Genomic DNA, 114,154 nt, shown 5'->3' with positions numbered 1-114,154 from the left:
ACGCTGGGATCGACGTTGTAGACGCCCAGCTTGGCGGCACGAGAGTTAGGATCAGGGATACCAGGCTCCATGCATACGCGTTCACCCACATGCAGGTGGCTTACATTGCGGCCGACTTCGGTCACCACGCCGGACGCTTCGTGGCCGAGCACCATCGGCTCGCGGACGACGAAGGGGCCGATCTGGCCGTGGGTGTAGTAATGCACGTCGCTGCCGCAAATGCCGACAGTATGGATGTGCACGCGCACGTCATCGGGGCCGAGGTGGTCCGGCAGGTCGATCTCGCGCAACGACAGCTCGCGCTTTTTCTCCAGCACCAGGGCTTTGGCTTTCATGGCACTCTTCTCAAGTCGTATTTAAAATGGGCGAGAACAGTCTTCAATCAGTGAGGCCAAACTCGCCGCAGGCTTAGCTATGAAGCTACGCGTCACGCTGGAAAAACGGCTAGGCTATAATTTTCGAGTGAATGATACTTTTTTGCAGACTTTTTCCTTCGAATATATAAATATTTGTTCCGAAAGTCTTTTTAGATTCGAATGAGTGTTTGTCTAATCTGTGAACGAAGAGAGGTTGTGACCAAAGTATAAATCGAGACGGGAATATGAAAGGCCGACGAACCGCTTTATTTGAAGACAATGAAGCGTCTGGAGTGGAAGGCGTTTGCTGAAGCCTTGCATAGTGACATAGTCGAAAGAGGCACCGATAACTCATGATCGCTACGCAGCTCAACGATACTCGTCTTGGTGCGCCTGTCTTCGAGAGCATCAGCCAGGACCCGAAGTTTAGTTTCTACTGGCACTGCCACGATTTCCCCGCACCTATCGCCCGCTGGAATTATCATCCCGAGTATGAATTGCATCTCATCCGTTATTCGGAAGGAAACTATTTCGTGGGTGATTATATCGGGCGATTCGGGCCTGGTAATTTAGTGTTGGTGGGCCCGAACATTCCGCATGCATGGTTAAGCGATCCGGATGACGCACGGCCCGTTATCAAGGGGCGTGATGTCGTTCTCCAGTTCAAGGGCGAGTGGCTGGAACACATGATGACGCTCTGTCCAGAGCTAAACTGCTTGTCGAGGCTCATCGAGGACTCGGCCCAGGGTGTGGAGTTTATGGGAGACGCAGCAGCACGGTGTGCCGAGCTGCTGGTCACAATGGGCGAGCAGGACAATGCCGGCAGGCTACTGACCATGCTGACTATTCTGCGCAGCCTCTCGCAGGGCGAATACCGCATTCTGGCCAGTTGCGGGTACGGACTGGACGCCAAGGACACCTCCTCCGTGCAAGTGGATGCCGTGCTGCGTTATATACACGATCACTTCCATGAAGAACTGCGCATGTCGACGTTGGCCGCGCAAAATGGCATGACCCCTTCCACCTTTTCGCGATTTTTCAAGCACGCTACCGGTGACACCTTCGTCGCCTTTCTGCGGCGGATACGCATCGGCCATGCCTGCCGTCTGTTGCTCGAAGGCAGGCAATCCATCGCCGATATCTGCTTTCAGGTCGGCTACAACAACCTTTCCAATTTCAACCGCCATTTCCGCGAGCAAAAGGGCATGACACCGCGTCAGTATCAGCAGAGTACGGCCGATCGGGTGACGAACAACACGCATTGACCTTCGCGATGTTTCTGCGTTGCCGCGAGGAGGAGGGAGGGGCGAGCTCGTGGCGAGATAACCAAGCCTGACATCCCTCCGTCGCTCTGCGATGGTGGCTAAATGACGATGGGACCTGGTAGGTAGTTGGAGGCGGAACTCATCAAGGCGTGGTATTCGTGGCCTTGTGGTGCGGTGTTTGCGGTTCCGGCGGTATCACCTGCACCTTCAATACGTGACGCACCGCCGGTGTGAGGTTGGTGCAGCGTGCGCCGGCGTCCATCCACCACACGCGATCACAGCATGCCAAGCTTGCATCGCATTGGCTGATGACCGCCACGATGCACAGTCGGTGGCGCCGGGAGGCGGTTCTCAGGTCGGCAAGTAATCGTTGCTCCTGTTCGGCCGCGAGAGGTTCCAGGTCGAGCAGCAGAATGCCGTTGTCGCGCCGCTGCCGGAACGGGCAGTGGGGTGCCGCCGCGACCTGGCACAGTGACCGCGCAATCATCGCGCGTTGGGCATTCTCCGGGTCGAGTTCTCCCAGGCGTTGGTCGCCCATGGCTTGAAGGTCGAGTGCATTGAGCGCCGTCTCAACCGCAAGCGGAAGGCAGGGCGGCGAACTGGCGCCATGTTGCGTGACGCGTGAGCAACTCTCCAGCAGACCCAGCCCGACGAGGTCGCGTACGCGCCAATCCGCCAGGCTTTGCGGTGGTGCGACGACATGCGAGATGCGCTGGGCACGATAGCTGCTGGGCCAGCAATGCAGGGGCTGGCCGTCGAGGCAGATGCTACCGCGCGTGGGTCGGTAGAGACCGGCGAGCAAACCGATCAGGGTACTCTTGCCGGCGCCATGCGGCCCGCAGATGCCGAGTAGTTCGCCCGGTACCAGGCGATCATTGAAGGGCATCAGGCACGGCGTTCCCTCCAGGGCCGTATTGAAGAGCGACAGCATGATAGGCCTCCCTCGGTATACGAAATATAATGATAAATATTATCGTTCGCATATCGAGGAAGAGCAAGTCCCATAAACGCAAGTCAAAGAAGCATAAGTCACTCGGGCTTGCGCGCCACCAGCACGGCCCGGCGTGGTGCCGGATAGCCTTCGAGGGTCAGCGTCGGATCCTCGGGATCGAGAAAGTCGGCCAACGACTGGAAGGTCATCCATGCGGTGCTGCGCTGTTCTTCCAACGATGTTGGGGCTTCGTCGACGACGCGTACGTCCTCGAAACCGCAGCGTTCGAGCCAGTGCGACAGCGCCTTTGAGGAGGGCAAGAAGTAGACGTTGGGCATGGCGGCGTAGCGTTCGCCGGGCATGAACACGGTGGTCACATCGCCCTCTACGACCAGGGTCTCGAGGACCAGCTCGCCGCCGGGGCGCAGGGTATCGCGCAGTTGCGCTAGATGCTCGAGCGGGGAAGGGCGGTGGTAAAGCACGCCCATGGAGAAGGTGGTGTCGAACGCTTCGAGTTGTGGGGGGACCTCCTCGATGCCGACCGGCAGGAAATGCGTGCGCCATGCGTCGGTATCGCCCACAAAATGGCGTATCGCTTGAAACTGGTAATAGAAACGTGGCGACGGGTCGATGACCAGCACGAATGCCGCGCCCGCGCCGGCCATGCGCCAGGCGTGGTAGCCGTTGCCGCCGCCGACATCCAGCACGCGGCGTCCCTCGAGCGGCGCCAGATGCGGTGCGACGCGCTGCCATTTCCAATCCGACCGCCATTCGGTGTCGATCTCTATCCCGCCAAGCATGTAGGGTCCCTTGCGCCAAGGGATCAACTTGCGCAGCAGGTTTTCGCACTGGCGTCGGCGGCTGTCGTCGAGGGCCACATCGACCCGTACGCTGTCCTGATCGAGCGCGACATGGCGAGTCTCGGGCAGCGTCGGGAGCTTGGCGACGGCCTTTTCCCAGGCGGGCAGGTCGCCGAAGCGGCGCCGGTCCAGGCCGTTGGCGAGCTGCGCCGGCAGCTGTGCGACCCATGCGGTCAGGCCGTGGTCGAGAAAGGCGTCGAAGAGCGCACGTTGGGTACGGTCGAGCGAGAAGCGGTCAGGCATCCTTGAAGGCCACCATCGAGGCGAAATTGAGATATTGAAACCAGGTGCTGACGCGTGTGAAGCCGGCGTTCCGCAGGCGGTCGTGATGCGCCTCGAGGGTGTCCGGCACCAACACGTTTTCCAGCGCCGTGCGCTTCTGGCTGATTTCCATGTCGCTGTACCCGTTGGCGCGCTTGAAATCATGATAGCGTTCCACCAGCCAGGCGTTTTCCTGCTCGTCGGGGAGTATGATTTTCTCCGAGAGGACCAGCACGCCGCCGGGTTCCAGGGCGTCGTACAGGCGCTCGATGACCGCGCGGCGATCTTCCGGGGGCAAGAATTGCAACGTGAAGTTGAGCACGATCATGCCGGCGGGCTGATAATCGACGTGGCGGATATCGCCTTCGATGATATCGATGCGATGATCGGGGCATTCTTCGGCAAGTGTTTCGCGTGCTCGGGCGACCATCGTCGGTGACAGGTCAACCCCGGTCAGGGTAAAGGCCTCGGGCGGCAGTCGCCCAGCGAGTGCCAGGGTCACGGCGCCCAGCGAGCAGCCCAGGTCGTAGACGTGCGCGCCGAAGCGCAGGTGGCGTTCGGCGATCAAGCCCAGCATGCCCAATATCTGGCCATAGCCGGGGACCGAGCGACGAATCATGTCGGGGAAGCAGGCGACGACCTGTTCGTCGAAGGAAAAGTTGGCCACCCGGTCGAGGGGTGTCGAAAAGATCGCGTCACGGTAAGATGCGTCACTCATGAGACACTCAGCGAGTCGAGGCGTGGCGGGGCCACAGGGAGTGGCGGCATTGTACGCGCCGCGATGGGGCCGTGCACCTGCGGGGGCCGTTAGCAAGCTTGTCAAGGAGAGTACGAGTCATGACCCAGTCAACCATGATCCATCATTCGCCAGCCTGGCAAAGGCTCACTGTGCATGCCACCGAAATGCGCGACGTGCACCTCAAGAGCCTGTTCGCCGAGCGTTCCGATCGTCATGCACGGTTTACGCGGCGTGGGGCGGGTCTGACGCTGGATCTATCCAAGCATCGTTGGCGTGACGAGACACTGTCGATGCTGCTCGAACTGGCCCGCGAAGCGGATCTGGAGGGCGCCATCGCGCGTTTGCAAAACGGCGAACGGGTCAATCGCTCCGAGGATCGCCCGGCCTTGCATACCGCCTTGCGCTTGCCGCGCGAGGCCAGCCTGATGATCGAGGGCGAGGATGTCGTCCCCGATGTCCACGAGACGCTGGCCCGCATGCAGGCGATGGTTGAAAAATGTCACGCCGGGCAATGGCGCGGCGCCACGGGGCGGCCGATCACCGATGTGGTGAACCTGGGCGTCGGCGGTTCCGACCTGGGGCCCTTGATGGTGACTCATGCCCTGGCCGATTACCGCCCGCGTGACGTGCATCAGGTCGACATTCACTTCGCCTCGACCATGGATGGCTCGCAACTCGCTGACTATCTGACCCGCTTCAATCCCGCCACCACGTTGTTCGTGCTGTCATCGAAGTCGTTTACCACCATCGATACGCTGTCCAATGCCTCTACGGCGCGCGACTGGCTGATGACGCGTCTGGCCGATGGCGGTCAAGACACCCAGATGAGCGAGCTGGTGATGCGCCAGCATTTCATCGGCGTCTCAGCCAAGCCCGAGAAGATGAGCGAGTGGGGCATCGAGCCGCGTCATCAATTGCACTTCTGGGAATGGGTCGGTGGGCGTTATTCGCTATGGGGGGCCATTGGCTTGCCCATTGCGATGGCGGTAGGCATGGATAACTTCCGTGAGCTACTGGCGGGCGCTCACGACATGGATCGTCATTTCCGTGAGACACCGCTCGAGGACAACCTGCCGGTGCTGCTGGCCTTGGCGGGCATCTGGAACGTCAACTTCCTGGATGTGCGCGCGCACTCGATTCTTCCTTATGACGGTCGCCTCGAATACTTCGCCAGTTATCTCGAACAGCTCGAGATGGAGTCGAACGGCAAGTCGGTGACCAATAGTGGCGAGATTACGCCGTATTCCACCTGTCCGGTACTCTGGGGACAGCTCGGCCCCAACGCGCAACATGCCTTCTATCAGTTGCTACACCAGGGCACCCAGGCGGTGGAGTGCGACTTCATCGCCCCGGTAAGACGCTACGATCGGGTCGAGGACCCGGCTACGCGGGCGCACCTCAAGGCTCAGCATCGCTTGACGCTGGCCAATTGTGTCGCCCAGTCAAGGGTGCTGATGCTGGGCGACGAAGCGCTGCCCGATGACGCCCCGCGCCCGAGTCATAAACGTTACCGTGGCAACCAGCCCTCGACCACGCTGCTGCTCGACCGCCTGACGCCGCGCACATTGGGCGCGTTGATCGCCCTCTACGAGCATAAGGTGTTCGTGCAGGCCACCCTCTGGGATATCAATCCCTTCGATCAGTGGGGCGTGGAACTGGGCAAACAGATCGCCTCCGAAACCGAGCAGATCCTGGCCTCGCGGCGCGGCGCCGAGTCGCTGGACGATTCCAGCCGGGGCCTGCTCGATGTCATATGGCAAGCACAGGATGCACCATGAGGCTGGTTGTTTGTACAGGTGGTGCGGTATGCTGACGACTCCCGGAGCGAATATGACGCCTGTGCCAATATGACGCCCGTAGCCAATATTTTGTATCTGCATGGTTTTAACAGCGGCGCGGCGTCGCCCAAGGCGCGTTTGATCGCGGCCACCTGCGAGCGTCTGGCGAGCGAAGATGCGGCGCCACCACGGTGTGTTACGCCGCAATTACCGCATCGCCCCGAAGAGGCGCTGGTATGCGCCGAGCGCGAGTTGAGTACCTTGGGCGATGACACCTTGCTGATCGGCAGTTCGATGGGCGGCTTTCTGGCCACCTGCCTGGCCGAACGCTTCGGTGCGCGCGCGGTGTTGATCAATCCTGCGGTGCGGCCGGCGCGGTTGGTGGCACAGTGGATGGGCGCTTCGCTGGAGAATCCTTATACTCACGAGCGCTTCACCATCGACGCGCGCCATGGCGAGGCGCTCGAGACCATGACGCCTGCTGCCGTCATCGACCCGAGCCGCTATCAAGTACTGCTGGGTAGCGCCGATGAAACGCTGGATTGTCGCGATGCACTGGCTTTCTATGCCGGCGCCTCGATGATCGTGCATCCGGGCGGTGATCACGGCTTCAGTGCCTTGGCCGAGTATTTACCGGCCATCTTCGCGCATGGTGGCTGGACGCTACCTGTACACTCGCACGCGCGCTCTGACGAACCCACTTAATGGACAACGCATGACGCAATACAGTGCCAGTTCCATCGAGGTCCTGTCGGGACTCGACCCGGTGCGCAAGCGCCCCGGAATGTACACCGATACCAGTCGCCCCAACCATCTCGTGCAGGAGGTCATCGACAACAGCGTCGACGAGGCGCTGGCCGGTCATGCGCAGCATATCCGCGTGCAGTTGCATGACGATGGCGGCATCGAGGTCAGTGATGATGGACGCGGCATGCCCATCGACGTGCATCCCGAACATGGGGTGTCCGGCGTCGAGCTTATCTTGACGCGGTTGCATGCGGGCGGGAAGTTCTCGCAGTCGAGCTATCGCTTCTCGGGCGGGCTTCACGGTGTCGGGGTGTCGGTGGTCAATGCGCTATCGCGGCGTCTGGAAATCGAGGTCTGCCGCGACGGCGACCGCCACGGCATGGCCTTCGCCCATGGCGACAAGGTGGAAGAACTCGACGTCATTGGCTCGTGTGCCAAGAAGGCCACGGGCACGGTGGTGCGCTTCTGGCCGGATGACAGCTACTTCGATAGCCCTAAACTGTCGCTGCCTCGCCTTCAGCACCTGCTGCGCGCCAAGGCGGTGCTTTGCCCGGGGCTCGAGGTGACCCTGGTGGATACCGACGGCAGCCAGAATGTCTGGCAATACGCCGACGGCCTGCGCGATTACCTGGCTCAGGCCACCGACGACGTCGAGACGCTGCCTTCCTCGCCGTTTCTGGGCCATTTCGAGGACGACGATCAAGGCGTCGATTGGGCCATACAGTGGCTGCCGGAAGGCGGTGATTTGTTGCAGGAATCCTACGTCAACCTGATTCCCACACCGCTCGGCGGGACGCACGTCAATGGCCTGCGCTCGGGGTTGCTTGAGGCGCTGCGTGAATTCTGCGAATACCGCAGTTTGCTGCCGCGCGGGGTCAAGTTGACCGGCGAGGACCTGTGGGAGCGTGTCGCCTTCGTGCTTTCCGTGAAGCTGCTCGACCCCCAGTTCGCCGGCCAGACCAAGGAGCGCCTCTCCTCGCGCGTGGTGGCGGGCTTCGTCTCCGGTGTCGTCAAGGACGCCTTCTCGCTATGGCTCAACCATCACGTCGATCAGGCCGAGGCGTTGGCCGAACTGGTGATTAATGCCGCTCAGCGGCGCCAGAAGAGTGCCAAGAAGGTGGCGCGCAAGAAGGTCACCTCCGGTCCCGCTCTGCCGGGCAAGCTCGCCGACTGCGCCGGGCAGGACCCCGCGGCCTCCGAGTTGTTCCTGGTCGAGGGCGACAGCGCTGGCGGCAGCGCCAAGCAGGCGCGCGATCGCGAGACGCAGGCGATTCTTCCGCTGCGTGGCAAGATTCTCAACACCTGGGAAGTCGAGGCGCACGATATTTACAGCTCCCAGGAGGTTCACGACATCGCCGTGGCCATCGGCATAGATCCTGGCAGCGACGATCTCACCAAACTGCGCTATCACAAGATCTGCATCCTCGCGGATGCCGACTCCGACGGCCTGCATATCGCGACCCTGTTGTGCGCGCTGTTCGTGCGCCACTTCCCCGCGTTGGTCGACGCCGGCCATGTCTTCGTGGCCATGCCGCCGCTGTACCGCATCGACCTGGGCAAGGAGGTCCACTACGCCCTCGATGAAAGTGAGAAGACGGCCATCTTGAAACGCCTGGAAGGCAAGCGTGGCACCCCCAACGTTCAGCGCTTCAAGGGCCTCGGCGAGATGAGTCCGCTGCAATTGCGCGAAACCACCATGGCCGTCGACACGCGCCGTCTTGTGCAACTGACCCTCACTGCGGATGACGGCACCCGCGAGATGATGGACATGCTGCTGGCGAAGAAACGCGCCAGCGACCGCAAGAACTGGCTCGAGGATTACGGCAATCTGGCAGATATAGAAGTGTGAGAGGGAAGACGGAAGAAGGAAGAAGGAAGAAGGAAGAAGGTTGAGGTGTAGGAGGCAGCCTTGTTTCTTCTTCAAGACGCGAAGCGTCGCTCTTCTATCTTCCAGCCACGTAGTGGCGATCTTCCGCCTATGTGCCGGGTCGTTTCGCTAAGACTGAACATCATTCGCGACACTTTCAGGACCTCGTTGCTATGACCATGGACATCCATGTGGAAGAGGGCGACGTCGAACGTCTGTCTCTCAAGGAATATACCGAGAAGGCGTATCTCGATTACTCGATGTACGTGATTCTCGACCGGGCGCTGCCGCATATCGGCGACGGCATGAAGCCGGTCCAGCGGCGTATCGTCTACGCCATGCGCGAGCTATCGCTGAATGCCACCGCCAAGTACAAGAAGTCGGCACGTACCGTCGGCGACGTGCTGGGCAAGTTTCACCCGCATGGCGACAGCGCCTGCTACGAGGCGATGGTGCTGATGGCGCAGTCGTTCAGCTATCGCTATCCGCTTGTCGACGGCCAGGGCAACTGGGGGAGCCCCGACGATCCCAAATCGTTCGCGGCGATGCGCTATACCGAGGCACGGTTGTCGAAGTTCTCGGAGGTGCTGCTCGCCGAACTCGGCCAGGGCACCGTTGACTGGACGCCCAACTTCGACGGCACCCTCGACGAACCGGCGGTACTACCGGCGCGCTTGCCGCATGTGCTGCTCAATGGTGCGACCGGCATCGCGGTAGGCATGGCCACCGACATTCCGCCGCACAACGTGCGCGAAGTCGTGGACGCGACTTGCCACCTGCTGCGCCATCCCGAGGCCAGCGTCAGCGACCTGATGAGCTACGTGCCGGCGCCGGACTTTCCCACCGAGGCGGAAATCATCAGCTCACCGGCGGATCTCGGCAAGCTCTACGAGAGCGGCCGCGGCTCGGTAAAACTGCGCGGCCGTTACACGCTCGAAGACAATAATGTGGTGGTTACGGCGCTGCCGTATCAGGTCAGCGGTGCCAAGGTGCTCGAGCAGATCGCCGCGCAGATGCAGGCCAAGAAGCTGCCCATGGTGGCGGATCTGCGTGACGAGTCGACCCACGAGACGCCCACGCGTCTGGTGCTGGTGCCGCGCTCGGGCAAGGTCGATGTCGAAGCCCTGATGGCGCATCTTTTCGCCACCACCGACCTCGAGAAGAACGTGCGCGTCAATCTGAACGTGATTGGGCTCGACGGCCGGCCGCGGGTCATGGCGCTCGATGCCATCCTGGGCGAATGGCTGCGTTTCCGCCGGGCGACGGTGCGGCGGCGACTCGAGCACCGCCTCAATAAGGTCGAGGATCGCCTGCATATCCTCGAAGGCTTGCTGGCGGCGTATCTCGACCTTGACGAGGTGATCCGCATCATCCGTGAGGAAGATGCGCCCAAGCCGGCGTTGATGAATGCCTTCGGGCTCAGCGAGCGTCAGGCGGAGGCGATTCTCGAGCTGCGCTTGCGGCACCTGGCCAAGCTCGAGGAGATGAAGATTCGCGGCGAGCAGGACGAACTGAGCGCCGAGCGCGAACGCCTCAAGGAGCTGCTGGGTAACGACGCGGCGCTGACCGACCTGATCGAACGTGAACTGCGCCAGGACGCCGACGACTATGGCGATGCACGCCGCGCGCCGTTGGTCGAGCGCGGCGAGGCCAAGGCCTTGTCCGAGGTCGAGCTGGTGGGTGCCGATCCGATTACCGTGGTGCTCTCCGAAAAAGGCTGGATTCGTAGTGCCAAGGGCCACGAGATCGACCCTGCCGGGCTTTCCTACAAGGCGGGCGACAGCTTTCATCTGGCTGCACGTGGCAAGTCCAACCAGCCGCTGGTATTGCTCGACGATGCCGGGCGCAGCTATACGCTGAGCGCGCATAATCTGCCCTCGGCTCGTAGTCAGGGCGAGCCCATCACGGGGCGCGTCAACCCCGGCGCCGGCGCGCGCATGGTGGGGGTGATGCTCGATGTCCCCCAGGCACGCTATCTGCTGGCCTCCGATGGCGGCTACGGCTTCATCGCCCGGCTCGAGGATCTGATCGGCAAGAGCAAGGCGGGCAAGGCCGCGCTCAGCGTACCCAAGGGCTGCAATGTCATGCCGCCGGTAGCGGTGCCGGAAGGCGAAGGCACGCGTATCGCCGTGGTTTCCAACGAGGGGCGTTTGCTGGTGTTTCCGCTCGATCAATTGCCGGTGATGGCCAAGGGCAAGGGCAACAAGATGATCGATATCCCCGGGGCGCGCGCCGCCAATCGCGAGGAATTCGTGCGTGATCTGGCTGTGTTGCCCGCCGACGCCTCGTTGGTGGTGCATGCCGGCAAGCGCAAGCAGACGCTCTCGAGTCGCGATCTCGACTATTACGTCGGTGAGCGTGGGCGTAGGGGCAGCAAGCTGTCGCGAGGCTTCCAGAAAGTCGACCGACTAGAGGTCGAAGAAAAGAGATAGAAGAAAGAAGGCAGAAGAGGCCATATGACACAGCGATTATTGATTCGTGCCGGTGGCCCCGACCACCCGGGGCAGCTGGCGGCGCTGGGCGCGGCCTTGATGGCATGCCAGGCGCAGCTAGTGGATATTCATCAGCACAGTGCGCTAGGCCACGTCGCCTTCGAGATGCTGGTGAACGCCGAGGTAGGCGCCGATGCCTTCAAATCCAACCTCGACGAGCACCTCGCCGAGCAAGGACTTGCCAGGCAGGAGATTGCCGTCGAGGTCGAGGCGCTGGCGCCTGACACATGGCAAACCCTTGAGGCTCAGGACGAGATGCCGCGCCTGATCTTGACCCTGCTGGCGCCTCGGCTACCTGCGGGGATCCTCGCCGACGTCGGTGAGCTGGCGGTGGCGCATGGGTTGAGCGTCGAGCGTATCGCGCGTTTATCGGGGGGCGATTCCCTCGATGAAGGGTCGCCACATGGCGCCTGCGTGGAGTGCATCCTGCGCGGGGCGGCGGTCGAGCTGCCGCACCTGCGTGAAGAGGCGCTGACACTGGGCGCGCGCCAGGGCGTGGATATCGCCATCCAGGAAGATTCCTTGTGGCGGCGCCATCGGCGCTTGGTGTGCTTCGACATGGATTCGACCCTGATCCAGGCCGAGGTGATCGATGAGCTGGCGCGCCGCCACGGTGTCTTTGAGGAGGTGGCCGCCGTCACCGAGCGTTCCATGCGCGGCGAGCTGGATTTCAAGCAGAGCTTCCGCGAGCGCATGGCCAAGCTGGAAGGGCTCGACGAGTCGGTGCTGCGCGAGATTGCCGAGAATCTGCCGTTGATGGATGGCGTCGAACGCTTGATGGCGCATCTCAAGCGTCTGGGTTATCGCACTGCGATCATCTCTGGCGGCTTTACCTATTTTGCGCGTTACCTGCAGGAGCGCCTGGGTTTCGACGAGATTCACGCCAACGAGCTGGTGATTCACGAGGGCAGGATCACCGGCGAGGTGCGCGAGCCGATCATCGACGCCGAGCGCAAGGCTTGGTGGCTGGGTGAAATCGCGCGGCGTGAAGGGTGGAATATGGCGCAGACCGTGGCCGTGGGCGATGGTGCCAATGACCTCAAGATGCTGGAAAACGCAGGGCTTGGCATTGCTTTCCGCGCTAAGCCATTGGTACGCCAGCAGGCGCAGCAGTCGATCAGCACGCTAGGGCTGGATGCCGTGCTCTACCTGCTGGGCTATCACGAAGACGAACTGACTCGCTTGTAGTTGCTACCAAGCGCTATTCAAGTCGTTCATGATACAGTCGATAACAGATTACATATCCTTACACGAGCACGCCGCGTAACGGAGGTGCTCGTTTTCGTTTCGTCAGCGTCGAGACCGAGATGTCGCCACCTGATTCCGCACCACCCCAAGACGTCACGCACCCCGGCGAACTTTACGGCTTTCTCGAGGCCCTCACCCTGCCCGGGGGCGCAAGCCTATGCTTCGAGAGTGGCGACGGGGCGCCGTGGTCCGTGGTAGTCATGGATATCGTCCAGGAGGAGTCGCTATGCCTGGATGTCTCTGCGGTCCGCGAGATCGTCCCTCGGCTGCGGCGCGGCGAGACATTCCAGTTGATGGGGCAGGTCGAGGGCGCGATGCTGACCACACAGGCGCTCGCGGTAAATGAATGGCGCGAGCAAGGTGAGCGCCTGCTGGCCGTGTGCGACTATCCGCAAGCGGTGTCCGTAGTGCATCGACGCCAGAACTTTCGAGCCAGTCTGCGTGCCGACATGGAGGTCGGCGTCACATTGCGTGTGGCGGGCGAGGACACGCCGTATGAAGGCCGGCTTTGCAACCTCTCGCTGGGCGGCTGCCTGGTTGAACTGCCGTTGGCTGCGGCCGCCGCGCTCAAGCCCGAGCAGACCATCGATAGCATTCGCCTGACGTTTCCCAACCAGCGTCATTTCGAATTGCCGGCTAGTGTCCGTCACGTGCATACCGACGAGTCATGGACGCAGGCACAGGCAGGCTGCGAGTTCATCGGTTTATCGTCCGCGATGGAGCGCCTGGTGTGGTACTGCGTCAAGGAAATCGAGCGCGAAAGTGCACGTACCGTCATGCATACAGGACGTCCCCTGGAGCCTTCAGCGTTATTTCAATCGCCCAGCGATGCTCGGCAAGATACGGCACGCCAGCGGCGAACGAAGTCGCAGCCGGGTGGCGCGATGGCGACCCGTCTCAAGAAAGTCGCCGACTATCTCAACGCGCAATTGGTGCAGTTGAAAAGCGGCGATTCGGTCGCCTCGATACAGCTCTCGCGCAGTACCGATACGCTGCTGGCGTTGTGGCAGCAGGACCGTCAGGCGCTGCTGTATGCGAGTGCATGTTTTACTCAGGAGTCGCATCTGGTGCAGCACAGTCTGATGGTGGCCGTGCGCATGCTGGATCTCGCCCAGTCGCGACGCATGGCGCCGGAACGCCTCAAGGCCGTGGTCGCCTGTGCCCTGCTTCATGATTTGGGCAAAGGCATGCTGCCCGATGTCTTGTTGCGTGATGAAGTGCTGCGCCCGGAAGAGCAAGTACAGCTCCACGCCCACGTGGGTTTGATACGCGAGCGCTTGGAAGACTGCCGCTGGCTGGATGGCGATGTTGTCGAGCAGGTGATCGGCATGGCCAATGAGCGCCTCGATGGCAGCGGCTACCCGGCGGGCAAACGAGGGGATGCGTTGCCCGAGCTGGCCCGCATGATGGCGGTGGTGGACGTCGCCGACGTGATGACGCGCCCGCGACCCGGACGCGCCGCCTGGACCCAGCGCGAGGTCTATCGACATCTGCTGACACAGGCTGAAGGCTTCGATAACACCTGGGTGCAGCGCTATATTCGCCGCTTCGGCATGGCGCCGATCGGATCCCTCGCCCTCTATGCCAACGGCGCACTGGCCTGGGTTCAGCATCACGATGGCCATGGCACGCCCAATCAGGTGCATGTCGTACTCAACACGCGCAATCCCAAGCGGCGCCTCGATCAGCGTCTCGATAACGACGCTATCGGTCAGTTGGGGGCGCTTAAGGAAGCCGTGAATGCTGCGCGCTATCGGATGACGCCGGTCTAGGCGTGGCGGCGGCATCGTCTCGTTGCGCATGATCGGCCATCTTGAGCCACACTGCCTGGGTATGTTCGATAGCCGATCGAGGACTCAAGTCCATGTCAGATCCGAAGACTTCAGCGCGCGGTTTCATGCCGCCCCACGTACTTGAGCGTGTCGCGGCGCAAGGTTCGGTACGCCTACGTCGTTGCGCCCAGCAGACGCTCGAGGCCGATCACTGGTTTCGCCAGCGCAGCGCGCCGGCACCGCAGCGGAATGCGGCGCGGGCCGCTTCTGGGCACCCCGACCGTCGGATTCACAACGCCGAAAATGAGCAGACGTTGCCCGGGCGCCTGGTGCGCGACGAAGGCCAGCCCGAAAGCGGCGACCCGGCCGTGGATGAAGCCTATGAATGGCTGGGGGCGACTTATCGGTTCTACTGGGAGGTCTTCGAGCGCGACTCCATCGATGACCAGGGCATGCCGTTGATCGGCACCGTGCATTACGCTCGCGACTACGACAATGCGTTCTGGAACGGCTCGCAGATGGTCTTCGGCGATGGTGACGGCGAATTGTTTCGGCGCTTCACGGCGGCGCCGGAGGTGATTGCGCACGAATTGACTCACGGTGTGATCGAGCGCGATGTCGGCCTGATCTATGCTGATCAGGCGGGGGCGCTCAACGAGTCGCTGGCCGATGTATTCGGGGTGCTGGTCAAGCAGTACCGCGCTGGCGAGTCGCCCCAGAATGCCGATTGGCTGATCGGCGCGGCACTGTTGACCGATCGCGTGCAAGGCCGGGCGTTACGTTCCATGCAGGCGCCGGGCACGGCGTATGACGATCCCGTGTTGGGGCGTGATCCGCAGCCGGGCCACATGCGCGATTTCGTCGATACGCAAGCCGACAACGGCGGCGTGCATATCAACTCAGGCATTCCCAACCGGGCGTTTTATCTTGCCGCAGTGGCCCTCGAGTCACCCGCCTGGGTAAGCGTAGGACCGGTATGGTACGCGGCGATGCGCGACGCGGCATTGAGCCGAGAGGCGGATTTCGCGGCCTTCGCCGCCCTGACGCTCGATCACGCCGAACGCCTGCATGGGCGCGAGAGTCGCGAGCGTCGCGCGGTGGATGAGGCCTGGCGCGAGGTGGGCGCCATCTCATGAGCCACACCGAGCTTCCGGTGTTGTCGGGCGATACACGTTTGGGCGTCGCACGTGAGGGCGGTTTCGCTTATCTGCCGGGGTTGGCCGCGCCGCGCGAGATCGATTGCGACCGGCTGACGCCCCTGCAGTGGGCGCGTCTCGACGCGGGCTTGCGCGCCCTGGCGACGCTGCCAGAGGCAGCGCACACGTCGCCCGATGGTCGTTTCTTCCGCCTCACGCTTTCCTCGCGGTGTACCGGGGAGTCGCATTGGCAGCGCTGTCTCGACGAGTCGCATGCTCCGGCGTGGCTGGTGCGCCTGTGGCGAGACGGCCACGCGGTGCTCGATGAAGAGGCACCATCATCGTGAGTGGCGGTTGACAGCCATGCGTACAGCTGTTTAGTTAGCTATATGACGATCTTCGACATGCGACTATTACGCTTAGACCTACGACTTACCATCGGCCTATGAGCCGACGGGATGCCTCGCGCATCGTCACCCTCCCGGTCTAACGCAGCCCAGTCCAACGAAGATAAAGTCAGCCATGTCGAATACCGCCACTCTCTCCCCGACCTTTCCGAATGCTTGCCGCGCCGTCGTCACGCGCTCTTCGGCTCGCGATGCGATTCGCGCGTCGCGGTGTCAGGTCATTACCGATGCCCCGCGAGGCTTATCCGTCGCGGGGCGTCGTCGTGTTCGGGCCGCTGCAGGGCATTCGATTCCCGTCATTTGAATACCGCAGAAGGAGATAACGCCATGATGCTCAAGGACCCTTCCACCAAGTATCGTCCCTTCGAGGCCGTCGACTTGCCCGATCGTCAGTGGCCGGCGCAGCGGATCACGCAGCCGCCTGAGTGGTGCAGCGTGGATATGCGCGATGGCAACCAGGCGTTGATCGATCCCATGGATCTCGAGCGTAAGCGGCGCTTCTTCGACTTGCTGGTCAAGGCCGGCTTCAAGCAGATCGAGGTCGGCTTTCCCTCGGCCTCGCAGATCGATTTCGACTACGTGCGCGAGCTGATCGACGACGACGCGATTCCCGATGACGTCACCATCCAGGTACTGACTCAGGCGCGTCCGCATCTCATCGAGCGCACCTTCGAGGCCCTGGAAGGCGTCAAGCGCGCCATCGTGCACGTCTACAACGCCACCGATCCGGTCTTTCGCCGCGTGGTATTCGGCGTCGACAAGACCGAGTGCATCCAGATCGCCCAGGATGCCACTGCGCAGATCAAGGAGATGATGGCGGCGCGCCCGCAGACCGACTGGACCTTCCAGTATTCGCCGGAGCTTTTTACCTCCACCGAGCTGGATTTTGCCGTGGAGATCGTCGATGCGGTCAGCGAGGTCTATCAGCCAACGCCGGCCAAGCCGATGATCGTCAACCTGCCGGCGACGGTGGAAATCGCCACACCCAATCACTACGCCGATCAGATCGAGTGGTTCTGCCGTCACGTCGCGCGGCGCGATAGCCTGGTGGTGAGCGTGCATCCGCACAATGATCGCGGCACCGGTGTGGCGGCGGCGGAGCTGGCGATGATGGCCGGCGCCGACCGCGTGGAAGGCACCCTTTTTGGCAATGGCGAGCGTACCGGCAACGTGGATATCGTCACCCTGGCGATGAACATGTACACCCAGGGCGTGCATCCGCAGCTCGACTTTTCCAACATCACGCCGCTGATGCGCGAGGTGGAACACTGCAACCAGTTGCCGGTGCATCCGCGCCACCCGTATGTCGGTGACCTGGTCTTCACGGCCTTTGCCGGCTCGCACCAGGACGCCATCAAGAAGGGCATGGCCGAGCGTCGCGACAATCCCGACGGCCCTTGGGGCGTGCCGTACCTGCCCATCGACCCGCTCGATGTAGGACGCTCCTACGAAGCGGTGATCCGCGTCAACAGCCAGTCAGGCAAAGGCGGTGTCTCCTATCTGCTGGAACAGGAGCACGGCATCGAGCTGCCGCGCCGCCTGTCCATCGAATTCAGCCAGGTGGTGCAGACGGTGGCCGAGCGCACCGGACGCGAGATCACATCAGAAATGATCTATCGCACCTTCGAGGACGAATATCTCACCAGCCGCGAACCCTATGCGCTGATCAGTCATCGCCTGAGTTCGGATGACGATAGCCCCCGCGTGCGTCTCGACGCCCAGATCGACGAGCAGGGTGAGCGTTGCCAGGTCACCGGCGAGGGCAATGGCCCGCTGGCGTCCTTCATCAAGGCGCTGGCGGCCCACGGGCTGGATGTCGAGATCATCGACTATCACGAGCATTCGCGCGGTCAGGGCGCCGATGCCGAAGCGGTGGCCTATGTCGAGGTGCGTGTCGAGCAGACGCCGATATTCGGTGTCGGCATCGATGAGAGCATTACCAGCGCCTCCATGAAGGCCGTACTCGGCGCGCTGAATCGCCATTGGCGTACTCAGCAGGCACCGGCGCCCAACGTCACCGCCGAGACGCTTGGCGAGGCCTGAGGTCAGCGTGAGCATGCGCCGTCGTGCGGTCATCCTCGGTCTGACGTTCGCGGCGGTGGTACTCGTGTTGGCCGGGGCACTGGCGGTCCTGGCACCATCGGTGTCGGCACCGTCAGCCGGCGAAGGGGCGCGTTCGGGCGTCGTGACCCTACGCGAGGCCTACCAGCAGCACCACAGCGGGCTTCAGGTCGAGGCGCGCGGCGAGGTGGTACGCGTGCTGCCAGATGACGATGAAGGTAGCCGCCATCAGCGCTTCATTCTGCGCCTGGCGAGCGGCCAGACCGTGCTCATCGCACATAACATCGACCTGGCACCGCGCCTCGAGGGATTGCAAGCCGGGGACACGGTTGGCTTCTTCGGCGAGTACGAATGGAATTCTAAAGGCGGGGTCGTGCACTGGACGCATCGCGATCCCGGCGGCGATCATCCCGACGGTTGGTTGGAATATCATGGGCAACGCTATTGGTAGTCTTGTGCCAGAAGATACGTCTAAACACGCATCATAAGGAGGTCAGCATGCCCGAGAATACGCCCTTTCAGCGCGCAAAGACGGCGTTGGACGCGGCCCATGCCGAAGATCCCAAACGCGCAATGACGGAAGAGGGCGATGAACAACCCGCCGAGTTGCTCTATGCCCAGCGCATGAGTGACTGGCTGGCGCGGGTCGCCCCGGAAGCCTCGGAGCCGTTGCAGTTGGCGGTGCGCGCCCAGCATCTGAGACGCTGGGAAGTGCCGCGCGACGATTACCCGCGCGATCGTCCCAGCTATCTGGCCTGGCGGCGCGATCTCGGGCGGCGACAGGCGGCACTGGCCGAGATGATCGTCCGCGAGGCAGGCTACGACGAGGCGGCGGTGGCGCATGTCGGTGCCTTGATTCGCAAGGAGAACCTCAAGCGTGACGCGGACACCCAAGCGTTAGAAGACACCGCTTGTCTGGTCTTCATGGCGCACTATTTCAGCGATTTCGCCCGTGAGCATGATGATGACAAGCTGGTGCATATCGTCGCCAAGACCTGGCGCAAGATGTCGCCGCGTGGGCACGAGCTGGCGTCAGCGCTGACGTTGCCCGAACGAGAACGCGACATCGTGGCGCGCGCCTTGTCGGCGTGAGGTCGGGTAACCGCGAGCGCTGCTAGGCTATGTACGAAAAGTCGGCGAGCGATGGCCAGACAAGGCAAAAATCAGCGAAAAGACGGACTGGGCTCGCACGCGAGTTTACGGGGTGTAAATGAGTACTTTGATCGGACTCGCGCACGAGCTGATTTTTAACGCCGTATGGCCGAGCACAGGCAGTTTTCGGATATAGCCTAGGCTAGTGGCGTCTTGCTGGCCTCCCCCGGAACCTCGCGCACCAGGCGCGGCATCAGGAAACCGGCGAGGTGGGCGCGTAGCGTCTCGACCAGCGTGATGGCCTCGGCATCGGATACATCGAAATGCGCGGCTCCTTCGACGGGGTCGAGCACATGCAGGTAATAAGGCAGGATCCCCACATCGAAAAGCCGCTCGGAGAGCCGCGCGAGCGTCTCGACGTCGTCGTTGACGCCACGCAGCAGCACGCTCTGATTGAGCAGCGTGACCCCCGCGCCACGTAGCCGCGCCATGGCGTCGGCGACGTGCGTGTCGATCTCGTTGGGATGGTTGATATGCACCACCATCACGGTCTGCAGCCGGGTGGCCGCCAGCCAGTCGAGCAGCGCGCCATCGACGCGGTCGGGAATCACCACCGGCAGGCGCGTATGCAGACGCAAGCGCTTGAGGTGCGGAATGTCCGCGAGGCGTTCGGCCAACCAGGCCAGGCGCCGGTCCGGCGAGGCCAGCGGGTCTCCACCGGAAAAAATGGCTTCGTTGATCGAGGTGTCCTGGCGCAAGTAATCGAGCGTGGATTCCCACTGCGCACGGGAAGGTGAATTCTCGGCGTAGGGAAAATGCCGACGAAAGCAGTAGCGACAATTGATGGCGCAGGCCGGGCTGGCGATCAGCAGCACGCGATTGCGATACTTGTGGATCAATCCCGGGCGTGGGCGGTGCTCGGCTTCTTCGAGAGGGTCGCTGACGAAACCGGCGACGCTGTCGCTTTCCCGCTCGAGGGGCAGTACCTGGCGCAGCAAGGGGTCGTCCGCATCGCCATAACGAATGCGCGATAGATAGGCGTGCGGCACGCGTACCGGAAACAGGGCATGCCCCTCCTCGGCGCCCGGCAGCCAGGCCGGATCGAGCCCCAGGTGGCGGCACAGTGCGCGCGGGTCGCGTACCGCATCGCGCAACTGGGCTTGCCAGTCCTGCGAGTGCTGACGCGGGGTCAAGGTGACGCCTTCGGAGGCGTCTTCGCCGTGCGTGGCATTTCCGCTCTGCAAAGCGGTGGGTGTTCGGGTTATCATGGGCGGCTATTTCCTATGGGCCTCGTGATGGCGGTGGTGTCATCCCATGACGAGGCGCATCGAGCAATCTGCGTAGCGCACGCTACGACGCATGCAACTAGCGAGGCATCATGGCGACGTATTCTACCAATGAATTCAAGGGCGGTCTGAAAGTCATGCTTGACGGGGATCCGTGCAGCATCCTCGAGAACGAGTTCGTCAAGCCGGGCAAGGGCCAGGCATTCAGCCGCGTCAAACTGCGCAATCTGATCACCGGGCGGGTCTGGGAGCGGACCTTCAAGTCCGGCGAGTCGCTGGAAGGTGCCGATGTGCTGGAACTGGATATGGAGTACCTCTACAGCGACGGCGACATGTGGCACTTCATGCGCACCGACGGCTCCTTCGAGCAGTATGCAGTCGACAAGAAGGCCATTGGCGATGTCGAGAAGTGGCTCAAGGAGCAGGTCGTCTACACCGTGACATTGTGGAACGACAACGCGATTGCCGTCTCGCCGCCCAACTTCATCGAGCTGGAAGTGGTCGAGACCGACCCCGGCCTCAAGGGTGATACCGCACAAGGCGGCTCCAAGCCGGCCACGCTGTCGTCCGGCGCCGTGGTGCGTGTGCCGTTGTTCATCAATGAAGGCGAAGTGCTCAAGGTCGATACGCGGACGGGCGAATACGTTTCGAGGGCCTAAACTCAGCTACGAGCTATTAACCGCTCGGAGCCCTCGGGGTGGGTCTGTGGGAGCGAATTTATTCGCGATAGAGGTGACTGAAACTCGTCGGGACTGAAGTCCCTCCCACCGGCTTCGAGCCGACTGGACCCTTGGGACCGGGGTTCGTGGGAGCGAATTTATTCGCGATAGATGTGACTGAAACTCATCGGGACTGAAGTCCCTCCCACCGGCTTCGAGCCGACTGGACCCTTGGGACCGGGGTTAGTGGGAGCGAATTTATTCGCGATAGAGGTGGCTGAAACTCATCGGGACTGAAGTCCCTCCCACCGGCTTCGAGCCGACTGGACCCTTGGGACCGGGGGTTGTGGGAGCGAATTTATTCGCGATAGAGGTGGCTGAAACCCATCGGGAATAAATTCCCTCCCACCGGGCTCAATAGTGACTGTTAAGGAATCTGGCCACGCCTCGGCGTGGCCTTTGCCGTTCTGGAGACGTTGCTGATGGAACATGACTGGCAGCCCTCGGCGAGTATCGCGACGCTGCGCGAGCGGGCGCGGCTACTCGCGCGGGTACGGGCATTCTTCGCCGAGCGCGATGTGCTGGAGGTGGAAACCCCGGTGCTGGGCCATGGCGGCAGCAGCGATCCGCACCTGGCGAGCCTGTCGCTGGAGGCTTCAACGCCGGGTGGGCGCGAGCGGCTCTGGCTGCAGACCTCGCCGGAATTCCACATGAAGCGGCTGCTGGCGGCGGATAGCGGACCGATCTTCCAGTTGGCGCGCAGCTTCCGCGACGGCGAGGTGGGACGTCGTCACAATCTCGAGTTCACCATGCTCGAATGGTATCGCCCGGGTTTTACGCTTTCCGCGCTGATCGACGAGACCCAGGCATTGATTCGCCACGTGCTGGAACGCGATCCCGGGCCGTGTCGGCAACGTCGCTATCGCGAGCTGTTTCGCACTCAGTTGGGGTTCGACCCCTTCACTGTATCGCTGGCCACGTTACGTCAGACCGCCGAGCATGAGACCGGCATGACCCTGGACGATGCCGAGCGCGATGCATGCCTGGACGCGCTGATGGCGTTCGTCATCGAGCCGCATCTCGGTCATGAGGGACTGGAGGTCGTAGTCGACTATCCCGCCAGTCAGGCGGCGCTGGCGCGGCGCCACTCCGATCCCGAGGATGGCGCCATCGTCGCCGCGCGCTTCGAGGTCTATTGGCAAGGGGTGGAGCTGGCTAATGGCTATGACGAGCTCACCGACGCCGAGGAGCAGGCCGCACGCTTTGTCGAGGATAATCGAGAACGCCAGCGGCTAGGGCACAGCGAGGTGGATACCGATGTCCGCCTTGTGGCGGCACTCGAAGCGGGCATGCCGGCGGGAAGTGGCGTGGCGCTGGGGCTCGATCGCCTGATTCAACTGGCGCTGGGGAAGGCGAGTGTGGCGGAGGTGATGGCGTTTGCCACGCCACGCTGCTAGGAAACACTGCATAAATGTCTGCACAGACGAATCGCCGCGTTACGCGGTGCTCGAAGGCTCGCCTAACCCCATGTTATGTCTCGCCTTCTGTGCTCCGGGCGCCTTGCGCTTCATTCTGCTCGACGATTTATTCAGCGCTTCCTTAGAGTCGTGCTACTGGGGAACACAGCCTTGCCCCGCCCGGCATGGTAACTCTGTCTCGGCAAGCGGGCTCAGGACGCGAGCGATTGCCCCATGCTGACCACCAGGCCGTCGGTGCAGATGTCGCGAAACGCAACGTCATGGCCGAAGCACATCACCACGGTGGAGCCGAGCTTGAAGCGGCCCATTTCCTGACCCTTCTCGATCACGATGGGCTCGTCGAAGCGAGTCGTCTGTACGCGGCCGCTGAGCGGCGTGATCTGGCCGGCCCACACCGTCTCGATGGCGGCGACGATCATCGCGCCCACCAATACCATTGCCAACGGGCCGTGCTCGGTGTCGAACAGGCAGACCAGGCGCTCGTTGCGGGCGAAGAGCCCCGGCACGTGATTGGCAGTGGCCGGATTGACCGAGAACAGCCGCCCCGGCACATAGATCATTTCACGCAGGGTGCCGGTGACGGGCATGTGCACGCGATGATAGTCACGCGGCGATAGATAGACCGTGGCGAAGTGGCCGTCCCGAAAGGGCGCGGCGCGATGCGTATCGCCTCCCAACAGGGCGGTCAGCGAATAGGTATGCCCCTTGGCCTGGACGAGAGTGCCATTATCGATGGCACCGAACTGCGACAGCGTGCCATCGGCAGGGGAAACGATGCCCTCGCTGATGGGCCGCGCCTCGGGGGAGAGCGCACGGGTGAAGAAGTCGTTGAAGCAGGCATAAGCCTCGGGGTCGCTTTCGACGGCCTGGCTCATGTCGACATCGAAGGTACGAATGAAACGCTGAATGAGCAGGTCCTTGAGCCACGGCGAACGGCTCTCGGCAAGCTTGCCCACCCCACGTGAAATCAGGTGGTGGGGCAGGGGGTGTTGAATTCTGGCGAAGAGTTCGTCGCGATCCACGGGCATATCCACGGCAAGGTCGAAAGGTATGCCACGATAGGGGCGTGGCGTCATGGGCGCAATAGCCCCCGGCATGCGCGCATCGCCGGGGGACGGGGCGTGGCTTATTTCTCTATCGGCGTATCGTCGCGATTGCCCCATTCCTGCCATGAGCCGGGGTAGGCGCGCATCTTCTCGAAGCCCAGGGCCTTGCCCACCAGCCAGGTGAAGCCGCTGCGATGATGGCTCTGGCAGTGGGTGACGATCTCCATGTCCGGTGTCAGCCCTTTAGCCTCGAGCTCGGCGATGAGTTCGGCGTAATCGCGCAGCCGCAGGTGGCGTTCGGGGTCCATGGCATCCGTCCATTCGAAATTGACGGCGCCGGGAATATGCCCCAGATGGGCGTTCTTGCCTTTTTCGCCGCGATATTCGTCCGGTGAGCGCGCATCCCAGACCGCGAGTTCACGTTCATCCAGGCGGTCAATGAGTTCTTCACGGCGAATCTGAACCTGGGGTTGATGGATAGTCGCCTGGTAATCACTGGGCGTGGGCGCGCTTGGTTCGCGCTCGATGCGTTGCCCGTCGCCGCGCCAGGCATGAATGCCGCCGTTGAGATAGGAATACCGGGTGTGGCCGATGAGCTCCAGCGTCCATAGCAGGCGCCCGGCCCAGCCGCCGCCTTCGTCATCATAGGCGATGACGTGGGTGTCGCGGGTCAGGCCGAGTTCGGAAAACAGCGCGGAAAGCGCTTCTTCGTCGGGGATGTCATTGGGTACCGGGCCATCGCCCGCGAGCAGGCGGCGGTGGTCGAGAAACACCGCCCCAGGCACGTGGCCCTCGGTGTAGCTGTCGGCCTTGAGCGGTACATCGACGATCAATAGTTCAGGGGCGCCGAGATGCTCGGCGAGCTGCTCGGGCTCGACGATCAGCGGCAGCAGGTTGTCTTCGGAACGCATGGTCTTCTCCCGCGTGGACGTGGGGCATGTGAATGCTTGTCAGATCATGGCACAGCCCGGAGGCCTTTTGCAGCCATGACGTGATGGGCATTTTCCAGACAAGTCTTGGGGATGAGCATGAGGGTCGGGATTGGCTATACTGCGCGACGTCTCATCCCAACCCAACCTGTGTGGAGAACGCGACGTGTTCGAACGACTTTTCGGCATCCGGGCCCAGGGGAGCACCCCGCGCACCGAGATCCTGGCGGGGATCGCGACCTTCCTGGCCTCGATGTACATCATCGTCGTCAATCCGACGGTGCTGAGCGATGCCGGCGTGCCCTTTTCCAGTGCCCTGACCGCCACCGTGCTGGTCAGTTTCTTCGGCAGTGTGATGATGGGGTTTTACGCCAAGAACCCCATCCTGGTGGCGCCCGGCATGGGCATCAACGCGCTGTTCGCCTACACCATGGTATTGGGGGCGGGCATGGAATGGCAGACCGCGCTGGGCTGCGTGTTCTGGGCCGGGGTCATTTTTGCCCTGCTGGCGGCGTTCAATGCGCGCCAGTTGGTGATCGATGCGATTCCGGCGCAATTGCGTTACGCCATTGCCTGCGGCATTGGTCTATTCATCACCACCATTGGCCTGGTCAACGCGCAGTTCATCGTGCCCAATCCGGTCACCGTGGTGGGCATGGCGTCGCTCGATCCGGTACTGGTGACGTTTCTCATCGGCTTCGCGGTCACCACTTGCCTGGTGGTGCGCAATGTGCCCGGTGCGCTGATTCTGGGGATCGTCTTCACCACGTTGGCCAGCGTGCCGATCGGCCGCCTGTGGGGCGACGGCAGTCGTTACTTTCCCGAGGATCTGGCGTCGTCGACGCTGGTCAACTTCAACGGTATCTTCGCCATGCCGGATCTCAGCGGTTTGATGGCGCTCGATCTATGGGGCTCGCTATCGGTGGCCTACTGGCCGTTCATCTTCGTGTTGCTGTTCACGACTTTTTTCGACGCGCTTTCCACCTTCATGGGGGTTTCCGAGGCGGGTAACCTGAAGGATGCCGATGGCAATCCGCGCAACATTCGTCGTTCGATGATCGTCGATGCCAGCGCCGCGCTGATCTCCGGGCCGCTGGGAACCAGTCCGGCCAATGCCTATGTGGAATCCGCCGCAGGGATCAGCCAGGGCGGTCGTACCGGGCTCGTCGCGGTGGTCGTGGCGGTGTTGTTCCTGCCGTTTCTGTTTCTCTCGCCGCTGTTGTCGCTGGTGCCGGCGATTGCCACGGCGCCGGCCCTGATTCTGGTCGGGGTGTTCATGATGGACCCCATTCGCAAGATCCATTGGCACCAGTTCGACGACGCCATTCCGGCCTTCGTCGCCATGGTGCTGATTCCCTTTACCTATTCGATCACGCATGGGATTGCCTTCGGCTTTCTCACGTTCGTGATCGTCAAGCTGGCGGCGGGCAAGACCCAGGAAATCAAGCCCACCATGTGGGTGTTGGCCGCGCTCTCGTTGTTGCTGCTCGAAGGCTGAACGGGATGTGCCGGTGCCGACGTCCATGCCGGCATTGGTGCTGTCGTCAGCGCGTTTCCGATGTCGCGCGGCGTTCCAGACGCGCCAGGAAGACATCCATGACGCGTGCGTAGAGCTGTGACCCGAGGTAGGCGTCCTCGACACCGGCATCCAGATTGGGGTTGTCGTTGACCTCGATGACTACGACCCGCTCGCCGACCTGCTTGAGATCGACCCCGTAGAGGCCATCGCCGATCAGACGTGTGGCTTTCAGTGCAGCCTTGAGAACGGCCTTGGGCACTTCCGATGGTGGGTGCGTGGTGAAGCTGCCGCTGCGCACCCTCGGGCGTGAGTGATCGTAGATCTGCCAGTGCCCGCGTGCCATGTAGTAGCGGCTGGCGAAGAGGACCTCACCATCCAGAATGCCGATGCGCCAGTCGAAATCGGTGGGCAGCCATTCCTGTAGTAACAGCAGCGCGGAGGAGGCGAACAAGCGTGAGGCCTGCTCCTTGAGCTCGTCGAGCGAGGTAATCTTGACCACCCCTTTAGAGAACGCGCCGTCGGGCACCTTGAGCACCAGCGGGAAGTCGAGGCGGGTAACCTTGTCCGACAGCTGTGTCAGGTCGTCGCGACTCAGCAGTACGCCGCGCGGCGCGGGGACGCCGCGTGCACCGAGAAGTGCATGCAGGTAGATCTTGTTGGTACAACGCAGAATCGACTGAGGGTCGTCGATGACCACCAGGCCTTCGTGCTCGGCGCGCTTGGCCATGCGGTAGGTGTGATGGTCGAGCCGCGTGGTTTCACGGATGAACAAGGCATCAAACTCGGCCAGACGGCCTTCGTCCTTGCGGGTAATGAGGCTGACATCGATGCCGCGTCGCCGACCGGCACGAATGAATTGCTTGAGTGCACTCTTGTTACTGGGCGGCATGGCCTCCTGGGGATCGATGAGAATCGCCAGGTCGAAACGGTAGCGACGCCGCGCCTTGGGCGTGCGCCATACCTTGCGCGAATGGCGGTTCAAGGCCGCCGCAAAACGGTCCTGATCGCTCCCCTGCAAGGCGTTGAGGGCCAGGGGCTTCAAGCGCGTCAGGCGCCATGCGCCATGCCGTTTTTGAAATTTGGCGTCCAGCAGGGGGCACGGCAGACGCTCGAAGAGACGCCGGGCCAGCCGGCCTAATCCCTCGTGATCGCATTCGCCGAACAATACCGTCAGGTTTAGTTCATCGCCGCTCAGCGCGCCGTGCTTTTCGAGATCGCGCATCATGGGTTCCAGCGATTCGAGCTGAAGATCGATCAAGGCCTTGCGCGAGAGCTGGTTGAGCGTTTCGACCGAGGGCAGAACGCGCTGTCCGCGTGCCTGTGCGAGCAACGAGACATAGTAACCCGTCTCCAGATAGTCGAGCCCGCGGCAGAGGTTGATGACATGCGTGGCATCGCGTGTCTTGTCGGGCGCGGCCGGCTCCAGTGCCAGGAAGTCGGCGGCGCTGATGACATCATCGCTGGGATAGTAGGGCAGCCAGTCGTCGAGGCGATCGACGACGATACGCAGGCGGGACATAGACCTTCCTTGTGAAGAGAAAACGTCAATCGACCTTGAAGAAAGCGTGTCTAGAATGGGGAGCGAGCCACGTCTCGACAATAGCCCCGCCTTGAAATAATTTCTATACACGATTTGCGCCATCCTGTTCGCGCTATTCTGGAGACATTTGCATGTCCTGCTCCCTGCGCGCCGCCACCGTCACTGACCTCGATGCGCTCTGTCATCTTGAGGCGATATGTTTCGATGGCGACCGCTTCACACGCCGTCAACTGGCCTATCTATTGGCGCGTGCCAACGCTCATACGCTCGTTGCATATACCACGCCAGGCGACGAGGTGGTCGGTTATGCCACGCTGCTCTTCCGGCGCAACAGTCGCGTGACGCGTCTTTACTCGTTCTGCGTGGCCCCGCAAGCGCGCGGTGGCGGAGTAGGACGCGCATTGCTCGAAGCGCTGGAGCGTGAAGCCAGGCGTCGTGACATGACACGACTACAACTGGAAGTGCGTGCCGACAATCGCGTTGCGTTGGGCCTTTATCGGCGCATGGGTTTTTCCGTGCTGCGCTGGCTCGAGGACTATTACGTCGATGGCTGCGCGGCCTGGCAGATGGGCAAGACGCTGCCTTCAGCGGGGCAGGCCTGGGCATCACAGGACAAGTTGGGCGAAGGGACAAACCGGGACGGTGAGTGTCGTGAGCATGCTAGAATCGCGCCCGATCTTAGCCCAGCGAGGAAGTGACCATGCCATCTTTCGATATCGTTTCCGAGTTCGACAAGCACGAGGCCAACAACGCCGTCGATCAAGCCAATCGCGAGATCCAGACGCGCTTCGATTTTCGAGGCGTGACCGCGAGTTTTACCCTGGAAGGCGAGACGGTGACCCTCGAAGCCGAGGTGGATTTTCAGCTCAAGCAGATGCTCGACGTGCTGCGTAACAAGCTCATCGCCCGGGGTATCGATGCCCGCTGCATGGAGATCAAGGACCCCGTCACCAGCGGCGTGCGCGCCCACCAGGATGTGGTGCTCAAGCAGGGCCTCGAGCAGCCGGAATGCAAGGACATCGTCAAGCGCCTGAAGGACGCCAAGCTCAAGGTGCAGGCGCAGATCCAGGGCGACAAGGTGCGCGTGACCAGCAAGAAGCGCGACGAGCTGCAGCAGGCGATCGCCTTGTTGAAGAGCGAGGACGGCCCCGAGCTGGCCCTGCAGTACACGAATTTCCGCGATTGAAGGGAATTCGTCCCACTCCCTTGATACGCATCATCCTTGTGGTCGGCTAGCGTTGCCACCCACGCCTGCGCGCTCGATCCTGTCGCTAAAACAACCGCAGCAACACAATAAAACCAGCGACAGGAGAACGAAGATGTTTGATCTGGGACGCGGCTTTCTTGCCACGGTCGAGCGGCGTCCGCACGCCGTTGCCATCAGCGATAGCGAGATGCACAAGACCTACGCACAGTGGTATGCGGACATTCAGAGCGTGGCGCGCCACCTCCGGCGGCTGGGACTCGACAAGGGCGACCGCCTGCTGGTGGCCATGCATAATCGTTGGCAGATGGCGACGTTGTACTGGGCCTGCCAGTTCGCGGGGATCATCTTCACGCCGGTGAACTGGCGTTCGACGACTCTGGATATTCGCTACTACCTGAAGAACTCGGGCGCCGGGGCCATCGCCTATGACGATGCGACCGCCGAGGCGGTGCAGGCGTGCGCCGAGGCGCATCAGATACCGCGGATCGTGGTTGGCGAGGTAACGCCCCTGGGGGCGATTGCCTTCGATTCGTTACTCGGATCGACCGGTGAAACGCTGTTGATGGCGACGCCCGACGATTACTCGATGATGCTCTACACCTCGGGGACCACCGGCAGACCCAAGGGAGTGCCGCGTCGGCATCGTGTCGAACGCGCCGCGACGGCCGCGTACGTGGCCCAGAATCTGTATCGTCATGATGAGACCATGCTGGGCGTGATGCCGCTTTATCACGCCACGGGCGTACGCGCGTTGCAGGCAATGGCGATGGTCGACGGGCGCTTCGTGTGCATCCCTAAGTTCGAACCGGAGGCGACGCTCGAGGCCATCGAGCGTGAGCGCGTCACCAGCCTCAACCTGGTGCCGACGCTCTATCACATGCTGCTCGAAGCACCAGGATTTGCCCCGCATCGGGTCGCCAGCATCGATAAGATCGGCTTTGCCGGCGCGCCCATGAGTGCGGGCTTGATCGCGCGCGTCGAGGCGGCTTTCCAACCGAGTCTGTTCGTCAATCAATATGGTTGCTCGGAACTCTATGCGTTGACCGTCGACCAGCATGCCAATCACAAGCCTGGTTCATCGGGACGTGCGGCGCTCAACCAGCGATTGCGAGTGGTCAAGGTCGGGGCCACGTCGCCGGCAATGTGCGTGCCGCCGGGCGCGGAAGGCGAAGTCATCGCCGACATGAACGGAGATGAGGCCTTCGAGGGTTACTGGCAGTATCCCGAGGCCGATAGCAAAGCCCTTAGAGATGGCTGGTACTTCACCGGGGATACCGGGTATTTCGACGACGATGGGGATTTGTTCGTCACAGGGCGCGTCGACGACCTTATCAACTCCGGTGGCGAAAACATCAGCCCGCTGGAAATCGAGAATGTGCTGTCGTTGCATCCGCAGGTCGAGGAAGTCGCGGTGGTGGGGCTACCCGACGACAAGTGGGGTCAAGTGGTGACGGCGTTCATCAAGGCACGTAGCGCCGTCGATGAGCGGGAACTCGGGCGTTATTGCCTGGATGCCGGGCTGACGCGTTTTAAGTGTCCGCGCGGCTATCGTTTTATCGACGAGTTGCCCAAGTCGCCGGTGGGTAAAGTCTTGCGCCGCATGCTGCGTGTACCGGCGGCCACGATGTCCGACATGCAGGATGTGCCGGTCCGTGAGGCCCATATGACCTCGGGATGATGTCACGTGGAGCGTGTAATGGGAGGCTCTCAATGTAGCCGCCTTGGTCTTGGCCCCTTGCTTTGCGCTAGAATGAACGTACGCGTCCAACCTCTGGCGGTAATCGCCTCGATAGTAAGGGACGATTTCTCCTGGATGCGTTATTCGGGCTTCAATGAATGAGGTGACGTCGGGCTTCGCCATGCCTGCCAGCGATCTCGCGTGAAGCCCGGCGTTTCCCTCTATCACGGCAAGGTGGCGCGGCGCATGTACGATATACGCAAGCTATTGTTCATCTGCTTGGCTGGCGTCAGCTTCTCTCTGGGGGTGATCGGCTTGTTTCTGCCGATCATGCCTACGACGTGTTTCATGCTGGTGGCGGTATGGGCAGCTTCGAAAAGCTCACCGCGCTTCGCCAATTGGATCCGTCGTCATCCGCGCTTCGGCCCCTCCATTCTCGCCTGGGAGCGCGAACGCGCCATCCCCCGGCACGCCAAATGGATGGCGTGCGCCATGCTGACGGTCTCGATGGGCGTGATCGCCTTCACCGTCGACCCCCTAGCGCTGCGTGTGGCGTTGATCATTGGCCTGGCGGGCATTGCAGTGTGGATTCTGACCCGCCCGACGCCGTCGCTGGGGCGTTGCCCGGTGCTGTCGTCCTTCGAGGAATCCTCTTCCAGCCAGCGCCATGAGTCTCGCTGAGAGCGTGATGAGGCGCGGCGTTGCCCGCACTTTTGAGCCGACTCCACCGGACGCCGTACAATGCTCGACATGTGCCTCGTGTTTCGCACGCGAGGCGATGTCTTGGGGGCGAGTGCATGCCCCGATCTCAAGGAGCGTCGATCGATGTCCGAACCGCAAGCGACCCATCTCAAGGATTACCTGCCGCCCGCCTACCGGGTGACGCACACCGAGCTGAAATTCGACCTGGCCCCCTCGGCGACGACCGTGACGGCGCGCCTGCATGTCGAGCGCCACCCCGAGCGCGAAGCGGGGCTCCCGCTACGTTTCGCCGGTGACAAGCTGTCGCTGGTGCGCATCGCTGTGGATGGTCAGGAGTTGGAAGCTGGCGAGTACGAGGTCGATGACGAAGGTCTGACTATCGCCAGCGTGCCGGAGCGTTTTCTGCTGGATACCGAGGTGTCGATCGACCCCGCCGCCAATACCGCCCTCGAAGGACTGTATGTTTCCAGCGGCATGTTCTGCACTCAGTGCGAGCCGCAGGGCTTTCGCCGTATCACCTTCTATCCCGATCGCCCGGATGTGATGGCGACCTTTTCCACTACGCTGGTGGGTGACAAGACCGATGCGCCGGTGCTGCTCTCCAACGGCAATCCGGTGGAAAGCGGTGAGCTCCCGGAGGGTCGGCATTTCGTGACCTGGGAAGACCCGCATCCCAAACCGAGTTACCTGTTCGCGCTGGTGGCCGGGAAACTGGAAAACGTCGAAGATCGCTTCACGACCATGAGTGGTCGCGATGTCACGCTGCAGATTTGGGTCGAGCCGGAGAATCTCGACAAGACCGCGCATGCCATGGCCTCACTCAAGAGCGCCATGCGCTGGGATGAAGAGACCTACGGCCGTGAATACGATCTCGACCGCTTTATGATCGTCGCCGTCAACGACTTCAACATGGGCGCCATGGAGAACAAGGGACTCAACATCTTCAACTCGGCGGCGGTGCTCACGCATCCGCAAACCGCTACCGATGCGGCCTTCCAGCGGGTGGAGGGTATCGTCGCTCACGAGTACTTCCATAACTGGTCGGGCAACCGCGTGACCTGCCGCGATTGGTTCCAGCTCTCGCTGAAGGAAGGCTTCACCGTCTTCCGCGATCAGAGCTTTTCCGCCGACGTCAATTCGGCGCCGGTCAAGCGCATCGAGGACGTGTCGTTCTTCCGTACGGCGCAGTTCGCCGAGGATGCCGGCCCGACGGCGCATCCCGTGCGCCCCGATCATTACATCGAGATATCCAACTTCTACACCCTGACGATTTACGAAAAGGGTGCCGAGATCGTGCGCATGCTGCGTCATCTCCTCGGTTGGGAGATGTTCCGCCAGGGCTCGGATCTGTACTTCGCGCGTTTCGACGGCCAGGCGGTGACCATCGAGGATTTCGTCGATTGCATGGCGGAAGTCTCCGGGCTCGACCTGAGTCAGTTCATGCGCTGGTACTCGCAGGCGGGTACGCCGGAGATCGACGCCCATGGCGAATACGATTACGCCAAGTGCGAGTACCACCTGCGGCTTTCCCAGCGCACGCCGCCCACCCCCGGTCAGGCGGAAAAACAGCCGCTGCATATTCCGGTGCGCATGGGGCTGGTGGGCACCAAGTCCGGCAACGACATGGCATTGACGCTGGACGGCGAGTCGTTGGGCAAGGAAACGGTGCTGCATCTGCGCGACACCGAACAGACCTATGTCTTCACCGGCATCGACGAAGCGCCGACGCCATCGCTGCTGCGCGGTTTCTCGGCGCCGGTCTATCTGCGCTATCCGTATTCGCGCGAGGAACTCTCGTTCCTGCTGACCCACGATGCGGACGACTTCAACCGTTGGGACGCGGGGCAGCGGTTGACCATGCTGGCTCTCGACGATCTGATCGCGGCGCATCGCAATGGGGTTGAAAAGGTCATGGATACCCGCGTCATCGACGCCTATCGGCGCCTTTTGACTACCGAGACCGACGACAAGGCGGTGCTTGCCGAGATGTTGACGCTTCCCTCCGAGGCCTACATCGCCGAGCAGCAGCCGATGGTCGACGTGGATGCCATCCACGCCGCGCGGGTCTTCGTCAAGCAGTCGCTCGCCAGGGCCTTGCGCGACGAGTTCCTGGCCATTCATGAAGCCCACCGGAGCGATGAACCCTACGCGCCGGAGCCGGATCAGATCGCGCGGCGCCGGGTGAAGAACGTGGCCCTCGAATACCTCATGAGCATCGAGGACGACGAGGGTGTGGCACTGGCCGAGGCGCAGGTCGATGCCGAGCACAACATGACCGATGTGCGCGCCGCCCTGACGATGCTGGTGCACAGCTCGCGCAGCGACATCGCCGAGCCGGCGCTCAAGGCGTTCGGCGAGAAGTGGGCGCACGATCCGCTGGTGATGAACCAGTGGTTCACCATCCAGGTCACGCGCCCGCAGGAGGATGTGCTGGAACGTGTCAAATACCTGATGGCGCATCCGCTGTTCTCGCTCAAGAATCCCAACAAGGTGCGCGCGCTGATCGGTGCCTTCGCGGCGCTGAACCGCGTCAACTTCCACCGCCTCGACGGCGAGGGCTATCGCCTACTGGCCGATGTAGTGATCGAGCTCAATAGCCTCAACCCCGAGATCGCCGCCCGCATCATCACGCCGCTGACGCGCTGGCAGCGTTTCGATGAGCAGCGTCAGGCGCTGATGAAGGCCGAGCTCGAGCGCATTCGTGCCGAGGAACTCTCGCCCAACGTCTTTGAAATGGTCGAACGGGCGCTGGCCGACGCCTGATAGCCGACGTTGCATGAAGAAGTGACGGCAAAACGCCGCTGCCTTGGCAGCGGCGTTTTTGCGTGGGTGGGTGTCGTGTTGGCCGTTGCAACAAGGCGCTTCAGCGAATGAGCCAGCCGAGCACCAGCAAGCCGAGAAACAGCCATACGATACCGCCGACGAAGCCACGCCGAAGAAGTGCGCGAATTCCTCGGTAAAGCATCCATACGCCGATGACCAGCACCACCAGATTGATGAGCGAGGGATTGACGCCCAGCGAACGGGCGAGGCCGTCGAAAAAGCGGTCGATTGCCACCCAAAATCCCGCGAATAGCGTCGAGAGGGCGTCAATGATGACGCGCAAGGCGTCGCCGAGGAACTCGCCGAGCCAGTGGAAGAATCTGTCGATCTGCATGTCACATCCTTTTTGTGAGCGTGCTTATGTGAGCGTCTCGCCCCATATGCCGTCGGGCGCATGCCCGTGGTCCGTCATTCTATGCGGCAAGGCGCCAGGATGGCAGGGGCGCCTTAGGATGGGGTGGCCTTTATGCTTTTCTTCTTGCATGCTGCAAGTGTCATGTGTTGGCTATCGGTCGTGGGCGATGAAAGTTTGTTGCGTTCTAGCCGATAACTAGAGGGCGTAAAGCGCATTCATTCACTTGAAGGGAGGAGCTTCATGGATTCATCCGTGAACGCAGCCGTGGGAACTGCGATGGCGTTGCAACAGCATAACGCCGATCAGCAGTCTCAAATGGGCCTGCTCAAGGAGTCGCTCAACAATCAGGCGTCGCATGTGTCGCAACTGATGGAAGCGGTTTCCCCCCAGCAGTCTCTAGCGACGACCGGCACCGTGGGTACGCAGGTCAATACCTACGCCTGAGTCTCGGGGTAGTTGGTCAAGAATGCCGTGGCGCCAAGCGTCGCGGCATTTTCATTGGAGTGAGAGCCCGTCGTTGATTTCGCGCAAGCGCTGCATGGCATATTCGGAAGAAAACTGTGGCTCGCGCGGCGGATCGTAGACCTCGCCACGGGTGCCGTTGACGATCAGGTCGATGGCATAGCAGGTATCGTCGATCACGGCTCGGTAGCCAGTGACCTGTTGGAAGTGACTCATGCCGGCGTCGTCGAGCGTGAAGGTTTGGAAATCATGGCCATCGATACGCGCCGTGGTCCGCGAGCGGGCATTGGGCGGCGGTGTCAGGCAGTGGGTGATTGCGTCGGCGTCGTGGCTCGCGCCCAGACGCCAGTGCGCGGTCGTTATGTCATTGGAGCCCGGCAGTGCCAGCGTGATCAGACGTTCACCCGGTGCATCATTTACGATCTGCCAACTGCCGGTATCGAAGTAGCCCGCTTGTGGTGCGGTGATGCGCTCGAGCGAGGCATCGGCGCGCAGCTTGATGGGGTAAGACGCTAGCGTGATGTTCGTGGTGTCTTCGTTGACCGGGGTAGACGGCGTTTCGCGGGGCTCGGGCGTGCAGGCCGCAAGCGATATGGCGCCCCCAAGTACGGCCATCATTACAGTCGCGATGAATATCCGTTTCATGCACGGGGTTCCTTGTGTGGTAGCGAGCACTCACACCGTATCAGCCTATTGATCGCCCTTATAGCGTGCCACGGTGTCCTTGGCAGCCTGTCGCAATAGGCTGATATCGATGCCCACGGCGATGAAATCGAACCCCCAGTCGGCATAGCGTCTGGCATCCGCCTCGACGGGGGCCAGAATGCCGGCCGCTTTGCCGGCGGCGTGGGTGGCGTCCAGAGTGTGTCGAATCATCGCCTGGACTTCGGGGTGATCGGGGTTGCCGATATGTCCGGTGTCGGTGGATAGATCGAAAGGCCCGACGAAAACGGCGTCGATGCCTGGAGTAGCGGCGATAGCCTCGGCGTTGTCGACCCCGCTGCGAGACTCCACCTGCACGATCAGGCATAGCTCTTCATGGGCCGTCGTCATGTAGTCTTCCACCTCGCCCCAGCGCGTGGCGCGCGTCAAGCCACCGCCAACGCCGCGAAATCCCTGCGGCGGGTAACGTGTGGCGGCGACCAACTGGGCTGCCTGTTCGGCGGTGTCGACCATGGGGATCATCAACGTCTGGGTGCCGATGTCGAGCAGTTGCTTGATCAGGGCTGGGTCATGATTGACGGTGCGTACGACCGGGGCGCAAGAATAGCCGGCAACAGCCTGCAACTGAGTGAGAATCGTGGGTACGTTATTGGGCGCATGTTCGCCGTCGATCAATAGCCAATCGAACCCCGTGGTCGCGAGAATCTCCGTGGCATAGCCAGTGGCGAAGCCGGCCCAGCAGCCATAGCGGGTATCGCCGGTCAGTGATGCCTTGAAGGGGTTGCGGGGCAATTGCATGGCACGTGTCCTTTTTCGTTAGATGACTATTGCATACAAAAAACGTAACAGCCTTTCGAGTCAGCGGCCATTGCACCAGCGTCTAATACGCGGTGTCCGGATGCGACGGGACTGGGCGGTGCTCGAGGACTCGGCGCAGGACGAAACTGGAATGCGCGCCAGTGACGCCTTCGATACGCGTGATCTGATTGAGCAGCAGGTTCTGGTAGTCATCCATGTCGTGGACCACGACCTTGAGCTGATAGTCGGCCTCCTGGCCGGTGATCAGCAGGCATTCCTGCACTTGGGGCAGCGCTGCGACCTTGGTTTCGAAGTTGGCGAAGCGCTCCGGTGTGTGGCGATCCATGGAAATATGCAAGAGCGCCGTAAGGCTATGCCCCAGCCGTTTGGCATCCACCAGGGCGCGATAGCCGGTGATCAGGCCACTGTCTTCCAGGGCTCGCACACGTCGCAGGCAGGGCGAGGGCGACAGGCCGATACGTTCGGCCAGTTCCTGATTGTTGATACGCCCATGGTGCTGGAGGAGCTCGAGTATCTGACGGTCGTAGCGGTCGAGCGTCACTACGTCGGCTAGCGTGCTATCTTTTGGCATTATTAGTCTCTTATGAGAATGATATTGGAATTATATGCCAAAAAAAGACCTCGTCGAGGACGATTTAGCAATCGTCTGCGGGGCAAGGCAGCGTAGACTGTGATCATTGCCATACGCAATCGGCTCGTTCATTCATTTTACAGGACTGTTGTCATGAGTTGCTTCGACCATCGCAAGTATCGCCCGGCGCCGCGCGTGCCCGCCTTCGACCGTCAGTGGCCGGATCGCGACCTAGTGACGGCACCGACCTGGGTCAGCGAAGATCTCCGCGACGGCAACCAGGCGCTACTCGAGCCGATGAGCGTCGCACAGAAACAGCGACTGTGGCATCAGATCATCAAGGTCGGCATCAAGGAAGTCATGGTCGGCTTTCCGTCGGCCAGTCAGCCGGATTACGATTTCGTGCGCTGGCTGATCGAGGAAGACCAGATTCCCGACGATGTGACCATCGCGGTGCTGGTGCAGTGCCGCGAGCATCTGATCGAGCGGACCTTCGCATCGCTGGTCGGCGCCAAGCGCGCCATCGTGCATCTGTATAATTCCACCTCGACCGTGCAGCGCGAACGCGTTTTCGAGATGGATCGCCAGGGCATCGTCGATATCGCCGTGCAGGGGGCGAGCTGGGTCAAGGCGCATGCCGCGCGCTACCCCGAGGTCGAGTGGCGCTTCGAATACACCCCCGAGAGCTTTTCCAGCACCGAGATCGACTTCTCATTGGCGATCTGCGAAGCGGTGATGGACGTCTGGCAGCCGACGCCGGAGGCGAAATGCATTCTCAACCTGCCCACCACAGTCGAGGTGGGCGGGCCACATCACCATGCCGACCAGATCGAGTACTTCTGCCAGCATATCAGCCGCCGTGACAGCGTGATCATCTCGGTGCATACGCATAACGATCGTGGTGGCGCGGTGGCGTCCGCCGAACTCGCCTTGCTGGCCGGCGCCGAGCGTGTCGAAGGCACGTTGCTGGGCAATGGCGAGCGCACCGGCAACATGGATATCGTCACCCTGGCGATGAATCTCTACAGCCAGGGCATCGATCCCGAGCTCGATTTGTCGCGCCCCGACGAGATCATCGAGGTGGTGCAGGAATGCACCGGTATTCCCATGCATCCGCGTCATCCCTGGGTGGGGGAGATGGTCTACACCGCGTTTTCCGGCAGTCATCAGGACGCGATCCGCAAGTCGCTCATGAAGCAGCAGGCGGACGAACCGTGGCAGGTGGCGTACCTGCCGATCGACCCGCGCGATATCGGGCGCGATTACCAGGCGGTCATTCGCGTCAATAGCCAGTCCGGCAAGGGCGGCATGACGTTCCTGCTCGAGCGCGATTACGGCATCAGCCTGCCGCGCTGGATGGCGCTGGAGCTGGCCCCGGCGGTGCAGGCAGTGAGCGAGACAGTGAGCGGTGAGCTTTCAAGCCAGCGCATACGCGAGGTGCTGACCGAGACCTTCTCTCGACATGAGCCGCTCTCGTTGACCGGTTACCGACTGGATCGTGACGCTGACCAAGGCTTGACGGTATCACTCGACGATGCCGGTCGGGCGGTGCGTTTGAGTGGCCAGGGCAACGGTGTCATTTCGTCGTTCATGACTGCCTGGCAAGCCCATACCGGACAATCGGTGAGCGTCGTCGATTACAGCGAGCACGCGCTGGGTGAGGGCAGCGACGCTGTGGCGATCGCCTTCGTGCAACTCAATGTGGCGGGGCAGCGCATCAGCGGCATGGCCGAGGATGGCGACACCGTCAGTGCCTCGCTCAAGGCCGTGTTGAGCGCACTCAATCGTGCGGATCATCAAGGAACGATGTCGGCGTTGGCGGCTGAGGCGCAAGCATCGGCATAGAACGTCAGTGAGTGATGGGCCACGACCGCATGGATAGGAAGGCGGTCGTGGCGCGTCGAGTAACGGCTACTGGCTACTGCTTGGCGAGGCCGATGGCCTTCATGATCTCACCGAATTCGGCGTCGCTTTTCTCCATGTAGTCGCCGAAGGCTTGTGCGTCCTTCCATTGCACCCCATAGCCCTGTTTGGTCATGAATGACTGGTAGGTGTCGCTTTCGTAGGCGGCATGCAAGGCACGCTCTAGTTTCTCGACAGTGGCATCGTCCATGCCCTGCGGACCGATGACGCCACGCCACGCGCCCGTGGTGAAGTCGCTGTCCACCTGCGAGGCCACGGTGGGCACATCGGAGAAGCTTTCTAGAGGTTCCTCGGCCATGACACCGAGGCTGCGCACACGATTGGCTTCGATCATCGAACGCGCCTCGGGGAGCGAGGTGGCGGCCATGTCGACGCCCCCGGAGGCGAGTTCCGTCATGGCCGGTGCGGCGCCTTGGCTGGGAATCCAGTTGACCTTGTCGGCGGGCATATCGAGATCCATCAGTAGTCCGCCCAGCGCGACATGCCAGATACCCCCGAGCCCGGTGCCGGAGGCATTGAAGTGGCCGTCGGGCTGATCGCGAATCGCCTCGATCAAATCGCCTAGGTCTTGGTAGTCGGCGTCCTCGGCGACGCTGATGCTGGCGGCATCGAAGTTGATCTGGCCGATGGGAGTGAAGTCCTCGTAGGTGATATCGGTCAGGCCTTGCCAGTGCATCATGTTGATCTCGACCGTGCCCAGGCCGAGGGTATAGCCATCGGGTTTGGCGCGCGCAATGGCGGTGTGCCCCACGACGCCGCTACCGCCCGTGCGGTTGACCACATTGATGGTCTCGCCGAGTTCTTCCTCCAGAGCCTTGGCGATGATGCGCGCCGTGGCATCGGTCCCGCCGCCAGCGGCCCAGGGGACGATCAGCGTGATGGGCTTCTCGGGGTAATCGGCGAGCGCGGGGGTGGCAAGCCCCATGACCAGTGCTGCGGCAAGCCAATACGGTGAGCGTGATGTGGCGTGTCCCATTGTTATTGTCCCTCGTCATCGATCCGGTAAGACCGGGTGGGTGGCATAAGCACTTAAGCTTTAACAGGCACTTGGGTGCTTTGCTAATGCTGAAACCCTATAGGCCAATAACCTGTATTTATCAGTAAGCGTTGCTGAGCGCTATTCGGCGTCTCTTCTATGAAGGCGAACAAAATGGCATAGACGAATGGACAAGCTCGGCACGCCGGGGGAGACGTGCCGAATCAGGCTTTTTGTGAGATGCCCCTTCAGGTATCGCTGCGAACCTGCGCATGGCTGATAAGTGCAAAGATGAAGGTGCCGCCGATCAGGTTGCCGGCCAGCGTCGGCAAGGCGAATTGGAAGAGATACTCGCCGATACTCGCTTGACCGGCGAACATCAGGTACATCACTTCTGTGGAGCCCACGATGATGTGCGTGAAACCACCCAGTGCGACGAGATAGGTAACGATCAGGATGACCCAGATCTTGGCGCCACCGGCGGCGGGGAGCAGCCAGACCATGGTGGCGATCATCCAGCCGGCAACGATGCCCTTGGCGAACATCTGGCTGCCGGTATTCTCCATGACGTGGTGGCCCAGGCTGAGAAAGGCCTTATGCGTCTCGGCATCGAACAAGGGCATATAGAGGATCGCGTATGCGGAGATTGCCACACCCACGAGGTTACCGATGAGTACGACCCCCCATAGCCTCAGCAATTTGAGAAAGCGCATGATGCGTGGCGTGCTCATGACCGGCAGTACGGCGGTGACGGTGTTCTCGGTGAACAGTTGTTGACGCGCGAGGATGACCACTATAAAGCCGATGGTGTAGCCAAACGCCTCGATGAGAAAACCGATATCGCTGTCTGGCAGACGCGCGTGAAGCAGGCCCCTGGCAAGCATCGAAAAACTCATCGACAGGCCGGCGGCGAGCGCCGACCAGAACAGCGCCGAGGCGGCGCGTTTGAGCTCCGTCTCGCCTTCTGCCCGCAGCGACTCATGGACGGACGCGGCGCGTGACTGTCGAGGGCCGCCATTCAGATGCAGGTCGTGTTCGTCGTCTTCTACCCGGCTGGGGGGTGTGAGGTTGGAGGGGTGGCTCACGCAGCTATCCTTCTATCGAAAGGTGGGAAATTGTCGTGGATTCTGTGGGATACAGTGGCAAACGTTATGCTGACACGATAGACGATAACGCAGGCGAAGGAAGAGGCGAATGTCGACGATATCATGGGCGATAGTGGTACATCTGGGGATGGCCTGGCTGGCGGGAAGCCTGATCGGACTGGAACGTACCTTTCATGGGCGTCCGGCAGGGTTCCGGACACATGCGCTGGTGTGCGTCGCATCGGCCTTGTTGATGATGGTGACGGTCTACCAGTGGGAGTGGCTAGGCAGCAATGTGCCCGAAGAGACGATCAGAACAGATCCCACGCGCATGGCGCAGGGCATCATGACCGGCATCGGTTTCCTGGGCGCCGGGGTGATCTTCAAGGAAGGGCTGACGGTGCGCGGCTTAACCACGGCGGCCTCGATCTGGATTACCTCGGCGCTGGGGATACTCTATGGCATTGGCTTCTGGCTGCCGGGGGTGTTGGCGACGGGGGTGACCTTGTTGACGCTGTCGTTGTTTCGCTTGGTCGAAGCGCGGATGCCGAGCCGTACTTTCGCGCGCTGTATTCTACGTTTCGATAGCCAACGAATACTCGGCGAGTCAGAGATTTATGCACTAATGAAAGCGCACCGATTCCACATCGAAAGCCTCAGCTATCGCACGCGCGACGAGGGGCGCCAATTCGAATACCGCATGATGCTGCGGACACACGATCGTCATTACCTGCCATTGTTGGCCACCGACTTGCGTAACCACGAGACGTTGTTGGAATTTCAGTTGTCGCCGACCGGTGATTGACGCAGACCCGCCAACATCGATGCCTGAATGCTGGCGGGCGCAGTCAACGACGGCGCCAATCACAACCGGGCGCGACGTTTGCCAGAAAAGAGGCTTACCAGTTGGAGGGCAGCAAGGCCCTGATGTCGTTGTCCATCGGCACTTCGAAACTTGCGGCACCCAAGACCTGGCGGTCCGCGATGCGTACCAGCCGAGCATTGACGAACAGCGTGTTTTCGCCCTGCGCGTAGGTGCCCAGCAACACGGCCTGGGCGTCATGATTGGCGCTCAAGCGTTGTACGTTGCGGGACAGGATCAGTTCCCCGGTATTCTGTTCGATATACAGGCTGTCACGCATCTTGACTTCGATGACATTCATGCCGCCCTGGACGAGACGCGAGGTGAAGGTCTCGGATAGCGTGCGACCGAGCGTCGACGACTGATCCAATTGGTCGACGTCGACGAAGGTGGTGGCGATGATCGGTGCCCGATCACCGAGTTGCTCGCTGCTAGTGGAAAGCAGTTTGTCGGCGGCGTCATCGACGCGCGTCAGCATGCTGGGCTCGGGGCCCGTCGCTTGACGGTTCTGAAGAAGGCTGCAACCGGAGAGAACCAGCAACAGGATGGCCAGTGTCAGCAGGCGCAATGTGACGCGCCCGGTACGGCATTGCTTGGATGACATGTCGAGCGGTCTCCTCACCAGTCGGATGATAGCGGCAGGCCGGCGGAATCGCCGGTGTCGGACGCACCGTAATGACCGCTATCACCCGCGTTGATGTAATACATGTTCGAGGACGAATAGCGCAGCGTGTCGTGCTGGCTGACCTGGGTCGTGATAATGGTCTCCTGCTGGCCGGTGGTGGTCCAGCTACCGCTGAAGGTATCGGCCAAGGCGGCACCGGGAATCAGAGCCAAGGCGGGCTCGGTCCAGTGATTGAAAGGAATGGTCGCCACGGCGATACCCGCAGCCAATGCGGTCAGTGCCCCTTGGGGAGGCCGCACGAAACCACGGTCCTCGTGAGTGATCACCTGAACATCGAAGCTGACATGGGCAGCGCCAGCGTCCGGCTGGGTGCGAACGATGGCACCTTGCTCGACCAGTTCACTCGTCAGCAGTGAACGGAACCCGCGGCTGAAGGCGGTTTCCTTCTCATGCGTCTCGACATAGAGCGGTTCGCCCCACAAATCGCGCTTGGCGAGGATCTCGCCTGCCTCGTGTTCGGCAAGCACTTCCCAATGCTGCGCGGCCTGCATGCGTTGTTGCTCACTGGTCGGGTAGGTCGTGGCGATGGGGGCCTGCGAGGTGTTGACCCCGAAGCAGCCGCCCAATAGGACGGTGCTTAGCACGACCCCCCAGGTGCGGAATGACATGGCGTTTCCTGTGCGATGGATGATCGGCGGACACGAGGCATTGCTTGGATCATTGCCCTGAAAGGGAATATCGGCGGGGAGAGCACGAGCTTTAGGCCCTGCTCTGAAAGTGTCGGCGTGCGTCGATTTTTCGGGTGACATCCTAGCAGGGAAAAGCATGCGTCATCGGCCAGTTGCATCTTGGTGTGTTCGGGGTAAGGTGACGTTCTTTTTTCGCTGCGGAGGTTCCATGTCGGGGGCCCGTTTGCTTCCCTTGCTGGTGGGATGCGTGATGTTGTCGCCACTGGCGATCGATATCTACTTGCCGTCACTGACGGTCATGGCGCGCGAGTTCGACGTCCCGTTCAGCCGACTCCAGTTCACTGTAACATTACTCTTGCTGAGCGTCGGCCTAGGGCAGGTGTTAGTCGGCCCGCTGACCGATCGCTTCGGTCGTCGTCCGGTGCTGCTTTGCGGCACCGTGTTATATATGGCGGGGGCGTTGCTGGGAATGATGGCGACCAGCCTCGGGCCGCTTTACGTCTCGCGTGTCCTGCAAGGGCTGGGAGCCTGCGCAAGCATGACGGTGGCTTTCGCTGCGGTGCGCGACTGTTTTACCGCCGAGCAAGGCGCGAAACTCTACAGCTATCTCAACGGCGCGCTATGCATCATTCCTGCACTGGCGCCAGTCATTGGCGGTAGTCTGGCGGTGACCTTCGGTTGGCGCAGCAATTTTGCGTTCATGTTCGTCTTCGCGGCGGTGCTGGGCGTGGCCGCCTTATGGCGCTTCGCCGAGACGCGGCCTCGGGATACGGCAGTCGAGCGCCGACTTTATCATTGGGCCCGCTACCGACCGGTGCTGACCAGTGTTCGCTTTGTCTATTTCGCGGGGCTGGCCGGGGTGATCATGTCGGCGATCCTGGTGTATGTGTCCACCGCTCCGGTCATCCTGGTGGACCGCCTGGGGCTATCGGAACTGGCGTTTAGCGGCTGGTTTGGCGCCAACGCCGTGGTCAATATCACAGCGTTTTTCTTTGCGCCGCGTATCATTCACCGTCTCGGGCGGGTCGGTACCGTGCGCGTGGGACTGGGGCTGATCATCGTCTCAGGTATCTTGCAGGCGCTGATCGTCACGGTCTTGCCGCTCTCGGCAGTCGGTTTCATGGGGCCGATAGGGGTGCTCTCCGTGGGCTTTTCATTGGCGCTAGGTGCGGCATCGAGCCTGGCACTCGAGCCATTTCGTGAGCGCGCCGGCACGGCAGCCGCCTTGCTGGGGGCCTTGCAGTTGGGCGGCGGTGCGTTGTTGGCTACGCTACTGCTGGCGACCTCGTTACCGCCGCAATGGACCCTGGCACTGATCGGTGTTGTGTTGGTGTCTCCCTTGTTGTGGCTTTCCTGGCGAGTAGCGCCGACGCCATGAGTTTGTAAAGATATGAACGACAAAGAGGCGTGCCGGGTGACAGACATCAAGGAGCAGGCATGTTCATCGTATCGTTGGAGTACGTAGTCGACCCAGACACGGTCGAGCCGTATCGCATGGCACACATGGCCTGGGTGCGCCAAGGATTCGAGCGCGGCGTATTCATCGCCTCGGGGCGTAAAACACCACCCAGTGGTGGCATCATTCTGGCCAGAGCGACTTCGCGGGAGCGTTTGACAGCCTGGCTTGATGAAGATCCTTTTATCATCGCCGGCGTGGCGCAATATCATGTCGAAGAATTCATGCCGACGACGGTAGGTAGCGGTTTCGAGGTGCTCAAGGGAATATGAGTACCTGTTGGTGCAAGATGCACATAGTGAGAGAGGCAGGCGTGTCTCAAGGAACGAGGATGATGAAACGATGAGTGGCACACTCCAGCCTATCGCACGTGATGGCGACGCGTGGCTAATTCTAAATGGTAAATCCGCCCAGCTTCCGGATGTCCGCGAAGCGGTGGAGTGCGTGCGTGAAGAGGGGCACTATCTGGCAGTGCGGGTGACTTGGGAAGGCGGCGACGGCGTGCGCCTGGCCCGGGAAGCCAGCGAAGCGGGTATCAAACGCATCATTGCCGGGGGCGGCGACGGAACGGTCAACGAGGTCGTTGGCGGCTTGATGCAACTGCCTCGGGACGCACGGCCGATCCTTGGTATTATGCCGCTTGGCAGTGCGAACGATTTCGCGCGCGGTCTGGAGTTGCCATTGGATCCTTTGGAGGCGCTGCGCGTGGCATTGGATGCCAGCCCCCACAATGTGGACGTCGGTAGTCTAGGGGGGGATTATTTCATCAACCTAGCCTCCGGCGGCTTCGGTGCCCAGATCACCAATTCGACACCGGCTCCCCTCAAACGGCTTTTGGGTGGTGGTGCCTATTCGTTGATGGGCATGCTCAAGGCTTGGAATTATCAGCCTTACCGAGGCCGTTTGCGATTTCCCGGTGGCGAACGCAATATCCCCTTGTTTCTGTTCGCGCTGGGCAATGGTTCTCAAGCGGGAGGGGGGCAGCAGTTGGCGCCCCTGGCCAAGGTCGATGATGGCCTGTTGGAGCTACTCCTCGTGCGTCATTTCACCTCGCTCAGGGAGATGAAGCAGCTTATCGACGAACTGGAAAACCTCCCGCAAAGCGGTAAGTTCGTCGAGTATTTGCAGATTCCGTGGGTCGAGTTCGAAAGTGAGAGCGCCCTACCGCTGAATCTCGACGGCGAGCCGTGTTTCCACGAGCGTTTTCGCGCTGAACTGATACCTGGAGCGCTTTCCTTGGCGGCACCTGCGTCTTCCGCGCTGTACTCACATCAAGATGAGGGCTGAGGCGTGACAAGGTATCTTGCCCGATCGTTTGCCCAGGGCGCTTCAAGGCACTTACGCTTGAAATGAGCGCGTAAGCGCCCAATGTCAACATATGTAACGTGATGCACAAGGTAAATGACAAAAGGATTACCATGGACTCATTTATGCAGGCAGCCATCGACGAGGCTCGCAAGGGGTACGATGCCGGTGGGGTTCCCATCGGGTCGGTGCTTGTGCATCGGGGCGTCATTATCGGGCGTGGACACAACCAACGCCAGCAACGTGGTAGTGCCATCTTGCATGGTGAAATGGACGCCTTGGAAAATGCCGGCCGTTTGGCGGCACATGTGTATCGTGAAACGGTGCTTTATACCACACTGTCACCCTGTGTCATGTGTAGTGGTGCTATTTTGCTTTATGGCATCCCCGAGGTCGTGATTGGTGAAAATTCGACCTTTCAAGGTGATGAAGCACTATTACGCCAACGTGGTGTTACGCTCACGGTAGTCGATGACCCACAGTGCAAGGCGCTGATGGAGCGGTTTATCGCCGAGCGGCCTGAGGTTTGGTACGAAGATATTGGTGAGTCCGGTATATAGGACTTGCCGACCCTGTACCATGAGGCTTGGATGGCCTCATGGGCTTTTGGAAAGTGCCGGTTAGCCGGCAAAAATGAGCGACTCAAGGAGAGAAATGATGACGTATAAGCCATGGACTATGAGTGCGTTGGCATTGGTGATGTCACTTGGCCTGGCGGCCTGCGATAGCGGTGACGACCCCGCTCAGGAGGCTTCCGACAATGGCCAACAGGCTGCCGAGGAAACCCAGCAAGCCGCCGATGAGACTGGCGATGAAATGTCCGAGATGAGCGACGACGCCAGCGACGACATGGAAGAAATGGGTGACGACGCTGCTGAAGAGTCCTCCGACGCCATGGACGAAGCGAGCGATGAGGTAGGCGAGGCTCAGGACAATGCGGCAGACGAAGCCGACGATGCCAGCGACGAAATGAGCGAAGCCGCCGACGATGCTGGCGATTCGATGGATAATGCCGCCGACGAAACGCAAGAGGAAGCCGACGAGGCAACCGACGAAGCGGCAGATGAAATGGACCAAGCCGCCGACGAAATGGATGAAGCGGCCGATGATGACAATCAGTCCTGATATCGACTCTGAGAACGGTGGTTTGCGCCCACTATAGGGGCTAGCTACAACGTCGATGGAAATAAAAGAGCCCACCTTTCGGTGGGCTCATGCGTTCGGAGTCCGGTATCGGTCTCACGGCCGCTCGGATATCGGGGTTACCCGACCACCTTGATGTTGGATGCCTGCAGGCCTTTCTTGCCCTGGGTGACCTCAAAGCTCACCTTTTGGCCATCCTGCAGCGTTTTGAAACCTTCAGCCTGAATCTCGGAGAAGTGTGCGAATAAATCATCGCCACCATCTTCCGGAGAGATGAAGCCGTAGCCTTTGGTGTCGTTGAACCATTTGACAGTGCCAGTTGCCATTGCGAATTCCTTAACTTGCGAAGTAGTGTTGCGGGCCGACCGATGGACGACCATGGTACGTGGTTAAGACAAGGTGGGAATGCGCAAGGGACATCGAAGATTCGATTAACAACTGACGACATTCGACTTGCAAACCTACGCAGCGGAGAATGCATTGGCTCAGGAGAGGCGTCGAGTTATCGCCGAAGAGCCTTTCCCGGTATCATCCATCGCCTATGCACCATAGGTTGAAAACTTGGGGGCGTCCAGAACGTCGACATGTTCGCTGCGGATACCCTGTGATGTCTTGATCGAGAGCATGATGTCGTTGCTTGAGTCTCGCTGGTTTCATTCTGGAGGAGTTATCTCGTGTCCCATACCGCTGTCGCCGCGAACGACACGCATAGCAAGGTCGTAGGCTACCTGTTGTGGATATTCGGCTTTACCGGTTCGCATCGTTTCTACTATGGCAAGCCCATTACCGGCACGATCTGGTTTTTTACCCTCGGCTTGCTGGGCATCGGCTGGTTAATCGACTTCTTCCTGATCCCGCTGATGGATCGTCAGGCGGATCTGCGTTTTCGGTCGGGCCCCACCAGCTACACGCTAGCCTGGATATTGCTGACGTTTCTGGGCATTTTCGGCCTGCACCGCATGTATATGGGGAAATGGCTGACCGGTTTGTTGTATCTCGTCACTGGCGGGTTGTTCTTGCTGGGGGTTCTGTACGATTTCTGGACGCTCAATGAACAGATATCGATGAAGCATGCCAAGCGCGGCCTGTTTGGCTGATCGTATAAGCGCTCTTCTACTGTTCAAGGGCGTTATCAACTGCTCCCAAGGAGAAATCGCGCATGGAATCGCGCAACAGTTTGACCCAGTTGCTGGAAACGCTCGACGATGCCAATGATGGCAAGACCATCCGTTTGCAGGATGTCGTCGAGACGTTTCGCTCACGGGGCTTCGGCCCCCTGATTACGCTGCCTGCATTGCTAGCATTGTTGCCCACCGGCGGCGTGCCCGGCGTGCCCACACTGTGTGCCGTGTTCATCGTCTTGATGGCGGTACAACAGTTGCTGGGGCGGCAATCCCCCTGGCTGCCGAGGAAATTGCGCGAGCGGGGCATCAGCCATGACAAGTTGCACCGTACCGTCAAACGCGTGCGTCCCTGGACGCAGCGTATCGACAAGCTGCTGGCTCAGCGCCTGGATATATTGCTGCAGCCGGTTGCGCGTCGTCTCATCGCGGTACTGGTCATCGTGCTTGCACTGGGTATGATTCCCCTGGAATTACTTCCCTTCGCGGCGGCGATGCCGGCGCTTGTAATCACCGTCATCGGGTTGGGTATGACGGCGGACGATGGCCTGCTGCTGTTGATCGGTCTGCTATTGACGCTGGGCATAGCCGTATGTGCCTTCTTACTCTGGTAAGAAGTACGCCACGCGGGGTGTGTCCGGAGCCTCTATCGCGTCTTTCCAGGCTTCTACTGTTCACCACGCTTAGACTCAGGAAACAGGTATGTTCTTTGACGCGCAGTTCTGGCCGTTCCTGGTGGCCATCACACTGCTCACGCTGACACCGGGCGTGGACACGTTGCTGGTCATTCGCAATACCTCGCGCGGCGGCGTGCGCGATGGCATCTTGACCAGCGTTGCGATCTGCTCTGGTCTGTTCGTGCATGCCACCGTTTCGGCGCTCGGCATCTCGCTGATCCTGCTGCAATCGGCATGGGCCTTCAACGCGCTCAAGTTGCTCGGCGCGGGGTACTTGATCTGGCTAGGGCTGAGAAGTCTGGCCAGCGCCCGCCGAGGGGGAGGCCTGCCGGTAGCCGACATGGGCGTGAGCAAGGAGCGAGTACGCGCTTGGGTGTCCTTGCGTGAAGGTTTTCTCTCCAATGTGCTCAATCCTAAGACGGTGGTGTTCTACATGGCGTTTCTGCCACAGTTCATTGCGCCGGGGGATCCCGCCTTGGCCAAGTCGTTGTGGTTGGCAGGCATACACTTCGTGATCGCCAATATATGGCAGATGGGTATGGTGCTGATGGTGGGAAGTGCCGCCAGATGGCTGGCCAAGCGTTGGGTGTCGCGCATGATGGAAGGGGCTACCGGCACGGTGCTGGTACTCTTCGGTATCAAGCTGGCACTGGCTCAGCGCCCCTGAGGAAGTCCGAAGCTCGGTGATGCGCCGACGCCCTCAGGGGCGTCGGCGTTTGCGTTTACGGGTTGCGGACCAGCAGCGTGGTGTCGTAAATGCCTTCACGCTCGGCCTGGGTCAGCAGTGCGACACCTTGCGAATCGCCTTGTTTGGCGAGGCTCTCGAAGATGACTCGATACGTCAGCACGGCTTGCACGTAGGCGCGAGTCTCGCGGTATGGAATGCGCTCCACGAACAGGTCGAAATTACCGGAAGCCTCGCGCAGCCAACGGTCGACACGACTGGGACCTGCGTTGTAAGCCGCCGCAGCGGCGATACGATTGCCTCGATAGCGCTCCATCATGTCGCGGATGTAAGCGCTCCCCAGGCGAATATTGGTGGTCGGCTCGAAGAGTTCGCCAAGGCTTGGTGCATCGATGTCCAGGTTGCGACTGACATGGTTGGCGGTTCCCGGCATGAGCTGCATCAGCCCGCGTGCGCCGACCGGCGAGACGGCTTGGCGATTGAATGCGCTCTCCCGACGGGAAATCGCCATCAGCAGATAGGGATCGACGCCGTTGCGTTGGCCCCACTGATCGAAGTCCGCTTTATAAGCGGGGGGGAAACGCCATGCCAGGGCATCCCATTGCTGGGCCATGATCGCTCCGTGCACCGCCAGATCGTACCAGCCCCGCTCGAGTGCATAGGCATTGAGCGCGGCAGCATCGGAGGCGTTGGCTTGGCCGATGGCGTGGAACCACTCGCTACGCGCCAGCCCCGGTTCGCCGATGCGACGCAGGGCCTCGCTGCGCTGGACACTAGGTCGCATGGCGGCCAACTCGCCTTGCAGCGGCGTGATGTCCGGCATTTCCATGTTCAAGGCATACGGCTGGCCGAGCTTGTCGGCGGCTGCGAAGGCAAAGAACCCGCGTTCCTGGGCAGCAAGTTGCCAAGCGGCTTGCGCAGGCTCGGTGTCGCCGCGCTGGTTGAGTGCGCGGCCCAGCCAGTACTGCCAATGTGCCTTCTGGCGAGTGGCTTCCGGCATCGCATCGATCCAGTCGATGACCTCGCCCCAATCCTGATCGGCCAGGGCATTGCGTACCCGCAATTCGAACAGGTCGGCATCTGCAAGACGGGGCAAGGCGTCGTCGGTCCAGCCAAGGTTGTTGTCGACGTCGCGAACCATTGAATAGAACGCCAGATCATGCTCGATCGTTTGGCGCTGCGTATCGCTCAACGAGAGGTGGGGGGCGATCTTGCGCCAGGCCTCGAGCGCGGCTTCTGTGTCGGCGCGCGTGAAATTGTGCATGGCGGCGGTGAAGAGCGCGCCGCTGCCTTGCCCTTGGGGGCCGAGGTCGGTGGGGATCTCGGTAATGGCCGCATAGTTGCCGCGTAAGCGCTCGAGGGCATCGATACCGGCGTCCCAGTCATCGTCGAGCTGGTTTTCCAGGTAGTCGACGAGACGGCTCTCGCCGCCTTGCCAGGCCAGTGTCAGCCGTGTCCAGATATCGCCCTCGTCGATATCGCCGCGTTCGCGCAAGGTATCGAACAGCCGGTCGCAGGCATCGGGTTGTGAATGTCCGACCCGCCATAGTTCGCGTCCGCCTTGTGCGGCTTCTTGTGGTCGACGATCGAGCAGGGCGGTGTAGTAATAACATTGCCGGATGGTGCCCGGGGGCTCGCCATCGCTGATGGCCAACAGATCATCGAAGCGGCCGTCGCGGCCGAATGCGGTCTGTGCCTGGCCGCGCATCCAGTTCGAAAGAGGCGAGTCGGCATGCCGCGCGATATAACTTTGTATTTCCACCACCGGGGCGCTCGATAGATGCGCCTTGAGGCGGTGGTACTCCACGTAACCGGCCAGCACATGATCGTCAATGGCGGCGTCATCGATGCGTGACCAGCGATGATCGCGAGCGGCACCGAGGGCGTCTTTCATGGCGCGATCTGCGGCGTCGAGCGCCTGAGTGTCGGATTGTGCCTGGGCGGCGGTGACCTGTAACGCAAGTCCTAGCGAGGCCACCGATAATAGTGACAGCCAGCGTTGGCTAAGCCGCGATGCGAGCATCTTCCATGTCTCCTTGCTTGCCTGGCGAGATAATGATGTGATCATCCTCGCTCAGGGGACACGCCTTGGGTAGTGTTGCCGAATGGCGACACTCATGCATGATGACGCCAGCAGGCACGCAACGCCAAGGAGGCATGCCATGAAGTTCATGCGAGGACTGGCCCGGTGGTCGCGGCTCAAGCAGCGCAGCGGGGCATTGATGCGCATCGCCCGCGCGCTGCGTGTGTTCGTGCCCATGCTGGGTGATGTGACAGCCGGTCGCTATCGTCCTGTGCCCTGGGCGGCCTGCGGTTGGATGACGGCGGCGGTGGCCTATTTAATCATGCCCTTCGATCTCATCCCCGATTTCCTGATGCTCATCGGCGTGGTCGATGACGTCTTCATCGTCGGCTGGCTGCTGACCCGCGTCGACCATTCGCTTGCGCCTTACCGGCGCTGGAAAGGCATCGATCCGCCCGATGCCGCACCCTAAGGTTGAAGTCCTTGGCAACGGAACACCTGGACCGGGCCGCAAGCGCTTGAAAAGTCTCGCGCGGCCCCCATATCGATGCGCATGACGATATCTATCGTCACATTTTTCACCGCTTAACATGCATCCGTTATGGCCACAGGGGAATTTCGACCATGACTACCGCCGCTCAAGCCGAAACAATGGGCTTCCAGACCGAAGTCAAACAGCTCTTGCAGCTGATGATTCACTCCCTGTATTCCAACCGGGAGATCTTCCTGCGCGAGCTGATTTCTAATGCCGCGGATGCCTGCGACAAGTTGCGCTACGAGGCGTTGGACAACGATGCGCTGTACGGCAATGACAGCGAGTTGCGCGTCGAGATCGAGCACGATGCTGAAGCCGGCACCGTCACCGTGCGTGACAACGGCATCGGCATGAGCCGCGACGAGGTCATCCAGAACCTGGGCACTATCGCACGCAGCGGCACGGCGGAATTCCTCCAGCAGCTCTCCGGCGAAAAGCAGAAAGATGCCAAGCTGATCGGTCAGTTCGGTGTGGGCTTCTATTCCGGCTTCATCGTCTCCGACGAAATTACCGTGCGCACGCGTCGAGTCGACCAGGAACAGGGCGTGGAATGGCACTCCCGTGGTGAAGGCGAGTTCGATATCGCGGATATCGATAAGCCCGAACGTGGCACCGAAATCGTGTTGCACCTGAAGGAAGACGCCAAGGAATTCGCCGACGCCGAGCGCCTCAAGCATCTCGTGCGTACCTATTCCGACCACATCGAAGTGCCGGTGCGTATGCCCAAGGTCGAAAAGGCCCAAGATGAAGAGGGCAACGAGATCGAGGGGAGCGAAACCGTCACTTGGGAAACCGTCAATGAGGCGACGGCGTTGTGGGTGCGGCCCAAGGAAGAAATCAGCGAGGACGAATACAAGGCGTTCTACAAGCATGTGGCGCACGATTTCAGCGATCCGCTGATCTGGAGCCACAACAAGGTCGAAGGCACGCTCGAATACACCAGCTTGCTGTACGTGCCGGGTCGCGCGCCGTTCGATCTCAATCAGCGCGAGGGCGTGCGTGGGCTCAAGCTCTATGCGCAGCGCGTATTCATCATGGACGACGCCGAGCAGTTCTTGCCGCTCTATCTGCGTTTCATCAAAGGCGTGGTCGACTCCAAGGATCTGTCGCTCAACATCTCGCGTGAATTGCTGCAGAAAGATCCTCAGGTCGACAAGCTCAAGTCCGCGTTGACCAAGCGCTCGTTGGACATGCTCAAGAAGCTGGCCAAGGACGAGGACGCTTACCAGACGTTCTGGAATGCCTTCGGTAACGTGCTCAAGGAAGGGCCGGCAGAAGACTTCGCCAACCGCGACAAGATTGCCGAGCTGTTGCGTTTTTCTTCCACGCATACTGATAGCGCCACCCAGGATCAGTCGCTGGCCGGCTACGTGGAACGCATGAAGGAAGGCCAGCAGAAAATCTATTACCTGGTGGCCGACGGCTTCAATGCGGCAAGCCACAGCCCGCATTTGGAAATCTTCCGCAAGAAGGGCATCGAGGTACTCTTGCTGCATGATCGTATCGACGAGTGGCTGATGAGCCATCTCACCGAATACGACGGCAAGGCCTTGGTCGATGTCGCCAAGGGGGATCTCGATCTCGACGAGATGGCCGACGAGGAAGAAAAGAAAGCCCAGGAAGAGACGGCCAAGGCCAAGGCGCCGCTGCTCGAGCGCGTCAAGGCTGCGTTGGGCGACGAGGTACAGGAAGTGCGTGTGACGCATCGTCTGACCGATTCGCCGGCGTGTGTCGTGCTTTCCGAGCATGACATGGGCTATCAGATGCGCCGCCTCATGGAAGCGGCTGGACAGCCGTTGCCGGAGGTCAAGCCGATCCTTGAGCTCAACCCTGAGCATGGGCTGGTGACACGCTTGGAGAGTGCTGACGATTCCAGATTCGACGACCTCGCGCGGATCCTGCTCGATCAGGCGATCATCGCCGAGGGCGGACATCTCGAAGACCCCGCTACCTATGTCCAGCGCCTCAACAAGCTCTTGAGCAACTGAACCGCGTTGGCGTTCACTCACCGGGCCGGCCGCATGGGCCGGCCCGGTGCGTTTTGATGGCGGCAATATTGATTCAACATGGACGTCCGTTGTTGCTAGACTGACATCTTCATGTTCAAGGAGTCGTCTCATGCCGATTCGACACGACTTGTTCTCTCCCCGGCGATGGCGTGGTGTTGTCGCGGCGGCATTGCTGGGTACGTTTGGCGCGACGGTGGCGCCGCCGCCCCTGGATGCCCATGCTGCGTCTCCCTCGCGAGACGTGCGGACACTCGAAAGCAACGTCGACACACCGGCTCTCGATTCCGTCGAGGAGATGCCGGACTTGCGCGACTATTCGGCCGGGCCCGAACGCAAGACGGCGTTTCTCGAGTTGCTGGTGCCGTTGGTCGAAGCGGAAAACGCCAAGATTCAGGCCCAGCGTGATTGGTTGCTCGACGCGCGTGCGCGTCAGGATTCGCTGAGTGATGCCGAACAATCGCACCTCCAGCAACTGTGCGGTAGCTACCAGATCGAATGCGGCACATCCAACACGTTCGAGTACCTTCTCTCTCGTGTCGATACCCTGCCGTTGGAAATGGTGGTCATCCAGGCCGTGGAAGAATCGGGGTGGGGCACGTCGCGCTTCGCTCGCCAAGGCAACAATTTGTTCGGCTTGCGTTGCTTCAGCGAGGGCTGCGGCTTGGCCCAGCAAGGCAGTAGCCGCCGTTACCAGCACTTCGATAGCGTCCAGGCGAGTATCGAAGCGTACCTGCATAACTTGAACACGCACCGTGCTTATCTCACGATGCGGCAAACGCGGGCCGCGCAGAATGAAAAAGGAGAGCCCGTCAGCGCCGAGTCCCTGATTCGCACACTGGACAGCTACTCCGTGCGCGACAACTATTTCGATGTGCTGTTGGCGCTGTTGCGCACCAACGCCGAATTGATTCGCGAGCACAGCAGCGGCGACGCCGAAGACAGCCCGGCTTGAGGCGTTGTCTCCGCCGTATTTCGACGCCGCCTTCGGGCGGCGTTTTTGGTCGTTCGGCACGCTTTTATCGGTCGCTGCCGGACGTGTAAAGTAGACTCATATGCCCCTTCGCGAGGTCACCATGACACTCGATGCGCTGCGCTTCGACAATGCTTGGGCGTGTCTGCCCAACGACTTCTTTACCCGGGTCAGCCCCGCAGCCTGGAGAAACACGCGACTGGTGGATATCAGTCCGCGCGGTTGTCGTGCGCTAGGCCTCGACCCAGCGCTTTTCAACGACGATCCCCCGTCGCGCGAGACGCTGCGCCAAGTCTTGGGTGGCGAAACCGTGTTACCGGGGATGGAACCCCTGGCGCAGAAATACACCGGCCATCAATTCGGGGTCTATAACCCCGCCTTGGGCGATGGGCGCGGGCTGCTACTGGGCGAAGTGGCGACCGAAGACGGCTTCTGGGATCTGCATCTCAAAGGGGCTGGGCAAACGCCGTATTCGCGTTTCGGCGATGGCCGCGCGGTGCTGCGTTCGACAATTCGTGAATATCTCGCTGGTGAGGCCATGGCGGGCCTGGGCATCCCCACGACGCTGGCGTTGGCGTTGTCGATTAACGACGAGAAGGTCCAGCGCGAGCGGGTCGAACCCGGCGCGACCCTGTTGCGCTTGGCACCCAGTCACGTGCGCTTCGGGCACTTCGAATGGCTGTATCAGGCGCGTCGCAACGATGACCTTCAGCGTCTCGTCGAGCATGTCATTACGCGTCATCGCCCGGCCTTGGCGGAAAGTGATGCACCGGCGGAGGCGCTGTTCGGCGATACAGTCGCGCGCACGGCTCGCTTGATCGCCGCCTGGCAGGCTTACGGTTTCGTGCATGCAGTGATGAACACCGACAACATGTCGATTCTGGGATTGACGCTGGATTATGGGCCCTATGCCTTCATGGATCGTTACGAGCCCACTCTGGTGCCCAACCATACCGATACCGGGGGGCGTTACGCCTTCGATCAACAGCCCGGCGTGGGATTGTGGAACCTCTCGGTGCTGGGTCAGTCGCTGACGCCGCTGGCCGACCCGGAAGCGCTGCGAACGCAGCTGGCGGAGTACGAACCGGCGCTGCAGCAGGAATATGCGCGTCTGATGCGGGCCCGCTTGGGGCTCGAGCAGGTGCAAGAAGGCGATGCCCAACTGGTTCAGGACTGGCTGACGCTGCTGGCCGGTGCCGGTGCCGACTATCATCGCGCCTTTCGTGCCCTGGGTGAATGGGCCGTCGATGACGGCGCGTGGCTGCATGAAGAGGTGCCGGCCGACGATCTGGCGGCCTGGCTGTCGCGTTATCAGCAGCGCCTCGAGGATGAATCACGCGATGCCGCGTCGCGCCGTGACGCCATGCAGGCGGTCAACCCTCTCTATGTGCCGCGCACACACCTCATTCAGCAGGTCATCGAGGCAGCAGAAGCGGGTGATACGGCGCCGCTGGCTGAATTCCGCACCTTGCTCGCCGACCCTTTCACGCCGCAGCCGGGCATGGAGTATTGGGCGGCCGCCCCGGCGCCGGAAGCCTCGGTGATTTGTCTTTCCTGCTCGTCGTAACTTTTATCGTCAGCAATGACGCGACAGCGCCTTCGCGCCTCTATTGTCGCACTCGTCATGACATGCCATGGCTTTGTCATGACGAGTGTCGTTATCTCGCCAGTAATCGCCACGCAGATTTCAATATGCGCGAGACTTAACTAAGCAATAGCGTGGATAATGCATTGATTATAGGTGGTATAAGAAAATAGATAGGTTTCATGCTTCGGGTAATTACAAGTTAAAACAATGATTTGTGCGTCACTTGAAGTATAAGAGCTATGTTATGCCTGCTATAACCCAGTGATTATGATTGAAATTTTTTTTCTGTTGATTTTAAAGACGTTTTTAATTAAAAAATGAGACTCTTTTATCCGAGATGCATCAAGGTTCCCGGTGCATGACGACGTTATTTGCCTGACGATGTTCCAATGCATCGATATGCCACAAGATTTCATGATGATGAGCCCTATGCGACGCGCAAGGAGTCAAGGATGAACACCATAGAATATTTGGCAAGCGGTGCCTGGCAGGGCGCTATTCGACAAGAAACAGGAGGTGTGGCATGAGAATTGGGGCTCCCAGGGAGCGTGCCCAGGGCGAGGCGCGCGTGGCGCTGACGCCGGAAAGTGCTCAGCACATCCAGAAACTCGGCCATGAATGCGTCGTCGAGTCAGGCGCCGGGCGGACGGCCGGTTTCGACGACGATGCATACCGCGACGCGGGCGTCGAGGTCGTCGATGGCGGCGCGGCGTTGTGGTCGGCGGCAGATGTCGTCATCAAGGTGCGCGAACCCAGCGAAGAGGAAGTCGGTTATCTTCGCGAGGGCCAGACGCTGATCGCGTTTTTCTGGCCGGCCCAGAACGAGGACCTGCTCGAGCGCTGCAAGGCGACCGGTGCCACGGTGATCGCCATGGACATGGTGCCGCGTATCTCACGTGCCCAGAAGATGGATGCGCTTTCCAGCACCGCGAACATCGCCGGTTATCGGGCGGTGATCGAGGCCGGCAATCAGTTCGGGCGCTTCTTTGCCGGTCAGGTCACGGCGGCGGGCAAGGTGCCGCCGGCCAAGGTGCTGGTCGTGGGGGCGGGCGTCGCCGGCCTCTCGGCCATTGGCACCGCGACCAGCCTGGGTGCCGTGGTGCGTGCCTTCGACGTACGCCCCGAAGTCGCCGAGCAGATCGAATCTATGGGTGCCGAGTTCCTGTTCCTCGACTTCGAGGACAGCCAGGATGGCTCGGGCTCCGGCGGTTATGCTGCCCCTTCCAGCCCCGAGTTTCGCGAGAAGCAGCTGGCGCTGTTCCGTGAACAGGCGCCCGAGGTGGATATCGTCATCACCACCGCGCTGATCCCGGGAAAGCCGGCGCCCAAGCTGTGGCTCGAGGACATGGTCCAGGCCATGAAGCCGGGCTCGGTGATCGTCGACCTGGCGGCCGAGAAGGGCGGCAACTGCGATCTCACCGTACCCGACGAGCGTATCGTCACTGACAACGGCGTGGTCGTCGTCGGCTATACCGATTTCCCCTCGCGCATGGCGACGCAGGCATCGTTACTCTACGCCACTAACATTCGTCACATGCTCACCGATCTGACGCCGGAAAAGGATGGCGTGATCGTTCACGACATGGAAGACGACGTGATTCGTGGCGTCACCGTGGCGCACCATGGCGAGACCACCTTTCCGCCGCCGCCGCCCAAGGTCAATGCCATCGGACAGTCGGCGCCCAAGGAGAAACCCAAAGAGCCCACCCCTGAAGAGAAGAAAGCCGCTGAGCGCGCTGCTTTTCTCGACCAGACCAAGCGTCAGGTAGGCATGCTCGTGGCGGGTGGCGTGGTAATGGGCCTGCTGGGGCTGGTAGCGCCGGCGTCGTTCATGCAGCACTTCATCGTGTTCGTGCTGGCCTGTTTCGTGGGCTTCCAGGTGATCTGGAACGTCAGTCACTCGTTGCATACGCCGCTGATGGCGGTGACCAATGCCATCTCGGGCATCATCGTGCTCGGCGCGGTCCTGCAGATCGGGTCGGGCAGTTGGCTGGTAGGCCTCTTGGCCGGTATTTCGGTGCTGATCGCCAGCATCAATATCGTGGGTGGCTTCCTGGTGACGCGCCGGATGCTTGCCATGTTCCAGAAATCCTAACGCGGCGGAGAAAAGACGATGTTGAGTCAAGGATTGGTGTCCGCCGCAGCGGTGGCGGCAAGTGTGTTGTTTATCCTCTCGCTAGGGGGGTTGAGTAATCAGGAAAAGGCCAAGCGTGCCGTCTGGTATGGCATTGTCGGGATGGCCCTGGCGGTCGTCTTCACCATGTTCGGCCCCAATGTGGGCGGCTATTGGTGGATGATTCCGATGATGGTGATCGGTGCCGGCATCGGCGTCTATGTGGCCAAGAAAGTCGATATGACCGAGATGCCCCAATTGGTCGCGGCGCTGCATAGCTTCGTCGGCTTGGCGGCGGTGTTCATCGGCTTCAATGCCGATCTGGAACGTCGGCGTGTCATGGCCGCGCAGGCCAGCGAAGGGTTTTCGGCTTTCGCGGCACTGGTAGCCGAGAAAACCCCGGCGGAGCTGACCTTTCTGCAGGTCGAGGTGGTGCTGGGCGTGTTCATCGGCGCGGTGACGTTCACCGGTTCGGTGGTTGCCTTCGGCAAGCTGGCAGGCAAGGTGGACGGCAAACCACGCCAACTGCCGGGTGGGCATCTGCTCAATGCCGGAGCGGCGATCGTCTCGCTGCTGCTGGCGATCGCCTACCTCAACGGTGCCGGCTTCTGGACGCTGCTGCTGTTGGCGCTGTTGGCGTTCTTCATCGGCTATCATCTGATCATGGGCATCGGCGGCGCCGACATGCCGGTGGTGGTCTCGATGCTCAACAGCTATTCCGGCTGGGCGGCGGCGGCCATCGGTTTCACGCTGTCCAACGATCTGTTGATCGTGACCGGGGCGCTGGTGGGCTCTTCGGGGGCGATTCTGTCCTACATCATGTGCAAGGCGATGAATCGCAATTTCGTCAACGTGATTCTGGGCGGCTTCGGTGGTAGCAAAGGACCGGCCGCGGAGATCGAGGGTGAGCAGGTGGCCATCGATACCGGCGGCGTGGCCAGCGCGCTCAACGATGCCGACAGCGTGATCATCGTGCCCGGCTATGGCATGGCGGTGGCGCAGGCGCAGAACGCGGTCAGCGAACTGACGCGCAAGTTGCGCGCCGCCGGCAAGACCGTGCGCTTCGGTATTCATCCGGTTGCCGGGCGTCTGCCGGGGCACATGAACGTGCTGCTGGCCGAGGCCAAGGTGCCGTACGACATTGTGTTGGAGATGGACGAGATCAACGACGATTTCGCCGAAACCGACGCGGTGATCGTCATTGGTTCCAATGACATCGTCAATCCGGCCGCCGAGGAAGACCCCAACAGCCCCATCGCCGGTATGCCGGTACTCAAGGTGTGGGACGCCAAACAAGTCTTCGTTTGCAAGCGTGGCCAGGGTACGGGCTACTCGGGTATCGAGAACCCGCTGTTCTTCAAGGAAAACACGCGCATGCTGTATGGCGACGCCAAATCGAGCATCGATGCCTTGTTGCCGATGATCGACTAATCGGCCTGCTGCTTGGCAGGAGCAGAGCGAGTAGCACGACGACACCGCCCCGCCCACGGGCGGTGTCGTCGTTTGCAGGCAGATGATGATCGGACGTGCGTGACACGTCAGGTTCGCTACAATGGCGTCATTTCGCAGGCCATCAGGAAACGTCCATGACCGACGAACGTCTTCAAGTCGCCGTGCTTGGCGGCGGCAGCTTCGGTACTGCCATCGCCAGTATCGCCGCCGACAACGGAGCCCGTGTGCGCCAGTGGATGCGCGACCCGGCCCTGATCGAGCAGATCAACCGCGAACATCGCAATGCACGCTACTTGCCGAATTTCGCCATCAACCCCTCGGTGGTCGCGTCGGACGATATGCGCAACGTGCTGGAAGGTGCCGAGGTGGTATTCATCGCCATTCCCTCGAGCGCTTTTGCCGCCGTTGTCCGTCAGGCTCGGGCGTGGCTCAAGCCTTCGCAAATTCTGGTCAGCACCACCAAAGGAATCCATGAAGAAGGCTTCAAACTGATGAGCCAGATCCTCGAAGAGGAGACCGGCTTTCCGCATATCGGTGTGCTCTCGGGCCCCAACCTCGCCTCCGAGGTTGCCGAGAAACAGCTCACGGCGACGGTCATCGCCAGTGACGATCCCTATACCCGGGCACGGGTACAGTCGGTACTCGGCTGCGATTATTTCCGCGTTTATGCCAGCAACGACCGCTATGGCGTCGAATTGGGCGGTGCGCTGAAGAACATCTACGCCATCGCTGCGGGGATGGCAGCGGCGCTGGGCATGGGCGAAAACACGCGCAGCATGTTGATGACGCGGGCGCTGGCGGAAATGAGCCGCTTCGCGGTGGCGCTGGGCGCGAATCCGCTGACCTTCATCGGATTGGCGGGCGTGGGGGATCTCATCGTGACCTGCTCGTCGAAGCTCTCGCGCAATTATCGTGTCGGGTTTGCGCTGGGAGAGAACAAGACACTCGAAGAAGCCATCGAGTCGCTGGGTCAGGTAGCGGAAGGCGTCAACACCGTCAGTCTGGTACGCGAGAAAGCGCGCCGTGAAGATATTTACATGCCCTTGGCCGAAGGGCTTTATCAAGTATTGTTCAATGGCGTGCCGGCGCGACAGATGGCGCAAATGCTCATGCAGCAAGAGCAGAGCAGCGACGTTGAGTTCGTGCTGCCGCGACAGGATGTATTCGAGGCCCGTCGGATGGAACCCGGCGCTGAGGAGAATTGAGCGTGTCGAATCTTTATATCATGCGGCATGGCGAAGCCGCGCCAGGCATGCCGGATAGTGAGCGATCACTGACTAAGCAGGGCGAGATGGAGTCGCGAGCCATGGGAACATGGCTGGACAACATGCTTGCCAATGACGTGCGCACGACACTGCGTATCGTCGCCAGCCCCTACCGGCGTGCTCAGCAGACCGCGCAGTGGATGGCGACACCCCTGGGATGCTCTGTCGAAACGCTGCCGATCATCACCCCGGAGGATCCGCTGGAGCCGCTCATCGACTGGTTGCAGCAAGAAGCCGCACATACGCCGTGTCTGCTGGTCAGCCACATGCCACTGGTCGGGGCGTTGGTCGGGCGACTGGTAGAGGGCGATATGCGTGCGTCGCAGCCCATGCCGACGGCCACCATCGCCACACTGGAAGCCGACATATGGGCAGCGGGCTGCGCAACACTCAAACACTGGCAGTCGCCTCGTGAACTGCTTGGCTAAAGGAGGGGAACGGATGAGCTATATCGTCATCAACCGCGTTTTCGTCAATCCGGGGTATGAAGCCGAATTCGAGCGCCGGTTTCAGCAACGCGCCAGCGAGGTCGACAAACAGCCTGGCTTCAAAGCCATGCGAGTATTGCGGCCCCAAGGCAACCAAGCTCCTTATCTCGTCGAGACGGAATGGGACGACCAGGAGGCTTTTCGCGCCTGGGTCGGAAGCGACGACTTCAAGCAAGCCCACGCCAACCCCATGCCCACTGAAGCCTTTTCCGAGGGCGGCGGTCTTGAGCAATTCGAGATCGTCGAAGGCACCCAGGCGTAACTTATCGCCCTCTCGCCGCTACTGTAGCTCCTGGTAGCGGGCGACTGCCTGCGCTGAGCCTTATTCGCCGAACCCGGGCTACGCTGAAATGAGCTCAATCAATCCGGCCCTCCCACTGCCGGCGGCGCGCAAGACGCGTGGTGAGGAAATGTCCAAGGGGTTCTTCGGCTCGCTCAACATGGGCGCGGGACAATTCTGCACTAACCCGGAATTGATCGTGTTCTTAAAGGATGACGCTGACGTCGGTCGTTGCCAGCGCGTACAATGTCGCCTCGACGTAGGTTGGGGCTCGTTCTGCCGGGCCTGCCGTCGCTTCATTCACGCCGTTTCCCGCGAGAACCTCGATTTTGCTCTCTACCGCCAACATCACCATGCAGTTCGGCGCCAAGCCGCTATTCGAAAATGTCTCCGTCAAGTTTGGAGAGGGCAACCGCTATGGCCTGATCGGTGCCAATGGTTGCGGCAAGTCTACCTTCATGAAGATTCTGGGTGGCGATCTGGAACCTACTAACGGCCAGGTCATGAAGGACGCCACCACACGGCTCGGTAAGCTGAGTCAGGATCAGTTCGCGTTCGAGAACGAGCGTGTCATCGATACCGTGATAATGGGTAATACTGAGCTGTGGGAGGTGACCGCCGAGCGTGAGCGTATCTATTCGCTGACTGAGATGTCCGAGGAAGATGGCATGAAAGTCGCCGATCTCGAGGTGCGCTACGCCGAACTCGACGGCTATACGGCAGAGGCGCGCGCGGGGGAGTTGCTGCTCGGCCTCGGCATCCCTCTCGCGCAGCACACCCAGCCGATGAGCGTGGTGGCGCCGGGCTGGAAACTGCGCGTACTGCTGGCTCAGGCGCTGTTCAGCGATCCCGACGTGCTGCTGCTCGACGAGCCGACCAACCACTTGGATATCAATACCATCCGGTGGCTGGAGGAGATCCTGCGTTCACGTAGCTCGACCATGATCATCATTTCTCATGATCGCCACTTCTTGAATAGCGTCTGCACCCATATGGCGGATCTTGACTACGGTGAACTGACGCTGTTTCCGGGTAACTATGATGAGTATATGACCGCGGCTACCCAAGCACGGGAACGCTTGCATGCCGAGAACGCCAAGAAGAAGGCAGAGATCGCCGAGCTGCAACAATTCGTCAGCCGCTTCTCGGCCAACGCCTCCAAAGCCAAGCAGGCCACGTCGCGCCAACGCAAGATCGACAAGATTCAGCTCGATGAGGTCAAGCCGTCGTCACGCGTCAGCCCGTTCATTCGCTTCGAGCAGACCAGAAAGATACATCGAAATGCGTTGAACGCGGAGAAGCTCTCCAAGGCGTGGGATGACAACGTGCTGTTCGACCGCTTCGATTTGCAGATCGAAGCCGGCGAGAGAGTCGCCATCATCGGACCTAACGGAATAGGCAAGACGACCCTGCTGAACTGTCTGGTTGGCACGATGACGCCGGATGCCGGCGAGGTGAAATGGACCGATGCGGCGGAAATTGGCTATTTCGCCCAGGACCATGGCGATGACTTCGAAGGCGGCGAGACGCTTTTCGAATGGATGCAGCAGTGGACGACGGAGGGTGAGCAGACCGTACGCGGTGCGCTGGGCCGGATGCTGTTCTCCAACGATGACATCGGTAAGTCGGTCAAGGTGATCTCCGGGGGCGAACAGGGGCGGATGCTGTTCGGTAAGCTAGCGCTACAGAAGCCCAATGTGCTGGTGATGGATGAACCCACCAACCACCTCGACATGGAGTCGATAGAAGCGCTCAACCTGGCGCTGGAGAACTATCCCGGCACCTTGATCTTCGTCAGCCATGACCGCGAGTTTGTCGGTTCCTTGGCGACACGCATCATCGAGATGAAGGACGACGGTATCGTCGACTTCAGCGGCAGTTATGATGATTATCTGCGCAGTCAGGATATCTACGCTTAAACGCTAAGGTCGCCCTTCCCACAATCTTTCCGGCGGCGACTCGGGTGCGCCGGGGCCGACATGTTCATTCGAAGGCTTCTGGGTAGCGGCGTCTGGCGCGGGCCAACCGATAGATGGTGATGGCGTTGGTGACGAAGACCAGCGCTTCTGCCAGCATGCCGCCCACCGAGCCTACCAAGGCGTGGCTAAGAAACCATGACAATGCGGCGAGCCCCAGACCGATGCGCATGGCAATGCCGTGAAACATGAACATACCCACCGTTCCCACCGTCATCGCCACGATGGCAGGTAAATCCGCCCAGCCTTGCCAGGTCAAAAGCGCCGCCACACCGCTGGCAGCCAGCACGCCTGTCATGATGCTCTTGCTCCCCGGGTAGCGCCGGGCTAGCGCGATGCGCACGATCACCAGCACCGTCAGCGCCGCCGCCGTCCAGCTCTCGAAGAGGATGAACTGCAGCGCGAAGGCCACATTGGCGGAGAGCAGCAGCCCCATCAGCCGCTCATCCCGCTTGCTGGCAAAGGCCAGCAGGCAGAGTATCAGCGAGATCACGCCAAAGAATTGCCCGGCGAGGGCGCTATAGCTATCAAGCATGCAGCGGCTGACTCCTTGTCATTGCCATATCCACCCAATCCTGCCTGCCACAAGGGCCGCAAGACTGGGCCTATCGGGCGCCGTATTGCGGTGAGGAGCGGTGTTAGATCCAGCCCACCAATTTCAGTATGAACACCCCGGCGCTAAGGGTGAACAGTGACGCGACGGTGGTGATCACGATGATATTGGCGGCGAGCTTGGCATTGGCATTGACCGCCTTGGCCATGACGAAGCTCGCGGCGGCACCGGGACTGCCGAAGAAGAGAAAGAGAATGCCTAGCTCGCGCCCTCGGTAGCCCAGTGCGAAGGCACCGAGCACCCCGAGAAGGGGGAGCCAGACGACCTTCCAGAGGCTGGCATCCAGCGCCAGACCGCTACTTCGCTTGACGGACGTGAACGACAGCGTGCCACCGATGCAGACCAGGGCCAGCGGCAGCGACATGGCGCCGAAATAGTCGCCCGAGGTGAGCAGCCATGCGGGTAGATCGATTTGGAAATACGCAAAGGGAATCGCCAGCAAGACGCCCAGAATGAGCGGGTTCTTGGCGATATGCTTGAGAATCGCCCCGATGCCCGAACGTGCGCCGTCACTGTAATAGGCAAGAATGATCGCTGCCAGTACGTTGTAGACGATGATGATCCCGCCGACCAGGATGCTCCCCAGCGAGAGGCCGTAGTCGCCGTATTGGTTGGCGGCAAGCGCCAAGCCGACGATCCCGCAGTTGCCGCGAAAAGCTCCCTGCGTGAACACACCGCGCTCCTCGTGAGGGCAGCGCCAGATGGCCCAGCCCCAGGCGAGGAAGAAACTGAGTATCGAAAAGCCCAGAAAATAGACGATCAGCCCCGGTTGTAGGGCGACGTCCAGATCGGCGCGAACGATGCTCAGGAAGATCAGTGTCGGCATGGTAGCGCGAAACACCAATGCCGAGGCCATGGAAATGAAATGCGCATCGATCCAGCCGATGCGTTTGAAGACGATCCCCAGAAACACCATGGCGAAGACGGGCAGCGTGACTTGCAGTGTATGCGAGAAAACGGCCAGCAGGTCCATGCGCGATCAGTTCCCTTGTCTTGCTAGCACGAAGCCCACGATGATGGCGGCGGCCACGACGAGCCAAAATAGGGTGTTGCGCAGGCGAGTGGGGCGGGGTGGTCGAGATCTTGGCACGCAGGATTCCTTGTTCCTTGGTCGGCTTGGGAAACGAAAAGGTTTATGGTAAACCCGTTAGCCTGCTAGGCCCAGTGCCGCGCTTCAAATGCGTCATGACCGTCGACACTGGCGGTGTGGCGAGCAGGTTGTCGATCACCCATCAGGCACCAGGAGCCTTCATGCGCGAAGTAGAATCTCTGAATCTGGCCCATGGGCGCCTCGCGGCCCTGGCGTGGGGCGATGTTGACGCGCCCGTGTGGTTGGCGCTGCATGGCTGGCTGGATAACGCCGAGAGCTTTTCGCGCTTGGCACCGCTATTGGTCGAGCGTCTGGGAATTCGCATCGTCGCGATCGATTTTCCCGGTCACGGACGCTCGCAGCCGCGTGCTGAAGGCGGCGACTATCCGATCTGGGAATATACCCTGGATGTGTTGGACGCCCTCGATGCATTGGGGCTCGATAGCGCGCCGCTGCTGGCGCATTCGATGGGGGCGGCGGTCTCGTGTCTAGTGGCGGCCGCGATGCCGGAGCGTGTCGCGCGGTTGGTGCTGATCGACGGCCTGGGCACCTTGACCACCGAGGTTGACGACACCGCCAAGCAGCTGCGCATGGGGTTGATCCAGCGCCGTCGCTCGCGCTCCTCGGTGCCGCGCTATCCCGATGAGGCTACCGCCATCGCGGCGCGCGTGGCGGGCGGCGTGACGCCCATCGACGCCGACACAGCCGCACCTCTGGTGCGCCGCAATCTGGATACGGAAGACGATGGCCGCGTGCGCTTGCGCTCCGACGCTCGCTTGCTGCGTCCATCGCTGGTGCGCTTTACCACCGAGCAGATGTTGTCGCTACTGGGCAACATTGAAGCCCCAGTACTTTTAATCGAAGGCGAGCAGGGCATTCTCGCCGAGCGCGCTTACGCCCAGCGGGCTCGTGACGCCATCGCTCGGCTTACGCGGGTGATGCTGCCCGGTGGACATCATCTGCATCTCGAAGCGAATGCCGTCGACGCCGTGGCTGAGGCCATCTTCGCCGATTCGGATGAGACGACGAAGCGTAATGCGTGAAGGAGAGCGTTGACATGGACAAGCGAGTTGCGCTGGTACTGGGTAGCGGTGGCGCGAGAGGCTACACGCATATCGGCGTGATCGAGGAATTGGTCGCTCGCGGCTATGAGATCGTCGCCATTTCGGGCTGCTCGATGGGGGCCCTGGTGGGCGGCATCTATGCCGCCGGCCAGCTCGATGCCTACCGTGACTGGGTCTGCCAGCTAGATTATTTCGATGTGCTCAAGCTGGTCGACGTAACCTGGAGCCCGATGGGGGCGATGCGGGCCAGCAAGGTCATGAACAAGCTCGAGAGCCTGATCGGGGATATCCGCATCGAGGACTTGAGCATTCCGCTGACCACCGTGGCCACCGACCTCAATCGGCAGAAGGAAATCTGGTTCCAGAGCGGTCCGCTTTTGCGCGCGATCCGTGCCTCCATCGCGGTCCCCGGCATCATCACGCCGGTGCGTCTGGATGGGCATGTTCTCGTCGACGGTGGCTTGCTTAACCCGTTGCCGATCATCCCCACCGTGGCGGTCCACGCCGATCTGGTCGTGGCAGTCAATTCCACCGCGCAGACCTCCCGACAGGTGACGCTTGAAGAAATGCTGCCGCCCGAGGAAGCCGCCCAGGAAGAAGCACGCGAACGCGAGCGTGAATCGCGTGGGCAAGGGTTCGGCGGCTGGCTGGGCGGTGTGCGCGAACGTGTGCAGCACATGTTCAGCAACGGCCTCGGACCGGAAGACGATGAGGAGGGTGAATCCTCCGAGCAAGCGGCTACCGAACGTGCCTGGAGCAAGCTCGACATGATGCTAGCGTCGTTCGATATCACCCAGGCGGCATTGGCCAAATACAAGGTGGCCGGTTACCCGCCCGATGTCCTGATCGAGGTGCCCAAGAGCGTGTGCGGTGCCTATGAGTTTCACCGTGCCGAGGCGCTGATTCAACTGGGGCATCATCTGGCTGCCCAGGCCATCGACCGTTACGAAGGGAAGCGCGATATGACCGTAACCGGAGGGGATGTAACGGAGGCCAAACATCATTCGCTGATGACGCCCGCCAGGCGCAAACCGAGTTGAAGCCTTGGACGTTAGTTTAAACCTTAGAAGTTAGTTGAAACGTCGATGTTTGTGGCCGGTGGCGGTCGGTCATAATGTATCGCCGCGCCGACGGAGCAGGATATACACCGCCCCGGTACCGCCATCCGCATCGCGTGCTGAGCAGAAAGCGAGTACCGCGGGCCATTCGCGCAGCCAGGCATTGACGTGGCTCTTGATGACCGGGTAATCGTCGTCTTTGCCGAGCAGCGATGCGCGGGCCTTGCCGTGTACCACGAGCACACAACGCCAGCGTTGTCCGTGGGCGTCGTGAAGGAAGGTTTCGAGTTGCTCGCGTGCCTCGCTGACGGTGTAGCCATGAAGATCCAGCCCGGCTTCCCACTCGATATTGCCGCGCTTGAGTTGTGTCCGCGTTCGGTAGGGAAGGTCGGGGACTGCAAATTCCAGTGCCTCGCTGGGGCGCACCGGCTCGACGCGCCCGTCACTGGTGCGGCTGGTGGGCGCTTGGGTGTCGGCGCTGGTGGCGGCCGCACGGCGCTCCGCTACGGCCTCGTCGTCGTGGCGTCGCGGGCGCCCGGTATCGGCGCGGTTGGTATGCAGGCGGTGCACACCGGCGTCTTCCAGCGCTTGACGAAACACGTTGATATCGGCGTCGTCGGGCTGGCCACGGCGTCGGCTCATGACGAAACTCCCCAGGCGGCACGGTCGGTTGAAAGGCCACCCAGTATAGCGACTTGCTCACGGCTGTGAACCGGCGCGCGCTGCGGGTACAATCGCCGATTCCATGGAACCGCATACAGGATGCTTCGTGCCTGCTTCCCGACCGACCGACGTTTCCACGCTAACCCTCGACGACGCGTCACTGGCTGAAGGGCTGGTGTCGCTGCGTGACTGCCTGCGTTGGGCAACCAGTGAATTCAATGCGCACCGCCTGCATTTCGGGCATGGCACGGCCAGCTCGTGGGATGAGGCGGTGGGGCTGGTGCTGGGTGCGTTGCATCTGCCCTGGGATACCGATCCTGCAGTCCTCGATGCTCGCCTGTTGCCGATCGAACGTCGCCGGGTCGTGAGTCTGGTGCGCCAGCGAATCGAGCAGCGCACGCCATTGCCGTATCTGCTGGGTGAGGCCTTCTTTGCCGGCCACCCCTTCGAGGTCGATGAACGGGTGCTGATTCCGCGCTCGCCGATTGCGGAACTAATCGAGGACGGCTTCGCGGCCTGGTTCCCTCAGTGGTCGCCGGCGCGGGTGCTGGATTTGTGCGCGGGTTCTGGTTGCATCGGCATCGCCACGGCACTGTACCTGCCCACGGCCGAGGTCGATCTGGTCGATATCAGCCCCGAGGCGCTGGCGGTGGCCAAGGCCAACATCGTGCGTCACGATGTTGGTAAACGCGTGCGCGCGGTGACCTCGGATCTGTTTGCCGGCATTGCCGGTCAGCGCTATGACCTCATCGTTTCCAATCCGCCCTATGTGGACGCGCGTGACCTGGCGGGCATGCCGGCCGAGTTCCGCCATGAGCCGAATCTGGCCCTGGCGGCGGGTGATGACGGTCTGGATATCGTGCGCCGCATGCTGCGCGAGGCGCGTGAGCATTTGACCGACGATGGCGTATTGATCGTCGAAGTGGGCAATTCCGCGCGGCATCTCGACGCGGCGTTTCCCGAAGTCCCGTTCTTGTGGCTCGAGTTCGAGCGCGGCGGCGAGGGCGTGTTTGCGCTGACCGCTGCCGAGCTCGACCAATATGCGACATCGTTCGCCTGATCGTTGAGGAGCGCGGAATGTCCGGCAATACGTTTGGCAAGTTATTCACCGTCACCACCTTCGGCGAGAGCCACGGCGAAGCGTTGGGCGCGATCGTCGACGGATGCCCGCCGGGGCTCGAGCTCGATGCTTCGGATTTACAGCATGATCTGGATCGGCGGCGACCGGGCACTTCGCGGCATACCACGCAGCGCCGCGAGCCCGACCAGGTGCGTATCCTCTCAGGGGTTTTCGAGGGTGTTACCACCGGCACGCCGATTGGCCTGCTGATCGAGAATACCGACCAGCGCTCGAATGACTATTCGAAGATCAAGGATCAGTTCCGCCCTGCGCATGCCGACTACACCTATCATCACAAGTACGGGGTTCGTGACTATCGCGGCGGTGGACGTTCGAGCGCCCGCGAGACAGCCATGCGTGTTGCTGCCGGCGCCATCGCGCGCAAGTACCTGGCGTCGCAGGGCATCCGCGTGCGCGGCTATATGAGTCAGTTAGGCCCCATCGGTATCGACTTCAAGCAGTGGGAAGCAGTCGATAGCAACCCGTTCTTCTGCCCCGACCCGGACAAGGTCCCCGAGCTTGAGGCCTTCATGGATCAATTGCGCCGCGACCAGGACAGCGTCGGTGCGCGGATCACCGTCGTCGCCGAGGGCGTGCCGGTGGGGCTTGGTGAGCCGGTCTTCGACCGTCTGGATGCCGAACTGGCCCATGGCTTGATGAGCATCAACGCCGTCAAGGGCGTGGAGATCGGTGATGGCTTCACCGCCGTGGCGAGTCGCGGCAGCGAGCACCGCGATGAGATGACACCCGAGGGCTTCCTCTCCAATCATGCCGGGGGTGTGTTGGGTGGGATCAGTTCCGGCCAGACGCTGGTCGCGCATCTGGCGCTCAAGCCGACCTCCAGCATCACCCAGCCGGGACGTTCGATCGATATCCACGGCGAGCCGGTCGAGGTCGTCACCAAAGGGCGCCATGACCCTTGCGTAGGTATCCGGGCCACGCCCATTGCCGAAGCGATGATGGCGCTCACATTGATGGATCACTTCCTGCGCCAGCGCGCCCAGAACGCGGATGTCGAGGTGGACACGCCACGCTTGAGGTAAGCGTTGTCTGGTAAGCGTCGTCGTATCGAAAAAGTTGCTTGATGAACGTCATGCATGACGCAGCCCGCCTTTTCCAGGCGGGCTTTTTCGTAGGGGCGGCTCTCGTTTCATGCAAGGCTCGCTACACTGAAAGGAGCCAGCAATGGGAGCCTCTCATGAAAGTCCATGTCGAATTCGATCTCACCCCGGCGGAATTTCGTCAGGCGATGGGGTTGCCGGATGTCGAAGCCTTTCAACAGGAGTTGATGGCTCATATTCGCCAGCAGATGGAAGCCGGGGTGGAGGGCTACGACCCCTGGAGTCTCATGCAGCCTTTCCTGCAGCAGGGCATGGCGCAGGGCGTCGCCAGCTTCGGCCACTACCAGCAGATGTTGATGGATATGCTGCGCCAGGCCGATACACAAAGTGACGGAGAGCCCCACAATTCGAAACGAAAAAAGACCTAGGGTCTTGACATATGTCAATTGCAAGCTTAGAGGAGCGGGGCTATTATTTGTGCAGTGCAGCATAAGTGCACTGGCCTTGCCTTAGATCCTCCAGGAGGAATCCGTCATGCAGGACAAAATGTTTAGTGCCTTTTCCGAACAGACGCGCGGCTTTTTCGAGCCGATGCGCAAGTTCAACGGTCTAATGTTGGACAACATGGAGCGGATGACCGAGTACCAGCTCGATGCCATGAAGCGTTATAGCCAACTAGGCGTGGAGCGTATGCGGGCGGCCTCAGAGGTCAAGGATGCCGAGGACGCGCGCGATTTCTCCACCCAGCAGGCCGACATGCTGAATTCGCTTTCCAAGCAAATGCTGGAAGACGCTCGCGCAATGGCCGATATCAGCCTCAAGTTCAAGGCCGACCTGGAAGAGATGATGTCCGAAACGGGGCAGCAAGCCGCCGATCAGGCCTCTGAAAACATGAAGGCGGCGTCCGAACCGGCCAAGGCGGCGAGCAGCAACAGTCAGTCGTCGTCTTCACGCAGTAGCAGCAAAGACAAAGCGTAGACCAGCAGACACCATGCCGTGCCCCGGCAGTCGCGAAGACAAGCGGCTGCCGACGGCACGCATTGCGTGAACCGTTTTGTGATGCGGGGAGATGACGTATGTGGCCAGGGCCCGAAGAAGGCGCTGATGCCTTCGGTGACCCGCACGCCTGGCAGCGCCAGGTGAGCGCGTTTGGTGAGCAATACCAATCCCTCATGCAGGAGGCCTTCAACCGGTTGTGGCCTAGCGACGCGGGCGCTTCGGTCTATGCCGACATGCAGGAAAGCCTGCGTATCGGCGCCGAGGCCATGGTCGTCAATGCACCGGCGGTGTATACCGTGCAGATGCGTCTGGCGCAGGATCAATTACGTGTCTGGCAGAATGCCCTGCGGGAGCTCATGGGCGAGAGTGTGCCTGCAGTGATCGAGCCGAGTCCCGAGGATCGACGCTTTCGCGATGATGCCTGGCACTCGCATCCCTTCTATCGCTATATCCTTCAGCAGTATCTGCTCTTCGTGCGTGCCGTGAACGAGTTGTTGGCGAACCTCGGCGGTCTGACGCCGCAAACACGCCATCAACTGGAGTTCTACGCGCGGCAGTATGTCAATGCGCTCTCGCCGAGCAACTTCGTGTCCACCAATCCAGAAGTCGTCCGCAAGACGCTCGAGACGCGGGGACAAAACCTCGTCGAGGGGCTCAAGCGCCTTCGCGAGGACCTGGCGAATTCCGCCGAAGGCCTCAACGTGGCGATGAGCGACCGCAGTGCCTTCCGGCTTGGCGAGAACCTGGCCATTACGCCGGGTGAGGTGATCTTCGAAAACGAACTGATGCAGTTAATCCAATACCATCCGAGCACCGACAAGGTCTTCAAGACGCCGCTTCTGATCGTGCCGCCCTGGATTAACAAGTACTACGTGCTCGACCTGCGTCCGGATAACTCGCTGGTGAAATGGCTGGTGGCGCAGGGACATACGGTGTTCATGATCTCCTGGCGCAACCCCGGGCCCGAGCAGCGTCATTTGACCTGGGCCGATTACATGCAATTGGGGCCGATCGCCGCGATGGGCGCCATCGAGCAAGCCTGTGGCGAGAAATCCGTCAACCTGTTGAGTTACTGCATCGGCGGCACGCTGGCAGCGACCACGGTGGCGTATCTGACCAGTAGTCTGCGCGGTCGCAAGATACGTTCTGTGACCTACATGGCGACGCTGCAGGATTTCAGCGATCCCGGCGAAATCGGTGTGTTTCTCAGTGAGCCGGTGCTGGCCGGCATCGAGCGGCAACTCGATCGCGACGGTTATCTCGATGGCCGCGTGATGGCGTTTTCCTTCAATCTACTGCGCGAAAACGATCTCTTCTGGTCGTTTTATATCAGCAACTATCTCAAGGGCGAGGCGCCGGCGGCGTTCGATCTGCTGTACTGGAATACCGATGGCACCAATCTACCGGCGGGCACTCATGGCTGGTATCTACGCCATATGTATCGCGAGAACCGCCTCGTTGAGCCTGGCGGCATCGAGCTCGATGGCGTCAAGATCAACCTGCGCAAGATCTCCACGCCGAGTTATTTCGTCTCCGCGCGCGACGACCACATCGCCAAGTGGCGCAGTAGCTATCTGGGCGCTCGCCTGCCCAAGGGCCCTGTGACCTTCGTGCTCAGCGGCTCCGGGCACATCGCCGGCATCGTCAATCCGCCAGCGAAACGCAAGTACGGCTACTGGACTCATGACGAGATCTTTGATGAGCCTGATGCCTGGCTCGAGGCGGCGACGTTTCAGGAAGGATCCTGGTGGCCGCACTGGCAGGCCTGGATGACCGACAACCGCTACGCCGATCCCGGCAAAGTGGTCGCGGCACGTCACCCGGGCGAGGGGGAATTGACGTCCATCGAGCCCGCTCCCGGCCGTTACGTGCGGCAAACCATCCCCGAGGTGCTGGGTGTTGCGTCGACTAGTGAAGGCGAAGCCGGGTCTTGAGGTCTGCCTATTTCCTCAACGGTTAGTTCCGTTAACGACGCTTTATTGGCGATAGTCGGGTTCGTCGCGGTCCAGCAGCCGCATCAATGCGGCTAGATGCATTGATGCGGCGCCCTCGCTCAGGCTCTCTTCCCATTGCTGGGCGGTCTTGCGCGCGACCTCGTCGGGGACCGCCTTGAGGGGCAAGCCGCTGGCACGTGCCACGAGATATGAACGGCACGCCCGCTCGAAGTAGTAAAGATTATCGAACGCCTCGGCGACATCGGCGCCGGTGGCGATCACGCCGTGGTTCCCCAGAAGAAGGATGGGCGCCTTGCCCGCGAGGCTGCCGAGACGTTCGGCTTCTTCATCAAGTCCCATGCCATCGAAACCTTGATCGACATGCACGCGCTCGAAAAAGCGCATCGCGCTCTGCTCGACCGGCGGTAGCGCCGGTGACTCCAGGCACGCTAAGGCTGTGGCATAGAGTGAATGAGTGTGCATGACGCAGCCCACATGTTGGCCCTGACGATGCATGGCGCCGTGGATCGCCCAAGCGGTAGGCTCGACGTCATCGGGGCGTTCGGAGGCGTTCGTGTCGACTTCAAGCAGGTCGCTGGCGCGTAGTTCCGCATAGTGGCGGCCCTGCGGGTTGATCAAGAAACGCGAACCGTCGCTTGTCGTGGCGAGGCTGCAATGATTGGCGACGCCTTCATGCATGTCGAGGCGTGCCAGCCAGCGAAACGCGCAGGCCAGTTGTTCGCGTGGGTTGCCGAGACTCAAAGCAGTCATTTGTCCTCCTCGTTGTATGAATTGTGTGCACTCGATAACGATGCTAGCGCGATACAGTTCAATTCAGCCAGTGCCTGGCGTGGCGGTCCTGGGCATCATCGAGCATACCGAGCATGGCCCTGGCGGCGTTGGAGAGGGTGCGGCTCTTGTGAAACAGATAGCCCAGCGGACGCTGGATGGGGCGGTGGTCGATGGGCAGGGTCTCGATGTCGTCGTCGATCATGGTCTCGGGCAGTACGCTCCAGCCTAGCCCGATGGCGACCATCATCTTGAGCGTTTCGAGGTAGTTGGTGGACAGCGAGACGTTTACCTTGAGGCCGTCGCGAGCGAAGGTATCCACCACGATGCCGCGGGTGAAGGTCAAATGCCCCGGCAATACGGCGTCGTAATCGGACAGTGCCGACAAGGCGAGCTCCTCGCGACCGGCAAGGGCATGCTCACGCCCGCAGACGAAACGCAACTGGTCGATCCACACCGGCACGACCGTCAGCGCCGGATCGGGCACTGGCGCCAGCGTGACTACGGCAAGCTCCAGTTCGCCATCCAGCACACCCTGATAGGCCTGCTCGGAATCCAGAAAACGCATGTCCATGCGCACCTCGGGATGCGCCTGGGTGTAAGCCTTGAGCAACGGCGGTAGGCGATGCAGGCCGACATGATGGCTGGTCGCCATGGTCAGGCTGCCGCTGACGTCGCCGGCGAGGTTGGAAAGCGCGCGACGGCTGTCGTCGAACATCACCAGGATCTCGCGGGCGCGGGGCAGTAGCGTGCGCCCAGCTTCGGTGAGCGTCACGCGGCGGTTGAGTCGGTCGAATAACTGTGCCCCGACCTGAGTTTCGAGTCCTGCGATCCGTTTGCTGACGGCAGGCTGAGTCAGATACAGCTGTTCGGCGGCGAGCGAGAACGAGCCATTGTCGGCCACGGCGAGGAAAGCTTGCAGGCTTTGTGTATCCATGAACGCGCTCTTTTGGGGTATGTATTCTATTAAGGAATGCAAAGCATAAATAACATGAATTGCTTTTATCCATAAGCCTCCTTAGGCTCGGGGATATTAATGGTTGCGCCGGTTAACGCGGCGCTTAGCAAGACGACATATTTCAAGACGACAGAGAGCGTCATCGCCCCATCTCCCCGGTCGGGGAGGCACGAGTGGAGGAGATTCCATGGCAGGCCAGACTCTTTACGACAAGCTTTGGTCGCGGCACCTGGTAAAGGAACGCGACGATGGCACGGCGTTGATCTACATCGACCGCCACCTGCTGCACGAGGTGACCTCGCCCCAGGCCTTCGAAGGGCTGCGTCTTGCCGGGCGCAAGCCATGGCGGTTGGATACCAACCTCGCCACGCCAGACCATAACGTGCCGACCACGCTCAAGGAGCGTGCCGAGGGCAACGCGGGTATCGTCGATCCGGTCTCGCGCATTCAGGTCGAGACGCTGGATGACAACTGCACCAGCTTTGGCATCGAGGAATTTCGCATCAACGACGCGCGCCAGGGGATCGTGCACGTCGTGGGGCCGGAGCAGGGTGCCACGCAGCCCGGCATGACGGTCGTCTGCGGCGATTCGCACACCGCCACGCACGGCGCCTTCGGGGCCTTGGCGCACGGCATCGGCACCTCCGAGGTCGAACACGTGCTGGCGACGCAGTGCCTGATTCAGCAAAAAATGAAGAACATGCAGGTGCGCGTCGAGGGTGAACTGGGTCTCGGCGTGACGGCAAAGGATATCGTGCTGGCGGTGATCGGCAAGATCGGCACGGCCGGCGGTACTGGCTACGCCATCGAGTTTGCCGGTAGCGCGATTCGCGAGCTGTCCATGGAAGGCCGCATGACCATCTGCAACATGGCCATCGAAGCCGGCGCGCGCGTGGGCCTGGTGGCGGTCGACGAGACCACGGTCGAGTACCTGCGTCGGCGTCCCTTCGCGCCCAGCGAGGAATACTGGGACGCGGCGGTCGCCGACTGGCGCGAGCTGGTCTCCGATGGCGATGCGGATTTCGACAAGGTCGTCGAGCTCGATGCTGCCGCGATCGAACCGCAGGTTACCTGGGGCACCAGCCCGGAAATGGTCGCGGGCGTCGGTGCGCAGGTACCGGAGCCGGCCGCCGCCGGCGACGAGACCGTGCAGAAAGGCGTTTCGCGTGCGCTCGAGTACATGGGGCTTCATTCGGGACAGCAGATCACCGACATCCGGCTCGACAAGGTCTTCATTGGCTCGTGCACCAACTCGCGCATCGAGGATCTGCGCGAGGCGGCCAAGGTCGCCAAAGGCCGCAAGGTGGCGGATACCATCCAACTGGCGATGGTCGTGCCCGGTTCCGGACTGGTCAAGCGCCAGGCCGAGGAGGAAGGGCTAGACAAGATCTTCCTCGAAGCGGGCTTCGAATGGCGTGAGCCGGGGTGCTCCATGTGTCTGGCGATGAATGCCGACAAACTGGGGGCTGGCGAGCACTGCGCCTCGACCTCGAATCGTAACTTCGAGGGGCGTCAGGGCTTTGGGGGCCGCACGCATCTGGTGAGCCCCGCCATGGCGGCAGCGGCGGCCATCGCCGGTCATTTCGTCGATGTGCGCGATTTCAGTGCCGAGCGCGCCGCCAACGACGACAGTCAAGTACAGGAGGCGTGAGCATGCGCAAATTCGACCGCCATCAGGGCCTCGTGGCGCCTATGGATCGCGCCAACGTGGACACTGACCTGATCATTCCCAAGCAGTTCTTGAAATCGATCAAGCGCACCGGTTTCGGCCCCAATTTGTTCGACGAGCTGCGTTACCTGGATGAAGGCTATCCAGGGCAGGATGTCGCCAACCGTCCGCTCAATCCGGATTTCGTGCTCAACCAGCCGCGCTATCAGGGCGCTAGTGTGCTGCTGGCGCGCCGCAACTTCGGCTGCGGCAGTTCGCGCGAGCATGCGCCCTGGGCGCTGGAAGATTTCGGCTTCCGCGTGATCATCGCGCCGAGCTTCGCTGATATCTTCTATAACAACGCCTTCAAGAATGGCTTGTTGCTGATCACCTTCGACGAAGCGACGGTGGATCGGTTGTTCCAGGAAGCCGAGGCCGAAGAAGGCTATCGCCTGGATGTCGATCTGGAGAGTCAGCAGGTCACCACACCCAGCGGTGAGACGCTTGCCTTCGAGGTCGATGCGTTTCGCAAGCAATGCCTGCTCGAAGGGCTGGACGATATCGGCCTGACGCTCAAGGATGCCGATGCCATTGCGGATTTCGAGCAGCGCCATCGCCAGGCGCGGCCGTGGCTGTTCCGTCAGGCCGGATGACGCCTGCATCCCCCTGAATAACAACAACGCTGGACACAATCGACAGGGAGACCCGGCCCTCGGGTCGGGATGGCAGGGAATGCCCACCTTCTCGTGGCCGGCGTCGCGGCGCCGGCCACCCACGAACCATGAGTCACGTCATCCACGATGATGTGTCGAGCAGCGAGAGAGTACGCCATGAGTCGCAAGATTCTCGTTCTACCGGGCGACGGTATTGGTCCGGAAATCACCCGCGAGGCGGTCAAGATCCTCAACGCATGCCGCGAGACGGGACTGGACGTCGACCTCGAGGAAGGTCTAGTCGGCGGGGCGGCAATCGACGCCCAGGGCGTACCGTTGCCCGATGAGACGCTGGCGCAGGCCAAGGCGGCTGATGCGGTGTTGCTGGGCGCCGTGGGCGGTCCCAAATGGGACAAGATCGAAGATCTGGCCAAGCGGCCGGAGAAAGGCCTGCTGGGCCTGCGTAAGAACCTCAACCTGTTCGGCAACCTGCGCCCGGCGCTGCTCTATCCGCAGCTCGCCTCGGCCTCAAGCCTCAAGCCGGAGATCGTCGCGGGTCTGGATATCATGATCGTGCGCGAGCTCACCGGTGGTATCTACTTCGGCCAGCCGCGCGGTATCGAGGAGCGCGATGGCGAAAAAGTCGGCTTCAATACCTACGTCTATGCCGAGCACGAGATCGAACGCATTGGCCGGGTCGCCTTCGAAATGGCGCGTGCGCGCAGCGGCAAGCTCTGCTCGGTGGACAAGGCCAACGTGCTCGAGGCCACCATCCTGTGGCGCGAGGTCATGGAGCGCCTGGCCCCGGAGTATCCGGATGTCGAGTTGTCGCACATGTACGTCGACAACGCCGCCATGCAACTGGTGCGCGCGCCCAAGCAATTCGACGTCATCGTTACCGGCAACATGTTCGGTGATATCCTCTCCGACGCGGCGGCGATGCTGACGGGCTCGATCGGCATGTTGCCCTCGGCATCGCTCAACGAACAACGTCAGGGTATGTACGAGCCTTGCCATGGCAGTGCGCCGGATATTGCCGGCCAAGGCATTGCCAATCCGTTGGCGACGATCTTGTCGGTGGCCATGATGCTGCGTTATTCCCTCGAGGCGCCGGTGCTCGCCGAGCGCATCGAGCGTGCCGTGGGCACGGTGCTTGACCAGGGATTGCGTACCGCCGATATCGCCTTCGAGGGCACTGCGCCCGTCTCGACCCAGGCGATGGGCGATGCCGTGTTGGCGGCATTCCAGGCGCAGTGAGTGCGGCTCACGTATCATGGCCATACGCCCATTCGTAGATTTCAGGAGGACGACACATGCTTAGAGTCGGTTTTGTCGGTTGGCGGGGAATGGTGGGGTCCGTCCTCATGCAGCGCATGCACGAGGATGGCGATTTCGCCGGCCTCGAGCCAGTGTTCTTCACCACGTCCCAGGTGGGTCAGCCGGGCCCCGACATCGGGGTCGAGGTACCGCCCCTCAAGGACGCACATGATCTGGAAACGCTCAAGACGCTCGATGTGATCGTGAGCACTCAGGGTGGCGATTACACCGAGAAGGTCTACCAGCCCCTGCGTGAAGCGGGCTGGCAGGGCTATTGGATCGACGCCGCCAGTACGCTGCGTATGGCGGACGAGGCGACGATCGTGCTCGATCCGGTCAACCGTCATGTCATCGAACGCAGTCTCGCCAACGGCGGCAAGACGTTCGTAGGCGGCAACTGCACCGTCAGCCTGATGCTGCTGGGCCTGGGGGGCTTGTTCGAGGCCAACATGGTGGAGTGGATGACCTCCATGACCTACCAGGCCGCGTCGGGCTCGGGCGCCAAGCACATGCGCGAGCTGCTTTCCCAGATGGGGGCACTGCATGGTGCCGCGGCGTCGTCGCTGGCGGATCCGGGCAGTGCGATCCTGGATATCGACCGTCAGGTGACGCAGGCGATGCGTGGCGGCGATTTCCCCACCGAGCAGTTCGGTGAGCCGCTGGCTGGCAGCCTGTTGCCGTGGATCGACAAGGCGATGGACAACGGCCAGAGCAAGGAAGAGTGGAAAGGCGGTGTCGAGAGCAACAAGATTCTCGCTACCGGCGATTCACCGATCCCCATCGACGGTTTGTGCGTACGTATCGGGGCGATGCGTTCGCATAGCCAGGCATTCACCATTAAGCTCAAGCAGGATGTGCCGCTTGACGAGATCGAAGACCGTCTGGCCAAGCACAACCAGTGGGCGAAGGTGATTCCCAACGACAAGGACGCGACCTTGCAACGCCTGACACCGGCGGCCGCCACCGGCACGCTGGATGTCCCGGTGGGGCGCCTGCGCAAACTGGCCATGGGCGGCGAATACCTCTCCGCCTTTTCGGTGGGCGATCAATTGCTGTGGGGGGCCGCCGAGCCGCTCAAGCGGATGCTGGGTATCCTCCGCGAGCAGCGCTGAACCGCAGGCATTGAAAAACAACAGCAAGGGCGCCGCATGGCGCCCTTCGTGTTTTTGTGAGTTTCGTATTGCGAGGTTAGCACTAGAATTGCGATTCCTCGGTGGAGCCCTTGAGCGCGGTCACCGACGATACGCCGCCTTGGATGATGTTGGTCATGTCGTCGAAATAACCGGTGCCGACTTCCTGCTGGTGGGCGACGAAGGTGTAGCCGCGCTCGGCCGCTTCGAATTCCGGTTGCTGGACCTTCTCGACATAATGCTTCATGCCTTCGCCTTGGGCGTAGGCGTGGGCGAGATCGAACATGTTGTACCACATGTTGTGAATGCCGGCTAAGGTGATGAACTGGTAGGTGTAGCCCATCTCGGCCAGGGCTTTCTGGAAGCCGGCGATCTCGGCGTCGTCTAGATTCTTCTTCCAGTTGAACGACGGCGAGCAGTTGTAGGCCAGCAACTGATCGGGGTATTCGCGGTGGATCGCATCGGCGAAACGCTTGGCCTCGTCAAGGTCCGGCTTGGCGGTTTCACACCAGATTATGTCCGCGAAGGGCGCGTAGGCTAGGCCTCGGGCGATGGCCTGATCGAGCCCGGCGTTGACCCGATAGAAGCCCTCGGCGGTGCGTTCACCGGTAATGAAGGGCTTGTCGTAGTCATCCACGTCGGCGGTAATCAGGTTGGCGGCGTTGGCATCGGTGCGTGCGATGACCAGAGTGGAAGTGCCCGCTACATCGGCTGCCAGGCGTGCGGCGACCAGCTTTTGCACGGCCTCCTGAGTGGGCACCAGCACCTTGCCGCCCATGTGACCGCATTTCTTGACTGCGGCGAGCTGATCCTCGAAATGCACGCCGCTGGCGCCGGCGCGAATCATCGCCGTCATCAGCTCATAGGCGTTGAGTACGCCACCGAAACCGGCTTCGGCATCGGCGACGATGGGCGCGAAGTAATCGACGAAGTCTTTATCGCCAGGGTTGGCACCTTTCTGCCACTGAATCTGATCCGCGCGGCGGAAGCTGCTGTTGATACGCTCGACGACCTTGGGCACCGAATCCACCGGGTAGAGCGACTGGTCGGGGTACATTGACAGGTAGCTGTTGTTGTCGGCCGCGACCTGCCAGCCCGAAAGATAGATCGCCTCGATACCCGCCTTGACTTGTTGCATGGCCTGGCCGCCGGTCAGCGCGCCAAGGCAGTTGACGTAGCCTTTGCGGGCGTCGCCGTTGACCAGGCGCCAGAGCTTTTCGGCGCCTAGCGTGGCGAGCGTATTCGCTTCATTGACGCTGCCGCGAAGCCGTACCACTTCTTCGGCGCTATACAGACGTGTGACGTCCTTCCAGCGCGGGTTCTCTTGCCAATCCTTTTCCAATGCGGCGATTTGCTGTTCGCGTGTCTGGGACATGTCGCTTGCCTCTTGGTCGTCGTGAGCGTTCAGAGCGTGCCCGATAGGGCATTTCACGTTCAGCCGAAGTGCAATCTTTTCCGCTGCGCTACGCGGTATGACGCGGATATTGCGCTGCAGTAAAACAAGCGTTTTAACTTCGGCTTTACGAAAAATATGACGCACACAAGCGAGGCGAACAATTGCTAGTTAGGCGCAGGAAGCGTTGTAGTTTGACGACATGACGCCTGAATCACGCGGCGTCATGTAGTGTTTTTCCGAGAGGTGAGAAAGGTCCGAGACAACTTATTGAAAAAGCACGTTATTGAAAATGCAGGCTCATATGGTAATGAGGGATATTGGCATCGAGGAATTCATCGCCATGGGCGATAAAGCCTAGACGTTCGTAGAAGGGGATCGCGTAGGTCTGTGCGTCCAGATGCACGGCGTGGTGGCCGGCTTCGCGGGCCGCCACCAGCGTCGCTTCCATCAGATACAGGCCAAGCCCCTGGCCGCGCGCTTCCTCGAGGATTGCCACGCGACCGATATGGCCGTCCGGCAAGAGGCGCGCCGTGCCCACGGCGCGGTCCTCGACATGCAGCAAGAAATGCAGACATTGCGGGTCGCGGCCATCCCATTCTTCCGCCTGGGGGACGCTTTGCTCCTCGATGAATACGACCTTGCGGATCGCGCTGCACGCCGAGCCCAGCGTTTGCCAATCGCCGCTGGTGACCTGCCACTCACTCATCGCCGTCTTCCTGAGTTTCGTCTTCCTGCGTCTCGTCTTGCCAGTGGAGGCTGCCATGATTGACCAGCTCGGCGAGCAGTGTCAGGGCCTGGTCGTCCAGGTGTGAGGCCAGTGTGGCGGCATGCAGCGGCGTGGTATCGGCCAGCAGCCGCGCGAGCCCTGGCGGGCAGGCATGGCCGTCGCCATCCGCGAACAGCGTGGTGTGGCCGTTATCTTCGTGAAACGCGAAGCGCGAGCCCAGGGCACGTTCCAGGTAGTGCCCTTGTGCCAGCGCCTCGGCGATGGCATCGCTGCCGAGTGGCGTCTCGAGAGGCGCGAGCTGGTCGGCATACTTGGGCTGGGTCATCACCCGCCCGAACCATTGCGTCATCTGCTCAGGGTCGTCGATCACCGAGAGCATCAAGGTGCGCAGGCGCGCGATGGCGTCGTCATCGAGATGGCCGGCGTGTTCGATGGGGCGCAGGTCCGGGTCGGTGTAGCGTGAGGTGTCGGGCTGCATTTCACCGAGATAGTCGGCGAACGAAGTGATGATCTCGTCGGTGGACGGCGCGCGAAAGCCGATCGAATAGGTCATGCAGTCGGCGCTCTGGCTAACGCCGTGATGAGCGATGCGCGGCGGCAGATACAGCATGTCGCCGGGTTCGAGCACCCAGTCCTCGCCGGGGGTGACCTCGAAGCGTTCGAGCATGCGCAGGTCGAGGCCCGAGACGATGGGGGCATCGTCGGGCTGCTCGCCGCCGAGTTGCCAGCGACGCTGACCGCTGCCCTGGAGCAGGAAGACATCATAGCTATCGACATGCGGGCCGACACTGCCCTGGGGTGACGCGTAGCTGACCATGACGTCGTCGAGGCGCCAGCGCGGCAGGAAGTCGAAGGCTTCGAGTAGCGCTGCTACTTGGGGCACGTAATGATCGACGGCCTGGACCAGCAGGGTCCATTCCTGGTCGGGCAGGCGTGCGAAGGTGGCATCATCGAAAGGCCCGTGGCTGACTTGCCACGGCTTGTCGGGACCATTTGCCTCGACAAGCCGGGCCTCGATGCCGTCTTCGCAGGCCAAGCCAGCGAGTTCCTCCGGTGCGAGCGGTGACTCGAAATCGGCGAAGGCGCCGCGAATCAGCAGCGGTTTTTTCTGCCAGTAGTCATGCAGAAACTCGGCGGCGGTCAAACCGCCGAGTATCGCGAGGGGCGTATCGGTTGACATAAAGATTTTGGGACTCGAAAGGGATGAATGAACAATCGGGCCATATCGTGAAGCTGGAAGAAAAGACTTGATGCCTTGGGCGGCGAGTTCATGCTGCCTTCCAGCTTCCAGCTTCCAGCTTCCAGCTTCCAGCTTCCAGCTTCCAGCTTCCAGCCTACAGTCCGCGCGCTTGTTCGGCGGCATTGCCGATGTAGGCCGCCGGGGACAGCGCCTTGAGTTCGGTCTTGACGTCGTCGGGCAGTTCCAGAGAGTCGATGAAGGCCGCGAATCCGGCCTGGTCGACCCGCTTGCCGCGCGTCAGGGTCTTGAGCTTTTCATAGGGCTTTTCGATTCCGTAGCGGCGCATCACGGTCTGGATCGGCTCGGCGAGGACTTCCCAGTTTTGATCGAGATCCTCGTCGAGGCGGGCCGGGTTGGCTTCCAGCTTGCTGACGCCCTTGAGTGTGGCTTGATAAGCGATCAGGCCGTACGCCAGCCCCACGCCGAGGTTGCGCAGCACCGTGGAATCGGTCAGGTCGCGTTGCCAGCGGGAAATTGGCAGCTTCTCGGCGAGATGGCCGAGCAGGGCGTTGGAGAGCCCGAGGTTGCCCTCGGAGTTCTCGAAATCGATGGGATTGACCTTGTGCGGCATGGTCGAGGAGCCGATCTCGCCCTCGACGGTCTTCTGCTTGAAGTAACCCAGCGAGATATAGCCCCAGACGTCGCGATCGAAGTCGATCAAGATGGTGTTGAAGCGCGCGATGGCGTCGAACAGCTCGGCGATGTAGTCGTGCGGTTCGATCTGCGTGGTGTAGGGGTTGAAACTCAGCCCCAGTCCTTCGACGAAGGTGCGGGCGTTGGCGACCCAGTCGATTTCCGGATAGGTGGTGAGATGAGCGTTGTAGTTGCCCACCGCGCCGTTGATCTTGCCGAGGATCTCGGCGGCCTCGATCTGCTTGAGCTGGCGGCGCAGGCGATACGCCACGTTGGCCATTTCCTTGCCCAGCGTGGTGGGGCTGGCGGTCTGGCCGTGGGTGCGCGAGAGCATGGGTTGCGCGGCGTGCTCATGGGCCAGATGCTCGACCGCGGTGACGATCTCACGCAGCGTGGGCAGCAAGGTGTCGAGACCACCACGCAGCATCACCCCGTGGGAGAGGTTGTTGATGTCCTCGCTGGTGCAGGCGAAGTGGATGAACTCGGTGATCGCATGCAGTTCCGGGAAGTCGGTGACCTTTTCCTTCAGGAAGTATTCCACCGCCTTGACGTCATGGTTGGTGGTGCGCTCGATCTCCTTGATGCGCTCGGCGTCGGCGACCGAAAACTCACTCACCAGTTGGCCGAGGAAGGCCGTGGCCTGTGCCGATAGCGGCGGGACTTCGGCAATCTGTGGATGCGCGGCGAGGCGCTCCAGCCAGCGGACTTCGACGGTTACGCGGGCACGAATCAGGCCGTACTCGCTGAAATGCTCGCGCAAGGCGACGGCCTTGGCGCCATAGCGACCATCGACGGGGGATAGGGCGGTGAGAGCGGAAAGTTGCATGGATGTCGTCTTCCGAGTCGTGAATCGAATCGCGCGGCGAAGACCGTCAGCGGTCGTCGAGGGCATTGAGTGATTTCTTGATGGACTGACGCTGAAGCAACAGCTTCCAGCGGCGGCCGCCTTGCTGGTGCCAGAGCAGGGCGAAGCGTACGCCGGTCAGCAAGGCGGCGCGCACGCGTTCGGGCATCATCCGGCTTTGCAGCAAGCTGGGATCGCCCTGCACGACGATGCGGTAACGAAACGTGGACAGCGTGTCCTGGTAGAGCTGACCGAGGCTGGCGATCACGTTTTCATGCGTCTCGCCGAAGTGCTCGGCCTGGCCCTGAACGCGCGTCAGGCGCTCTCCCAGCGAGGCCAGCATGGCATCGTCCTTGCGCAGCTTCTGCATCAGCAGCACCAGCGAGAAGCCGTAACGCATCACGGCGGGATCGTTGCGCTGGCGATCCATCACTGCGCTGAGGGTATCAATGCCCAGGCGCAGGTTGTTGTGGTGACCGCCGTAGATGGCCGCGAAGCTTTCCGGATTAGTCTCCAGCGTGGCATGAAGCAGCGTGTTCCAGGCGCGTTCGTCGCACTGCCCGGTACGTGCCATCTCATCGACCACGGCGGCGGCCTGGAAGACGCCGGCTAATGCCAGCGCCTGGCGAGCGACGGCGCTTTGTGGTGCGCTTTGGATCGGGGTGGGCGTCATGCGGCGTTGTCTCCTTGGCGCGCGTGTCGGTTCCATGTCTCGCGAATGACGCCGCCGCCCAGGCAGATATCATCTTCGTAGAGCACCAGCGACTGGCCCGGCGTGACGGCGCGCTGGGGATCGTCGAAGAATGCTTCGACACCGCCGTCCTCGAGCACGCGCACCTGACAGGTGACGTCCTGCTGACGGTAGCGGGTCTTGGCCTGGAGACGTGCCTGCGGTGCCGGCGGCTGTCCGGCGACCCATTCCACGGGCTCGGTACTCAGGCTGTCGGTGTACAACAGCGGATGGTGCTTGCCCTGCACGGCGACTAGGACGTTACGTTCGAGGTCCTTGGCGGCCACGTACCAAGGCGCGTCGGGATGGTTGGGCAGCCCGCCGATGCCCAGGCCCTGGCGCTGGCCGAGGGTGTAATACATCAGCCCCATGTGCTCGCCGATGACCTCGCCCTCGGGCGTTTCGATCGTGCCGGGCTGCGCGGGCAGGTACTGCTTCAGGAAGTCGCCGAAGCGGCGCTCGCCGATGAAGCAGATACCGGTGGAATCTTTCTTGCGCGCGGTGGCCAGGCCATGGCGCTCGGCGATGGCGCGGACCTCGCTTTTATCCATCTCACCGACCGGGAACAGCGTACGTGCGATGGCGACTTCCGGCACGGCGTGCAGGAAGTAGCTCTGGTCCTTGTTGGCATCCAGGCCCTTGAGCAGGCGCACGTGACCGTCGCGCTCGGCGTTGCGCACGTAATGCCCGGTGGCGATGCGTTCGGCGCCGAGCATTTCGGCGTATTCGAGGAACACCTTGAACTTGATCTCGCGGTTGCAAAGGATATCCGGGTTGGGCGTCCGGCCTGCCTTGTACTCGGCGAGAAAATGTTCGAAGACGTTATCCCAGTACTCGGCGGCGAAGTTCGCGGTGTGCAGCCGAATGCCGAGCTTGTCGCACACGGCCTGGGCGTCGGCAAGATCATCCTTGGCGGTGCAGTACTCGGTGCCGTCGTCCTCGTCCCAGTTCTTCATGAACAGGCCTTCGACCTCGTAGCCCTGCTCCAGCAGGACGAGGGCGGTCACGGACGAGTCGACGCCGCCCGACATGCCGACGATGACTTTGCACGCGGTAGCGGCCCCCGTGGTGGAGGATTCCGTAGCGTGAGACATGGTCACTCTCGAATGGGTTGAGGATGGATTGATGTTCGGGGCGCTATTATACCTGAAACCGGCTTCGTGCTTCGAGCTTGAGCCATCAGCGCTCGTGAATTGAGCCATCAGCGCGTGTGAAGTGAGCCATCAGCGCGTGTGAAGTGAGCCATCAGCGTTCGTGAATCACATCGAGCGGAAATTGGGGGCCGGCGATGGCGTCGCGAATGCGCTTGAGCACCAGCGGACTGCGCAGACGGTGCGCACGCTCCAGTGCCTCGATTTCGTCGAGCGTGAGCCAATGCGCGGCGACGATGCCGCTGTCCAGCGTATTACCCAGGTGCGCTAGGGGAATACCCACAAAGGCATGGCTGTGAAACGTCACCTCATCGGGCGCGGTATACACATAAAGCCCCAGATAGCCGGTCAACGTGATGTGCCAGGCGGCTTCCTCGCGGGTTTCGCGTTCGGCGGCCTGGGTCAGGCGCTCACCGGGTTCGAGGTGGCCGGCGGGCTGGTTGAAGAGGCTGAACGGGCCGCCCTTATCCTCCTCGACGAGGAGGTAACGGCCGGCGCGCTCGACGACGCTGGCCACGGTGACGTGGGGTGTCCAACGACTCATCGACGACTCCGGTGGCGCCTGGCCGGCATAGAGGCCTTGCGGCGCGGAGCATGAAGGATCTCTTTGCGCCAGGTGCCCGGTGCCAGATCGTCGAGGCGCCAGGCGCCGATGGCGACGCGAATCAGACGTAGTGTAGGGTAGCCGACATGCGCGGTCATGCGGCGTACCTGTCGGTTGCGGCCTTCGCCGAGGACGATCTCGAGCCAGGCCGTGGGAATGGCGTCGCGGTGGCGTACCGGCGGCTGGCGCGGAGCGATGCCTGCGATACCGGACGCCTCGAGGCGTTGCACCTGGGCGGGACGCGTCGGGCCATCCTTCAGCGTGATACCGCTGCGAAGTGCATGCAGGGCCGCCTCCTCGGGGTCGCCCTCGACCTGCACCCAGTAGGTTTTGGGTTGCTTGTGGCGCGGATGGCTGATGCGGTGCGCCAGGGCGCCGTCGTCGGTCAGCAGGAGCAGGCCCTCCGAGTCGTAATCGAGACGCCCGGCGGGGTATATATCGGGGACGTCGATGACGTTGGCGAGCGTTGCCCTGCCTTGCGTATCGGTAAACTGCGAGAGCATTTGATAAGGTTTATGCAGCAGGTAAAGCGAACTCATGGGCGGTCTCGGACCTTTCGACAAGCGGCGACTATAGGCAAAGCCTACTCCGCAGGCGGGGCGCGATGCCATACTTAACGCTGCCAGGGCATGGGCTTTTTCGTGGCACCTACCTTGCATCCATGCCCTGCCGACCGCACATTGAATGAACCGGCGATAGGCAGCGGTGCTTGCCTTCGGGAGCGTCGTCCTGCCTATCCGGCGCGCACTTACGGACATTTCCATCTATGTTTGAATCAGTAAGCCCATTCGTATCTCGAACGCCTGACGCGGGAGTCATCCTTGGCATGACGCGACCGCCCGGCGAGGATCCCCACGAAGACCCGGAGGGCGACGTATCGGTCCAATCGGCGGACCCGGAGCTGGCCAAGCCGCCGATGTATAAGGTTGTGCTGCACAACGATGATTTCACTCCCATGGAGTTCGTCGTTGAGGTGCTGCAAACCTTCTTTGCGTTGGAGCGGGAGAAAGCCGTGCAGATCATGCTCGTCGTGCATACGCATGGCAAGGCGACCTGCGGCATCTTCACCCGTGATATCGCGGAAACCAAATGTCATCAAGTCAACGATTACGCACGCGAATGCCAGCATCCGTTACTGTGCGATATCGACGAGGCGGACTGAGACGGCACTGCTGCGTTAAATCGTGGTCCAAGGAAGCACTTGCATAACCTCTGTTTGTGCCCGATTGTGAAAGTGCCGACAGACGCCATAGGCGGCTAAGAGGGGATTGCCATGTTGAGCAAAGAACTTGAACTCACCCTGAACACGGCCTTTACCGTGGCGCGATCCAAGCGCCATGAGTTCATGACCGTGGAACACCTGCTGCTGGCGTTGTTGGACAATGCCTCCGCAGCCGATGTGTTGCGAGCCTGCGGCGCCAATCTTGAAAAGCTGCGCGCCGATCTGCAGGACTTCATCAATTCCACCACCCCGTTGATTCCCGACGATCAGGAAGATCGTGAAACGCAGCCCACGCTGGGTTTCCAGCGCGTACTGCAGCGTGCCGTCTTCCATGTGCAATCCTCGGGGAAATCGGAAGTCACGGGGGCCAACGTCCTGGTGGCGATTTTCTCCGAGCAGGAAAGCCAGGCCGTCTACTTCCTCAAACAGCAGAATGTGGCGCGCGTCGATGCGGTGAATTACATCGCGCATGGCATTTCCAAGGTCGCCGGGCATGGCCAGTCTCCCTCCTCGCACGAAAGTAGTGAAGAGGCCGAAGAGGGCGTGTCTGAGGGAAGCCCTCATCCGCTGACGGGCTATGCCACCAATCTCAACGAGCAGGCCCGCTTGGGCAAGATCGACCCGCTGATCGGGCGCGATCAGGAGCTCGAGCGTGTGATTCAGATCCTCGCGCGGCGGCGCAAGAACAATCCGCTGCTGGTGGGCGAGGCGGGTGTCGGCAAGACCGCCATCGCCGAAGGGTTGGCCAAGCGGATCGTCGAGGAAGATGTTCCCGATGTGATCAGCGATGGTGTCGTCTACTCGCTGGACATGGGGACCTTGCTGGCCGGCACCAAGTACCGGGGGGACTTCGAGAAGCGGCTCAAGGGGCTGCTGGCCGAGTTGCGCAAACAGCCTAACTCGATCTTGTTCATCGACGAGATTCATACCGTGATCGGTGCCGGCGCAGCATCGGGCGGCGTCATGGATGCCTCCAACCTGCTCAAGCCGTTGTTGTCTTCGGGCGAGCTGCGCTGCATCGGCTCGACCACCTTCCAGGAATATCGCGGCATCTTCGAAAAGGATCGTGCCCTGGCGCGGCGCTTCCAGAAAGTCGACGTGCCCGAGCCGACGGTGGACGACACCATTCGCATCCTCAAGGGATTGCGTGGGCGCTTCGAGGAGCATCATGCGCTCAAGTACACCGATGGGGCGCTGGATAGCGCAGTACGCCTGGCGGATCGTTATATCAACGATCGTTTCCTGCCGGACAAAGCCATCGATGTGATTGACGAAGCGGGGGCGCATCAGCGGTTGTTGCCGCCGGAAATGCGTGTCTCGACCATCGATGTCGATCAGGTCGAGGCGGTGGTCGCCTCCATTGCGCGGATTCCGCCGAAGAGCGTTTCCAGCTCGGATCGCACGCTGCTGTCGAATCTCGAGCGCGATCTCAAGATGCTGGTGTTCGGCCAGGATGAAGCCATCACCAGCCTCTCGGCGGCGATCAAGCTATCGCGTGCGGGGCTGAAATCGCCCGACAAGCCGGTGGGAAGCTTCCTGTTCTCGGGGCCGACCGGCGTCGGCAAGACCGAGGTGGCACGCCAGTTGTCGCAGTTGATGGGCATCGAGCTGGTGCGCTTCGATATGTCCGAGTACATGGAGCGCCACACGGTATCGCGTCTGATCGGCGCGCCTCCTGGCTATGTGGGATACGACCAAGGCGGCTTGCTGACCGAGGCGATCACCAAGCAGCCACATTGCGTGCTGCTGCTCGACGAGATCGAGAAGGCGCACCCCGAGGTCTTCAACCTGCTGCTGCAGGTCATGGATCATGGTCGCTTGACGGACAACAACGGCCGCGAGGCCGACTTCCGCCATGTGATCGTGATCATGACGTCGAATGCCGGGGCTGAGCAGATTGCGCGTCGCTCCATCGGCTTCCAGACTCAGGATCACTCCACGGATGGCATGGAGGTGCTGCGCAAGACCTTCTCGCCCGAGTTCCGCAACCGCCTGGATGGCATCATCCAGTTCCACGGTTTGGCGCCCTCGGTGGTGCGCAACGTGGTCGACAAGTTCCTGGTCGAACTACAGGCGCAACTCGACGAGAAACGCGTTCAGCTGGATGTCGACGAATCGGCGCGAGCCTGGCTTGCCGAGGAGGGCTACGATCCGGAAATGGGGGCGCGCCCGATGGCACGTGTCATCCAGGAGAAGCTCAAGAAGCCGCTTGCCGAGATGATTCTGTTCGGCGATCTCGCCGAGCACGGCGGTGTCGTGCATGTCACCCTCGAGGAAGGCGAGCTACACCTGGAGACGGAGGCGGCCGTGGTCTGAGCGGCCGCTCTACTCGCCCCCATATTCACACCCGTAACGCCGCACGCTTCACGCCCTGTCGTCATGACGGGGCGTTTTTCGTGGGGCGCAGTGACAGGCCAACAGCGCGAGTGCGCCGTGAGGGTGGCTCAGCGGGCGCGGTAGACGATGCGACCCTTTGAAAGATCGTACGGGGTCAGCTCGACCTTGACCTTGTCGCCGGTCAGAATGCGGATATAGTTCTTGCGCATTTTGCCGGAGATGTGGGCCGTCACGACGTGACCGTTTTCCAGTTCGACTCGGAACGTGGTGTTGGGAAGGGTATCGACCACGACACCTTCCATTTCAATATGGTCTTCACGTGCCATATTAGGCGTTTCCTCGTATTGCGTTGAAAGCTTCTTCGACAGTGCGCCACGGTTTGCGTTGCCGTTGCCGACACTCATTGCCGACCGTGGCCAGCATCGGTTTTGAAGATAGCCCGATATTCTGCCGCATGCCGAGGGTTAAGGCAAAAATCATGTGCATGATCTTGCGCTATCGTTATGACAAGGGAGTATTGGTCAGGGGGATTCGGCGCCGCCAATGTCGGCCATCGAGGTATTCTAGAGGCTGAAAATCCTGCTTGTAGCGCATCTTGCGAGACTGACGAATCCAGTAGCCGAGGTAGACGTGGGGGAGTTCGAGCCGGCGCGCCAGTTCGATCTGATGAAGAATCGAGTAGGTGCCGAGAGAGCGGCGCTGGAATTCCAGGCCTGGGTCGAAGAAGGTGTAGATCGCCGACACGCCATGGCTCAGCAGGTCCGTCGCCGCGACGGCAAGCAGTTGGCCTTCGAGACGAAATTCGATCAAGCGTGCGTAGGGGTGATCTAGGGTCAGGAAGGTACGGTATTGCTCGTGGCTGGGCGGGAACATGTCGCCATCGGCGTGGCGGGTGCGAATGTAACGTGCGTAAAGCGCATAATGTTCTTCGTGAAAAGCCGCCGGTCGTATGCGTGTTTCGAGGTCGGCATTGCGTGACATCAGCTTGCGCTGCGTGCGGGAGGCGGCGAAGTCTTGCACCGGGATACGCACCGAAATGCAAGCCCGGCACCCCTCGCAGTGTGGGCGATAGAGATGTCGGCCACTGCGCCGAAAGCCCAGCAACGACAGCGCGTCGTAGACGCCTTGACCGGGCTGTTCCTGAGGGTCCAGAAATAGCGTGGTCGCCTCGCGGTCCGGTAGATAGCTGCATCCATGCGGGACCGTGAGGAAGAAACGTAGATCTCGCGTGAGTTGGGACGGCGTGTTGCTGCTCACGTTAGCTTTGGCTCTTCGACTGGGAAATGATTGGGCGTAGAGGATGGCCACGGCATCGGTGACCCGTAGCCCTCCGCATACTGGTCAAGATAGTCGATGAACGTTGAGCGGGCGATGCTGCGTGCGCCAAGACTGGCCAGATGGGGCGTATGCACCTGGCAGTCGATCAGTCGCCCGCCGTGTGCCGCCATATGCCAGGCAAGATGCACCAGAGCCACTTTCGACGCATCGGCGACGCGGCTGAACATCGACTCGCCGAAGAATACGCCGCCTAGCCCGATGCCGTAGAGTCCCCCGACCAGTTCGCCATCGCGCCATACTTCCACCGAATGGGTAACGCCTTCGGCATGCAAACGGCAGTAGGCATGACGCATCTCCGGGGTGATCCAGGTGCCTGCGTGGTCATCGCGCGGGGCGGCGCAGGCGTCGATGACGGTGCTGAAAGCGTGGTCGAAGGTCACCGTGAAGCCAGCGTTGCGTAGACGCTTGGCGAGGCTGCGGCGCACGTGGATCTCGTCGGGGAACAACACCAGGCGCGGGTCGGGACTCCACCACAGGATGGGTTCACCTGGGGCGAACCATGGGAATATGCCGCGTCGATAGGCGCAGCGCAGCCAGGCCGGGGAAAGTCCGCCACCGGCAGCAAGCAGTCCGTCAGGCTCGCGTAACGCTTGTTCGACGGGTGGGAAGCCGACCCGGTGGGGAGGTAGCCAAGGCAACATGGGTACGCGTCTCTGCTGATATCGTCCAAGGGGAGTTTCAGCGTACGCCAGGTGCGGCATCGATAACTACCCGCTTCGTCTCCCGGCCGCGTGGCGTCGCCCTTTCGCGACAATGCGAGGTGTGGTTTTTCCCCTGTGACGCAGCGCATGGGGTGGGTATGATGGCAAACCAGAAAAGCTCATTGGATGAGATGCGAGCCGTTCTCTCGCACGTGAATGACAGGGACGGCACGCGTCGGGCAGTGTCGGCAACATTAGACCTCGCCATACGTGGCGCAAGGGGGGATGGTTACTTGAGTGTCAATGGAAAACGCAACGAGCGCGGACAAACGGCGTCCCAGGCCAAGGAGCAGGCACGCCGGGTCGTGATGCATTTGCAGGGGGTGACGCGCGAAGGCGCGGCCATCGTGCTGCTGGCCATCTGTGTCTTTCTCCTGTTGTCGCTTTTCAGCTATGTGCCTGGGGATCCTGGCTGGTCACACAGTGGCCCCGATCAAACGATCAATAACTGGATGGGCCCCGTCGGGGCGTGGCTGTCGGATGTGCTGTATTCGCTATTCGGCGCCAGCGCCTTGTGGTGGCCAGGTATGTTCGGCTTCGCGGCCTGGCGGATGCTGCGTGCGCGGGAAGTGAATATCGCCTGGGATCCGACGGCGCTTTCGGTACGCACTAGCGGCCTGGTACTTCTATTGCTGAGCACGACCACCTTGGGGGCGCTGCATTTCTATCATCCCGACAGTGAACTGCCCTACGCGGCGGGCGGTATTCTCGGCGAAGGCCTGGTCGGCGCGCTACAGCCGCTGCTCAACGTGCAGGGCACCACCCTGGTGGCGTTGGTCGCCTTCATGTGCGGCTTTACCCTGTTTACCGGCATGACCTGGCTGGCGGTCATGGATGAACTGGGGCGTGGTATGTATCGCCTGCTAGCGTGGAGTGTTGCCAAGTGGCGCGGCAGTCGGCAGCGTCTAGCCCAGCGGCGCGATGCCTATGACGATGACGACATGGACGCCGCCGAGGCCGATGCGGCACCGGAGGAAGACGAGGCGCCAGCGGCTGAGGAAAAACGCCCCTCGTGGTGGCAGCGCTGGCGGGCGTCACGGCGTGCCCCTCAACTGGCGGGTGCGACCGCAGAGCCGTCGTATGCGGCGACCAGTGAACGCCGTGTGGAACCGTCCTTCGAGACCGCCGAGCCCACAGTCGAGACATCGGCGTGGCGCAATGACGGCAAGACCGATATTCCCTGGGATGTTCCCGAGCACACGCCCTCCGCCAAGCGTCCGGATGCCGCTTATACGGCCCGCCAACGTGCTGATGATGAGCGCGACGATGGCATAGCGGCCTCCGCCACCACTGAAGCGCCACAGCGCCATGCGGCCACTTCCACAGCGTCGCATGATGCGTCTCGCCACGAGCCTGGCGAGAGCGAGGAACCCCGCTCTACGACGCCCGCCTCGGAGGCGCCCGAAACGTCGTCTCAGGCGCCGTCTCAAACGGATGCGAGCTCCGCAGCGGCGATGCGTGCCGATGTCACCCGGCGGCGTATTCCCGAGCCCATCCCGGAGCCGCTGACGGCCGACGACGATGACGATGTACCGCTCGGTGAGTGGGGCATCCAGGCACGCCGTGACGATGACGGCGTTGAGGCGGCAACGCCTCACACGCCCCCCGAGCGCGAGACGAATGCCACCTCGCCGACGTCTGCTGAAGACTCTACGTCGCCGCAAGCGCCCACTCCCGAAGAAGAGCCGGCGCAAACGCGTCCCCGTATCAGTTGGGACGACGACGCCGCAGAAGATAGTTCATCCGTGGCGTCGCCGGCTTCTTCCTCAGTGACTCCCGACGCCGCGCCTGATGCCGTTGCAGACGAACCCTCGGCCACGTCGCAGACACCGGTGCGTGGTGAAATGGAAAGAGCGCCGGGGGAAACCGCTGACGTGCGCGCTGCCGAGCCGTCGATGAGTGAGCCGGAGAACGGTGACGAGGCGCCTGCATTGTGGACGGTGGAGCACTTACAGAACCAGCGTCCCGAGGCCGTTCCATCGACCGAGCCCGAAGGGGCATTGCCTACGTTGCGACTGTTGACGCCCACCGGTGAACAAAAGCCCAACTATACCGATGAGCAACTGGCCGACATGGCCGAGCTTCTGGAGACGCGGCTGCGTGAGTACGGGGTCAAGGCCGAGGTCGTCGACACCTGGCCAGGCCCGGTGATCACGCGCTTCGAGATCAAGCCCGCCGCCGGGGTCAAGGTCTCCAAGATCAGCAACCTGTCGAAGGACCTGGCGCGTTCGCTGATGGTCAAGAGCGTACGCGTGGTGGAGATCATCCCCGGGCGCCCCACGGTGGGGATCGAGATTCCCAATCCCAACCGCGCCATGATCCGGCTGCGTGAAGTGCTCGACTCGGATGTCTATCAGCAGGCCGACTCTCCGCTCACCATGGGGCTGGGGCAGGATATCGGCGGCAACCCGGTGGTCGCCAACCTCAACAAGATGCCACACCTGCTGGTGGCCGGGACGACCGGCTCGGGCAAGTCCGTGGGCGTCAATGCCATGCTCATCTCGATGCTGCTCAAGGCGACGCCGGACGAGGTGCGCATGATCATGGTCGACCCCAAGATGCTGGAGCTGTCGGTCTACGATGGCATCCCGCACTTGCTGGCGCCCGTGGTCACCGACATGAAGGAAGCCGCCAATGCGCTGCGCTGGTGCGTGGCGGAAATGGAGCGACGCTACAAGCTGATGGCAGCGATGGGCGTACGTAATCTGGCGGGCTTCAACGCCAAACTCGACGAGGCCGAGCGTCATGGCGCTCAGGTCGCCGATCCGCTTTGGGAGCCGCAGCCGTGGGAGATGCATCAGCAGCCTCCGGTGCTCGAGAAGCTGCCCTACATCGTGGTCGTGATCGACGAATTCGCTGACATGTTCATGATCGTCGGCAAGAAGGTCGAAGAGCTGATCGCGCGTCTGGCGCAAAAGGCTCGTGCTGCGGGGATTCATTTGATTCTCGCCACGCAGCGGCCCTCGGTCGACGTAGTGACCGGTCTGATCAAGGCGAATATTCCCACGCGCATGGCGTTTCAGGTGTCCTCCAGGGTCGATTCACGCACCATCCTCGACCAGGGCGGAGCGGAGAACCTGCTCGGTCACGGCGACATGCTTTATCTGCCGGCCGGTGCCGGCATGCCAACGCGTGTGCACGGCGCCTTCGTCGATGACGATGAGGTTCACCGCGTCGTCGAGGACTGGAAGCGTCGCGGCGAGCCGGAATACGTCGATGAAATCCTCTCGGGAGGCGTCTCGGCCGATGCTTTGGCGGGGCTCGAGTCGGAAGGTGCTGAAGGCAACGATCCCGAGCGAGACGCGCTCTACGATGAAGCTGTGCAATTCGTCACCGAGTCACGTCGTGCCTCGATCTCGGCGGTGCAGCGTCGCTTCAAGATCGGCTACAACCGGGCTGCGCGCCTGGTCGAGACCATGGAGTCGGCGGGTGTCGTGTCGTCGATGGGCACCAACGGGGCCCGCGAAGTGTTGGCATCGCCGCCCGCCGCTGATCATTGAGCGTGCTTGAGAAAGCGCTCCTCGAGGCTAGTCAAAAGTGCAAAGACGGTGGGCGTCGCCCTGTGCGGCGCAACTTTTTCGCCCGAGGTGGCGTCTCACCGTGTAATGCAGAATGAGCAAACTAGGAGTGGTAATGAGAACATTCAAGCTGGCTTTGGCCCTGGGTGCGGCACTCGCGTTGCCGAGTATGGCGCAAGCGGATAGCGTAGAGCGTTTGACGGACTTGCTTGAGCCGTTGGAAAGCTATTCGGCGGATTTCGAGCAGCAGATCCTCGACGGTAGCGGCCAGCGCTTGCAGAAGGTCGAAGGCCATATGTGGTTGTCCCGTCCCGGCAAGTTTCACTGGGAAGTCGATGCGCCGTACCAGCAGGTCGTGGTCTCTGATGGCGACAAGGTGTATCTCTACGATCCTGACCTGCAACAGGTCAGCGTGCGTCCGCTCGATACGCGGGTGACGCACACACCCGCATTGTTGCTATCGGGCAGCGCCGAGGCTCTGACGGAGAACTATGAGGTGGAAAGCCGGCAAGACGCCGGTATTGAAACCTTCACGCTCGTCCCCAAGTCGCCCGACACGTTGTTCGAGAGTCTCGAACTTACCTTCGAGGATGATCGCCTGGAGGGCTTGCAGATGGAAGACAGCACCGGGCAGCGTACCGCGATCAACTTCGATGATATCGACGTCAACGAAGACATTTCGGCATCGCGTTTCGAGTTCGACATTCCCGACGGGGCGGACGTCATCCGCGAAGGCGGTTGATCGGGCGTGGCCTACTGATGCGCCAGGTCCGCGTGGCCTGGCGTTTTGCGTTTCATGGTGCGCTTGCCGAGGGTTGTCGAGGCAGGCGAGCGTCAAAGACGAGGAGGAAGTGCCATGCATGTCATTGTCGATCTATGCGTCGTGCCGCTGGGCGTGGGCGTTTCGGTGGGGGAACACGTCGCGGCCTGTCAACGCGTCATAGAGGCTTCAGGCCTCGAGTACCGCATGCACGCTTACGGCACCAACATCGAGGGGCCATGGGACGATGTCATGGCGGTGGTCAAGGCGTGTCATCAGCGCGTGCACGAGATGGGCGCGCCGCGCATTACCACCACGCTGAAGATGGGCACGCGTACCGACCGTGAACAGCATATGGATGACAAGGTGGCCAGCGTCGAGCGGTACTTGCAGTCGTCTTGATCCTGAGCTGTGAGGCGCGCTTATGTCAGCGGCTGGGCTTGTGGTGAGGGCGGCATGAGCCAGATACTGCTCATGTCGAGCAGGTGGGTGGTCAGGGCGTCCAATGTGTCGCCGCCGTGACGCCAGTGATGCCAGTAAAGCGGCACATCGATGTAGCTGTTCGCGTCGAGATCGACCAGACGCCCTTCACGTAGTTCGCGTTCTACCTGCCGTTCGGGAATCAAGCCGTAGCCCATGCCGGCCAGGGCCAGATGCACGAAGCCTTCCGAGGACGGGCACAGGTGGTGCGGAAATGATTCCCTGTAGCCCCGCATTTCCAAATAGCGATGTTGGAGTCGGTCATCGGGCCCGAACACGATGGCCGGCGCCTTGCGCAAGGCATCGTGCGTCAGCCCTTCGCTGAAATAGCGTGATACGTAGCCGGGGCTGGCGATGGCACGGTAGCGCATGCTACCCAGGGCGTGTGCGCGGGCACCTTGAACGGGGCGCGGCGTGGCGCAGATGCAGCCGGCGACCTCGCCATCGCGCATGCGCTTGAGCGCGACATCCTGATCCTCGACGATCAAGTCCAGTAAAACGCCCTGACGCCGACAGAAGTCGCCGGTGGTCGGCGACCACCAGGTGGCCAGGCTGTCGGCATTGATGGCCAGGCGCAGGCGTTGTTCGCGTTCCCCCAATGCGGGGATCTGATCGAGCAGGTCATGCTCGAGCAGCCTAACCTGTTGTACGTGATTGAGTAGCCGTCGACCCAGCGGGGTCGGGGCGAGTTTGGGCGTGCGTACCAGCACTGGTTGGCCGAGGCGCGCTTCGAGCAATTTGATGCGTTGCGAGACGGCCGACTGAGTGAGCCCCAGATGGTGCGCGCCGCGTTCGAATCCTCCTTGATCGACCACGACGGCCAGTGCTTCGAGAAGTTTGTAATCGAGCATCAGTAAACGTTATCACCCATTCCTTGAATTAATTTAACTTATTCTTGTAGTCAAGCGTATTCTGCGTCACTTATCAATGTATCCCGGGTTAAAAGGAGGGAACGGATATGTGGGGCTCCTGGCTCAATGGCTTGTTCGTGGGGGCGGGGTTGATCATTGCCATCGGCGCGCAGAATGCTTTCGTACTTCAACGCGGACTGATGCATGAATATCCCTGGTGGGTGGCGAGCGTCTGTGCGTTGTGCGATCTAATGCTGATCGGTGCGGGTGTGTTGGGGCTGGGGGCCTTGTTGACGTCTCATGCGGGGCTCATGCAAGTGGCGCGCTGGGGCGGCGTGGCTTTCTTGAGTTGGCAGGCATGGCAAGCCTGGTGTCGTGTGCGTCGTCCCGCCGCGCTCCAGGCCAGCGGTGAGACACGGCCTCGCCTGTGGGGCGTATTGATGGCGACGTTGGCCGTGACCTTGCTCAATCCGCATGTGTATTTGGATACGGTCATCATGCTCGGCGCCATCGGTGCCCAGCAAACCGTGCCCGAAGCCTTCGTGGTCGGCGCGGCCATGGCGTCGTTGGGATGGTTCTTCGGTCTCGTGGGTGGCGCGGGCTGGTTGGCGCCGCGCTTGGCCAACCCGCGCGCCTGGCAGGTCATCGAGGGCGGGATCTGCGCCCTACTGTTATTAGTGGCATGGCAACTGGCCACGGCGCCATTGGGCGCTGTCTGAGCGTGCTACCAATGTCACCCCATGAGATTCAAACGAACGCTTGACTTGGTGTTCGGCGGCGCTTAATTTCAAACGAATGTTTGATGTCCTCGGGACACCTGCCCGTACCGTTCAGGAGCTTCAAGATGCCCAGTTATCAGGCGCCGCTACGCGATTTTCGTTTCGTGATGGACGAGGTTCTCGATTATCCCCGTCATTATGCCCAGTTGCCCCAGGCCGAAGAGATTACCCCGGATGTGGTGAGCGCGATTCTGGAAGAGGGCGCACGCTTCACACGCGAGGTGTTACTGCCGCTTAATCAGACCGGCGACGAGCAGGGCTGTCGACTCGAAGGTGGCGAAGTGCTGACACCTTCTGGCTTCAAGGAGGCGTATGCCCAGTACGTGGAAGGTGGCTGGCCGAGTCTGTCCGGTGATACGGCGTATCACGGTCAAGGATTGCCGACGTCGCTTGGCATGATGCTCTCGGAGATGGTGTGTTCCACCAATCTGGCATGGGGCATGTACCCGGGACTTTCCCAGGGCGCCGCCGATGCGCTTCGCCACCATGGCAGCGACGCGCAGAAAGCGCAGTATCTGACCAAGCTCAACGATGGCACCTGGACAGGGTCCATGTGCTTGACTGAGCCGCAATGTGGCACCGACCTTGGCCTGATCAAGACCCGGGCGCATCCCGACGAGGCCGGTGGTTATCTCATCATCGGAACCAAGATCTTCATCTCCGCAGGCGAACATGACCTGGCCGAGAACATCGTGCACCTGGTGCTCGCCAAACTGCCCGATGCCCCGGAAGGTACCAAGGGAATTTCTCTGTTCGTGGTACCCAAGTATCTGCCCGATGCTGAGGGCGAAATCGGTGAGCGCAATGCGGTGAGCTGCGGCGCCCTGGAGCACAAGATGGGGATTCACGGCAATGCCACTTGCGTGATGAACTTCGATGGTGCGCGCGGTTATCTCGTCGGCAAGCCTCACAAGGGGTTGGCCTGCATGTTCACCATGATGAACGTGGCACGCATCGGTGTCGGCATCCAGGGGCTGGGGCTGATGGAGGTGAGCTTTCAGAATGCCTTGGCCTACGCTCGCGACCGCTTGCAGATGCGTGCGTTGTCCGGCACACGAGAGGCGGACAAGCCCGCCGATTCAATCATTTCGCATCCCGATGTACGCCGCATGCTGCTGACCCAGAAGGCGTTTGCCGAAGGTGGTCGCATGCTGGTACTGCATGCCGCGCAACTTGCGGATCGCGTCGAATGCACGGCCGACGCCGCCGAGCACGAAGCGGCCGAAACCGAGCTGGGCTTGCTGACGCCGATCGTCAAGGCGTTCTTGACCGAGGTGGGGTTCGAGGCCACCAATGAGGGCGTGCAAGTCTTCGGGGGGCATGGCTACATCCGCGAATGGGGCATGGAGCAGTACGTGCGCGATGCTCGCATCACGCGGCTTTACGAAGGCACTACGGGTATCCAGGCGCTGGATCTATTGGGCCGCAAGGTGTTGATGAGTCAGGGTGAGGCTCTCAAACCCTTCACCAAGCAGATTCACAAGTTCTGCCAGGCCCATGAGGGCGATGACGCCATGGCGGAGTTCGTCACGCCCTTGGCGAAGCTCAACGCCGAATGGGGAGATCTGACCATGGCGGTGGGCATGAAGGCCATGCAGGATCGCGAAGAAGTGGGCGCCGCGAGTGTCGATTACCTTATGTATGCTGGCTATGTCACCCTGGCGTTCTTCTGGGCACGCGCCGCGCAGGCCGCGCATCAGGCGCTGGCGAGCAATCCTGATGATGCGGCGTTCTACCGCGCCAAGCTGGATACCGCTCGCTTCTATTATCAGCGTCTGTTGCCGCGTACCCGCGCGCATGCCGAGATGATTCGTGCCGGTGGCGAGACGTTGATGGCTATGCAGGCGGAAGACTTCGGGCACGGTTTCGCCATTTGATCCTGTTCTCGGGCTCGTACACCTGAATGATGCTTGGCGGACCCGTTTGGGGTCCGCCTTTTAGTCTCGTGTGGCGAGGCGTGGGGTTTGTGCAAGTAACCCCTGCCAGGCAGAATAGGGCCTTGGTTTCGTCAAGGATGCGAACGCCCCATGCCCCCCGGATACGACCCCGGTTCACAGAACCTCCCTCTCAACTTGATGCTGACGCTGGCGTCTTTGGTGATCATCGTTGGCGGTATGCAGGCCGGCGCCGACTTGCTGATCCCCATATTGCTGTCGCTTTTCATTGCCGTCATCTGCACGGCGCCCGTGCATTGGCTGCATGAACGCGGCCTGGGCATGCGCTTGTCGGTGCTAATGACGCTGCTGATACTCGGCGTGATCATGACCCTTCTGGGTGCATTGCTCGGCAACAGCTTCGCCACCTTCATGGATGCTTTGCCAAAGCTCCAGGAGCAGCTACAAGAGTACTATCTGACCGTGCTGCGATGGCTGGCGGGGCAGGGGATCTCCATCGATCCCAAGGGTGTCTCAGAGCTTCTCGATGCCTCCCGGGCGACTGATTGGGTTCCCGTCTTTCTGGGCAGTGTGGGTAACCTGCTCTCGCAAAGTATTGTGATCATGCTATTGGTGATCTTCATGCTGTTCGAGACATTGGAATTCCGCAACAAGGTCTCGCAAGCCTTGCTCAACCCGGCGCCGAGCCTCCAGCGTTTCACCGAGTTCAGTCGCAACCTCAAGCGTTACCTGGCCATCAAGACAGTGATTAGCCTGGTCACCGGGGTGCTGGTGTGGGCTTCGTGCATGCTGATCGGTGTCGACTTCGCGCTGCTATGGGGCACCTTGGCGTTCTGTCTCAACTACATTCCCAATATAGGCTCGGCCTTGGCGGCCGTTCCCGCCGTGCTCTTGACCTTGGCGATGCCGGAAGGCGGACCCTTCAAGGCGATGCTGCTGGCAGGCGCTTATCTGGGGATCAATTTTTTCATGGGCAATATCATCGAGCCTCGGATTATGGGGCGCACGATGGGGCTTTCCACGCTGGTGGCATTCTTGTCGCTGGTGGTATGGGGATGGATCTTCGGGCCGGTGGGCATGTTGCTGTCGGTGCCGTTGACCATGACGCTCAAGATTGCCCTGGATAGTCATCCCGAGACGCGTTGGTTGGCGAGGTTGCTGAGTCCTGCCGCGCGCGTGCAGCGTCGTCGTGGCGAGATGTCCCCGGAACCGCCTACCGACTAGCCTGAGCTTCGACGATACCCGTAATGACAATCGCCCCGCATGAGCGGGGCGATTGTCTGCTTGCTGCGACGGCTTAACGCCGTGACGATCAGGCGTTCTGATCGATGAACTGCGTCAGCTGTGACTTGGACTGTGCGCCGACCAAGGAAGCGACCTTGGCGCCGGACTTGAACATCATCACGGTCGGCACGCCACGCACGCCTTGCTCGGCGGCGATTTCCGGTGCGTCGTCGACGTTGATGCTGACGACCTTGAGACCATCGGCCTTCTCGTCGGCGACTTCATCGACCACGGGAGCCATCATCTTGCAAGGGCCGCACCACGGTGCCCAGAACTTGAGCAGTACGGGCTGTTCGGCATTGACGACTTCCTGCTCGAAGTTAGCGGAGGTGACATCGACATTATTAGCCATTACGAATCTCTCCAGTATTTCGTTGCGCTTTTGCGAGCGTAGATGAGGCGATGGTAGCCGTTGACCATGGCCCTGGCAAATGCCCCATCGGTATGGTGACAATAGCATCAGCCTATCATGTCGGCGCTTTTTCACGCACCACCAAGGGTCAGTATTGCCAGGGTGTCGGCGCTCTTCTACTCTCGCACCATATGCTTTAAAGTAATCACAAATTTAAATTTTATGCCATAAAAGATTGTCACGTCGGGAGGCATCGCTCATGAAACTCCAGCAACTGCGCTATATCTGGGAAGTCGCCCGGCACAACCTCAATGTCTCTGCCACTGCGCAGAGTCTGTTTACTTCTCAGCCGGGCATTTCCAAGCAGATACGCTTGCTGGAGGATGAGCTGGGGGTGGAAATCTTCGCGCGTAGCGGCAAGCACTTGACCCGCGTGACCCCGGCCGGTGAAGCGATCATCGAGCTGGCCGGCAAGGTGCTGCGCACCGTCGACAACATCAAGCACGTCTCGCAGGAGCACAGCGACGAGCGGCGCGGTAGCCTCTCGATCGCCACTACCCATACCCAGGCGCGTTATGCCTTGCCGCCCGTCATCCATGAATTCCGGCAGAAGTATCCCGATGTCGCCCTGCACATGCAGCAGGGTACGCCCAAGCAGATCGCCCAGATGGTCAGTGAAGGGCAGGCCGATTTCGCGATCTGCACCGAGTCGCTGGAGCTTTTTACCGACCTGGTGCTGTTGCCATGCTATCGCTGGAACCGCTGCGTGCTGGTACCCCAGGACCACCCCTTGGCGTCGGTGGAAACTCTGACGCTCGAAGCCCTGGCCGAGTATCCGCTGGTGACTTACCTGTTCGGCTTTACCGGCCGCTCGCAGCTCGACGATGCCTTCAAGGCACATGATCTGACCCCCAACGTGGTACTCACCGCTGCCGATGCCGATGTCATCAAGACCTACGTTCGCCTGGGGCTGGGTGTGGGTATCGTCGCGCACATGGCGGTCGATCCTGTCGTCGATCGTGACCTGGTGGCGCTCGATGCCAGCCACTTGTTCGCAAGCTCGACGACCAAGATCGGCATTCGCCGCGGCACCTTCATGCGCGGCTTCATGTTCGACTTCGTCAATCGCTTCGCGCCCCACCTCGATCGAGACAGCATCGAAGCCGCGCTGGCGGCGGGGCCGCGTCACGAACAGGCTTTGTTCGAGGGCATCGAGCTGCCGGTGCGCTGAGAACGGCTTGGCAATACGAAAATGCCGATGCCCCGTGGAGGCGGCATCGGCATGGCGCGCGTTCATGTTATCTGTTTGCTGACCGGTACTAGCGTTTAGTGCTGAAGGTGCAGCCCGCACTCGCGCTTGTCTTCCACCTTGGTCGGGTCGAAGTAATCGAAGTTGTTGGGCAAATCATGCTTCTGCAAGTACTGATACATGTCCTTGGCGGTCCAATGCAGCACCGGCGCGACCTTGATCAAGCCATCCTGATTGATCGATACCGGCTGCATCTGGGCACGCTCGGCGGTGTCCTCGGCGCGCAACGCGGTGAGCCACACACGTGGCGCGGCTTCGCGCAGCGCCCGCTGGAACGGCTCGAGCTTGACTTCTTCAGTGAACGCCGCGTGGCGCGGATCGTCGATGGTCGGAAACTCGCCCTCGACGGCATCGCGGTGCGCGCGTGAACGGTGCGGATGGTAGATGGTCAAGTTGAGATTCAACTGACGGCTGATCTCTTCGGCGAAGCGGTAGGTGGCCTCGGTATTGTAGCCGGAGTCCATCCATACCACGGGAATGTCCGGCTTAACCTGCGTGATCATATGCAGGATCACCGCCTCGAAGGGCCGGAAGTTGGTGGTGCAGATCGCCTTGCCATCCAGCGAGAGCGCCCAGCGTACCAGCGCCTCCGGATCGTGACCCAGCTCGCGATTGATAGCATCGATATCGAGCGACATGATGAACTCCTGTGAAAAGGTGGCGCGAAGTCGGTCGACTTCGACGAATGGTCATACCCTAGCAAACCGTCGAAATGATTCCCCAATATCGATTGGTTCGAAGCTTATATGCCTTTAATGAAGGCGGTGATCGTCTTGTTAGAACCAATCTGCATGAATATCGATGGTCATCGTCCTAGGCCTCGTCTGAAAAGTCGACGAGCGATGGTCAGACAAGGCAAAAATCGGCGAAAAGACGGACTGGGCTCGCACGCGAGTTTACAGGCCGTAAATGAGTACTTTGATCGGACTCGCGCACGAGCCCATTTTTAACGCCGTATGGTCGAGCGCAGACACTTTTCAGGCAGTGCCTAGGGAGTGAATCGCTGTGAGGGGGGTAATACGGGGCGGCTCGTCGTCCGGCCACTCGATGTGTGCCTCGATGGCATAGACATCGCGTAGACGCGCATGGGTCAGGACGTCTCCGGGCGTGCCGCTGGCGGCGACACGGCCTGCCTTGAGCATCCACATGTGATGGGCGAAACGCGCCGCCAGACTGAGGTCATGAATGGCGATGATGACGATGATATGACGTTGCGCGGCCAGGCGACTCAGCCAGTCGAGCACTTGCAGTTGATGATGAAGATCCAGCGCGCTGGTCGGTTCGTCGAGCAACAGCAGTGACGGTTCGCGTGTCACGGCTTGGGCGATGGCGACCCGTTGTCGCTGCCCTCCCGAGAGCTGGCCCAATTCGCGCTCGGCCAACGGTTCCAGTTCCAGGGCCTGAAGCGTCGCCTGCACCTTGCGTAGCGCACGTTCATGCGGTTCGTGAATGCAGGTGCGGCGCGCCAGCAAGACGGCTTCGAACACGTTGAGTACGGCGCGCGAACCGAGTTCTTGCGGCAAGTAATAAAGATATTGCGCGCGTCGCTCGAGCGATAGCGTCATCAATTCCTGGCCATGCAGCAGGAGCGAGCCGTCAGCGCGCTCGAGGCCAGCGATGGCCTTGAGCAGTGTCGATTTCCCCGCGCCGTTGGGGCCGACCAGAGCGGTGATCTCACCGGGGCGTGCCTCGAGACCGGCGATACCCTCGAGGACGGGCGTGCCCCCCAATCGGCAATCGAGACGTTCGAGCGTGAGCGTCATCCCCACATCTCCTTGCGGCTGCGCAGGATCAGCGAGACGAAAAACGGCAGCCCGATGAGGGCAGTGAGCAGACCGATCGGCAGCAGAATGCCGGGCACCAGGGTTTTCGAGAGGATCGAGGTGACGGACATGATCAGTGCTCCGCTGAGGGCGGACATGGGCAGGAAGACGCGCTGGTCCTCGCCGACCAGCAAGCGCGCGATATGCGGGCCCACCAGGCCGACGAAGCCGATCGTCCCCACGAAGGCCACGGCGGTGGCGGCCAGCAGCGAGCAGCACAGCAGGATACGCAGCCGCAAGCGCGCGACATCGATGCCCATGGCCTGGGCGTGAAGATCGCCCAGGCGCAGCGCGGTGAGTCGCCAGCCGGCATGGAGAAACACCGGCAGCGTCACGCAAAGCGCCAGTGTCGCCAGGCCGACCTTGCCCCAACTGGCCTTGCCGAGACTGCCCAGTGACCAGAACACCAGTTGCTGCAGGGCCTCGGCGGAGGCGACGTACTGCATCAAGCCGAGCATGGCGTTGAAGAAGAACATGATGGCGATGCCCATCAGCACTAAGGTCTGCACGCTGACGCCGCGCAGGCGGCTGACACCCCAGATGACCAGCGATGCGGCCAGGGCCAGCAGGAAGGCGTTGCCGGTGACTAGCAAGGTGTCGGCGAAGGGCACGATGCCGACACCGAGGGTAATGGCGAGCGCTGCGCCGACACTCGCCGCCGAGGAAATACCCAGCGTGAACGGGTCGGCCAGAGGATTGTTGAGGATGGTCTGCATCTCGGCGCCGGCGAGCGCCAGGCTTACCCCGACGACGATTGCCATCAAGGCCACCGGCAGACGAATGTTCCACACGATGACGCGCAGCGCGTCCGATGCCTCGCCCGGCGCGACGAGGGTCATGAGCACATCGCGCAATGGGTAGTGACCCGGGCCGGTGGAAATGTCGACGAGGACCATCATGAGCGTCAGCAAGGCAGTGCCGACGATGAGGCGACGCTGACGCCGTCGACGCAGGCGATACCGGGTGACGCTGTCGATAGGCGAGGACTCAGGCATTGCGGTTGTCATTCGCTCAGGATACGCGATTCGTCGCGCTCATGGGGCCCATCGGCGCCGAGCGCCTCCATCAGGCGCGAGATCTTGGCCAGTGTCTCCTGGTACTCGGCCTCCTCGTCGGAATCCGCGACCAGACCGCCGCCGCCCCAGAGGTGGAGTTGACCGGCATCCGCTACGGCGGTGCGGATGGCGATGGAGGTGTCCATTCGTCCGCGCGTATCGACGTAGCCGATGCTCCCGCAATATACGCTGCGGCGACTGGGTTCGAGGTTGTCGATGAGCTGCATGGCACGGACCTTGGGCGCGCCGGTGATCGAGCCGCCGGGAAACGCAGCCCCGAAGAGATCCAGCGCATGCCGCGTCGTGTCGAGTTGACCGGTCACCACGCTGACCAGGTGATGGACATTGGCGTAGCTCTCCAGGCCGCATAACTGGGGGACGCGGACGCTCCCCGGCCGACAGACGCGTCCCAGATCGTTACGCAGCAAGTCGACGATCATCACGTTTTCAGCGGTATCCTTGAGGCTGTCGCTCAGCTCGCGCGCATAGCGCCAGTCCTCGGTGGAAGTATCGCCGCGCGGCCGGGTGCCCTTGATGGGGCGCGTTTCCACGTGTCCCGCGACGACTTCGAGGAAGCGTTCCGGTGACAGCGATAAAATACCTTTGTCGTCCCAGGCGAGATAGGCGCCATAAGGCGTCGGCGTGGCCTGACGGAGCCGCCGATAGGCGTGCCATAAATCGCCTTGATAGCGGGCGCTGAAACGCTGGGCCAGATTGATCTGGTAACAATCGCCGCTGCGGATGTAATGCTGCACGGCACGGAAGCGTTCGCCGTAGGCGGCGCGGTCGAGTTCGCCTTGAAAAGAGGAAAGCAGCGTAAACGCCGAAGTCGGCGATGGCATGGATTGTAGCCACGTCAGCACCTGGGCGCGACGCGCCGGCGTAGCCACGAGCCAGGCCTGACCAGCGTGATGGTCGTGAATGAGGGCCCAGTCGTAGAGTCCGACACGGCTGTGGGGTAGCGTGACCGCCTCGTGGGCATGGCCCTTGAAAGCCTCCAGGTGACGCCCGAAATCGTAGCTCCAGTAGCCAATCAAGCCGCCCAGAAACGGCAGCTCGCTCGTCATATCGGCAGCAGGAAGGCGCTCTAGCAAGGCGCGTTGAGCGGCGAGTGGCTCGTCGGGAAGGCCCTCGACGTCACTGGTGACTTGGCCGTCTCGGTCGACTTCCAGCCAGGCGATGGGGTCGCAGCTAAGGATGTCGTAACGCCCGCCGGGGGCCGCCGGTAAGCCGCTGTCCAGCAGCACGGCGCCGGGGCGATGGCGCAGGCGCTCGAAGCGAGCCAGCGGATCGCCATGATAGGGCAGGGGCGTCAATTCGAGTCTCGGCATCGGTGCAGCATCCTGTCGCGGGCGGCTCATTTTAGGGAAGCTAGCCGGATTTGTCCGCCCATGAGCGTGTGCGGATAATGACGGCCATTCAACGCCCCTGGGGCGCGGTATATAGAGGATGATGCATATGACAACGTCGCCGGACGAGGGCGAGATGCAGCAAGGGATATTGGCGCGCCCGGATCAGCAGTGCCATTGGCGTCGCCTCGAGCGTCGCGAGGGCGCGGGCAATGTGGTCATGCTGCACGGCGCTGGGGTAGCGGCCGAGCTGACCTGGGGGCCGATGGTGACGTATCTCGATACCTGGCGGACGTTCCTGATGCCCGACTTGAGGGGCATGGGCGCGACGCGTGCGGCGGATGGCCGTGAGCGGCCTTTCTCGCTGGATGAGGTCGTCGACGATGTCGAAGCGTTGCTCGACGCCCAGAATATCGATCAATGCGATGTCATGGGCTATTCGTTTGGCGGGCTGGTGGCGATGCGTCTCAAGCAGCGCTTGGGCGCCCGTATCGGGCGGATGATGCTACTTGAGCCAGCACTTCTGGAGCGCGAGGACCACGCGACGATGGTGCGCGTACGCGATGGCTATGCCGAGGCGGCGCGTGCCATTCGCGAGGCGCCAACGCCGGAAGCGGGTATCGTCGCTTTCCTGGATCTGATTGCGCCGCATCGTTCGCGCAACCCACGGGCTGAGCGCATGATGATACGGCGCCTCGCGCACCGGCCTCTGGGATTCGCCAATGCACTGGACTGCGTGACCGATGCCGTCCGGCATCTCGACCGCGATGCCTTGCTCGAAGCGCAATGCGACGTGACGAGCGTCGTAGGCGGTAAAAGCCTCGCTGCCATGCAAGCCTACCATGCTGCCTTGGCGCGGCATCGAACCGACTGGCGTTACATCGAACTGCCGGGGACCGACCATTCCCTGCCATTTCAAAAACCCCGGCGGCTCGCCGCCCTGTTGCAAGAAAGGGCCTCGCTTTAAAAAGATGAAGACAGCTGATTGTCAACAATTTAACCGCCGATTAGCGCGGCCTATACGGCGAAAGGTGTAGGATCGCCGGGCTTCAGGCGGTTGACCCTTTTGGGGTAGATTACTAAAGTAATACTTATTCTTTATTGTCGACAATTACATGACGCTTCCTCCTTTACCTCATAACGCCGATTCTCATGATGCGTGGCAGTCGGCGACTGGCCATGACGACGCGCCCGAAGTGCGCACACTCGCCGAGCGCGTCTTTCACCAACTTCAAAGCGCCATCGTGCGGGGCGAGCTGGCGCCCGGTGCCAAGATTACCGAGCCGGGCCTGGCCAAGACCTATGGCATCTCGCGCGGCCCGCTGCGCGAGGCGATGCGTCGCCTGGAAGCCCATCGTTTGATCGAGCGTATCCCGCATGTCGGCGCACGCGTAGTCAAACTCTCGATGCGTGAGCTGCTGGAGCTGTTCGATCTGCGCGAGGCTCTGGAGAGCATGGCCGCGCGCCTTGCCGCGCGGCACATGACGGCGCCGGAGATCGTCGGACTGCGTGATGTGCTGGCGGTCCACGAGCGTCAGGAGGACCTGCAGCGCGATGAGGCCTATTTCCAGCGCGAGGGCGACCTGGACTTCCACTACTGCATCGTACAGGGCAGCCACAATCGCATGCTGATGACCATGCTGTGTGACGACCTTTATTACCTGGTGCGCCTTTACCGCACGCAATTCAGTGCCAGCGGCGCGCGCCCGCAGCGGGCCTTCGTCGAGCACCACCGTATCGTCGATGCCATCGAGGCCGGCGACGAGGAGCTGGCCGAACTCCTGATGCGCCGCCACGTCAGTGCCTCTCGCGAGAATGTCGCCAAGCATTATGCCGAGACACTCGATGAGCAAGCGTCCCACACCCGTTTCGAGGAGCATACGACGTCATGAGCCATCTTACTCCCGGCGCGCGTTTCCGTGCGGCACTCGAGGCGCATCGCCCTTTGCCGATCGTCGGCACCATCAATGCCTATACGGCGCTCATGGCCGAGAAGGTCGGACATCCGGCGATTTATCTCTCTGGGGGTGGCGTGGCCAATGCTTCCTTCGGTTTGCCCGATCTGGGCATGACCACGATGAACGATGTGGCCGAGGACGCTCGGCGTATTACGGCGGCCTCGGAAACGCCGCTGCTGGTCGATATCGATACCGGGTGGGGTGGAGCGTTCAATATCGCGCGCACCGTCAAGGAAATGCAGCGCGCTGGCGTGGCGGCGGTGCATCTGGAAGACCAGGTCGCGCAGAAACGCTGTGGACATCGGCCCAACAAAGCCATCGTGTCGCAGCAAGAGATGGTGGATCGTATCAAGGCGGCCGCCGATGCGCGTGTGGATGACGACTTTTATCTGATCGCGCGTACTGATGCCTTTCAGAAGGAAGGGTTGGAAGCGGCTATCGAGCGCGCCAATGCCTGTCTCGAGGCCGGCGCCGATGCCATCTTCGCCGAGGCCGTGCATAGCCTCGAGGACTATCGCGCGTTTTGCACGGGCGTCGATGCGCCGATCCTGGCCAACATCACCGAGTTCGGCGCCACGCCGCTGTTCACCCAGCAGGAGTTGCACGACGTGGGCTGTCGCATGGTGTTGTATCCGCTATCGGCCTTTCGCGCCATGAATGCCGCGGCGCTTGAAGTGTATCGCAGTATTCACGATAACGGGCATCAGCGCGATGTCCTCGACAAGATGCAGACCCGCGAAGAACTTTACGAATTTCTCGACTACCACGCCTTCGAGCGCAAGCTGGATACCCTGTTCGACGAGGGTAAATGACGGGGTGGTCGACGTTTTATCAGCGTAAAGGCAATAACGATAACAACCTGAAACGAGGAGGCTCGCCATGGCGGAAAAAACGCCTACCAGTACCGGTTTGCGCGGCATGAGTGCCGGCAGTACCGCGTTATGTACCGTTGGCCAGTCAGGCTCCGGACTGACGTATCGTGGCTATGACATTCACGATCTCGCCGAGCATGCGCGCTTCGAGGAAGTCGCCTATCTATTGTTCAAGGGCAAGCTTCCCACTCAGGCGGAGCTGGATGCCTATGTGACCCGACTCAAGTCGCTGCGCGGGCTGCCCGGTCCGCTGAAGGCGGTACTCGAACAGATTCCCGCCGACGCCCACCCGATGGATGTGATGCGTACCGGGGCGTCGATGCTGGGCAACCTCGAGACCGAGGAAGACTTCGCCGAGCAGCAGGATAAAAGCGATCGGATGCTGGCGGCGTTTCCCTCGATCATCAACTACTGGTATCGCTTCAGTCACGATGGCGTACGCATCGACACCGAGACCGACGATGACTCGGTGGGCGGCCATTTCCTGCATTTGCTGCACGGCAAGCCAGCCTCTGACTTGCATGCGCGGGTAATGAACGTTTCGTTGATCCTGTACGCCGAGCATGAGTTCAATGCCTCGACGTTTACCGCACGCGTGTGCGCTTCGACACTGTCGGATATTCACTCCTGTGTGACCGGCGCCATTGGCTCGCTACGCGGCCCGCTGCATGGCGGAGCCAACGAAGCGGCGATGGCGATGATCGAGAACTGGCAAACGCCTGATGAGGCCGAGCGCGAGCTACTGGGTATGCTCGAGCGCAAGGAGAAGGTCATGGGCTTCGGGCATGCGATCTATCGCGAATCCGACCCGCGCAATGCCCTTATCAAACAGTGGTCGAAGCGTCTCGCCGACGACGTGGGCGACACGCAACTCTATCCCGTCTCCGAGCGTGTCGAGGCGGTGATGTGGCGCGAGAAGAAACTGTTCTGCAATGCCGACTTCTTCCACGCCAGCGCCTACCACTTCATGGGCATTCCCACCAAGCTGTTCACGCCGATCTTCGTGTGCTCGCGCCTCACCGGCTGGTGTGCTCACGTCTTCGAGCAGCGCGAGAACAACCGCATCATCCGGCCCAGTGCGGACTATGTCGGGCCGGAAAAGCAGGAGTGGTTGCCGATCGAGCAGCGCTCGTAAAGAATCCGGCCTGATATAGGCGCGCGGGTTCGGGCGCGCAAAGAAAGCATCGGGCCGGAAAAACAGGCGTGGGTGCCGATCGAGCAGCGGCGATAACACTCTAGCCCCGTGTGGGAGCGAATTTATTCGCGATAAGAAGCTCAGCTCATCGGGAACGAGTTCCCTCCCACAAGTCCTGCGGCGGTCTCGGCCAAGCCGATGATAAGTAACAACTTCAAGGAATCAACATGAGTGCCAACGTCGAACAGAACCAGCGCCCCGACTACGATCCCGAGCTGCAGGCGATCGCCGATTATGTGCTGGAATATCGCGTCACCGGGCAGGAGGCACTGAACACCGCCCGTTACTGCTTGATGGATACACTGGGGTGCGGCTTGTTGGCACTGCGCTTTCCCGAGTGCACCAAGCATCTAGGGCCATTGGTCGAGGGGACTGTCGTGCCCCATGGCGCGCGGGTGCCAGGCACTCAGCTGCGTCTCGACCCGGTCAAGGCGGCCTGGGACATCGGCGCGATCATTCGATGGCTGGATTACAATGATACCTGGTTAGCGGCGGAGTGGGGCCATCCTTCGGACAATCTGGGGGGAATCCTGGCGATTGCCGATCATCTGTCGCAGAAACGCGTAGCCGAAGGCGAGGCGCCGCTGACCGTGCGCGATGTACTCGAAGCGATGATCATGGCCCATGAGATCCAGGGCGTACTGGCGCTCGAGAACTCGTTCAATCGGGTAGGTCTCGATCATGTTGCCTTGGTCAAGGTGGCCTCGACCGCCGTGGTCGCCAAGCTGATGGGAGCGGATCGCGAGCAGTTGCTAGCCGCGTTGTCGCATGCCTTCGTCGATGGGCAGAGCCTGCGCACTTATCGGCATGCGCCGAACGCGGGGTCGCGCAAGTCCTGGGCGGCGGGCGATGCAACTTCACGCGGCGTGCGCCTGGCCGATATCGCCATGCGTGGCGAAATGGGCATCCCCGGTGTGCTGAGCGCGCCGCAATGGGGCTTCTATGATGTGCTGTTCTCCAAGACCAACAAGGATCAGCAGCTCAAGCCGGAAGAAGATCGCCACTTCCGTGTCAGTCAGGACTATGGCTCCTATGTCATGGAGAATGTGCTGTTCAAGATCAGCTTTCCTGCGGAGTTTCATGCCCAGACCGCCTGCGAGGCAGCCGTGACGCTGCATTCTCAGGTCAAGGACCGTCTGGAAGACATCGACAAGGTCGTGATCACCACCCATGAATCGGCGATTCGCATCATCTCCAAGGAAGGGCATCTGGCCAATCCTGCCGACCGTGACCATTGCCTTCAGTACATGACCGCCGTTCCCTTGATCTTCGGGCACCTGGTCGCCGAGCACTACGAAGATGCCTTCCATGCGGCGCACCCGGCCATCGATCGGTTGCGGGACAAGATGGAGGTGGTCGAGGACGCGCGTTACAGCCGTGAGTATCTCGAAGCTGACAAACGCTCCATCGCCAACGCGATTCAGGTGTTCTTCAAGGATGGCAGCAAGACCGAGCAAGTGGCCGTCGAATACCCCATCGGTCATCGTCGGCGCCGGGAGGAAGGCATGCCCCTCCTGGAAGCGAAGTTTCGCGCTAATCTCGCGACACGTTTCCCGGCGCATCACTGCGATGAGATTCTGGCGCTGTGCGCGGATCAGGCGAGCCTGGAAAGCACCCCGGTTCATCGCTTCGTCGATCGTTTCATGATCTGAGCAAAAA

106 protein-coding genes (1 of these 106 cut by a window edge) are annotated in these 114,154 nt (G+C 61.4%); 66 read left to right on the top strand and 40 right to left on the bottom strand.

The features are described 5' to 3' along the window. Positions 1–335, bottom strand: the start of a protein-coding gene (locus L1071_RS11055) for an NAD(P)-dependent alcohol dehydrogenase (RefSeq protein WP_246974724.1). The gene continues 712 nt to the left of window position 1, outside the view; only the first 335 of its 1,047 coding nucleotides appear in the window; it begins with the start codon at positions 333–335; the stop codon falls past the left edge of the window. 374 nt (positions 336–709) lie between these two features. On the opposite strand from L1071_RS11055, the gene L1071_RS11050 reads away from it, so the two are divergent. After that, a complete protein-coding gene (locus tag L1071_RS11050; RefSeq protein ID WP_246974722.1) occupies positions 710–1,621 on the top strand; it encodes a helix-turn-helix domain-containing protein in 912 nt (303 codons plus the stop codon). Between the two features lie 142 nt (positions 1,622–1,763). Here L1071_RS11050 and L1071_RS11045 read toward each other — a convergent pair whose 3' ends face one another. The 3 genes from L1071_RS11045 to cmoA all read right to left on the bottom strand — a co-directional run bounded on the left by L1071_RS11045 (position 1,764) and on the right by cmoA (position 4,391). Next, positions 1,764–2,552, bottom strand: a complete 789-nt coding sequence (locus L1071_RS11045) for an ATP-binding cassette domain-containing protein (RefSeq protein WP_246974719.1) — start codon at positions 2,550–2,552, stop codon at positions 1,764–1,766. A gap of 98 nt (positions 2,553–2,650) precedes the next feature. Next, entirely contained in the window at positions 2,651–3,655 is a 1,005-nt protein-coding gene (gene cmoB, locus L1071_RS11040; protein ID WP_246974716.1) for a tRNA 5-methoxyuridine(34)/uridine 5-oxyacetic acid(34) synthase CmoB, read from the bottom strand. Then, a complete protein-coding gene (cmoA, locus tag L1071_RS11035) occupies positions 3,648–4,391 on the bottom strand; it encodes a carboxy-S-adenosyl-L-methionine synthase CmoA (protein WP_246974713.1) in 744 nt (247 codons plus the stop codon). The genes cmoB and cmoA overlap by 8 nt, the downstream gene beginning before the upstream one ends. Positions 4,392–4,510: 119 nt before the next feature. Between cmoA and pgi the strand changes: the two genes are divergently transcribed. The 11 genes from pgi to L1071_RS10980 all read left to right on the top strand — a co-directional run bounded on the left by pgi (position 4,511) and on the right by L1071_RS10980 (position 19,012). After that, positions 4,511–6,190: a glucose-6-phosphate isomerase gene (gene pgi / locus L1071_RS11030; protein ID WP_246974710.1), complete on the top strand. Its 1,680-nt coding sequence runs from the start codon at positions 4,511–4,513 to the stop codon at positions 6,188–6,190. 69 nt (positions 6,191–6,259) lie between these two features. Further along, a complete protein-coding gene (locus L1071_RS11025) occupies positions 6,260–6,895 on the top strand; it encodes a YqiA/YcfP family alpha/beta fold hydrolase (protein ID WP_246974707.1) in 636 nt (211 codons plus the stop codon). Between the two features lie 10 nt (positions 6,896–6,905). Next, on the top strand, positions 6,906–8,786 hold the full coding sequence (gene parE, locus L1071_RS11020) for a DNA topoisomerase IV subunit B (RefSeq protein WP_246974704.1): 1,881 nt from the start codon (positions 6,906–6,908) through the stop codon (positions 8,784–8,786). A gap of 191 nt (positions 8,787–8,977) precedes the next feature. Next, a complete protein-coding gene (parC, locus tag L1071_RS11015) occupies positions 8,978–11,236 on the top strand; it encodes a DNA topoisomerase IV subunit A (RefSeq protein WP_246974701.1) in 2,259 nt (752 codons plus the stop codon). Between the two features lie 24 nt (positions 11,237–11,260). Next, positions 11,261–12,484, top strand: a complete 1,224-nt coding sequence (serB, locus tag L1071_RS11010; RefSeq protein WP_246974697.1) for a phosphoserine phosphatase SerB — start codon at positions 11,261–11,263, stop codon at positions 12,482–12,484. A gap of 119 nt (positions 12,485–12,603) precedes the next feature. After that, positions 12,604–14,316, top strand: coding sequence for an HD domain-containing phosphohydrolase (locus L1071_RS11005; RefSeq protein ID WP_246974693.1), 1,713 nt, complete (start codon positions 12,604–12,606; stop codon positions 14,314–14,316). A gap of 92 nt (positions 14,317–14,408) precedes the next feature. Further along, entirely contained in the window at positions 14,409–15,452 is a 1,044-nt protein-coding gene (locus L1071_RS11000) for a M4 family metallopeptidase (RefSeq protein WP_246974690.1), read from the top strand. Beyond that, a complete protein-coding gene (locus L1071_RS10995; protein WP_246974687.1) occupies positions 15,449–15,799 on the top strand; it encodes a protealysin inhibitor emfourin in 351 nt (116 codons plus the stop codon). The genes L1071_RS11000 and L1071_RS10995 overlap by 4 nt, the downstream gene beginning before the upstream one ends. Before the next feature lie 387 nt (positions 15,800–16,186). Beyond that, entirely contained in the window at positions 16,187–17,902 is a 1,716-nt protein-coding gene (gene leuA / locus L1071_RS10990) for a 2-isopropylmalate synthase (RefSeq protein WP_246974684.1), read from the top strand. A 13-nt stretch (positions 17,903–17,915) separates the two neighbouring features. After that, positions 17,916–18,371 (top strand): DUF3465 domain-containing protein, encoded by a 456-nt coding sequence (locus tag L1071_RS10985; RefSeq protein WP_246974682.1) that lies wholly within the window; start codon positions 17,916–17,918, stop codon positions 18,369–18,371. Between the two features lie 47 nt (positions 18,372–18,418). Then, positions 18,419–19,012, top strand: a complete 594-nt coding sequence (locus L1071_RS10980) for a DUF4202 domain-containing protein (RefSeq protein WP_246974679.1) — start codon at positions 18,419–18,421, stop codon at positions 19,010–19,012. Positions 19,013–19,209: 197 nt separating this feature from the next. On the opposite strand, the gene epmB is transcribed toward L1071_RS10980, so the two are convergent. Continuing rightward, on the bottom strand, positions 19,210–20,280 hold the full coding sequence (gene epmB / locus L1071_RS10975) for an EF-P beta-lysylation protein EpmB (RefSeq protein ID WP_246974676.1): 1,071 nt from the start codon (positions 20,278–20,280) through the stop codon (positions 19,210–19,212). A 110-nt stretch (positions 20,281–20,390) separates the two neighbouring features. Between epmB and efp the strand changes: the two genes are divergently transcribed. Then, positions 20,391–20,957: an elongation factor P gene (gene efp / locus L1071_RS10970; protein ID WP_246900774.1), complete on the top strand. Its 567-nt coding sequence runs from the start codon at positions 20,391–20,393 to the stop codon at positions 20,955–20,957. Between the two features lie 482 nt (positions 20,958–21,439). Beyond that, positions 21,440–22,414 carry an EF-P lysine aminoacylase EpmA gene (gene epmA / locus L1071_RS10965; protein WP_246974673.1) on the top strand — a complete coding sequence of 325 codons (975 nt, stop codon included), beginning with the start codon at positions 21,440–21,442 and terminating at the stop codon, positions 22,412–22,414. Positions 22,415–22,626: 212 nt separating this feature from the next. On the opposite strand, the gene asd (L1071_RS10960) is transcribed toward epmA, so the two are convergent. Continuing rightward, positions 22,627–23,463, bottom strand: a complete 837-nt coding sequence (asd, locus tag L1071_RS10960; protein WP_246975094.1) for an archaetidylserine decarboxylase — start codon at positions 23,461–23,463, stop codon at positions 22,627–22,629. Positions 23,464–23,561: 98 nt separating this feature from the next. Continuing rightward, positions 23,562–24,392, bottom strand: a complete 831-nt coding sequence (locus L1071_RS10955; RefSeq protein ID WP_246974670.1) for a sulfurtransferase — start codon at positions 24,390–24,392, stop codon at positions 23,562–23,564. Between the two features lie 184 nt (positions 24,393–24,576). On the opposite strand from L1071_RS10955, the gene L1071_RS10950 reads away from it, so the two are divergent. Beyond that, on the top strand, positions 24,577–25,908 hold the full coding sequence (locus L1071_RS10950; protein WP_246974668.1) for an NCS2 family permease: 1,332 nt from the start codon (positions 24,577–24,579) through the stop codon (positions 25,906–25,908). Positions 25,909–25,954: 46 nt separating this feature from the next. On the opposite strand, the gene L1071_RS10945 is transcribed toward L1071_RS10950, so the two are convergent. Then, complete coding sequence (locus L1071_RS10945) at positions 25,955–27,448, bottom strand: RimK family protein (RefSeq protein WP_246974665.1); 1,494 nt, start codon at positions 27,446–27,448, stop codon at positions 25,955–25,957. 152 nt (positions 27,449–27,600) lie between these two features. Here L1071_RS10945 and L1071_RS10940 point away from each other — a divergent pair, with 152 nt between their 5' ends. The 5 genes from L1071_RS10940 (at position 27,601) to pepN (ending at position 33,819) form a co-directional block, all read left to right on the top strand. Continuing rightward, positions 27,601–28,167 (top strand): GNAT family N-acetyltransferase, encoded by a 567-nt coding sequence (locus L1071_RS10940; protein ID WP_246974662.1) that lies wholly within the window; start codon positions 27,601–27,603, stop codon positions 28,165–28,167. Between the two features lie 2 nt (positions 28,168–28,169). Further along, positions 28,170–28,655 carry a YajQ family cyclic di-GMP-binding protein gene (locus L1071_RS10935; protein ID WP_246974659.1) on the top strand — a complete coding sequence of 162 codons (486 nt, stop codon included), beginning with the start codon at positions 28,170–28,172 and terminating at the stop codon, positions 28,653–28,655. A 133-nt stretch (positions 28,656–28,788) separates the two neighbouring features. Continuing rightward, a complete protein-coding gene (locus tag L1071_RS10930) occupies positions 28,789–30,354 on the top strand; it encodes an AMP-binding protein (protein ID WP_246974656.1) in 1,566 nt (521 codons plus the stop codon). Positions 30,355–30,600: 246 nt separating this feature from the next. After that, a complete protein-coding gene (locus L1071_RS10925) occupies positions 30,601–31,035 on the top strand; it encodes a YbaN family protein (RefSeq protein WP_246974654.1) in 435 nt (144 codons plus the stop codon). A gap of 144 nt (positions 31,036–31,179) precedes the next feature. Then, positions 31,180–33,819 (top strand): aminopeptidase N, encoded by a 2,640-nt coding sequence (gene pepN / locus L1071_RS10920; protein WP_246974652.1) that lies wholly within the window; start codon positions 31,180–31,182, stop codon positions 33,817–33,819. Between the two features lie 100 nt (positions 33,820–33,919). Here the strand turns inward: pepN and L1071_RS10915 are convergent, their stop codons facing one another. Further along, on the bottom strand, positions 33,920–34,213 hold the full coding sequence (locus L1071_RS10915) for a hypothetical protein (protein ID WP_246974650.1): 294 nt from the start codon (positions 34,211–34,213) through the stop codon (positions 33,920–33,922). A gap of 261 nt (positions 34,214–34,474) precedes the next feature. On the opposite strand from L1071_RS10915, the gene L1071_RS10910 reads away from it, so the two are divergent. Then, positions 34,475–34,678, top strand: a complete 204-nt coding sequence (locus L1071_RS10910; RefSeq protein WP_246974648.1) for a putative motility protein — start codon at positions 34,475–34,477, stop codon at positions 34,676–34,678. Between the two features lie 51 nt (positions 34,679–34,729). Here L1071_RS10910 and L1071_RS10905 read toward each other — a convergent pair whose 3' ends face one another. From L1071_RS10905 to L1071_RS10895, 3 genes are all read right to left on the bottom strand, one after another. Next, positions 34,730–35,341: a hypothetical protein gene (locus L1071_RS10905; protein WP_246974646.1), complete on the bottom strand. Its 612-nt coding sequence runs from the start codon at positions 35,339–35,341 to the stop codon at positions 34,730–34,732. A 45-nt stretch (positions 35,342–35,386) separates the two neighbouring features. Further along, a complete protein-coding gene (locus tag L1071_RS10900) occupies positions 35,387–36,157 on the bottom strand; it encodes an HpcH/HpaI aldolase family protein (RefSeq protein WP_246974644.1) in 771 nt (256 codons plus the stop codon). Between the two features lie 82 nt (positions 36,158–36,239). After that, positions 36,240–36,749: an Lrp/AsnC family transcriptional regulator gene (locus L1071_RS10895; RefSeq protein ID WP_246974641.1), complete on the bottom strand. Its 510-nt coding sequence runs from the start codon at positions 36,747–36,749 to the stop codon at positions 36,240–36,242. Positions 36,750–36,902: 153 nt separating this feature from the next. Here L1071_RS10895 and L1071_RS10890 point away from each other — a divergent pair, with 153 nt between their 5' ends. Next, a complete protein-coding gene (locus L1071_RS10890; RefSeq protein ID WP_246974640.1) occupies positions 36,903–38,594 on the top strand; it encodes a 2-isopropylmalate synthase in 1,692 nt (563 codons plus the stop codon). Between the two features lie 73 nt (positions 38,595–38,667). On the opposite strand, the gene L1071_RS10885 is transcribed toward L1071_RS10890, so the two are convergent. Next, positions 38,668–39,648 carry a Bug family tripartite tricarboxylate transporter substrate binding protein gene (locus L1071_RS10885; protein ID WP_246974638.1) on the bottom strand — a complete coding sequence of 327 codons (981 nt, stop codon included), beginning with the start codon at positions 39,646–39,648 and terminating at the stop codon, positions 38,668–38,670. 248 nt (positions 39,649–39,896) lie between these two features. Further along, positions 39,897–40,733, bottom strand: coding sequence for a formate/nitrite transporter family protein (locus L1071_RS10880; protein WP_246974636.1), 837 nt, complete (start codon positions 40,731–40,733; stop codon positions 39,897–39,899). Positions 40,734–40,842: 109 nt separating this feature from the next. Between L1071_RS10880 and L1071_RS10875 the strand changes: the two genes are divergently transcribed. Beyond that, positions 40,843–41,538 (top strand): MgtC/SapB family protein, encoded by a 696-nt coding sequence (locus L1071_RS10875; RefSeq protein WP_246974634.1) that lies wholly within the window; start codon positions 40,843–40,845, stop codon positions 41,536–41,538. Positions 41,539–41,632: 94 nt separating this feature from the next. On the opposite strand, the gene L1071_RS10870 is transcribed toward L1071_RS10875, so the two are convergent. Beyond that, positions 41,633–42,199 (bottom strand): FlgO family outer membrane protein, encoded by a 567-nt coding sequence (locus L1071_RS10870; protein WP_246974632.1) that lies wholly within the window; start codon positions 42,197–42,199, stop codon positions 41,633–41,635. Positions 42,200–42,213: 14 nt separating this feature from the next. After that, the gene (locus tag L1071_RS10865; RefSeq protein ID WP_246974629.1) at positions 42,214–42,888 is read right to left on the bottom strand and encodes a hypothetical protein; all 675 of its coding nucleotides are present in this window, start codon (positions 42,886–42,888) and stop codon (positions 42,214–42,216) included. A gap of 229 nt (positions 42,889–43,117) precedes the next feature. Between L1071_RS10865 and L1071_RS10860 the strand changes: the two genes are divergently transcribed. The 5 genes from L1071_RS10860 (at position 43,118) to L1071_RS10840 (ending at position 46,795) form a co-directional block, all read left to right on the top strand. Further along, positions 43,118–44,287 (top strand): multidrug effflux MFS transporter, encoded by a 1,170-nt coding sequence (locus L1071_RS10860; protein ID WP_246974626.1) that lies wholly within the window; start codon positions 43,118–43,120, stop codon positions 44,285–44,287. 59 nt (positions 44,288–44,346) lie between these two features. Continuing rightward, positions 44,347–44,637: a YciI family protein gene (locus tag L1071_RS10855; RefSeq protein ID WP_246974622.1), complete on the top strand. Its 291-nt coding sequence runs from the start codon at positions 44,347–44,349 to the stop codon at positions 44,635–44,637. 70 nt (positions 44,638–44,707) lie between these two features. Further along, the gene (yegS, locus tag L1071_RS10850) at positions 44,708–45,652 is read left to right on the top strand and encodes a lipid kinase YegS (RefSeq protein ID WP_246974620.1); all 945 of its coding nucleotides are present in this window, start codon (positions 44,708–44,710) and stop codon (positions 45,650–45,652) included. A 131-nt stretch (positions 45,653–45,783) separates the two neighbouring features. Then, positions 45,784–46,230, top strand: coding sequence for a nucleoside deaminase (locus L1071_RS10845; protein ID WP_246974618.1), 447 nt, complete (start codon positions 45,784–45,786; stop codon positions 46,228–46,230). A 97-nt stretch (positions 46,231–46,327) separates the two neighbouring features. Then, entirely contained in the window at positions 46,328–46,795 is a 468-nt protein-coding gene (locus tag L1071_RS10840) for a hypothetical protein (protein WP_246974615.1), read from the top strand. A gap of 137 nt (positions 46,796–46,932) precedes the next feature. Here L1071_RS10840 and L1071_RS10835 read toward each other — a convergent pair whose 3' ends face one another. Further along, positions 46,933–47,139, bottom strand: a complete 207-nt coding sequence (locus L1071_RS10835) for a cold-shock protein (protein WP_040242353.1) — start codon at positions 47,137–47,139, stop codon at positions 46,933–46,935. 348 nt (positions 47,140–47,487) lie between these two features. On the opposite strand from L1071_RS10835, the gene L1071_RS10830 reads away from it, so the two are divergent. The 3 genes from L1071_RS10830 to L1071_RS10820 all read left to right on the top strand — a co-directional run bounded on the left by L1071_RS10830 (position 47,488) and on the right by L1071_RS10820 (position 49,278). Then, positions 47,488–47,910: an NINE protein gene (locus tag L1071_RS10830; RefSeq protein ID WP_246900458.1), complete on the top strand. Its 423-nt coding sequence runs from the start codon at positions 47,488–47,490 to the stop codon at positions 47,908–47,910. Between the two features lie 62 nt (positions 47,911–47,972). Beyond that, positions 47,973–48,548: an exopolysaccharide biosynthesis protein gene (locus L1071_RS10825; RefSeq protein ID WP_246974612.1), complete on the top strand. Its 576-nt coding sequence runs from the start codon at positions 47,973–47,975 to the stop codon at positions 48,546–48,548. Positions 48,549–48,636: 88 nt separating this feature from the next. Continuing rightward, positions 48,637–49,278: a LysE family translocator gene (locus L1071_RS10820; protein ID WP_246974611.1), complete on the top strand. Its 642-nt coding sequence runs from the start codon at positions 48,637–48,639 to the stop codon at positions 49,276–49,278. Between the two features lie 55 nt (positions 49,279–49,333). Here the strand turns inward: L1071_RS10820 and L1071_RS10815 are convergent, their stop codons facing one another. Further along, entirely contained in the window at positions 49,334–51,319 is a 1,986-nt protein-coding gene (locus L1071_RS10815; protein WP_246974608.1) for a transglycosylase SLT domain-containing protein, read from the bottom strand. Positions 51,320–51,458: 139 nt separating this feature from the next. On the opposite strand from L1071_RS10815, the gene L1071_RS10810 reads away from it, so the two are divergent. The 10 genes from L1071_RS10810 (at position 51,459) to L1071_RS10760 (ending at position 63,938) form a co-directional block, all read left to right on the top strand. After that, complete coding sequence (locus tag L1071_RS10810; RefSeq protein ID WP_246974605.1) at positions 51,459–51,791, top strand: YkvA family protein; 333 nt, start codon at positions 51,459–51,461, stop codon at positions 51,789–51,791. A gap of 152 nt (positions 51,792–51,943) precedes the next feature. Next, complete coding sequence (gene htpG, locus L1071_RS10805; protein WP_246974602.1) at positions 51,944–53,842, top strand: molecular chaperone HtpG; 1,899 nt, start codon at positions 51,944–51,946, stop codon at positions 53,840–53,842. A gap of 130 nt (positions 53,843–53,972) precedes the next feature. Next, positions 53,973–54,815 (top strand): protein bax, encoded by an 843-nt coding sequence (locus L1071_RS10800; RefSeq protein WP_246974599.1) that lies wholly within the window; start codon positions 53,973–53,975, stop codon positions 54,813–54,815. Between the two features lie 121 nt (positions 54,816–54,936). After that, the gene (locus L1071_RS10795; protein WP_246974596.1) at positions 54,937–56,400 is read left to right on the top strand and encodes a protein adenylyltransferase SelO; all 1,464 of its coding nucleotides are present in this window, start codon (positions 54,937–54,939) and stop codon (positions 56,398–56,400) included. Positions 56,401–56,944: 544 nt separating this feature from the next. Continuing rightward, positions 56,945–58,516 carry a Re/Si-specific NAD(P)(+) transhydrogenase subunit alpha gene (locus tag L1071_RS10790; protein WP_246974593.1) on the top strand — a complete coding sequence of 524 codons (1,572 nt, stop codon included), beginning with the start codon at positions 56,945–56,947 and terminating at the stop codon, positions 58,514–58,516. A gap of 18 nt (positions 58,517–58,534) precedes the next feature. Then, positions 58,535–59,965, top strand: coding sequence for an NAD(P)(+) transhydrogenase (Re/Si-specific) subunit beta (locus L1071_RS10785; protein WP_246974590.1), 1,431 nt, complete (start codon positions 58,535–58,537; stop codon positions 59,963–59,965). Between the two features lie 155 nt (positions 59,966–60,120). Then, positions 60,121–61,191 carry an NAD(P)H-dependent glycerol-3-phosphate dehydrogenase gene (locus L1071_RS10780; protein ID WP_246974587.1) on the top strand — a complete coding sequence of 357 codons (1,071 nt, stop codon included), beginning with the start codon at positions 60,121–60,123 and terminating at the stop codon, positions 61,189–61,191. Between the two features lie 2 nt (positions 61,192–61,193). Beyond that, positions 61,194–61,679 (top strand): phosphohistidine phosphatase SixA, encoded by a 486-nt coding sequence (gene sixA, locus L1071_RS10775; RefSeq protein WP_246974584.1) that lies wholly within the window; start codon positions 61,194–61,196, stop codon positions 61,677–61,679. Between the two features lie 13 nt (positions 61,680–61,692). Continuing rightward, positions 61,693–62,001: an antibiotic biosynthesis monooxygenase family protein gene (locus L1071_RS10770; protein ID WP_246900477.1), complete on the top strand. Its 309-nt coding sequence runs from the start codon at positions 61,693–61,695 to the stop codon at positions 61,999–62,001. Positions 62,002–62,348: 347 nt separating this feature from the next. Further along, a complete protein-coding gene (locus L1071_RS10760) occupies positions 62,349–63,938 on the top strand; it encodes an ABC-F family ATPase (protein ID WP_246974581.1) in 1,590 nt (529 codons plus the stop codon). 64 nt (positions 63,939–64,002) lie between these two features. Here the strand turns inward: L1071_RS10760 and L1071_RS10755 are convergent, their stop codons facing one another. Next, a complete protein-coding gene (locus L1071_RS10755) occupies positions 64,003–64,530 on the bottom strand; it encodes a YgjV family protein (protein ID WP_246974578.1) in 528 nt (175 codons plus the stop codon). A 103-nt stretch (positions 64,531–64,633) separates the two neighbouring features. Continuing rightward, positions 64,634–65,581: an AEC family transporter gene (locus L1071_RS10750; protein WP_246974575.1), complete on the bottom strand. Its 948-nt coding sequence runs from the start codon at positions 65,579–65,581 to the stop codon at positions 64,634–64,636. Between the two features lie 278 nt (positions 65,582–65,859). Here L1071_RS10750 and L1071_RS10745 point away from each other — a divergent pair, with 278 nt between their 5' ends. Continuing rightward, positions 65,860–66,741, top strand: a complete 882-nt coding sequence (locus tag L1071_RS10745; RefSeq protein WP_246974572.1) for an alpha/beta fold hydrolase — start codon at positions 65,860–65,862, stop codon at positions 66,739–66,741. 14 nt (positions 66,742–66,755) lie between these two features. Then, positions 66,756–67,802 carry a patatin-like phospholipase family protein gene (locus L1071_RS10740; RefSeq protein ID WP_246974571.1) on the top strand — a complete coding sequence of 349 codons (1,047 nt, stop codon included), beginning with the start codon at positions 66,756–66,758 and terminating at the stop codon, positions 67,800–67,802. Positions 67,803–67,871: 69 nt separating this feature from the next. On the opposite strand, the gene L1071_RS10735 is transcribed toward L1071_RS10740, so the two are convergent. Then, positions 67,872–68,462 carry a Smr/MutS family protein gene (locus L1071_RS10735; protein WP_246974569.1) on the bottom strand — a complete coding sequence of 197 codons (591 nt, stop codon included), beginning with the start codon at positions 68,460–68,462 and terminating at the stop codon, positions 67,872–67,874. 127 nt (positions 68,463–68,589) lie between these two features. Between L1071_RS10735 and prmB the strand changes: the two genes are divergently transcribed. The 5 genes from prmB (at position 68,590) to phaC (ending at position 73,597) form a co-directional block, all read left to right on the top strand. Continuing rightward, positions 68,590–69,543 (top strand): 50S ribosomal protein L3 N(5)-glutamine methyltransferase, encoded by a 954-nt coding sequence (prmB, locus tag L1071_RS10730; RefSeq protein ID WP_246974566.1) that lies wholly within the window; start codon positions 68,590–68,592, stop codon positions 69,541–69,543. Between the two features lie 17 nt (positions 69,544–69,560). Next, positions 69,561–70,646, top strand: coding sequence for a chorismate synthase (aroC, locus tag L1071_RS10725; protein ID WP_246974564.1), 1,086 nt, complete (start codon positions 69,561–69,563; stop codon positions 70,644–70,646). 155 nt (positions 70,647–70,801) lie between these two features. Continuing rightward, the gene (locus L1071_RS10720; RefSeq protein ID WP_343315748.1) at positions 70,802–71,092 is read left to right on the top strand and encodes a hypothetical protein; all 291 of its coding nucleotides are present in this window, start codon (positions 70,802–70,804) and stop codon (positions 71,090–71,092) included. 106 nt (positions 71,093–71,198) lie between these two features. Next, entirely contained in the window at positions 71,199–71,642 is a 444-nt protein-coding gene (locus L1071_RS10715; protein ID WP_246974563.1) for a phasin family protein, read from the top strand. A 98-nt stretch (positions 71,643–71,740) separates the two neighbouring features. Next, entirely contained in the window at positions 71,741–73,597 is a 1,857-nt protein-coding gene (gene phaC, locus L1071_RS10710; RefSeq protein WP_246974561.1) for a class I poly(R)-hydroxyalkanoic acid synthase, read from the top strand. Between the two features lie 42 nt (positions 73,598–73,639). Here the strand turns inward: phaC and L1071_RS10705 are convergent, their stop codons facing one another. Both L1071_RS10705 and L1071_RS10700 read right to left on the bottom strand, forming a co-directional pair. Then, entirely contained in the window at positions 73,640–74,368 is a 729-nt protein-coding gene (locus tag L1071_RS10705) for a class II aldolase/adducin family protein (RefSeq protein WP_246974559.1), read from the bottom strand. 58 nt (positions 74,369–74,426) lie between these two features. Next, positions 74,427–75,323, bottom strand: a complete 897-nt coding sequence (locus L1071_RS10700; RefSeq protein ID WP_246974557.1) for a LysR family transcriptional regulator — start codon at positions 75,321–75,323, stop codon at positions 74,427–74,429. A gap of 208 nt (positions 75,324–75,531) precedes the next feature. Here L1071_RS10700 and leuC point away from each other — a divergent pair, with 208 nt between their 5' ends. From leuC to asd (L1071_RS10680), 4 genes are all read left to right on the top strand, one after another. Next, positions 75,532–76,995, top strand: a complete 1,464-nt coding sequence (gene leuC / locus L1071_RS10695; RefSeq protein ID WP_246974556.1) for a 3-isopropylmalate dehydratase large subunit — start codon at positions 75,532–75,534, stop codon at positions 76,993–76,995. A gap of 2 nt (positions 76,996–76,997) precedes the next feature. Then, the gene (gene leuD, locus L1071_RS10690; RefSeq protein ID WP_246974554.1) at positions 76,998–77,645 is read left to right on the top strand and encodes a 3-isopropylmalate dehydratase small subunit; all 648 of its coding nucleotides are present in this window, start codon (positions 76,998–77,000) and stop codon (positions 77,643–77,645) included. Between the two features lie 177 nt (positions 77,646–77,822). After that, on the top strand, positions 77,823–78,902 hold the full coding sequence (gene leuB, locus L1071_RS10685; protein ID WP_246900508.1) for a 3-isopropylmalate dehydrogenase: 1,080 nt from the start codon (positions 77,823–77,825) through the stop codon (positions 78,900–78,902). Between the two features lie 56 nt (positions 78,903–78,958). Continuing rightward, on the top strand, positions 78,959–80,074 hold the full coding sequence (gene asd / locus L1071_RS10680; protein ID WP_246974552.1) for an aspartate-semialdehyde dehydrogenase: 1,116 nt from the start codon (positions 78,959–78,961) through the stop codon (positions 80,072–80,074). Positions 80,075–80,156: 82 nt separating this feature from the next. Here asd (L1071_RS10680) and aceA read toward each other — a convergent pair whose 3' ends face one another. From aceA to L1071_RS10640, 8 genes are all read right to left on the bottom strand, one after another. Then, positions 80,157–81,467 (bottom strand): isocitrate lyase, encoded by a 1,311-nt coding sequence (gene aceA / locus L1071_RS10675; RefSeq protein WP_246974550.1) that lies wholly within the window; start codon positions 81,465–81,467, stop codon positions 80,157–80,159. A 301-nt stretch (positions 81,468–81,768) separates the two neighbouring features. Continuing rightward, positions 81,769–82,194, bottom strand: a complete 426-nt coding sequence (locus tag L1071_RS10670) for a GNAT family N-acetyltransferase (RefSeq protein WP_246974548.1) — start codon at positions 82,192–82,194, stop codon at positions 81,769–81,771. After that, on the bottom strand, positions 82,187–83,395 hold the full coding sequence (locus L1071_RS10665) for a ribosomal protein uL16 3-hydroxylase (protein ID WP_246974546.1): 1,209 nt from the start codon (positions 83,393–83,395) through the stop codon (positions 82,187–82,189). Before L1071_RS10665 ends, L1071_RS10670 begins: the two co-directional genes overlap by 8 nt. Before the next feature lie 154 nt (positions 83,396–83,549). Then, positions 83,550–84,914: an adenylosuccinate lyase gene (gene purB / locus L1071_RS10660; protein WP_246974544.1), complete on the bottom strand. Its 1,365-nt coding sequence runs from the start codon at positions 84,912–84,914 to the stop codon at positions 83,550–83,552. Positions 84,915–84,960: 46 nt separating this feature from the next. After that, complete coding sequence (gene hflD / locus L1071_RS10655; protein ID WP_246900519.1) at positions 84,961–85,605, bottom strand: high frequency lysogenization protein HflD; 645 nt, start codon at positions 85,603–85,605, stop codon at positions 84,961–84,963. Beyond that, the gene (gene mnmA, locus L1071_RS10650) at positions 85,602–86,756 is read right to left on the bottom strand and encodes a tRNA 2-thiouridine(34) synthase MnmA (RefSeq protein ID WP_246974542.1); all 1,155 of its coding nucleotides are present in this window, start codon (positions 86,754–86,756) and stop codon (positions 85,602–85,604) included. The genes hflD and mnmA overlap by 4 nt, the downstream gene beginning before the upstream one ends. Before the next feature lie 151 nt (positions 86,757–86,907). Beyond that, positions 86,908–87,357 (bottom strand): NUDIX hydrolase, encoded by a 450-nt coding sequence (locus tag L1071_RS10645; protein ID WP_246974540.1) that lies wholly within the window; start codon positions 87,355–87,357, stop codon positions 86,908–86,910. Continuing rightward, positions 87,354–87,956: a pseudouridine synthase gene (locus tag L1071_RS10640; protein WP_246974538.1), complete on the bottom strand. Its 603-nt coding sequence runs from the start codon at positions 87,954–87,956 to the stop codon at positions 87,354–87,356. Before L1071_RS10640 ends, L1071_RS10645 begins: the two co-directional genes overlap by 4 nt. A 287-nt stretch (positions 87,957–88,243) precedes the next feature. On the opposite strand from L1071_RS10640, the gene clpS reads away from it, so the two are divergent. Further along, positions 88,244–88,579: an ATP-dependent Clp protease adapter ClpS gene (gene clpS / locus L1071_RS10635; RefSeq protein WP_246974536.1), complete on the top strand. Its 336-nt coding sequence runs from the start codon at positions 88,244–88,246 to the stop codon at positions 88,577–88,579. A gap of 111 nt (positions 88,580–88,690) precedes the next feature. Then, the gene (clpA, locus tag L1071_RS10630; RefSeq protein ID WP_246974533.1) at positions 88,691–90,955 is read left to right on the top strand and encodes an ATP-dependent Clp protease ATP-binding subunit ClpA; all 2,265 of its coding nucleotides are present in this window, start codon (positions 88,691–88,693) and stop codon (positions 90,953–90,955) included. 128 nt (positions 90,956–91,083) lie between these two features. Here the strand turns inward: clpA and infA are convergent, their stop codons facing one another. The 3 genes from infA to aat all read right to left on the bottom strand — a co-directional run bounded on the left by infA (position 91,084) and on the right by aat (position 92,955). Then, positions 91,084–91,302 carry a translation initiation factor IF-1 gene (infA, locus tag L1071_RS10625; RefSeq protein WP_246900576.1) on the bottom strand — a complete coding sequence of 73 codons (219 nt, stop codon included), beginning with the start codon at positions 91,300–91,302 and terminating at the stop codon, positions 91,084–91,086. Positions 91,303–91,477: 175 nt separating this feature from the next. Beyond that, positions 91,478–92,233 (bottom strand): arginyltransferase, encoded by a 756-nt coding sequence (locus tag L1071_RS10620; RefSeq protein ID WP_246974530.1) that lies wholly within the window; start codon positions 92,231–92,233, stop codon positions 91,478–91,480. Beyond that, positions 92,230–92,955: a leucyl/phenylalanyl-tRNA--protein transferase gene (gene aat, locus L1071_RS10615; RefSeq protein ID WP_246974527.1), complete on the bottom strand. Its 726-nt coding sequence runs from the start codon at positions 92,953–92,955 to the stop codon at positions 92,230–92,232. Before aat ends, L1071_RS10620 begins: the two co-directional genes overlap by 4 nt. A 293-nt stretch (positions 92,956–93,248) precedes the next feature. On the opposite strand from aat, the gene L1071_RS10610 reads away from it, so the two are divergent. The 3 genes from L1071_RS10610 to L1071_RS10600 all read left to right on the top strand — a co-directional run bounded on the left by L1071_RS10610 (position 93,249) and on the right by L1071_RS10600 (position 97,695). Then, the gene (locus L1071_RS10610; RefSeq protein ID WP_378109681.1) at positions 93,249–96,515 is read left to right on the top strand and encodes a DNA translocase FtsK; all 3,267 of its coding nucleotides are present in this window, start codon (positions 93,249–93,251) and stop codon (positions 96,513–96,515) included. Between the two features lie 133 nt (positions 96,516–96,648). Next, positions 96,649–97,275 carry an outer membrane lipoprotein periplasmic chaperone LolA gene (lolA, locus tag L1071_RS10605; protein ID WP_246974525.1) on the top strand — a complete coding sequence of 209 codons (627 nt, stop codon included), beginning with the start codon at positions 96,649–96,651 and terminating at the stop codon, positions 97,273–97,275. Positions 97,276–97,389: 114 nt separating this feature from the next. Beyond that, the gene (locus L1071_RS10600; RefSeq protein WP_246974522.1) at positions 97,390–97,695 is read left to right on the top strand and encodes an MTH1187 family thiamine-binding protein; all 306 of its coding nucleotides are present in this window, start codon (positions 97,390–97,392) and stop codon (positions 97,693–97,695) included. A 20-nt stretch (positions 97,696–97,715) separates the two neighbouring features. Here L1071_RS10600 and L1071_RS10595 read toward each other — a convergent pair whose 3' ends face one another. Next, positions 97,716–98,624 (bottom strand): LysR family transcriptional regulator ArgP, encoded by a 909-nt coding sequence (locus tag L1071_RS10595; RefSeq protein ID WP_246974518.1) that lies wholly within the window; start codon positions 98,622–98,624, stop codon positions 97,716–97,718. A 107-nt stretch (positions 98,625–98,731) separates the two neighbouring features. Here L1071_RS10595 and L1071_RS10590 point away from each other — a divergent pair, with 107 nt between their 5' ends. The 3 genes from L1071_RS10590 (at position 98,732) to L1071_RS10580 (ending at position 102,522) form a co-directional block, all read left to right on the top strand. Then, on the top strand, positions 98,732–99,343 hold the full coding sequence (locus L1071_RS10590; RefSeq protein WP_246974516.1) for a LysE/ArgO family amino acid transporter: 612 nt from the start codon (positions 98,732–98,734) through the stop codon (positions 99,341–99,343). 125 nt (positions 99,344–99,468) lie between these two features. Then, positions 99,469–101,280, top strand: coding sequence for an acyl-CoA dehydrogenase C-terminal domain-containing protein (locus L1071_RS10585; protein ID WP_246974513.1), 1,812 nt, complete (start codon positions 99,469–99,471; stop codon positions 101,278–101,280). Positions 101,281–101,430: 150 nt separating this feature from the next. Further along, positions 101,431–102,522 (top strand): AI-2E family transporter, encoded by a 1,092-nt coding sequence (locus L1071_RS10580; RefSeq protein WP_246974510.1) that lies wholly within the window; start codon positions 101,431–101,433, stop codon positions 102,520–102,522. A gap of 88 nt (positions 102,523–102,610) precedes the next feature. Here L1071_RS10580 and trxA read toward each other — a convergent pair whose 3' ends face one another. Then, positions 102,611–102,934, bottom strand: coding sequence for a thioredoxin (gene trxA / locus L1071_RS10575; RefSeq protein ID WP_246974507.1), 324 nt, complete (start codon positions 102,932–102,934; stop codon positions 102,611–102,613). A 259-nt stretch (positions 102,935–103,193) separates the two neighbouring features. Here trxA and cysB point away from each other — a divergent pair, with 259 nt between their 5' ends. Next, positions 103,194–104,165: an HTH-type transcriptional regulator CysB gene (gene cysB / locus L1071_RS10570; RefSeq protein WP_246974504.1), complete on the top strand. Its 972-nt coding sequence runs from the start codon at positions 103,194–103,196 to the stop codon at positions 104,163–104,165. A 95-nt stretch (positions 104,166–104,260) separates the two neighbouring features. On the opposite strand, the gene L1071_RS10565 is transcribed toward cysB, so the two are convergent. The 4 genes from L1071_RS10565 to pabB all read right to left on the bottom strand — a co-directional run bounded on the left by L1071_RS10565 (position 104,261) and on the right by pabB (position 108,452). After that, the gene (locus L1071_RS10565; RefSeq protein ID WP_246974501.1) at positions 104,261–104,881 is read right to left on the bottom strand and encodes a phosphoadenosine phosphosulfate reductase domain-containing protein; all 621 of its coding nucleotides are present in this window, start codon (positions 104,879–104,881) and stop codon (positions 104,261–104,263) included. A 339-nt stretch (positions 104,882–105,220) separates the two neighbouring features. Further along, positions 105,221–106,006 (bottom strand): ABC transporter ATP-binding protein, encoded by a 786-nt coding sequence (locus L1071_RS10560; protein ID WP_246974500.1) that lies wholly within the window; start codon positions 106,004–106,006, stop codon positions 105,221–105,223. Next, complete coding sequence (locus L1071_RS10555) at positions 106,003–107,061, bottom strand: FecCD family ABC transporter permease (RefSeq protein WP_246974498.1); 1,059 nt, start codon at positions 107,059–107,061, stop codon at positions 106,003–106,005. The genes L1071_RS10560 and L1071_RS10555 overlap by 4 nt, the downstream gene beginning before the upstream one ends. An 8-nt stretch (positions 107,062–107,069) precedes the next feature. Continuing rightward, the gene (gene pabB / locus L1071_RS10550) at positions 107,070–108,452 is read right to left on the bottom strand and encodes an aminodeoxychorismate synthase component I (RefSeq protein WP_246974496.1); all 1,383 of its coding nucleotides are present in this window, start codon (positions 108,450–108,452) and stop codon (positions 107,070–107,072) included. A 127-nt stretch (positions 108,453–108,579) separates the two neighbouring features. On the opposite strand from pabB, the gene L1071_RS10545 reads away from it, so the two are divergent. From L1071_RS10545 to prpD, 5 genes are all read left to right on the top strand, one after another. Beyond that, a complete protein-coding gene (locus L1071_RS10545) occupies positions 108,580–109,437 on the top strand; it encodes an alpha/beta fold hydrolase (protein ID WP_246974494.1) in 858 nt (285 codons plus the stop codon). 148 nt (positions 109,438–109,585) lie between these two features. Further along, the gene (locus L1071_RS10540; protein ID WP_246900567.1) at positions 109,586–110,362 is read left to right on the top strand and encodes a GntR family transcriptional regulator; all 777 of its coding nucleotides are present in this window, start codon (positions 109,586–109,588) and stop codon (positions 110,360–110,362) included. Then, entirely contained in the window at positions 110,359–111,240 is an 882-nt protein-coding gene (prpB, locus tag L1071_RS10535; protein ID WP_246974493.1) for a methylisocitrate lyase, read from the top strand. Before L1071_RS10540 ends, prpB begins: the two co-directional genes overlap by 4 nt. A 67-nt stretch (positions 111,241–111,307) precedes the next feature. Further along, the gene (gene prpC, locus L1071_RS10530; RefSeq protein ID WP_246974492.1) at positions 111,308–112,435 is read left to right on the top strand and encodes a bifunctional 2-methylcitrate synthase/citrate synthase; all 1,128 of its coding nucleotides are present in this window, start codon (positions 111,308–111,310) and stop codon (positions 112,433–112,435) included. Between the two features lie 227 nt (positions 112,436–112,662). Further along, positions 112,663–114,147 (top strand): 2-methylcitrate dehydratase, encoded by a 1,485-nt coding sequence (prpD, locus tag L1071_RS10525; protein ID WP_246974491.1) that lies wholly within the window; start codon positions 112,663–112,665, stop codon positions 114,145–114,147. Positions 114,148–114,154: the final 7 nt, after the last annotated feature.

This window comes from Chromohalobacter sarecensis (assembly GCF_023061135.1).
GTDB lineage: Bacteria > Pseudomonadota > Gammaproteobacteria > Pseudomonadales > Halomonadaceae > Chromohalobacter > Chromohalobacter sarecensis.
This window is presented reverse-complemented; position numbering and strand designations above follow the sequence as displayed.

What these genes read in the sequence shown, in the direction of transcription:
- L1071_RS10825 (WP_246974612.1), top strand. Translation starts at nt 47,973, where the DNA reads ATGGAATCGCGCAACAGTTTGACCCAGTTGCTGGAAACGCTCGACGAT.
- L1071_RS11005 (WP_246974693.1), top strand. Translation starts at nt 12,604, where the DNA reads ATGTCGCCACCTGATTCCGCACCACCCCAAGACGTCACGCACCCCGGC.
- L1071_RS10895 (WP_246974641.1), bottom strand. Translation starts at nt 36,749, where the DNA reads ATGCCAAAAGATAGCACGCTAGCCGACGTAGTGACGCTCGACCGCTAC.
- L1071_RS10935 (WP_246974659.1), top strand. Translation starts at nt 28,170, where the DNA reads ATGCCATCTTTCGATATCGTTTCCGAGTTCGACAAGCACGAGGCCAAC.
- asd (WP_246974552.1), top strand. Translation starts at nt 78,959, where the DNA reads ATGCTTAGAGTCGGTTTTGTCGGTTGGCGGGGAATGGTGGGGTCCGTC.
- cmoB (WP_246974716.1), bottom strand. Translation starts at nt 3,655, where the DNA reads ATGCCTGACCGCTTCTCGCTCGACCGTACCCAACGTGCGCTCTTCGAC.
- L1071_RS10840 (WP_246974615.1), top strand. Translation starts at nt 46,328, where the DNA reads ATGACGTATAAGCCATGGACTATGAGTGCGTTGGCATTGGTGATGTCA.
- L1071_RS10715 (WP_246974563.1), top strand. Translation starts at nt 71,199, where the DNA reads ATGCAGGACAAAATGTTTAGTGCCTTTTCCGAACAGACGCGCGGCTTT.
- L1071_RS10925 (WP_246974654.1), top strand. Translation starts at nt 30,601, where the DNA reads ATGTACGATATACGCAAGCTATTGTTCATCTGCTTGGCTGGCGTCAGC.
- L1071_RS10790 (WP_246974593.1), top strand. Translation starts at nt 56,945, where the DNA reads ATGAGAATTGGGGCTCCCAGGGAGCGTGCCCAGGGCGAGGCGCGCGTG.
- L1071_RS10865 (WP_246974629.1), bottom strand. Translation starts at nt 42,888, where the DNA reads ATGTCATTCCGCACCTGGGGGGTCGTGCTAAGCACCGTCCTATTGGGC.
- serB (WP_246974697.1), top strand. Translation starts at nt 11,261, where the DNA reads ATGACACAGCGATTATTGATTCGTGCCGGTGGCCCCGACCACCCGGGG.
- phaC (WP_246974561.1), top strand. Translation starts at nt 71,741, where the DNA reads ATGTGGCCAGGGCCCGAAGAAGGCGCTGATGCCTTCGGTGACCCGCAC.
- L1071_RS10555 (WP_246974498.1), bottom strand. Translation starts at nt 107,061, where the DNA reads ATGCCTGAGTCCTCGCCTATCGACAGCGTCACCCGGTATCGCCTGCGT.
- L1071_RS10890 (WP_246974640.1), top strand. Translation starts at nt 36,903, where the DNA reads ATGAGTTGCTTCGACCATCGCAAGTATCGCCCGGCGCCGCGCGTGCCC.
- L1071_RS11000 (WP_246974690.1), top strand. Translation starts at nt 14,409, where the DNA reads ATGTCAGATCCGAAGACTTCAGCGCGCGGTTTCATGCCGCCCCACGTA.
- lolA (WP_246974525.1), top strand. Translation starts at nt 96,649, where the DNA reads ATGAGAACATTCAAGCTGGCTTTGGCCCTGGGTGCGGCACTCGCGTTG.
- L1071_RS11050 (WP_246974722.1), top strand. Translation starts at nt 710, where the DNA reads ATGATCGCTACGCAGCTCAACGATACTCGTCTTGGTGCGCCTGTCTTC.
- L1071_RS10720 (WP_343315748.1), top strand. Translation starts at nt 70,802, where the DNA reads ATGAAAGTCCATGTCGAATTCGATCTCACCCCGGCGGAATTTCGTCAG.
- leuC (WP_246974556.1), top strand. Translation starts at nt 75,532, where the DNA reads ATGGCAGGCCAGACTCTTTACGACAAGCTTTGGTCGCGGCACCTGGTA.
- L1071_RS11025 (WP_246974707.1), top strand. Translation starts at nt 6,260, where the DNA reads ATGACGCCCGTAGCCAATATTTTGTATCTGCATGGTTTTAACAGCGGC.
- L1071_RS10580 (WP_246974510.1), top strand. Translation starts at nt 101,431, where the DNA reads ATGCCCCCCGGATACGACCCCGGTTCACAGAACCTCCCTCTCAACTTG.
- L1071_RS10915 (WP_246974650.1), bottom strand. Translation starts at nt 34,213, where the DNA reads ATGCAGATCGACAGATTCTTCCACTGGCTCGGCGAGTTCCTCGGCGAC.
- epmB (WP_246974676.1), bottom strand. Translation starts at nt 20,280, where the DNA reads ATGATAACCCGAACACCCACCGCTTTGCAGAGCGGAAATGCCACGCAC.
- L1071_RS10795 (WP_246974596.1), top strand. Translation starts at nt 54,937, where the DNA reads ATGACACTCGATGCGCTGCGCTTCGACAATGCTTGGGCGTGTCTGCCC.
- mnmA (WP_246974542.1), bottom strand. Translation starts at nt 86,756, where the DNA reads ATGTCTCACGCTACGGAATCCTCCACCACGGGGGCCGCTACCGCGTGC.
- L1071_RS10785 (WP_246974590.1), top strand. Translation starts at nt 58,535, where the DNA reads ATGTTGAGTCAAGGATTGGTGTCCGCCGCAGCGGTGGCGGCAAGTGTG.
- L1071_RS10585 (WP_246974513.1), top strand. Translation starts at nt 99,469, where the DNA reads ATGCCCAGTTATCAGGCGCCGCTACGCGATTTTCGTTTCGTGATGGAC.
- L1071_RS10910 (WP_246974648.1), top strand. Translation starts at nt 34,475, where the DNA reads ATGGATTCATCCGTGAACGCAGCCGTGGGAACTGCGATGGCGTTGCAA.
- L1071_RS10745 (WP_246974572.1), top strand. Translation starts at nt 65,860, where the DNA reads ATGCGCGAAGTAGAATCTCTGAATCTGGCCCATGGGCGCCTCGCGGCC.
- L1071_RS10995 (WP_246974687.1), top strand. Translation starts at nt 15,449, where the DNA reads ATGAGCCACACCGAGCTTCCGGTGTTGTCGGGCGATACACGTTTGGGC.
- L1071_RS10855 (WP_246974622.1), top strand. Translation starts at nt 44,347, where the DNA reads ATGTTCATCGTATCGTTGGAGTACGTAGTCGACCCAGACACGGTCGAG.
- aat (WP_246974527.1), bottom strand. Translation starts at nt 92,955, where the DNA reads ATGTTGCCTTGGCTACCTCCCCACCGGGTCGGCTTCCCACCCGTCGAA.
- efp (WP_246900774.1), top strand. Translation starts at nt 20,391, where the DNA reads ATGGCGACGTATTCTACCAATGAATTCAAGGGCGGTCTGAAAGTCATG.
- L1071_RS10740 (WP_246974571.1), top strand. Translation starts at nt 66,756, where the DNA reads ATGGACAAGCGAGTTGCGCTGGTACTGGGTAGCGGTGGCGCGAGAGGC.
- L1071_RS10930 (WP_246974656.1), top strand. Translation starts at nt 28,789, where the DNA reads ATGTTTGATCTGGGACGCGGCTTTCTTGCCACGGTCGAGCGGCGTCCG.
- L1071_RS10595 (WP_246974518.1), bottom strand. Translation starts at nt 98,624, where the DNA reads ATGCTCGATTACAAACTTCTCGAAGCACTGGCCGTCGTGGTCGATCAA.
- L1071_RS10670 (WP_246974548.1), bottom strand. Translation starts at nt 82,194, where the DNA reads ATGAGTGAGTGGCAGGTCACCAGCGGCGATTGGCAAACGCTGGGCTCG.
- L1071_RS10700 (WP_246974557.1), bottom strand. Translation starts at nt 75,323, where the DNA reads ATGGATACACAAAGCCTGCAAGCTTTCCTCGCCGTGGCCGACAATGGC.
- clpA (WP_246974533.1), top strand. Translation starts at nt 88,691, where the DNA reads ATGTTGAGCAAAGAACTTGAACTCACCCTGAACACGGCCTTTACCGTG.
- L1071_RS10640 (WP_246974538.1), bottom strand. Translation starts at nt 87,956, where the DNA reads ATGAGTTCGCTTTACCTGCTGCATAAACCTTATCAAATGCTCTCGCAG.
- L1071_RS10835 (WP_040242353.1), bottom strand. Translation starts at nt 47,139, where the DNA reads ATGGCAACTGGCACTGTCAAATGGTTCAACGACACCAAAGGCTACGGC.
- cysB (WP_246974504.1), top strand. Translation starts at nt 103,194, where the DNA reads ATGAAACTCCAGCAACTGCGCTATATCTGGGAAGTCGCCCGGCACAAC.
- L1071_RS10845 (WP_246974618.1), top strand. Translation starts at nt 45,784, where the DNA reads ATGGACTCATTTATGCAGGCAGCCATCGACGAGGCTCGCAAGGGGTAC.
- leuB (WP_246900508.1), top strand. Translation starts at nt 77,823, where the DNA reads ATGAGTCGCAAGATTCTCGTTCTACCGGGCGACGGTATTGGTCCGGAA.
- htpG (WP_246974602.1), top strand. Translation starts at nt 51,944, where the DNA reads ATGACTACCGCCGCTCAAGCCGAAACAATGGGCTTCCAGACCGAAGTC.
- L1071_RS11045 (WP_246974719.1), bottom strand. Translation starts at nt 2,552, where the DNA reads ATGCTGTCGCTCTTCAATACGGCCCTGGAGGGAACGCCGTGCCTGATG.
- trxA (WP_246974507.1), bottom strand. Translation starts at nt 102,934, where the DNA reads ATGGCTAATAATGTCGATGTCACCTCCGCTAACTTCGAGCAGGAAGTC.
- L1071_RS10815 (WP_246974608.1), bottom strand. Translation starts at nt 51,319, where the DNA reads ATGCTCGCATCGCGGCTTAGCCAACGCTGGCTGTCACTATTATCGGTG.
- pepN (WP_246974652.1), top strand. Translation starts at nt 31,180, where the DNA reads ATGTCCGAACCGCAAGCGACCCATCTCAAGGATTACCTGCCGCCCGCC.
- L1071_RS10560 (WP_246974500.1), bottom strand. Translation starts at nt 106,006, where the DNA reads ATGACGCTCACGCTCGAACGTCTCGATTGCCGATTGGGGGGCACGCCC.
- aroC (WP_246974564.1), top strand. Translation starts at nt 69,561, where the DNA reads ATGTCCGGCAATACGTTTGGCAAGTTATTCACCGTCACCACCTTCGGC.
- L1071_RS10875 (WP_246974634.1), top strand. Translation starts at nt 40,843, where the DNA reads ATGTCGACGATATCATGGGCGATAGTGGTACATCTGGGGATGGCCTGG.
- L1071_RS10870 (WP_246974632.1), bottom strand. Translation starts at nt 42,199, where the DNA reads ATGTCATCCAAGCAATGCCGTACCGGGCGCGTCACATTGCGCCTGCTG.
- L1071_RS10600 (WP_246974522.1), top strand. Translation starts at nt 97,390, where the DNA reads ATGCATGTCATTGTCGATCTATGCGTCGTGCCGCTGGGCGTGGGCGTT.
- L1071_RS10820 (WP_246974611.1), top strand. Translation starts at nt 48,637, where the DNA reads ATGTTCTTTGACGCGCAGTTCTGGCCGTTCCTGGTGGCCATCACACTG.
- prpC (WP_246974492.1), top strand. Translation starts at nt 111,308, where the DNA reads ATGGCGGAAAAAACGCCTACCAGTACCGGTTTGCGCGGCATGAGTGCC.
- L1071_RS10945 (WP_246974665.1), bottom strand. Translation starts at nt 27,448, where the DNA reads ATGTCCCGCCTGCGTATCGTCGTCGATCGCCTCGACGACTGGCTGCCC.
- L1071_RS10985 (WP_246974682.1), top strand. Translation starts at nt 17,916, where the DNA reads ATGCGCCGTCGTGCGGTCATCCTCGGTCTGACGTTCGCGGCGGTGGTA.
- L1071_RS10590 (WP_246974516.1), top strand. Translation starts at nt 98,732, where the DNA reads ATGTGGGGCTCCTGGCTCAATGGCTTGTTCGTGGGGGCGGGGTTGATC.
- L1071_RS10900 (WP_246974644.1), bottom strand. Translation starts at nt 36,157, where the DNA reads ATGCAATTGCCCCGCAACCCCTTCAAGGCATCACTGACCGGCGATACC.
- L1071_RS10905 (WP_246974646.1), bottom strand. Translation starts at nt 35,341, where the DNA reads ATGAAACGGATATTCATCGCGACTGTAATGATGGCCGTACTTGGGGGC.
- prpB (WP_246974493.1), top strand. Translation starts at nt 110,359, where the DNA reads ATGAGCCATCTTACTCCCGGCGCGCGTTTCCGTGCGGCACTCGAGGCG.
- clpS (WP_246974536.1), top strand. Translation starts at nt 88,244, where the DNA reads ATGACGCGACCGCCCGGCGAGGATCCCCACGAAGACCCGGAGGGCGAC.
- L1071_RS10810 (WP_246974605.1), top strand. Translation starts at nt 51,459, where the DNA reads ATGAAGTTCATGCGAGGACTGGCCCGGTGGTCGCGGCTCAAGCAGCGC.
- L1071_RS10565 (WP_246974501.1), bottom strand. Translation starts at nt 104,881, where the DNA reads ATGTCGCTCGATATCGATGCTATCAATCGCGAGCTGGGTCACGATCCG.
- L1071_RS10980 (WP_246974679.1), top strand. Translation starts at nt 18,419, where the DNA reads ATGCCCGAGAATACGCCCTTTCAGCGCGCAAAGACGGCGTTGGACGCG.
- hflD (WP_246900519.1), bottom strand. Translation starts at nt 85,605, where the DNA reads ATGACGCCCACCCCGATCCAAAGCGCACCACAAAGCGCCGTCGCTCGC.
- L1071_RS10545 (WP_246974494.1), top strand. Translation starts at nt 108,580, where the DNA reads ATGACAACGTCGCCGGACGAGGGCGAGATGCAGCAAGGGATATTGGCG.
- L1071_RS10705 (WP_246974559.1), bottom strand. Translation starts at nt 74,368, where the DNA reads ATGACTGCTTTGAGTCTCGGCAACCCACGCGAACAACTGGCCTGCGCG.
- pgi (WP_246974710.1), top strand. Translation starts at nt 4,511, where the DNA reads ATGACCCAGTCAACCATGATCCATCATTCGCCAGCCTGGCAAAGGCTC.
- L1071_RS10770 (WP_246900477.1), top strand. Translation starts at nt 61,693, where the DNA reads ATGAGCTATATCGTCATCAACCGCGTTTTCGTCAATCCGGGGTATGAA.
- leuA (WP_246974684.1), top strand. Translation starts at nt 16,187, where the DNA reads ATGATGCTCAAGGACCCTTCCACCAAGTATCGTCCCTTCGAGGCCGTC.
- L1071_RS10780 (WP_246974587.1), top strand. Translation starts at nt 60,121, where the DNA reads ATGACCGACGAACGTCTTCAAGTCGCCGTGCTTGGCGGCGGCAGCTTC.
- cmoA (WP_246974713.1), bottom strand. Translation starts at nt 4,391, where the DNA reads ATGAGTGACGCATCTTACCGTGACGCGATCTTTTCGACACCCCTCGAC.
- parE (WP_246974704.1), top strand. Translation starts at nt 6,906, where the DNA reads ATGACGCAATACAGTGCCAGTTCCATCGAGGTCCTGTCGGGACTCGAC.
- L1071_RS10885 (WP_246974638.1), bottom strand. Translation starts at nt 39,648, where the DNA reads ATGGGACACGCCACATCACGCTCACCGTATTGGCTTGCCGCAGCACTG.
- leuD (WP_246974554.1), top strand. Translation starts at nt 76,998, where the DNA reads ATGCGCAAATTCGACCGCCATCAGGGCCTCGTGGCGCCTATGGATCGC.
- aceA (WP_246974550.1), bottom strand. Translation starts at nt 81,467, where the DNA reads ATGTCCCAGACACGCGAACAGCAAATCGCCGCATTGGAAAAGGATTGG.
- L1071_RS10940 (WP_246974662.1), top strand. Translation starts at nt 27,601, where the DNA reads ATGTCCTGCTCCCTGCGCGCCGCCACCGTCACTGACCTCGATGCGCTC.
- L1071_RS10645 (WP_246974540.1), bottom strand. Translation starts at nt 87,357, where the DNA reads ATGAGTCGTTGGACACCCCACGTCACCGTGGCCAGCGTCGTCGAGCGC.
- asd (WP_246975094.1), bottom strand. Translation starts at nt 23,463, where the DNA reads ATGCCCGTGGATCGCGACGAACTCTTCGCCAGAATTCAACACCCCCTG.
- purB (WP_246974544.1), bottom strand. Translation starts at nt 84,914, where the DNA reads ATGCAACTTTCCGCTCTCACCGCCCTATCCCCCGTCGATGGTCGCTAT.
- parC (WP_246974701.1), top strand. Translation starts at nt 8,978, where the DNA reads ATGACCATGGACATCCATGTGGAAGAGGGCGACGTCGAACGTCTGTCT.
- L1071_RS10665 (WP_246974546.1), bottom strand. Translation starts at nt 83,395, where the DNA reads ATGTCAACCGATACGCCCCTCGCGATACTCGGCGGTTTGACCGCCGCC.
- prpD (WP_246974491.1), top strand. Translation starts at nt 112,663, where the DNA reads ATGAGTGCCAACGTCGAACAGAACCAGCGCCCCGACTACGATCCCGAG.
- infA (WP_246900576.1), bottom strand. Translation starts at nt 91,302, where the DNA reads ATGGCACGTGAAGACCATATTGAAATGGAAGGTGTCGTGGTCGATACC.
- epmA (WP_246974673.1), top strand. Translation starts at nt 21,440, where the DNA reads ATGGAACATGACTGGCAGCCCTCGGCGAGTATCGCGACGCTGCGCGAG.
- yegS (WP_246974620.1), top strand. Translation starts at nt 44,708, where the DNA reads ATGAGTGGCACACTCCAGCCTATCGCACGTGATGGCGACGCGTGGCTA.
- L1071_RS10735 (WP_246974569.1), bottom strand. Translation starts at nt 68,462, where the DNA reads ATGAGCCGACGCCGTGGCCAGCCCGACGACGCCGATATCAACGTGTTT.
- L1071_RS10540 (WP_246900567.1), top strand. Translation starts at nt 109,586, where the DNA reads ATGACGCTTCCTCCTTTACCTCATAACGCCGATTCTCATGATGCGTGG.
- L1071_RS10955 (WP_246974670.1), bottom strand. Translation starts at nt 24,392, where the DNA reads ATGCGTTCCGAAGACAACCTGCTGCCGCTGATCGTCGAGCCCGAGCAG.
- pabB (WP_246974496.1), bottom strand. Translation starts at nt 108,452, where the DNA reads ATGCCGAGACTCGAATTGACGCCCCTGCCCTATCATGGCGATCCGCTG.
- L1071_RS10800 (WP_246974599.1), top strand. Translation starts at nt 53,973, where the DNA reads ATGCCGATTCGACACGACTTGTTCTCTCCCCGGCGATGGCGTGGTGTT.
- L1071_RS10860 (WP_246974626.1), top strand. Translation starts at nt 43,118, where the DNA reads ATGTCGGGGGCCCGTTTGCTTCCCTTGCTGGTGGGATGCGTGATGTTG.
- L1071_RS10755 (WP_246974578.1), bottom strand. Translation starts at nt 64,530, where the DNA reads ATGCTTGATAGCTATAGCGCCCTCGCCGGGCAATTCTTTGGCGTGATC.
- L1071_RS10750 (WP_246974575.1), bottom strand. Translation starts at nt 65,581, where the DNA reads ATGGACCTGCTGGCCGTTTTCTCGCATACACTGCAAGTCACGCTGCCC.